The sequence below is a fragment of the uncultured Dokdonia sp. genome (assembly GCF_937910895.1).
In the GTDB taxonomy this organism is placed as follows: domain Bacteria; phylum Bacteroidota; class Bacteroidia; order Flavobacteriales; family Flavobacteriaceae; genus Dokdonia.
The window spans coordinates 1-83154 of sequence record NZ_CALEMI010000050.1 but is presented as its reverse complement, the minus strand read 5'-3'; the positions used below and the strand labels follow the sequence as shown (position 1 = coordinate 83154).

Below are 83154 nucleotides of genomic sequence, written 5' to 3'. Positions count from 1 at the left end.
TAGGTGATAAATCTTTAAATAAATAATATGCTGTAGTTCTACTAGAGTTTATATTGGGATTGCTAATGTGATCATTTGCATATAACCCTATAAAATCTGAGGCATCAACCAGAGGTCCATTAATAACACAATACCCTAAATCAAAAGCGCCATATACAGTTGATGGAGGTATAAATACAGCTCTTGTACCAAAAGGTTTATAAGCCACATTTAAGCCTGTAGTAACTTGTAAACTTACTGACGCTACTGTTGAGTTTATTTGATTCAAACTCAAATTAGATGACAATACGTTTGCAACCTTAGCAGACGCTCTTGTCTGATTGATCGTTTGATTTATAGTATTATAAAGAGTGTTGAAATTTGATGTCGTGATAGAAAAACTAGTATCATTAGGTTCAATCGCTACTTGAAATTCAAAATCAAAAGATTGTAATTTTTGATCTCCATTCACGATATCTTCCTCAGTCATCACATATTCTTCATTATAAAAGTCTATGTGTTCATAATTTATAATGCCTTCGTACAAGTAAAAAAGATCTTCTATAGGAACAAATTCAATGCTATAAAGTTCGCCTTCATTGAGTTCTTCGCGTAAAGGATCAGCTATTTCTTTATACGCTTCACTTGAGAGTTCGCTCAATTTCTGATCTGCCATGTTGAGGATGTTCATGACTTGCTCCATATCTTCTTCAGAGTTTTCAAAATCCTTAGAAAGAGCCTCCGTTTTTAAATGTTGAGCTTCTTCATTAACAATGATTTCTTCTTCACTTTCGCAAGAAAAATAGCAAGCGCTTATAAAAAGTATTAAAAGCATATTAGATATTTTTTTCATATCATAAATTTTAATTTTACCTACTCTGTTTCAATATGAGGCTTTTCGGATTCCGCCTTGTGATCGATCAATCATAAGACAGTAGCAGGGATTTATTTTTATGACCCAAAAAAATAGAATATTCCGTGATGAAATATTCTATTTTACTCTTTTAAAAATGAATCGATTTATAAAAGGGGCTTAATTAAGGGCATACTTCAACTTCATAGTAAAATTTTCCACCATGATATTTAGTATACCCTGGTTTATAACATATTCCTGTAGATACGCCATTCACGACATCAAAATCTTGATAATCTGTCAAGGAAAATCGAATTTGTCTTTTTGATGGATTCGTAATTAGGTATTGTTGCTTAAAATAATTTAAAGGATTATCAACAAGTACATCCATAACTGAATACCAATTATGCCAGATTTGATTGTTATTTGGTTGATTCGTGTCATCTCCAATACAATCTGGGTGTATATGATTATGCCAAACATAATTTTCCATACATTGATTTAATGTATTATTAGCTTTAGGTCTTTGAGTGTCAAATACTCCTAGATAAATTAAATATCCAACATTAGAACATTGGGATGGTTTTGTTTTATATGAATTTGCATATCCTCTAAGGAAGTCTGCTGCATCTATTGTATTTGGTTGTGAATTTGAACACCAACCTAATGCATCATACGCATACACTTCTCCTGATGGAATTGGAAATTGCGGTCTTGGAATAGCGCTTCTTCCTGATACGAGAGACAATGAAACTACAGCAACTGTTGGGGAAACAGCGACTAAATCAAAGTCAGAAATTAATAAGTTTTGAACCTCTGATTCATCTACAAAATTATTAATTGTAGTACTGACGGCACTATGAAATTCGTTAAAACTTTCGTTTCCAATAATATATGTGCCTTTCTCATCTAGCGTAATAGCAACCTCAAAATTATAATCACTACTTCTAATGCCATCATCAAAGTTTTCAGATTGTTCTTCAGTCATTATTGTTTCTTCTCCTCCTTGATTTGAGAACATTGAATTAACAACGCCTTCATATACATAAAAAATTCTTTCCAATGATATGTTTTCTGTGTCTGACAATGTTGCATCTTCTATAAGATCGTCTTTGAGAGTAGAAGCCAATCCTGTATACTCTTCATCTTCCATCTCAAAAAATGTAACATACGCTGCATTTAGAATTCCTTGACTTTCTTCTTGGCCTTCTTCTTGATTTTTAGTGAAATCTGCGTTTTCAAAGATTTGATTATCATCCACTACGATTTCTTCTTCGTGGTCACAAGAAAAGAATGAAGTACAAATACATAGCATTAAAAATACGTTTGCTATTTTTTTCATAACATAAACTTTTTAATTTTTCTTACTCTATTCCAATATGAGGCTTTTCGGATTCCGCCCTGTGATCGATCAATCATAAGACAGTAGCAGAGATTTATTTTTATGACCCAGAAAATATATTATTATTTCTGATGTATGACCAAAATGTAATTCTATGACTCTTGATAACTTTTGCTTTCGCGAAAGCAAAATAAAAAACTACATATCAGTGAGTTAGTCTGTGGGAATAGATTTTTGTCGTATACGTAACATTTTTAAAAATTTACAATGTAGCATTGCGTTTTCTTTTTCTGAAGTATAATAGTATTATAATGAATAGGATACTCCCAATGAGTATCAAGTGGTATGTATAAGAAACTTCTATTAAAGCATCTGAATTCCCAGTGAGTGTTAGTGAAGCCCAGAAATAGGGGAATGTGTTAGAAAGTTCATTGCGTTTTAAATAATCTAGTTTAGCTTTACGTAATGCAGCTGATTTTGAACTTCCTTTTTTCAACGATTTGAAAAAAGATACTGAAATTGTATTTGTTGCTTTTTCATTGGCATTCCATTGAGAAGCGATTACACTTTTAGAACCCGCATGAAAGAAGGCTCTTGATAAACTTTCAATGCCTTCTCCTTTTTGTAATTTTCCATCACCCGTCTTACAAGCATCTAGAAATACTAAATCGTGTGATCGATTCCTGATATATATATCTTCTAGAGAAATTAAAGTATCGTGCAATGCCAACCAAGGCTTTTTTGTTTTTTCATCTATTCCTGCATGCGTATTTAGATGAAGGATCATATTTTTTTTTGACGTGTTTAAAAACTTTTCTCTGGTAGCTTTTTCCCTTACTAAAATATGAGAAGGAAATAACGAAGCAATCTCTTTTGTAATGGATTCGCTGTTTTTCAAATCTACTAACTCTTCTGACTTAAAATGTACAGGTGCAATTCCTATATAAGAGGTAGAAGGTACAGTTTCTTGAGTGTAAAGATTTTGAGATACGGAAGCAGAATTGAGATAAGAAACTTCTGCAATATTGATAAAATAATTATTTTTTAGAATTGGGTTTTTACTAACTATTAAAGCATCAAATGGGAAATTATACAGTTTTCCATCTGAGATAATAGCTAGTTTTTTCTTTTGTAGTTCTTCCATTGCTCCTTCCCAAGGGAATAAGGTTTTGAAAACATCAAACCCTATTTTTGTGTATTTTTCAACCTCTGCTCTAGATAAGGAAGAGTTGGTATACATATCTTTTAAAAAATCAATATCTGTAATTAATTTTTGGTAGTCTTCAAGTTGAAAAAAATGGACTTTATCTTCTTGAATCCATAAGCCGTAGCCTTCTTCTTCTCCAAGTATATATTCGATCGCATTGGTGTTTTTTTCTTTTAAAAAGTTTTGAAAGTCTCGTAATGTAATCAGCTTTGGTTTTAAGTTACTTTCATAATATTCTGGAAAGCTATTCCTTAAAGAATCTATAAACTTTATGTGTTTTTGTTCTGCTTCTATATATGTGTTTTGAACTCCAATATTCTCTGGAGATGTTTTGAGTTTGTTCCTAGCTAAAAGAACTTCATAATTAAGATGAGCTTCTTTTTCTATGAGTTTGTTTGGAATTTGATATTGATTTTTTAATTGAATTTTACCTAATTGCTCTAGAAGATATAGGGATTTGTTTTTCTCCATAAAATAAAATGCCTCAACAGGTTTGTCTAATAAAAAACAAACCTTTACTGCTTCCAAATAACTATTTACTCCTTTGCTAATCCAGAAAAGCTTAGACCCTTTTGTAGCGCTATCTAATCGCATTACAGAAATTAAGTCATCAACGGCATAGAGTATATTTAATGATTTTTGGAGGTCTTTTTTATCGCTATTTTCTCTATATAATTTTATCAAAGCTTGAGATAAATCAATCAAACTTGATAACAATTCTTGTTTGTAAGGGGTGTCCTTCATTTCTTTTAAAAAAGAAGTGTTTCTTGAGAAATCTACCTTTATACCAAGTAATTGAATTGCTTTTTGGTGATATTCAATTTCTTTTGTAATGATAGGCGTATGATAGTATCCTAAATTATTATAGGCTGCAGAACTATTAATACTATCTGTCGTTGCTATTACTTTTTGAAAGTATTCTTTTGCCTTTTCTGATGCTCCAAGTTGAGAATATATTTCTCCTATATTTATGTAGATACTATTAAGATCATTTTCGGAAGTTTCACTTGTTGTATTCTCTAATGCCTTTTGATATGCAAATAATGCTTGCTCACGCTTCTGATATCCTCTATAAATAATTGCTAGCGAATTATATAATAGCATAGTATCTCCAGGATAAAAAGCCTCCTTTCTTTTTTCTAACTCTTGTTTATGGTATTTGATATTAGCAAGAAACGTAGTATCGGTAGGACTCATCTCTGCATACGCTATCAATTTTTCTAAGTGAGCTTGTATAAGTCTATCTTGATCATTGTGTATTGGATAAGAATTGAGCACTTTATCAAAGTATTCCATGGCTTTAAAGTAATCTCCTACACCTTGATAAATTTCTGCTAATCTTAAGAGACTTCTTAACTTATAATCTGTATACTCAATTGCGTTTGCGAGACGGTGTAAGTCTTTCAGTTCATTTTGTGAGTCATCTAGATATTTATAACATATTGAGCTCAAGTTTATACTTTTGTGTAAGTCTATGGTCTTAATATCTGGAATAGATTCTCTTATTGAAATTGCTTTTTGTGCATTTTCAAGTGCTTTAGAATACGCCTTCTTATAATAATATTGGACGCCAAGTTCGTGGCAAATTTTTGCATAGAACTTCGTGTCTTCTTGTTGATATTTATTTTTAAAACCTTCTAAAGATTTAATTTTTAAATCTCGATTTTCTATTTTTAAAATGGAGTCTAGCTTTTCTTTAACGTTATTTTGACCAATACAAAATGTAAAGCTTATACAAAGGAAAATACAAAAGAAGAATCTCATAACTATTCATTTAATTCTCTAATCTATACATTTTTTAGTTTTATTAGTTCAACTAATCTCGCTTTTCAGCGAAATCAATTGTATCATAATTTAACACTTAGAGCGATTTTTAGTATTCAGAGCGTGTTCTGGGATTTAATACTTTTTATTTTATAATTTGCATATACTGTACTGGTTTTGAAAAATAATCAACAGAAACTGCAAATTGTTGACTTAAATCTACTCTTATATTTTGAGAATTGTTTGATAGGAGTTCAGCAACCTTAGCTGAAACAAAAGGTGCCGCAAAAGATGTTCCTCTAAAATACGAAAATGTATTTGGATTTTTTAAAGGAAACGTAATCTTGTTTCCAATAGCATAAAAATCTACCATACTTGCTCCATAGTTTGAAAAGAATGTTGCATCACTTAAGTCATCTTTGGCCGCAGCGATAGCTAAGACATAATCTTGTGAGAAGTTAGATGGATAATGAGGTTTTGCATTATTGTCTTGATTTTTATTTCCTGCAGACGTCACTATGATGGCATCTGTGGTATCAATTAAATCTGAAAACATATTATAAATATTAAGATCTGAAGTTTCCCAACCAAAACTTAGGTTAATTACATCAGATTCTTTATCTATTGCGTATTCGAGTCCGCAAAGTGTATTGAAAAAAGTAGATTTTCCATCAGCATCGGCTATTTTAACTGGTAAAATTTGATGTTTAACAGCTGTATTTTTTAGTTGGTTGTGAATAATATAGGAAACAACAGTACCATGTTTTTTATCATTATCATCATACGTATTCTTATCTTGATTGACAAAATCCCATCCTGATTCTTCTCCACAATTCCCATTTAAAGCTGAATTATATAAAAAGTCTCCTATAAATCCCACCTGCTCTGTATCGACACCTGTGTCTAATACAGCGACAGTAATACCGTCGTTAGTAGATACAATTCTATTTAGATAGTCATTATTAAAACTACTTTCTATATAGACTACCTCTGATGGGTCTCCTGGCGGGTCTTCTGATGGGTCTTCTGATTCTATAGCAACTGCATGCAAAGGCATATCATATCCTTGATTTTGCGCAACAAAATCTACTTGATCATCGTTTTTTCTTTTAATCACTTTTACAGTAGGTTCTGTAACAACACCTTGATCTAGTACCCACAACTCATACTTTTGATTTCCGTTGATACAATCGCAAGTTCTATAATGAATAACACCATATTCATTTCTTAATGTTTCTTTTTGGGCTTCAGAGACTTCTGGTTGGTATTTAATTATAATTTCGTCTAGAGGAACAGTATCAGATTCAGGGCTATCTGCAAAGGAACTTACTATTTCTGGCGCTTCGCTGTCTCTATATTCATCGTTCTGTAAAATTATAAAATTACTATTTTCTAAGAAATCATTTTCGTTCGTAGTACAAGAAAAGCAAACGAATACTATTCCGATAAAAAGGAAGAATCTTTTTTTCATAATGAGTGTATTTATTAATTTATAAAAGTTCATCTATCAGTAGTTGATTAAAAAAAATATGACCCATTTTTTTTTTTATAAAAAAATGGGCTGATGTGTTAAAGAATCTATAATACTGTTCAAGTTTACAACTTCGTAGAATAATACTTTAAATAAAGTCCTATTTTTGACTGACTTGTGATTTGAATATGAAACATAATGAAAAATATCTGGATGCATTGATAAACAATGATTCTGATATAATTTTAGAAATATATACGAAGTTTTATCCAAAAATAGCCTCTTTTGTTTTGAGCAACAAAGGTGGTTCTGAAGATGCTCAAGATATTTTTCAAGATGCATTGATGTATCTTATTTATGTTTATCAGGAGAAATCCATTCAAATTAATTCTTTTGAAGCCTATTTATTTACTATTTGTAAAAATAATTGGCGCCGTCGATTAAAAGATAAAAAAGAATGGGTCACGAAAGAGGGTATTTATCCACTAGCAGACAAAACAACGAAGACCAGTTTATTTATTTTAGAACAACAACGTGAAGAATTGTATACTAAAAATTTCGCCAAGCTTTCTGAAAATTGTAAAGATGTATTGACGCTATACTTCAATACGATGAATTATAGCGACTTACTTGATGCGTTTTCCTACAACTCAATTGATGTTGCCAGACATCGTGTTTTTAAATGTAGAAAAAAACTAATACAGTTGATAAAAGGAGATAAAAACTATCATACATTAAAGGAATGAATTCAAGCGAAGAACATACCAGCCAAAAAAAGATTGATTCGTATTTGAATAATACGATGTCCACATCTGATCGTTTGCTTTTTGAAAAAGAAATGAAGAATAATGCTGATTTAAAAGAAGATGTTCTTCTCCAAAAATCAATTAGTGAGGTCATATTTAATCATCATGTACCACATATTGAAGATTCTTCAAGAGATCAAGAACTTGCTATTATAAAGAAAACGTTAGAGAAAGAAGCCTATCAAAAGTATAACAGAAATATTGAAAAAGCGGCTTCTATTTATTCAGGAAAAAGTAAGAAAAGGAAGTTTTTTTACTTTGGCTCTATAGCGGCTACAGTCTTAGTTTTTATAGCTGTTTTGCTATTTCCTAATGAAGCCTCTTTTGAAACCTTATATGCTGAGTATTCGAACTGGGATGAGCTTACTTCTTATGTAGAACAAAGTGAATCGCAGGATGAATTTCCCAAAGGAGAGCTTTTGTACAAAGAGAAGAAATATGCAGAAGCTATTCAGTTTTTTGAAACCTATATAAAAGATACGGATACTACATTATATGCAGCAGGATTGATGTATTTAGGCGCTTCTTATTTTAAAGAAGGTGATTATGAAAAAGCGATCGAAACGTATGATGTCCTCATACATTCAGATAGTTATGATAATTCAAAAGGATATTGGTATCAACTTCTTATCTATCTAAAACAAAAAGATGAATCAAAAGTAAAAGCAACGATTCAAATCATTCTAAGTGATCAAAACAATTATAAATACAACACCGTTTTAGAGATGGAAAAAGATTTGTAATATTTTTATATTTAAGTGTATTTAAAATACAGCTCTAAGAGATTACCAGCGTAGCGAGGTAATCGTTTTAAATCATTAAGATCTATAAAAACCCTAAAAACATAACTGTTTTCAGGGTTTTACAGGTTGAATAGTGAGCTTAAAAACATAGATGCCTACGTATTTTAAACATTCATTTATACTATTCAAATCATCAATTTGTAGTAGGTGAGCAAACACCGTTCGCACAATAGCCAGTTGGGCAGTGTGGTAAACCTGTTAAACAAGCATAGCCATTTGTTCCTGGACCGCAATTTTCTACGTATTCAGTAGGACCTCCTCCTCCATGGATAGATTTCTGTTCTGTTTTGTTTAGAGCCGTGCCTAAACTTGAAATGTTTTTTAACATAGTAATATTTTTATAAATTAATAATACTTCTAAGTTAATAAAATATTTGATTATCAGCAAATTACGTAAAAACCGTACATGTATATTAGTAATAAAAATTTTTAGATGGCTAAAAAAGGAAATGTTTTAAACCAAAGCAAAAAACCAAAAGTAATTGGAACTGTATAGGAATCTTTCAAGTTTTTTTTAATTTCTGCTTACTATCTGTCTTTTTATTTTTCGTCTCAGAAAAAGTGATCATCCGTATTCGTTGAAGACAACTATTCATTTTTAAAATGAATTTATAATTATTTCTTGTGATCTATCGCTTTCGCGAAAGCGTATAAATAGAATAAAAATCGTTTAAATACGAAGGTGTGTTTGGCTATCAATGATTCCGAATAGTGTATTTATTGAGGTAAAGAGCACTCCTAAAGAACTGAGTGTTGTGTAATTTTACTCTTTTGAGAGTCTCTTCTTTTTTGTATTTCTAACGTTATGTGAACCCACCAGCATTTTTAAGTTCATTTACTGACGCTTGTCATTTTATTGTAGGTTTTCTATTTGCACCTTTAGGGTAATCAGTGAACTAAAAAGAATGACAACTATGGCAAACCAGACCACTTATTACAAAAGTCGTAAAGAGCTTCAAATATCTATAAAGCAAATACTGCCTAGCCTTATTAAACTTAAAAAAGAGGAAAATAGAATTGCTTTTAATCAATTGCTTTTAGAAATATTACCTGAAATAAGACGATATATTATTAAAAGAGTACGTACTGCGATCCAAAAAGGGCATTTTACGAAGAATAAATACATTGCCAATGACTTCATAGATCAGTTATTTATTGAGATCTATGACCATATTGAAGACTTCTCAAATGAAGATGAGTTTTACGTATGGTTATATAAGAAGACTAATGAACTTATTGATGACGTCATTGTTGAAGAGGAATTTGATGATCTATTCATGAAAAATATAGACGACTACTCTAAAAATGAATGGGATCAAATGCAAGAAAAATTTACTGCTCAAATTGACGGAGATCTTATTATGAAGGAAGAACTCAATGATATTTCGTATCACAAAGACACCTATAAGTTAGATGATGTATTTATAGAAAACACAGAAAACGCACTTGTACAAAAGATAGATAAAGCCTTACATCAAGAAGAAGTAGACAGGCACATACAAGTAGTATTTCACAATTTACCCACCCCTATGCAAAATGTGTTTGAGCTATTTACAAAACAGCATCTTACACTCGCTGAAATTGCAGAAATAAGGAAGACAACTATAGAAGAAGTTCAACAACTTCTTCATGATGCTAGACGAAGTCTGAAACTAAGTTTTTTTAATAGATATGATCTTGACTAACAGCCCTTCCACAAATGAACTATAAGGATTATTATAAAATATTAGGCGTTACCAAAGACGCTTCTGCTAAGGATATTAAAAAAGCATATAGGAAGCTTGCCGCTCGGTATCATCCAGACAAGAACCCTGACAACAAAGAAGCAGAAGAAAAATTTAAAGAAATTAACGAGGCAAATGAGGTATTGAGTGATACCGAAAAACGGGAGAAATATGACACTCTAGGTTCAAATTGGGAGGCATATCAACATACTGGCGATGATTGGAGAGACTATGCAAATCAACAAAATCAGCAAAAGCGTTACAGTAGAAGTGGTTCTTCAGCGTTTTACGGAGATGGAAGTGAAGCAGATTTTTCGAGTTTCTTTGAGACATTCTTTGGAAGTGAAGGCGGTAGACAAGCAGGAAGACAAGGGAGAGCTGCATTTTCTGGCGGCAATATTCAAGCTGAAATGCCTATCACGTTACTTGAAGCGTATCAAGGAAGCAAACGCACTTTTGAGATTCATAATGAAAACTTAAGGATTACTATAAAGCCTGGTTCTTATGACGGTCAACAATTGAAGATAAAAGGAAAAGGACAACCAAGCGCAGGAGTAGGGAATAGAGGCGATTTATATATTATTTTAAGGGTACAGCCTGACCCTAGGTTTGAAAGAAATAAAGATGATCTTCTTTACAATGTCTCCATAGATTTATATACAGCCATTTTGGGCGATAAAATAGAAGTTCCAACACTTTCAGGAATGCTAAAAATCACTGTACCCAAAGGAAGTCAAACGGGAAAAATATTAAGACTTAAAGGCAAAGGAATGCCTAAATACGGTACTCCATCTTCCTTTGGTGATCTACTTGTTAAACTGAATGTGATATTACCAAAAAATATCACGAAGCAAGAAGAATTGTTATTTAAGCAATTAAAGGAACTACAAACGCAAAAATAAAACACCACGTATGGAGTATAAAATTAAAGCAAGTTCAACATCAAATAGCGGTGCTTCTATAGCTATTAAACAAAAGAATATTAGTTTTGGAATAACTTCAGAATCTGAAGTCGTTTTCCCGAACCCTGCCGAATTATTCTTAGGGTCTTTTGCCGCTTGTATTCTTAAAAATATTGAGCGATTCTCCAATTTAATGAAGTTTACCTATTCTGGCACAGATATTATTGTGAAAGCTATACGTATGAATACACCCCCTAAAATAACGGATATCGTATATGACCTAACGATCTATTCGGATGATTCCAATTTGAATGTCAATTTACTTAAAAAGAACATAGAGAAATTTGGTACGATATATAATACCGCAAAGTTGTCTTGTAAAATAGAAAGCACGATCAGAGTTTTAGAATCAAATGCTAATCCATTAATTAATAATTAAAACAAATTGTGATGAACCTTCAAAAAAGATATTATTATGATAACCATATTACAAAAAAGCACCTATGATCGAGCGGATAGCTTGGACTATTTTTTAGATCTTTATCATCGCTTAAATATGCGTTTTTGGGCAAGCGACCTTCTAGAGAAAGGACTGTCTCCTAAACAAATCAATGAAGCAGTGAGGACTGCTATTAAAATTGCTAATTCTTCGGGTCTTGAAACTCGTAAACATTTTAAACCTATGTTTAATGGAACAAGGGAAGGCGTCATTCAAGATTGTAAGCTCTCTCTCTTGGGCTATGGACTAGTTCTTCTTAATGCAGATAGTGATCTTTCAGTTGTAGGAACATTTCAGGTAAGCTTACTAGAAGAATTCTTTCACGTTAAACCATAACGTTAAATATTGATATTATTTTTCATAAAAAGGTCTTTAAAAAAGATGGATGACGACACATTTGTTACTCGATAATCGAGATTTAAATGCCTTGAGCTAGTTTATTTCAAAAATATTTTAAACAGTCTTACTGTAAAATGACCTTCGTCATTTCAACATTATTGTTCTCATAGTTTCTTTGCAGTCTAAATGAACTCGTCATGAAAAAAAGTAAACCATCATTAGTTGTTATCATACTATCTAGCGTATTGCTTTTGGTAAGTTGCGGACCCATTATTATCTCTCCATACCCTCAGAATCCACCTCCAGCATGGTTTTATCCAGATAGAATTCAATCTGTACGTTATGTATATTTTCCTGATTACTTTATCTACTATGATCTTTCAGCAAGGCACTATATATACTTAGAAAATTACGTCTGGACTCGAGTAGATGTACTTCCACCTAGATATAGAAGCATTAACCTCAATCGAAGTAAATTTGTGCGTGTGAAAGGATATAGGGAACGTAATATTCAAACATACCATAGAGAAAATCATTCCCATACTCCTAGGTATAGTAGAACCTCAACCACAAGAGAAACAAGAGGAAGAAGGACAACCAACAAGGGTTGAAACAGTCTGAAAAATACTTCAAAACTCTAGGCTGAGATGCTTCCTATTTGAAGATTGAAGTCTGCATTATATTTTGGTAAATAGGTTTGATTTATTCAAGTAATTCATAAGCCTGCTTAGCGATTTCTAATTCTTCATTGGTAGGAATGACTAGTATTTTTACTTTGGATAAAGAGGTGTTGATCTCTCTTATTTCTTTAGCTACTTCCTCGTTTTTAGAATGATCTATCGCTATTCCTAAATAGTCTAAATTTGAACACACCATTTTTCTCAACATACTAGAATTCTCACCAATTCCTGCGGTAAATATAATAGCATCCAACCCATTCATTATTGATGCATAAGAGCCTATGTACTTTTTAATGCGATACGCATTTATCTCCATCGCAAGGATACAGTTTGTATTTCCTTTTTCAACCCCAGCTTGAATATCTCTAAGATCATTATAACCTGTAAGACCTAACATTCCGCTTTCTTTGTTGAGCAAATTTTCAACGTCGTTTACGCTATAACCTAGATTATTTACCATATAAAAAATGATCGAATGATCTATATCACCACTTCGAGAACCCATAATGAGACCCGTAGAGGGCGTAAATCCTAAACTATGATCTATACTTTTACCATCAACAATAGCTGTCATACTGCAACCATTCCCTAAATGAATAGAGATGATTTTTGATTTTTCCAATTTCAAGTAATCAATCGCTCTTTCAGAAACATACTTATGACTAGTTCCGTGAAAGCCATATACCTGTATCTGATGTTCTGTAAAAAACATATTAGGAATCGCATATTTTTGAGCTACTAACGGAATGGTTTGATGAAAGGCAGTATCAAATACCGCCACTTGTTTTACAGAAGGGAATAGGTGTTCTGCAAGCAGAATACCTTGAAGATTATGAGGATTATGCAGAGGAGCTAAGGATGCGTACTGTTTAATTTTTTCCTTCACTTCAGCATTAATGATCGTAGTCTTTGAAAATGAATTCCCACCATGCACAACACGATGCCCCACCATGTGAATGTCACTTATCTGCTTAATCACTCCTTTTTCAGGGTCTAGCAATAAGCTTACAACTCTTTGTAAACTATCTTTATGTGTTTCTAATCCGCCTGTTTCCTGAATATTAATATGATTTGTATTATAGCTAAGGCGAGCGTTTGCAGAACCTATTTGCTCGACAATCCCTTTACATATCACTTTTTCTGAAGGCATCTCAATACCCTGAAATTTTATAGACGAACTTCCCGAGTTAATGACTAATATATTCATGTTGATTCTTTTGTTTAACCTGTATTATGTATTAAAAGTATAATAGATTTTCTAATACATACTTCAGATTTATATATCCTGTGCTTGAATAGCAGTAACAATAACTGTATTAAAAATATCATCCACCGTACACCCCCGACTTAGATCATTAACGGGTTTATTCAATCCTTGTATGATAGGACCGATCGCCAGTGCTTTTGTCTCTCTTTGCACCGCTTTATAAGTATTGTTTCCTGTGTTGAGATCAGGAAATATAAACACATTGGCTTGTCCTGCAACTTCAGAATTAGGCATTTTGGTTTGACCCACTTGCATATCTACTGCGGCATCGTATTGAATAGGTCCTTCTACTTTTAGGTCAGGGCGTTTTTGTTTTACTATTTCTGTTGCTTTTCGTACGCGTTCTACATCTTCACCTATTCCAGAAGTACCAGAGGAGTAGGATAACATAGCTATTTTAGGTTCAATACCAAAAGCCACACTCGTACCAGCAGAAGAGATAGCGATTTCTGCCAATTGTTCTGCTGTAGGATTAGGGTTAATCGCACAATCTCCATAAATGCTCACACGATCTTCTAAACACATAAAAAACACAGAAGAAACCAAAGCAACTCCTGGCTTTGTCTTAATAAACTGAAGCGCAGGAAGAATCGTATGTTGCGTTGTATGTACCGCTCCAGAAACCATCCCATCTGCCTTCCCCATATACACCATCATGGTTCCAAAATAGGAGACGTCTTCCATGAGGTCACGTGCCATGGCAAGATTTACATTCTTGTGTTTTCGTAGTTCATATAACGCTTTCGCGAAAGCGTCAAAATAAACAGATTCACTAGGATTAATAATATTGATCTTATCAAGATTCAGATCTAGATCTAAGATTCCCAGTTTTGTTTCTATTTCATTTTTATCGCCCAGCAACGTGATAGTCACAATATCCTGATCAATTAACTGTTTTGTGGCTCTTAGAATACGCTCGTCTGTTCCTTCTGGTAATACAATATGCTTTTTATGGACTCTTGCCTTTTGCAATAAGTTATACTGAAACATTCTAGGTGTAATCCCGCTCGGCTCAAAAGTAATTAAACGCTCTATCAAAGCCTCTACATGGACATAGTTCTCAAAATCACGAATCGACGTTAGTATCTTTTGCGTATTTTTTGCATAAATCTGTGATCTAATGGCTCCTATCTTATTGGTGACAGAAAACGTCCCTCCTTGAACAGATATGATAGGAACAACGTCTGATAAACCTTCTATGAGTTTACTAATGGAGTCTTCGGGTACTAACCCTCCAGTAAGTATGATTCCTGATATAGATGGATAATTTGCCGACACATTTGCTTGCAATGCTCCTAAGATAATATCGGCACGATCTCCTGGCGTAATGACCAGACCATTTGCTTTTAAATGGGTAAGATAGTTGCGTAACTGCATAGCACCCACGCTAAAGTATCCTGCTTGATTATCTAAAAATTCTTTTCCAAACAGTACCTTGGCATCAAATGCTTTGACAATTTCATTAATCGATGGGTTTGCCAAAACAGGATTGAGCGGAATAGCATTCACGACCACTTTTGAAGGTAACTGTTTTTTCAGTGCGATCACGACTCGTTTTTGATTTTCAGGAACTACTTTGTTCGCGATAATAGACACCACCTCCACTTCTTTGTCCTTAAATAAGTCGTATGCAATTTGTAAATCTCCAATAAGTTCTTCCAGTGTTTTTCCTACACCGCTAGATAGAATGATGACGGGAATACCCAAATTCCGTGCAATTAAAACATTGATGTCGAGTTCGATCATAGATCCTTGACCCGAAAAACTGGTGCCCTCTACAATTACAAAATCAAAGCGTTTTTCTATAGCCTTGTATTTTTTAATAATCGTGCTAATGATTTGGTCATCTTTATCCTCATTTATTTTCCGAATCACCTCACTTCTCTTGAATGCATAGGCTTCTTCAAATTTTAAATCCAAATTAAAATAAGAGGTGATTGTATGGATATGATTATCGGTTTCTCCAGGTTCGAAGTCATCGATAATAGGTCTAAAATACCCTACTTTTGCGACCTTTCTGAGTAATAAATACATAAGCCCAAGGGAAACGATTGACTTACCACTATTGGACTCGGTAGTAGCAATATATATAGCTTTGTTCATTAATTTAATGGAACTTTTTGACTAGTAGTGTTCAAAACTCTAAAAATCTATTAGATAAAAATGACGATCTCCTTAGGATGAAAAAAATGGTGTAGATCATCTAAAAAAGGTACTGTAAAGATATGACTTAGATCATTTAATTCCCATTTATTAGGGTAACGCTGTTTTAAATTTGTTGCTACGCAACTCCTTGAAAGAGTTAGTAGAATTAATCCTACTTTTTCAGAGGGATTTAAGGCTTGTCCTAAATATTAGATCGGATCCAATACATTAAAGCTTGCTTCGGAAATTTATAAATTATGTTTCATTTAAAACCTAGTAAGCTTGTCTCGAAGATTATTAATTTATCTCAGTTTTGGAGCATGAGCCCTGTAATGTCTATGCAGAGAGATTTAGTTTACATATAGATGACATTCCTCTGAAAAGAAAGTAACTCCTATGATTTTAAAAAATAGAGTAGCTGTTTTTTTAGATCCATTTTCTCCAATTTCATTATTTCAAGAAAAAAGATATTATTTTCTAAATGGATATGTAAGTGGGCCTCTTTTTTAAATTCTTCAAGTATTTGAAAAAGCGATATGATAGTTTATTGACTTTGCAACAAAAATCAATACCCTATTTTAAAAATACAGCGGCAGTTCTAAAATTTTAAAGAACAGACTGTCTTATCGCTTGTTCTTTTAATGTTGTCATACTTTTGAAGCAAATGTTATTATATTTTAAAAAAGCCAGTGCCATTTTCTAATTGATCAGTAAGACCTTTTAAGGTGGTTTCTTCTAGCATCATTTTAAGCTCTCTTCTTACTTCCTTAAAGCGCTCGTGTAGTAGACATATTTTTAGTTTGTTGCATTGTTCAAGTCCCAAGTCACAACCGTTATATAGCCTATCATCGTTTACAGCTTCTACAACATCACTAAGTCTAATGGTATCTATAGTTTCTTTAGAAATTTGAAAACCCCGTGAGGTTCTTTTACGGATATAATGATATTAGCTTTTACAAGTTTTTATAAAATTTTAGCCGTAAAAGCACTGGGAGAATTAATTACTTTGGAAATATCAGTAAGGTTTACGCGCTCCCCATTACTAGATTTCATAGTAATGAATATCAAGAATCGTATTCCGTATTCGCAGGCCTTAGAAAACATGTTTCTTCTTATACTTGAGTACTACAAGTATAAAGGACAAAATTATCCGAATTATGATGAATATCATATTTTCAGACAATTTTGTCCTCTAATTTTGGCATATCAATAGGAGGGTCCTTTTGATCATTACCACACTAATGTCAACTGATTTTTTAAAATACCTAATACGATACACATGAATAACATAATCAAAGCATCCTTTCTCTTAGCATTAGGACTCCTAATAAGCTGTGGGGGTAAAGAGGAGAAACAGAAAGAAAAAATTCAAATTGGACAAAAGACAAATGTTGAAACTAAAAAAGAGACTCCCGTATCTAATGAAGTTCCTGCCTCTAAGAGAATAACTCTAGAGAATAAAGGAGTCGGAAAAATTACGTCATTAACACTTGACGCAACCATAGATAACGCTATGGTAGAAAGAGGAGCTGCTCTTTTTAAAACCAACTGTACCGCCTGTCACAAGACGACAAAACGTTTTATAGGTCCAAATCCTACAGGAATTTTAGAACGTAGAAGTCCAGAATGGATCATGAACATGATTTTAGATCCAAAATTAATGACCGAAGAAGATCAATGTGCAAAAGACTTGCTGGTCGAGTTTAATGGCGCGGCAATGGCAAATCAAAATCTGACAGAACAGCAAGCCAGAGACATTCTAGAGTATTTCCGAACCTTAAAATAATAGTATTATGAAAACCATCCAAATATGTAAAGTAATCCCATTGATTGTACTTCTTATTACATTTTACAGTTGTAAAAATGACACCAAACAAGAAACAATTTCTACTCTAACAGCTCAAGAAGCTATATCTGAAAGTCAAAAAGGTCAAGCGTTTATAGATGATGATAGCTCTACGCCTAATGTGTTACAAATAGCGATTGACTCGCCAGATCACACCACACTCGTGGCTGCAGTACAAGCAGCAAGCTTAGAAAATGCACTCGTAAATGCAGGACCATTAATGGTTTTTGCTCCTACCAATGAAGCTTTTGATGCGTTACCCGCTGGGACTGTAGAAGATTTACTCAAGCCAGAAAATAAGGAAAAGCTCGCAACCCTATTAAAGCATCATGTAACTGCTGGTAATTATGACAAGAACTTTTTGAAAAAATTTAAAAAACTAGGACAAGCAGACGATACAAATGCTATTGTTGAAGTAAAAGGAGATGATGTATACGTAGGAGGAGCCAAAATAATAGCAAGCATAAAAGCAGGAAATGGTATTGTGCATGTAGTTGACAAGGTCATTCTACCAACATCAAATTAATTACAATCAGGAAAATAACTAAATACTAGAACCAATGAAAAAATATAAATTCCAACTTTTATCATTATTTGGCGCGCTTATGTTGCTTACAAGTTGTGGTAACAATAATGGTCAGAATACATCAAGTGGTGCATTAAACTCTAGTGCCGCAGAAAAAGTATATGTAGCACCTGGTGAACACGATGAATTCTATGCATTTATGTCTGGGGGGTACAGCGGTAACTTGACGGTATACGGCTTACCATCTGGCAGAATGTTTAAAGAGATTCCTGTTTTTTCTCAATTCCCAACCTCTGGATATGGCTATTCTGAAGAGACAAAACCTATGCTAGAAACCTCTCACGGTTTTGTTCCTTGGGATGATTCTCACCATCCAGATATCTCTCAAACCAATGGAGAACTAGACGGACGCTGGATTTTTATTAACGGTAATAACACGCCTAGAATAGCAAGGATAAGTTTAAGCACTTTTGAAACCGAAGAAATTATCGAAGTCCCTAATAGTGCCGGTAATCACAGTTCTTCTTTTGTTACTGAAAACACCGAATATGTAGTGGCTGGGACTCGATTTTCAGTACCTATCCCACAACGCGATATGCCCATTAATGAATATAAAGGAAACTTTAAAGGATCACTATCCTTCATCAGTGTGGATCCAGAACACGGACACATGGATATTAAATTCCAAATAATAATGCCTGGTTTTAACTACGATCTTTCTCATCCAGGACGTGGGAAATCCCATGGTTGGTTCTTCTTTACCACTTACAATACGGAGGAAGCAAATTCTTTACAGGAAGTAAACTCTTCTCAGAATGATAAGGATTTTATTGCAGCCATCAACTGGAAGAAAATTGAAGCCTATGTAAATAATGGCGGTGGTATTAAAGTACCCGCAAATTATGCACACAACGTGTATGATGAGTCTACACATTCGGCGACAAGTATGATGAAAAAAGAAGTACTTACCGTAAATCCATTGGATGTGCCTGGTGCCGTTTTCTTTTTACCTACGCCAAAATCACCTCATGGTTGTGATGTAGATCCTTCTGGAGAATATATTATAGGTAATGGTAAACTCTCTGCAGATTTAACGGTACACTCATTTGACAGAATGCTTGCAGCCATCGAAGCTAAAAAGTTTGATGGAGAAGCGTATGGGATTCCGATTCTGAAATTTGAAGATGTACTCGCTGGTACGGTAAAAAGTGGTGGTTTAGGACCTCTTCACACCGAGTTTGATGGCAAAGGAAACGCATATACTACCTTCTTTATCTCTTCTGAAGTCGTAAAATGGAAATTAGGTACTTGGGAAGTAATTGACAGAAAACCTACCTATTATTCAGTAGGACATATTATGGTGCCTGGTGGTAACTCTAGAAAACCTTTCGGGAAATATGCCGTAGCCTTAAATAAAATTACCAAAGATAGATATCTACCTGTAGGGCCAGAGATGGAACACTCAGCGCAGATTTATGATATCTCTGGCGAGAAAATGGAACTTCTTTATGACTTTCCTACCCACGGTGAACCGCATTATGCTGCTGGAATTCCTGCGAGTATATTAGCGCCTAAGTCTAAAAAGTTATACCGATTAGATGAGAATAAACATCCGTATGCAGTAACCAGTCCAGACCAAGCGCGTGTAGAACGTAAAGGCAATGAAGTGCATATTTATATGTCTACCATCCGTAGTCACTTTACACCAGATAATATAGAAGGCGTAAAAGTGGGAGACAAAGTATACTTCCATATCACAAACCATGAGCAGGATTTTGATGTCCCTCACGGGTTTGCTATGATAGGTCAGAATACTTCAGAGTTACTCATCATGCCTGGACAAACCAAGAGTTCTCTTTGGGAGCCAAAACAAGTAGGCGTATGGCCTTTTTACTGTACAGATTTTTGTAGCGCATTGCACCAAGAAATGCAAGGATATGTCAGAGTATCCCCAGCAAATTCTGATATAGAATTAAGTTGGTCTTTGGATGGAGATTAATGATTGGTTGGTTGTAAGCAGGCAGTTCTTTAGAGTGCTGCCTGTTTATACTATACCACTTAAAACATAAAATAAGATGAATAATTTGTTTCTGTTGCATTCAAATTTCAATATAAAATAAAACCGTAACTAAGGCTATGATTTGATTTTCTATTTCATTTGAACACATCATAATTCAAATTCTTTTATCTGATTTTACATTCTAAGTGGTATCATATGTATTCTTTCTTAGTACGCTTTCGCGAAAGCGTACCCTCAACAACTCTTATTCTAATGAAAAAAGCAAGTATTCTTATGATCCTTGGCGCCCTATTACTAACGGGTTTATTTCAATTCCCGTTGTGGAATATTATGCTGGGAGCACCTCAATATCCTGAACCTTTGGGGATGAATATTTACATCAACGGCATTCAAGGAATGAACGAATTTGATATTCAAAATATTGATGGGCTTAACCACTATATCGGGATGAAAATAATACCAAAACCCAATGAAATGTGGGAGTTCACGGTATTCCCGATCGTTATAGGAAGTATGGCTGCGTTAGGTTTTTTAATAGGACTTCTAGGTTTTTTTGGCAAAGTAAGTTACCACTGGTTTTTAGGATGGCTAGTACTGATGACCATTTTAGGAATTATGGGAATGTATGATTTTAATGCCTGGATGATAGACTATGGAACAAATCTCGACCCGAATGCCATTATGAAACTACAAAATCCAGACGGGACACCTATGAGTTATAAACCGCCACTATTTGGACATCAAAAGTTATTAAACTTTGATGCGTATTCCTATCCGCGATTGGGAGGGTATCTCATGGGATTAGGAATGGTATTCACACTCATTGCATATTGGATAGGGAAACGTTCTAAAACAACAAACTAATGAAAACACGATTCAAAATATGTTTTGTATTTTTCACATTATTCATCATGATTGGCTGTAGTAATGGACCTAAGGAGATAGATTATGGGAATGATGGCTGTCATTTTTGTAAAATGACGATCGTTGATAAAATACATGGAGCCCAATTGATTACTGATAAGGGGAAAGTATTCAAATTTGACGCCACAGAGTGTATGGTCAATTATATGACAGCTACTAAAGAACTTAAAGTAGCTGAAGTTTTCACAAATTACTATGAGGCTCCAACAGCATTTATTGCAACGCAAGATGCTACATTCTTAATAAGCGAGAACCTACCAAGCCCTATGGGAGCAAATCTTACTAGTTTTCAAAGTAAAGAAAATGCAGCGAAAATTCAATCAGAAAAGGAAGGGGTTTTATATACCTGGGAAGAATTAAAAATCTATTTAAGTAACTAACTGTATGTGTCTACTCAAAAACTTTCTCATTGGTAGTATGCTCTTTTGTGGTTTACAAATAACGGCACAAACTATTGAGGTTTGCAATGGCTGTCCCGTGAGTTCACTTAAAGCAGCCATTAAAATGGCTCAGGCGGGTGATACTATTTTAGTAAAAAGGGGAACGTATAAGGAGTATAATATTGTAGTAGATAAACCGCTTACCATAAAAGGGGAAAACTTCCCTGTCATAGATGGTGAAGATCAAGGCGAAATCATACGGATTGTTTCAGATCATGTCACGATAGATGGCTTGTTTATCGTGAATGTAGGAACAAGTTATACAAGTGATCATGCAGCCATACGCGTAGTGAGAAGTGAGCATTTTCTAATACAACATGTGGTGCTGGAGAAACTTTTTTTTGGCATTTATATTGAAAAATCAAACCATGGAAAAATTTATCACAATACAATCATTGGAGATGCTCAAGACGAATATAACTCAGGGAATGGTATACAGCTTTGGTATTCTAAACATGTAGTAGTAGAAAAAAATAATGTTCAAAAAGTGCGTGATGGTATCTATCTAGAGTTTTCAGATAATATTACGATCAATGAAAATACAAGCACAAATAACCTACGCTATGGATTGCATTTTATGTTTTCTAATGATGATCTCTATACCAATAATACCTTTGAAAATAATGGAGCAGGGGTGGCGGTCATGTTTTCAAAACGGATCAAAATGCTGAATAATACGTTTAAGAAAAACTGGGGTACTGCTGCTTTTGGCTTACTCTTAAAAGAAATAAATGATGCCGAGATAAAAGGGAATGTATTTGAAGAAAACACAGTTGCCATTAACATTGAGGGTTCTAATAGAGTAGTATATTCTGGGAATGATTTTATTAGCAATGGCTACGCTATCAAAGTACTAGGTGCTTGTTATACCAACACCTTTGAAAAAAATAATTTCCTCTATAATTCCTTTGATGTTTCCTACCATAGTAAAATCAATGATACTATTTTTCAACACAATTATTGGAGCAGTTATACAGGGTATGATCTCGATAAGGATGGGGTAGGAGATGTACCCTACAGACCAGTTAAGTTGTTTTCATACATCGTAAACAAAACTCCAGAAACCATCATATTAATGAGAAGCTTATTTATTGATATTATAGATTTTTCAGAAAAAGTATCACCCGTATTTACACCCGATAATTTATTGGATATGACACCACACATAAAACGGTACAAATGATCAGCATAGAACAATTACATAAAAAATTTGGCAAGAATCCAGTGCTTAAAGGCATAGATTTAAACATCTCCCAAAAAGGGATCGTTGCCATTTTGGGTCCCAACGGTTCGGGTAAAACAACCTTGATCAAATCTATCTTAGGAATGGTCATTCCTGATAAAGGAACTTTACTCGTAGCTAATGTTCCCATAAACAAAAACTGGAAATATAGAGATCAAATAGACTACCTCCCACAAATAGCCAACTTTCCTGCAAATCTCACTGTAAAGGAACTTATCCGTATGATAAAGGATGTACGCAATCGTCCAGGAGAAGATAAAAGACTAATCAAACTATTTAAACTAGAACCTTTCTTATCAAAAAAGTTGAATACACTTTCTGGTGGTACTAAGCAGAAGGTAAATATTGTATTAACGCTTATGTTTGATAGTCCTATTATTATTCTAGATGAACCCACAACAGGATTAGACCCTATTGCATTGATACATTTAAAAGAACTCATCAAAGAAGAAAAAGCAAAAGGAAAAATCATCTTGATGACCTCTCATATCATGAGTTTTGTAGAAGAAATGGCAGATGAGATTGTGTTTTTACTTGAAGGCAAAGTGTACTTTAAGGGGAATATTGAAGCACTTAAAAAACAAACAGAAGCCCCCAATTTTGAATATGCTATTGCTAACCTTTTAATCCAAGAAGATGTTTAAAATTTTAAAATATAGTTTTTTTGATTTAATACGCAGTAGATGGAGTTATGTGTATTTACTATTTTATTTATTGCTAGGATGTGTTCTTCTTTTCTTAAATAATGATCTTTCAAAAGCAGTCATTACTTTGATGAATGTAATCATTATCTTAATACCGCTTATTGGGACTATCTTTGGCGTGATGTATTATTACAATTCTAAAGAGTTTACAGAGTTGTTATTGGCACAACCCATTAAGCGATCTTCTATATTTATTGGTCAATATTTAGGCGTTGCATTATCGCTTTCTATGAGTCTTATTATAGGGCTTGGTATTCCATTTATTCTTTATGGATTATTTCAGTCTAATGAGATTTGGGACTTTGTATTATTGCTTGTGACAGGCACATTTCTCACTTTAATATTTACAGCAATTGCCTTTAATATTGCCTTGTATAATGAAAATAAAATAAAAGGATTTAGTTATTCTATTCTCTTTTGGTTGTTTATGGCTGTTATTTATGATGGTTTATTTTTGATGTCTCTTATCGCATTTCAATCGTATCCTTTGGACTCCTTTTCGATAGGTGCCACACTATTTAATCCTATTGATTTATCTCGAATTTTAATCATATTAAAATTAGATATTTCAGCTCTATTAGGGTATACAGGGGCTGTTTTTCAGAAGTTTTTCGGAACGAGCTTTGGTCTTTTAGTTTCTATAGCAGCATTGTCTTTATGGGTAATTGTCCCACTATTAAATATGTACAGAAAATGTAGAAAAAAAGATTTTTAAGCGATGGTTGTTCCAACGTATGATTCTATTTTTTGAGATCACTTCACGTATTGGGTCTAATGGATGGATACTATTAGGCTATGGTAATCGATATCTTATTCAATTTTAAAAAAGGAGAATTTTGCTTTCGCGAAAGCAAAAAAACATTGCTATTCACTTGTAGGTATTCTTTGTATTTCTCAAGATTATTAATAGACTATTTTATTTCTAGCGCAATACTTAAGGAGTATATTTGTTGGTTAACAAACAATAATTATAAATAAAAAATGAATCAAATTATGAAAAAACATTATCTATTAGTATTGGCTTTATCTAGCTGCCTTTTTTCTTATGCTCAAGATAAGGGAGATTTTGAATATGGTATTTTTGGAGGACTTAACATCTCAAATATCTCAACGATAGATAATGAAGACGCGTCAAGCTCTAGAGTAGCTCTTAATATAGGGGCATACGGCGATTACTATTTTTCAGATCGTTGGAGTATAAAGGGAAGCCTTATTTATGATCAAAAAGGATGGTCTGACGGTTTTTTTGCTGATGAGACTGAAACGTTTACCACAGATTATGCGTTAAATTATTTAAGTGTCCCAATCGTAGCCAACTGGCATTTTGCAAAGAAGCGTAACTGGTATTTGAATGTAGGACCGTATGCTGGTTTTTTATTAAGTGGCAAGACTACAGAGAATGATATTGATGTTTCTGAAGCTTTTAAGAGTACAGATTTTGGATTGGCTTTTGGGATAGGCGTTAAGATTCCAGTAAATAATGATCAACATCTTTTCATTGAATATGGAGCTCAATCTGGATTCACTGATATTTTTGAACAAAACGAAGGAGAAGCGATTAGAAATGGTCGTAGTAGTATAAATATTGGTTTTTCGTTTTAATTTTATTTAACTGTTTTCTTACTATCGATAGCGTGAGAGATTCAGAAAGATGAGACACCAAGACAAATAATAAGATAAAGCCTTTGCAGAGATGCAAAGGCTTTATATATGTAAAATACTTCTATAACGCTTATAACGTACACGCAAAATATACTTGGAATGAATTTTAAGCCAGTCCTAAAGCAATAAAAACTAAACTTTATTTCCTTAAGTAAGTTCGTTTTTGGGTGTCTTTCCTTGTTCCCAACTCGTTAGATTCTCCATAGTAGTCGTCGCGATATTGGTTAAAGCTTCTTGGGTAGCAAAGGCTTGATGTGGCGTGAGAATAACGTTAGGGTGTTGTAGTAATTGATCTAATAGCAGGTCATTAGGTTTTGCTGAAGACCTGTCGTAAAAAAAGATGCCACTTTCATGCGCGTATACATCTGTTGCATATCCTTTTAATACATTTGTATTGAGACTTTCTAATACTGCTTTTGTATCTACAATTGCTCCTCTTGCGACATTTATTAAGTATGCGCTGGGCTTCATATAGGCAAGAGTTTCCTTATCCATAAGATGATGTGTTTCTGCATTTAAAGGAACACTGAGTATTACGACATCACTTTGCTTACAAAGCTCCTGAAGAGGCATATAGGTGACCCCAAAATTGTGTATTAGATCTTCATTTTGCGCAATATCTGTAGCAATAATAGTGGTCTCAAACCCGTGAAGAATTTTAATGATCACAGCGCCTATTCTACCCGTTCCTATGATTCCTATTGTTTTTCCTTTCAAATCTATTCCTACGAGATTAGAAAGTGTAAAATCATACTGTTGCACTTGTTTATTTGCTACGATAATTTTACGATTTATAGCCAGTAAAAGTGTAATAGCATGCTCTGCGATAGCATGAGGAGAATAGTCGGCTGCATTGGCTACGTGTAGCCCTAATTTTTGAGCTTTAAATATGTTTACATTGTCATAGCCAGCAGATCGTAATGTGATGTAGGATACTCCAAAAGCTTTAAGTTTTTCCAATACATTGGGAGATGCGTCATCTGCCGAGAATATAGAAATTGCATCATAACCAACAGCTTTCATTGCGGTATGTGTTGTGAGTCGTTCTGGAGTAAAATGTAGTGTATGTGTATTTTGATTTGCTTTTTCTAAATAGGGTATTTCAAAATCCTTTGCAGAGTAAATGAGTGTTTTCATAGATTAGATTCCCTTACCATTATTTATAATAAGTAATTCTTGTTCTTCAAGAGCCCAAAGAAGTATACTAATATAATCTTTTATAGCTTTGCGTGTACTTTCTGGTTGTGTTATATCAATACTACCTCTCCAGATAGTTTCTCTCTCTTTTGTAGGGCAAATACAATAGAGCGCAGACTCTGCGTGATAAACGGTGTATACCTCTGCATATTCGTCTTCTGTGTAGATTTTCTGATTGCTATAATAATCTTCTTCAAAACTATTAAAAAGGGTGTCAAAGCCATCGTATGACTGTAATAAGCTTTTTCGGTCTTCTGCACCTATAATTTTTGAGACTAAAATAGCATCATACCCTTCTTGAAGCATCGCATTTTCTAATAAATCTAGTTCTTCTCGTGTTTGTGGGCGTTGGGTATAGTTCTCATCAAAAAACTGATTACTCTCTGTGGCTTGTACTCCTTTTTTTTGAAGTTCGTTTGCGAGTCTTTTTTCAAAACGTTCTCTATTGCTCACATCATTGGTCATTGCCAAAACAAGTACTTTTTCTGCAACAAATATTTCTATATCAGGATTTTTCCAATTCTCAACTAAGTCACTTGAGTTACAACTTGTCAAAAGCAGTAGTACACTACTCAATACGCTATAAAAAATTGTTCTCATACTATCGTTTGCTTAAAAGTGTTTTTTGTTTTCTCTTTTTTAAACTGGTTTTCATGACATCAAAAATGGCATTTTTGACCTGTCTATACTGCTCATTAAAATCGTTTATTTTTAATTCTAGCAATAGGTGTCTGTCTTTAAAGGCTTTTTCTTTTTGACGCTCGTTAATACCATCTACCAAGACTTCGAGATCATTGCGGTGTTGTTCTAACAATTGTCTTATTTCAGGAATTACTTTTTTATAGCTTACTAGTTCTGAAATGAGTTTTTTTGTTTTTTCAAAATCGGTTTCTGAGAGTAATAATAAGGTGTTGTCACTTAGAAGTTCTTGTAAAAAATGCCATTCTATCTCTATAAAATCAAGTTCTGATTGCCATTTTATAGTGGTCTCATGGATTTCTTCTGGGCTGTGCCATTCTAAGTATTTAAATTTATATTGATTAGTGTACATAGCGATTTTTATTAGGGTGAGTACGCTTCTGTCTGCCAGCAGGCAGGTTTGTGAAAGCGTATACATAAATAGTAGTAGTCATCATAAGAAGTATAAGGCAGTTTTTTTTCTTTTAAATCACTGCCTTATACGACTCATAATTATGCAATTTCAATCTTACGCTTTTGTGGTGCTTTTATTTCTTTGTTTTTTTGAAGCGTAAGTTTTAAAATACCATCTTGATAATTTGCACTTACTTCTTGTTTTTGATTTACAGTAGGAGGAATTTGGAGTGTACGTTCGAAGCTTTTATAGCTAAATTCTTTACGAGAATAATTTTCTTTTTCTTCTGCATCTTCTTCTTTTTTTGAGGCACTTACAGAGAGAATATCATCTGCTACTGTGACATCAATCTCTTCTTTTGAGAATCCTGGAACGGCAAGTTCTATCTCAAAATGATCATCATTGTCCTTGACATTCATGGCAGGCATACTTGTTTTTTTTGTAAAAAAATCATCTTCAAAAAAGTCATCTGTATCCATCCAACTTGTAATGTCTCCGATCAACCACGGAAGTCTGTTTCTGTTAAATTTAATTAGTGACATAATTATTTTATTTTAGTTAATACATTAAAAGTACTATGGAAGGGTATCAAAAACTATGATATCAATCAGTAATAGATTAAAATGCCTACTTTTTATTATGTTTTAAGATACCTCCGCAGTATTCAAATATTTCAGATTTAAGGGTTTTATAAACTGTGATAAATTGAGTGTAATCCGCAGAAACCATTTGCTGTTTTTTATCAAAAGATGTGTTCAGAGAGATTATATCATGAGACTCCATCAATCCTCCTAATTCATTATCATGATTGACAACACGTTGCCGTATCTTTTTATGCTTTTCTTTGATGTCTAAAATTTGAGTTTTGAAATGCTCAAGGCGTTCAAAAAGAGTAGGCGTATTCGGTTCAAATACATAAGAATGTATGAGTTGTTCAATAAAATGAATTTCATTTTCAACAAATAGAAGATTTGATTTCCATTCTTTTGCTACTAGATGATAGTTGTTCTGTTCATTTTTGATCTGTGTTTCCATAATCTTGCGACGTACCTTTTAGTTTATAAAAAGATAAAATTAGGACCTCTTAAAAAAAGAAACTATGACATTAATCAGCTATATAAATTTCTGTTGTTTGATGAAGGTTTGGGATTTCAATATTCCAATGAAAACGATGTTGTAATTTGACTCTAAATGCATCACAAGCACTCGCTTCTCCGTGTACTAAAAATACTTTTTCTGGCACATTTTTTATATCACTTACCCAATCAATTAAATCTTGCTGATCTCCATGTGCAGAGAGGCTTTGGATCTGATGCACTTGCGCTTTTACAGGATAATATTTTCCATAAATTTTTACTTCGTGTAAGCCTTCTTGTAACTGGCGTCCTCTAGTACCTTCTGCTTGATATCCTACTAATAATATTCTAGTGGTTGCGTTATCAATATACTGCTTTAAATAGGTAAGTACACGTCCTCCTGTCACCATCCCACTACCAGCAATCACAATTTTTGGAATAGGTTTATCAATAACTTCCCAGGTTTCTCTATACGATGTAACAATATGAACGTGATTACACATTGCTTTATACTCTTTTGGGCTTATTTTATGCCATTCTGTAAAACGTTCAAACACAGAAAGCACATTATTTCCCATAGGACTATCTACATACACAGGAATATTTGGAATGCGATTTTTAAGATGTAATTTCCATAGGATGTACATCAATGTTTGTAATCGTTCTACAGCAAAGCTTGGGATAATAAGGGTACCTCTTGTATGGACCAATTCTTTAATAAGAGTAATTAACTTTTCTTCTGTATCATCTTCTTGATGTAATCTGTCTCCATAGGTGCTTTCTAAAAAAAGAAAATCTGCCCATTCGGGTTTTTTAGGAGGTCTTAACAAAAGATCTTGGGGTCTTCCTACATCTCCAGAAAATACAAAAATGGTTTCATTTATTTTTAATTCAATAAAAGTAGCTCCTATAATATGCCCTACAGGCATCCACCTACAGAAAATTTTATCGTGTAATTCTATCCATTTTTCAGGTTCGATTATTTTAAACAGTGTGATAGTCTTCTGTGCTTCTTTTTCGGTATAAAATGGAAGTGCAGGACTGTGCTTTGTAAATCCTTCTTCGTTAGCGCGTTTTGCATCTTCTTCATGTATCCTGGCACTGTCTTTTAGAATAATAGATGTAATTTCTAAGGTAGGGGAAGTACCTAAGATATTGCCTTCAAATCCTTGTTTGAGTAGTCTTGGTAAATATCCAGTATGATCAAGATGGCCGTGGGTTAATACAACAAGATCTATACTAGAAACATCAAAGGGTAATGGTTCCCAATTGCGCTCTCTTAATTCTTTAAGTCCTTGAAACATTCCGCAGTCTAAAAGAATATTAAAAGAAGGGGTTTCTATAAGAAACTTGGAGCCTGTCACTGTTTTTGTAGCGCCTAGGAAATGAATTTTTATTTTTTGAAGGGAGGTTGCTTTAGGCATTGCAGAGTAGTTTTATTTCGTTAGTAATTTGCTCTTTTCGTCCTTCAGAAATCCCTAAATGATCTAGGTAAAAAACAGCTTTTAATAATTGTTTACAGAGTACAATACCTCTATCTAACAAAAACACTTTTTCTCTATTTGAGAGCAGTGTAGATACAGTGATAGGGTATAACCCAATTCGATCAATTCTATCTTTAAGTCCGTTGCCTTTTGGAAAATCCCAGCTTAAAAGATATAATTGAGCACATTTTCCATATTGTATAGCATCTGATGTAAAGCGCGTATTTGTGACTACCCAACCTTCATATTCATATTCTTGAGATTGCGTGGTGGTGATATCGTTATATCTAGAATGAATGTATAGCGGTATTTTTACATCACAATTACGTCCTTCTTCTCCATGAAATTTACACTCGATAAATAATTTTTTAGTATTCTTTATAGCGACCACGTCTATCTCGTGGGTAACACATTTTCCTTGTACATATTGACCTACTGCTACTTGAAATCCTGAGTGACCCAAGATTTCTGCTATAAAATGTTCAAAGGGAAATCCTGTAGGACCTAATTCATAAATAGCTTTTTTAAGTTTGTATTTGGAAGCAAAAATAGATTTCTTCTTTTTGAGTAAAACAAACGCTCGATTATAGATTTCTCGGGTAGAAATGCCTTGATATAATTCGTCTCGGACAATATCTATAATTTGTTGAATGTCTTTTTCACTAGCACCGCTATGCCGAAGTGACTTTTTGAGTTTTGGTAATGAAAAATTTACCTTTTCTCCTGATGATTTCTGTACCTTAATAGTTGATTTTTCTTTCACAGTTTGAATATTAACGAATGGAAATGTATGAGAGATCAACTCTTTTTTTAGTGAGCTTATTGTTGGTATGCTTTCGCGAAAGCGCATAAAAAATAATACCCATCATTCTAATGGTACTCTTTGAAAAAATCGCGAATCAACGCTTTTGTCTGGTTTTCTGTCATGCTATCTGCAGTCTTTAAAACAACGACTTTACTCGAGAGCCTTTCATAGTTTTCTTTGAGTTCTTTTCTAAACTTTCCAGCTGTTTCTGCTGGTCCAAAAAGTGCTAATTGATCTACGTCTACTATGTTTTCTGTGATGTTTTTAAAATAGTTTTTCAATTGTTTTTTCTCGTGTGCTAGGTATTTACTATCGTGTATCACATCTTGTGGCCCTCCTTTTAGTCTAGTTCCAGATCCTCCTTGTACGTTATATTCTTCTACATCTGACGTAAGGATTTTAAAATCTTCTTTACCTTCTGTGATATAAAGGATCAGCGCTTGACGCTTATCCATCCAGATTCCTATATTTTTCATGAGTGTTCTATTTTAGTTTCTAAAATCATGCAAAGCCATAATGGGAACTCTTGCGTACATCCCAATTTCTTTTACCATAGGTCTAGAAAATATACTTCCAAAGAAGGTATGTTTCTTATTTATAAAAGCAATCATATCACTGTCACGGCTTTCTACAAAATAGCGTACAGCATCTGATATCGCTGAGCCATGAAGGAAATGAAAGGTGTAGTCTACGTCTTCAAAACTTTCTTCTAATAGGCGTTTATTATTTTCTTGAGTAGCATCTAGCTCGTCATCTTCAGCTAGATGGACAATGCGTATCGCTGCTTTTGTGAGTTTTGCTATCTCTGTGAGATAGTGTAATTCTCTATGCTTAAAGTGTGTTTTATAACTAGTAGGAAAAACAATTTCTTTGAGTGTTCCAAACCGAGCTTCTTCTGGTACTGCAATGACAGGACAATTTCTCAACTTTTCCATAGTAAGAATAGCATTACTTCCAAAAACAACGCCGCTTGCATTGCTACTTCCTTTGGTGCCCATAATAACCATATCAATATCTTTTTTTTCTACGATGTCTTTAAGTCCTTCAAGTAATGAGTTAAACTGTGATATGGTGTAAAATGAATGATTATCATTAGGGTCTCTAAAAGAGAGCATTTCTAATATTTTTGCGAGCCCTTTTTCTGAGCTTTTTTTGGCTCTTTCAAATTCCATTTCGCCAGGCTCTGGAACCATCATACTCTCAAGGGCATATCCTGTGACCGTATATACATTAAGGATATAGAACTCACATTCTTTATCTTTAAACAGATCGGTTGCATAGCTTATAGCATTCCACGCATTTTTTGAAAAATCTGTAGGTAATAAGATTTTGGTTTTCATAATAATGAGGATTTTTTGGTTGATTAAAATTAACGATCGTTCTTTAAAACAACTATGATATATATCAGTCAGTATTTGTAAAGACTAATAATGGAATTGAGGTGTGAAATCCTATATTTTCTACAATGTTTTCTTTGAAAAGCTTTTGTAGCATACTGTGCTTGTGATATGTGAGTACTAGTAGGTCAACATTCATTTTTTTAACAAACTCATTCAGTACGTTTTCTTTTTTAGAGGTGTTAGAAAGCCAATGCGTGGTGTATTCGATATCTGATAAACTTTTCTTTATTTTTTTATAATTAGTTTCAAAAACATCTTCAGGATTTTTTTGATCGTAGATATGCGTGATTTTTATAACAGCATCATTAGAGGTTGCAATGTCTTTTAGTGTGGTAATGGCGTGAGTATGTATAGCGGTTTTAAAATCGGTTGCGATCGCAATAATTTTTGGAGGCGTAAAATCTGCATTTTCAGGCACAACAATGACGGGGAGTTTATATATTTTTTTGATCAGACGTATGGTCTGACTTCCCATAAAAAGTTGCCGTATGCCTGTAGCTCCTTTTGTTCCCATAACAATAAGGCTAACAGGTTTTTCTTCTTGTAATTTATAGATGCATTTAAACAAAGGGAAACCTGTCATAAGAGTTTCAAAGCTAACGTGTAGTCCTTCTGTATCTCTTGCGATTTTGTGAGTCAACGCTTCAAAATTTTTAGAAACTCTTTGTTCAATCTCAAGATATAATTCTTCATTACGTCCTATATCTATTCTACTTGTAGAGGTTGAAAATTCTGTCTCATAGGAATGGATAAGGATGATGGTGTATTCTTGATTCGGAAAAAGCCGTGTAGCATATAATAAAGCATTGTATGCATTTTCTGAAAAGTCTGTGGGAACTGCTATGTATCTCATAAGGACTCGTTTTTAGATAGAATAAAAGTAAGAGACACAGAAAGTGAAAACTATGATATTAGTCAGTAAGTGATGGTAATACTAAAAATGGAATGGTGGTATGATGTACCATTTTTTTAATGATGGGTTCACGTACTATTTTTTGAAAAAGACTTTTTGGGTAATTAATCATCGCAAGCATATCAATTTCAAGTTCCTTATTAAAAATAGTAATAGCCTTTTCTACCGTATTAAAATGAGGTATTACATGAAAATTGGATGCAACTGGTATCAATAGGTTTTCTAGTGTTTCTAAATGTTCTTGCTGTTCTTCGGTAAGTATTGGGTCATAATAGACCTCTATGACTCGTAATGATGCATTCCATTTTTGAGTAATTTCAATAAGAGTTTGTAATTCTTCTTTTAAGTAACTTCTCGTAAAATTGGTAGCAAAAGCTATTTTTTCAGGGTTTTTGTAAATACTATTTTCAGGTATGATAAGTATTGGTTTTTTCAGAGACATATTGACAAGGCTAAACGTGTTACTCCCCCAGAATACAGTCTTAAGACCTGTAGCACCCTTGGACCCCATAGCTATAAAATCATAACGATCTATGTCTATAGCCTTAATGGCTTCTTCTAAAGCGCCTCCAGAAGATATTGTTTCGTAGGTGTGCTTTTGGTTTTCGTTTAAACCATTAATTTTTGTCAAAAGTTGTTCTATTTTTTCATTAGCCACTTTCTTACAACTATTGTAGATAGCACCTACGCGATACGGACTTTTACCAAGGAGTAATATAGGCGAAGGCTCATACGCATGATATAACGTAAATATCACTTCTTCATCTTGTAATAAGAGTCGTACATAACTGAGCGCACTATAGGCATTATCTGAAAAATCGGTAGGCACTAATATATGTTTCATAGTTATTTTTTTTCAATAGCTGGGATCACTAAAAACGGGATTTGTGTATGATGCGCAATCTTGTTAATCACTGGGGTAAATAATAGATTTTCAAAGAAACTATGCTTGTTATGTACCATTACTAGAAGATCAATACGGTGTTTAGATTGAAAATCTTCTAAAGCTTCTGAGACATCCATGCCGTCACTTATGTAAAATTGATGCGCATTGCCTTTAAAATAAAGATCCATTTGATTTTTGACTTCTTCTTGTCTCTCATCAAGTGGCACACCATAGTATGCGTTAAGAAGAATAAGTCTGGAATGATGAATACTACATAGATTCTTTACGAGTGACAATCCTATGTTTTCTATAGATAGATTGTAATCTGTAGCAAAGAGAATGTCTTTAGGATCTTTATACGTAAAATCTTTGGGTACACAGAGTAAAGGCACCGTTGTTTTTTTGATAGTGTGCATGGTTTGAGATCCTATAAAAATTTCTTTTAGCCCAGACGCTCCCTGTGTTCCCATCACAATGAAGTCAATTGATTTAGATTCAGTAAGGTCTACAATCTCGTTGACTAGCATATTACAAGAGGCAATTTTTTCAAATTGATGTTTGTCATTTGAGAATGTTGTAGTAACATCATCAATAAGGCGTTGAAGTTTGTGTTCTGAGGTGTTTTTGTAAATCTCTCCTAAATCTATGTTTAATGAAGTATGATACTCATAAATAGTTGATGTGTATAGCGACGTAGGCGTATAGGTATTCAGAAGAAAAAAGGTACATCTTTCATTCTCCATTAAATGGATGACATAATGCAATGCATTGATCGCATTATCTGAAAAATCGGTAGGGATGAGTATACGTTTCATTTTTTATCTTTTTAAATTTTGAAAAACTAATAATGGAATCTTGGTGTTGAGGCTTATGGCATCGATATTAGATTGATTTAATAATTCTTCCATGTAAGAGTGTCTAGAGTTCACCATAACAATCATCTCTATGCTTTCATCAGCAATATACTTGTTGATTAACTTTGTGATAGGTCCATAATCTCTTCGTGCATATAGGACGTTATTGTCTTCTAAACAATACTCTATTAATACTTTATTATCCTGTTGCCTCAATGAAAGCCGATCATAATCTGATAGATATAATAGATGTATGGTGGCTCTATAACTTTTTGCTAAACAAGACAATAGTTTCATTTCTCTTTTTTTACAAGGGATCATAAAGTCTGATGGCAATAAGATATTTGTAGGTCGCTCGTATGAGTATTCGGCAGGGACCCCTAAAACAGGGCATTTTACATATTTAAGAATCTGTAATGTGTGACTTCCATAGGTAATGGTCGTATCATTGGTCCTTCCTTTTGTTCCCATGACAATGAGATCAATATTTTCAAGTTCTACAAAATCGTTGACTTCTTCTAGTAGGTTTCCAAAAACAGCTTTAGTAATATAACTATGCTTAGGATCTGGATAGTAGTCTTGAATCTTTTTTAGGAAAGTAGCTAGTTCTTTCTCTGCTTTTTCGCTTTGTACTTTTATGTGTTCTTCAAGAACTTCTTCAGAGACAGTTCTTACGTTTTTATACACCTCATTTGCGTACGAATGAAAAATATAAAAATGGCATTTCTCATATTTAAAATATTGGATAGCGCATTTTAATGCATTCCAAGAGTTTTCTGAAAAATCTACAGGAACTACAATCTTTCTCATGAGGATAGTTTTAAAATTTTATATTCAAAACTATCTTATATATAGCTAACTAAATATGATTTATGTCAGCTACTTTTTTATTCATGTACAATTAAAAAAGGAATGTGCTTATGATAACTAATCGTAGCATCTGTAGAAGGAGAGTATAATAAATGTTCTGAAAAATTCATGTTCTTGGCAAATAAAATGATGAGGTCTACATTCTGTACATTTATAAAAAACTGTAACGCTTCATCCATCGTTTGATTCACCACAAAGTGAAAGCTATGATCTAAGTTTGCAAAATTTTCTTGTAAAGACTTTTTGTTTTCAGCTTGATTTTCATTAATAAAACCTTCTTGTTTTATTAAATTTAAAATACTTAAATGCGCATTTCTAACTGAGGTGATTTCAGAAATTAGTTGGAGTGCTTTTCTATTATGTTTAAAATTGAAGTCTGTAATAAGTGCGATTTGTTTTGGAGTAGGGCAGGGCACTTCCTGAGGAACAATGAGTACAGGTTGTTTTATGCGTGTAATGATTTCTCGAGTGTAACTCCCCACCAAGGTATCTTCAAATACATTGGATTGTTGGGTTCCAATAACAATCAGATTTATCGTGTAGTTTTTTACAATATCTCTTAGTGTGTGTATAAAATGACCTGTCTTTTCAAGTGGAATAATCTGTTGTTTTGGTGTGGCAAGTTTTGTTGCTTTAGTAACCCATTGTTGAAGTTTTTTATGATTTGCAATGTTCTTGTGAATGACTAAAGATCCATTTTCTTCTGAGGTTGTGGGAGGGGATTCTATATGGGCTATATAAAACTGAATAGTGTCGTCTTTAAAATGACAGATTGCACAATAAACAGCATTCCAAGAGACCTCAGAAAAATCAACTGGGATTAAAATATTCTTCATCATTCGTATGTGTAAGTATACAAATGTATTTTGATGCAATAGGGATAACTATGATAAATATCAGTTTCGGATATGGGTTTTTTACGCTTTCGCGAAAGCGTACTTAGCAACAATACCTTTAGGCGTATTATCCCTTTTGGATGTATTTGTGAGTAAAGATTACTCTATCTCGGTTAACCCTTCTATATCCAAGATTCTAATGTTGCGACCTTCTACTTCTATAAGACCTTCTTTTTTAAATCCAGATAAGGTGCGGATTAAACTTTCTGTAGCGATGCCAGCAACACTTGCAAGATCATTTCTGGAGATGCGGATGCCTTCTTCTGGTTTTTTGTTAAGCACTTCTACAAACTGTAAAATAGTTTGTGCAGTTTTTTTACGTACAGAGCTATACGCCATTTGAAGCAATTGTGATTTAATTTCCGATAAGTTATCGGTTAAAAGTTCCATAAGTTCTAAGGATACTTTTTGATTTTTTTTCAGAATATCTTTTAATTCAGACTTTGAAACTGCGGCAAGTTCTGCATCTTTAATTACGGTAGCAGATTCTTGGTACGGTACATTATCGACAAAGGAGGTAAACCCTAAAAAATCATCTGGTTTAAATAATGCTGTAATAAGAGCTTTGCCTTTTTGATCCATTTTATAGGTTTTGACAATCCCTTTTAGGATTAAATAGATGTAATTTGAGTTTGCTCCCTCTTCAAAAATAACGTCTCCACTTTTGTAGATGACGATGTCTCCTTGGTCATCAAAAAAGTTTTTTAATTCGTTAAGACTCCGTATTTGATCTTCCTCTTTGTCCTCTTGCGTTGTACGGGCTATATTTGAAAGTATAAATGTTTTTGCCAGCCGACTTTCGACAGCGCTGATAAGGTCTTCTTCTTCAAAAGGTTTTGTAAGATAGTCATCTGCACCCAAGTTCATCCCCTTACGTATTTCCTTATGTTCGGTCTTTGCAGAAAGAAATATAAACGGAATCTGCCTTGTTTTTGAATCACTAGACAGGGTTTCTAAGACTTCATATCCATCTGCCATAGGCATCATAATATCACATATAATAAGATCTGGGAGTTTTTCTTTGGCAGCCGCAATGCCTAGAACCCCATTGGCAGCAGTGATTACATCATAATTGGAAAGCATTAATAGCTCGGCAGTATTTTCGCGTAAAGCGGTATCATCTTCAATTAATAAAATAGTCTTCATTTACACGTAGTATGATAGGGTTAATCTTGAGATAAAGGGATGGTTATGGTAAAGGTAGAACCTACATCTTGCTCACTCTGAAAGGATATGGTGCTTTTTAAGTTCTCTAGATGATTTTTTACAATATTAAGTCCTATCCCAGTACCTTGACAGGTCAAGGCATTTTCTGCTCTAAAATACCTGTCAAATATAAATTTCTGTTCCTTTTCTGGAATACCAATGCCTTCATCTTTAATAGCAATTTGTAATTGAGTGTCACTTTTTTCTATATCAATAGCTACTATAGAATCTTCGCCAGAATATTTTATCGCATTATGAATAAGGTTTGTAAGGACTAATTCCAATATTTTTTCATCAAACTCTATAATCAAATCACTTGCACTTTTAGGGTATTTAATAATTTGCCCATCTTTGAGATGCATATTTGCATCATAAATGACTTCATCAAATATTTTACTAATTGGGAAGGAGGTAAACTTGTAAGTTACCTTTCCTGATTGTAAACGTTCTATAGATAAAAAATCATCTATAATCGTATTCAAGTGTTTAACTTTACTTCGTATGGTTTTTAAGTGTTTTTCTCTTTTTTCCTGTTGCTCATCCTTGGTATATTTTCCAGCAAGGGTAGCCGATGTCAGAATGCCAGATAAAGGCGTTTTAAACTCATGAGAAACCAAGGATAAAAACTTTGTTTTTAATTCGTTAAGTTCCTTTTCGGCAGCAAGCGCTTTTGTAAGTTGTAGTGTACGTTCCTTTACTTTAGATTCTAACGAGGCGTTTATATCTCGTATCTCATCTTCTTGTTGTTTACGCACGGTAATATCTGTAATAAGCGCCATGATATAAGGATGTCCGTGTAGTACAAAAGGATTGAGTCCAACTTCTACAGGCATTTTGCTTCCGTCTTTATGGAGTCCAAATAAGTCCCTTCCTATACCCATTTGCCTTTTATCCTGATGGGCCATAAATTCCTTCACATATCCAGTATGCTTCTTGTGGTATTCTGTAGGAATAATGGTCGTTAATAGTGCTCCTTCCATTTCTTCTTTTTGGTATCCAAAAATCGTTCTGGCAGCAGTATTACTAGCCACAATCATTTGTTTTGTGTTCACTACAATGACACCCTCAGATACGCCTTCAAAAAGGGTTAAAAAAGTATCTTCTATACTGTCTCTGAAAAAATCCATAGTATCGGGTATCTATCCTTGTGACGCTATAAGTGATATATGTCATAGAATTTTATACCTAGTAAAGATACATTTACCTAGCCAAATATCCGTATGATGAAATCACAAATATCCAAGAGTTTACCGTTCTATCAGAGTTTAGGTAAATTATTTTATGCCGTTGCTATCGCAGATAATTCTATAGATAATCAGGAATTTGCAACACTTCAAACGTATGTGCGTGATGTGTGGCTAGATATGGATGATCTTGAAGATGCTTTTGGAGAAGATGCTGCCTATCTTATTGAAATGGTATTTGAGGGTGTTGAAGCGTTCTCCTCAAACGGAGAAGACATGTATAATGCCTTTATTGAGTTTAAAAAGGAGCATCCAGAATTTTTCACGCCAAGTGTAAATAAAATAATAGTACAAACAGCGCGTGCTATCGCTACTTCTTACCAAGGAGTAGGTACATCAGAAAGAAATATCCTAATAAAATTGGAAGAAGCGCTTCTCATTCAAAGCTGATGAATGTCATATAATAATAACGAGAATCAAAATACATTTGATACAATCAATTTATAAAAAGATGAAAACTGAAGAAAAATTGGATATTACCTTTTATCAAAACTTAGGAAGGCTTTTTTATGCGATTGCTTTTATAGATAATAACGTACGCGAAGAAGAAATTAATGCATTGAAAAAGCTGATTACATCCACTTGGGTCCCCTTACATAATCAATCTGATGCGTATGGAGATAATAGCGCATTTCAAATAGAAATTGTATTCAACTGGTTAGATAGTGAAGTCTATGAGGCACAAGAGTGCTATGACACCTTCAAAGAATACTATACATTAAATACTCACATATTTACAGATTCTATTAAACAAAAAATTTCAAAAACAGCCAGTGCCATTGCAAATGCTTTTTCTGGTGTAAATAAATCAGAACTTGTTTTACTTGCACAGCTTAACCTTCTTCTAAATAAATAATTATGAAACTATTGCCCTTTGTTTTTATTCTGCTTGTAGGATTTACTTCCTGTAAAAAAGAAACTACAGATGTTGTACAACCACCTAGTAAGAAGAACGCAGAAGATGTTACTTCAACTATTCAAGAAGAACCTGCAGACCCAGATATACTGCAAAATCAAGTAGTAAAGCATCGCATTAAAAAGAAACAACTCATTCAGAAAAAAGATGAGAAAAAACAACTTAAAGAGTTAGTGCTATCAAAAAAAATATACGAAGAAGATGATGAGTATATTCTAGATTACACCTACCCCTATTTAAATGAAGAGGTAGATGCTAACTATGCAGTTTTTAATAACTATCTCAGAGAGAGCTATCTCAATGTAGAACGCACCATTAATGAGATTTTGGAAGATGAAGAACTTTTATGCGATACGCTTAAAATAGACCGCTTTCGCGAAAAGCGAATTATAGATTATAAACTCCATTCTACAGCAAATAATGTGATCAGTATTTTACTCTATAAAGAGAATTTTTATTCAGGCATGAGACACTCTGCTTATCTGTTTGACTGTCTGAATTACAATACAAAAGATCATTCATTTATATATTTTAAAGACTTTTTTATTGATGGAGCAGAAGCACAAATCTTTGACCTTATCAATCAAACCATTACCAATGATATTGATTCTGGAGACATGTTTTATGATTGCTGGCAACTTACCGAAATGGATTTTAGAGCTTACAAGAATAATTTTGTGATTAATGGCGAATTTGTAGAATTTTATTTTGACGATTGTGTGATATGTCCATCCTATACAGGTACCTATTCCATAAAGCTTCCATTGCCCAAAATCTTACACCTGATCAAGCAATACCAACAACCCTTACTCCTATAATACAAGACATCTTTTATGAATCTCTCTCAATATATAGATCATACACTACTTACGCCTACAGCAACGTTAAACGATATAAAAAAACACTGTCAAGAAGCGATTGAGCATCATTTTTATGCCGTTTGTGTTAATGAATGTTATGTTTCGCTTGCGCGAAATTACCTCGGAGAGTATCCTGTTAAAGTCGTTGCTGTTGTGGGGTTTCCATTAGGTGCTATGTCAACAAACACAAAAATAGCTCAGGCAACATATTGCATTCAGCAGGGAGCAAGTGAGATTGATATGGTTCTTAATATTGGATTTTTAAAATCTGGATTGTTTGATAAAGTGGAAGAAGAAATTGCAAGTATAAAAGAAGCTATAGGAGCTCATGTTTTAAAAGTGATCCTAGAAGTAAGTTATCTGACGGATCAAGAAAAACGTCAGGCAACAATGCTCGCGATACGTGCAGGTGCCGATTTTATTAAAACGTCTACAGGGTTTGGAACGGTTCCAGTCACGCTTCAAGATATCACTTTATTAAAAGAATTTGCAGGTACTGACATAAAAATAAAAGCCTCTGGCGGTATAAAAGATACACAAACGGCACAGCAACTCATAGATGCAGGCGCTAGTCGTTTAGGGACATCTTCAGGAATCAACATAATCACACACATACAACGGTCATGAGTACACATATTGAAGCAGAAAAAGGAGCCATTGCAGAAACCGTTTTACTTCCGGGAGATCCGATGCGAGCCAAGTGGATTGCTGAAACATTTCTAGAAAACCCAACATGTTATAATCAAGTGAGAGGAATGTATGGATACACTGGATATTATAAAGGAAAAAGAGTCTCTGTACAAGGCACAGGAATGGGAATACCCTCTGCATTGATATATTGCCACGAACTCATCAATGAGTATGGATCAAAAAACTTAATTCGAGTAGGTTCTGCAGGTTCCTACCAAAGTGACGTACATCTACGTGATATTGTGATTGCCATGGCGGCTTCATCTACATCGGGCATTAATAACTCTCGATTTATTAATGCAGACTATTCTCCCACTGCAAATTATGAGCTTTTCAAAAGAGCTACAGCTTATGCCACAAAGCACAACATTGCAATAAAAGCAGGCAATGTACTCTCCACAGACGAGTTTTACGAAGACACCTTTGACGATTATAAGAAATGGGCAGCTTTTGGCGTACTATGTGTAGAGATGGAAGCAGCTGGTTTATATACAATAGCAGCAAAACATCAGGTAAAAGCATTGGTTATCTTGACCATCTCTGACTCATTAGTCACAGGAGAACGTATTTCTGCAGTAGAACGGGAAACATCTTTCACAAAAATGATTGAAATTGCTTTGGGCTGTATATAAGGCATTTAATTTTTTATAGACCTTCAACATAGTTTTATACCTCCTGCCTGCTGGTAGGCAGATTTGCGAAAGCATAGAAAAAATTTGTTAAGAGTTTCCTTTCTAAGAAAAGGAGACCAAGGGGTGTATTATTAGTGAAACGCTGTTTCGTAAAGTTTGAAAGACACATACGAAATAGTTAGCTGAACTAATAACAAATCATATTTTGAATGTAAATACGGGTAATTTTGAATGATTTGCTAAGTCCTCGCCGATACTTCCATTAAAAAAATGAGCGAGACCTTTCCGCCCATGTGTTGGGATTGCTAATGCATCTGCTTGTATTTTTTTTGCATAATCAAATATGGCTTGCTCGATACTATACCCATTTAAATAGACGACTTCATTGGGATGTATAGTCGCATCAAAATCTGCAATAGAAAGAAACTCTTCAGCTTGTTCTTGTATTTGTGTTGTACTCCTAAAACTAGTACCAGGTACGTTTACATATACCAAATCTACAGCAGCCCCTATGCGTTCAAAAAACTGCATTGCTTTACGATACACAAGTATGTTTTCTGTCTTAAAATCACAAGCAAAAACCACTTTATGTATTGTAAAATCTGATAGATGTTCTTTGATGACGAGTACGGGTACTTCTGAAGTTCGCACGACTTTTTCTGTATTAGATCCCACAAATATTTCTGAAATTCCTGAGCTTCCATGAGAGCCCATCACAATTAAATCGGCTCCTTGATCTTTTACAACTTCATTAATCTCATTAAAATCTTTATAGTTCTGCACGATTTCAGAAACAGTCAATCCCTCTAGAGAAATTCGTGTTCCTAGAATGTTAAACCGTTTTTCTGCGAGTTTCATATAATATATAGCTTCTGCAACTTCTTCATCTTCATTTTTTGTAAGGACCGCCTGAGACAATCCAAGCATGTGCAGTAAGATGATTTCTGCGTCATGCTTTTTAGCAAAAGAAGCAGCAACCTCTAGAGCGTATTCTGAATAATTTGAGAAATCAACGGGAACTAAAATCTTTTTCATAGTATTATTTTTGAAAATATTAATGAGAGATGATTGATTGCTTACGCTTTTTGAGTTGCTTCTCTATATCTGAAACCGTGTTTTTTACGGCAACTTGGTAGTTTTCTTCTGCAGAAGAAGCATAGAGGCGAGTACCGGGAAGACTCATTTCAATTTCACAAATACATTGATTACCTTTGGAATCATTTGCTTTTTTTACAAAAACTTGTGCTTTTATAAGCCAAGGATATTTTTTAAATAGAGGTTCTATTTTGGTGTGTATGTATTGTGTAAGTGCTTCGCTCGTAGCAATTTTTACAAATTGTATCTCAATAGTCATGGTCTTTATGGGTTTTAAATGTGTCGTTTAAAATTAGTAGACGTATGCTTCAAAAACTATGACATGAATCATAAAATAGTGCTCTATTGTCTAACAGCGAAGCGGTCTTATGTCTTCACCAGACATTACTTTTTAGATATTAAAACGTGTACACGATTCCCGCACTTATGGTGATGAAGTCTATAGCTAGTGTTTCTTCTATAGTATTTATAATCACTTTAGCGTTTGATGCAGGACGATACCGTATTTCAGGAGCAAATACCCAATGTTCAAACACAGGAATTTGAACACCTGCTCCAAATTGCCAGTTCACTTTGAATGTTGTTTTTTGATCATGAGCAACGTTATCACTAGTAATACGTATCCTACTGTATATGGTACCTGCACTTAGGTAATACCCAATTTTACTTTTATTAAAAGGAAGTCGCAAACGCCCTCCAAGAATATATCCACTTTGATTGAAGTTGATGTGATCTTCATCAAATTGTTCATTAGTATCAAATTGACTCCAATGCACGCCTGTATAAAAAGTCAAATGTGGCAATACATCATACGTAGCTTCTAGTTCTAATCCATTACCAACTCTAATGCTCGTATCCATAAAAGATGAAGTAGGGAAGTTGAGTTGAGGTCTAAAAGCGACACTCCAGCGCTCTTGCGCTTGAGCACATAGGGTAGTGATTGAAATAAATAATATGTAATAGATATTTTTCAAGTGAAAAGAAGATTTTGAAACGAATTAAAATGATATGGCTTTAGTAGTATACTACGAAAGTAGGATTCTAATCACACGAAAAAAATGATCTTTATCAGCTTATTTCAAACGTTTTCTATGTATCACTATATGATGCTTCTCATTTTTAATAGAATACTTTAAGTCTATATTTAGAGGATACCATCTTATAGACTTTAGAAATAGTCTTCCTTACGTTAATTTGTATTTTTAAATAAAAAACAAAAATGGATGATCTGACGTATTCCAAGTAGATAAGATTGTATTTTAGAAATATTAAAAGAGATGTATATGAAAGTTCATGATTTTACCTCAAAAAAAACCGTATTACAACGATTTATAGCACAATTAAGAGATCAAGAAATCCAGAAAGACTCGCTACGTTTTAGAATAAATATTGAACGGATAGGACATATTCTTGCGTATGAGATGAGTCAACAGCTCTCCTATATAACACATACAGTAAAAACCCCTTTGGGAATTAAAGAGATGTTTTTACCTAAAGAAAACATAGTCATTGCCGCTATATTGAGAGCAGGTTTACCTTTACAACAGGGGGTTGTCTCTTGTTTTGATAACGCTGAGCAAGCTTTTATTTCTGCTTATAGGAATCATCCGGATGCTGACACTTTAGAGATTGTTGTAAAATATCTTGCAGCTCCTTCTTTAGAAGGTAAAACACTCATCTTATGCGATCCTATGCTTGCCACGGGACATACGCTTGAAAATGTATATCTAGCCCTCAAAGATCACGGCACTCCAGAAAGCATACATATTATAAGCGTTATAGGTTCTCATGAGGGCGTGAAGTATATTCAAGATATTTTTCCCGAAAAGACACACTTATGGATTGCTGCTATTGACGAAGATTTGAATGATGAAAAATATATACTTCCTGGTTTGGGAGACGCTGGAGATTTATCGTATGGGATGAAATTATAAAAAAATCCTGAAGTACTTAGGCTATAAAATCGATAAAGTCACTTATTTACAGCTAGTTTTTAAATACGGGACAAGTAGTTCTTATGTCTTAGTCGCACACAACTAATCGTTTTCCTTTTTTTCTTCCTGCTTTCTTTTTAAGGTCTCTTTTTCTTGTTTCTTAAAATATCTCCTGAAAAAAATAGAATGTTTGAGTGCTTCCATATTCTCATTAAATTTTGCGGTACCTTCTTTTATATGTTGCATCGTACTATCAATATTCTTTACAAGAATCTCATCTGTCGTTAGATGGTGTAGAGAGCCTTTGCCATTAACAATACGAGTCATTATGGTATCCAGAGAGGCAGTTACTTTCTGTATATCTTGACTTGCTATTTCTACGTTTTGGATCATCGTTTTTACTTTTTGCCCTTGGATACTATCTGTAAGTAATACGCCAGCAACGCTATGTTCCATATCGATACGCTCCAAGTTTTTTGATAATTCACGAGTCATCAGGGAGATATTTGCAGTGGATGTCTTCAAATTTGTGATGGTACTCTTCAGATCATTTGATATTTCTTTATCCTTTAGTAAGGAAGTGATGGTTCCACCTCCGTGTAATATTTCGGTAGTCACTTTAAGCAAATCGGAAGAGAGTAATTCTAAGTTTTGGTTGGTCGCATTAAGAGTTGTGAGCATATTATCTGTACTTATACGACTATAACTTTCAATGGTATCACCAGAGATTACTAGAGGTGATTCCCCTTCTCTAGGAATGATATTTACAATCATGTTCCCTACCAATCCATCAGATCCTATCGTCGCTACGGCATCTTTTTTAAGGAATTTTGTCATGCTTTCTTTGAGTAACATTTCTACCAAAATAATAGTATCAGATTGCATTTTAATTGCATGAACGGTGCCTATATCAATTCCAGAATACCGTACATTATTCCCTAATTGTAACCCATTTACATTGGTGAATTTGGTATTGATTTTTATATTGTTTGAAAAAATATTTTGTCTATTTCCTATGAGGTATAATACGATCACAAGAAGTAGGGTGCCAACTATTACAAAAACCCCTAGTTGTACTTTATTTTTAGAAGATTTTTCCATAAGTCATATTTATTTAAAAAACATTTTAATTTTTGGATCTTCAGAAGAAGATAATTCAGAATAGGTTCCTTCTGCATAATTAATACCATCTACCAGTAAAATAATTCTATTAGAGATCACACGAGCACAATCAACATCGTGTGTGATGATGAGAGATGAAGTGCCATACGTATTTTGAATATTTCGCATTAATTGTATGATTTCTTTTGCGGTAATAGGATCTAGCCCCGTAGTTGGCTCATCATACAGCATGATAGTTGGTTTCAAGATCAATGCTCTGGCTAAAGCGACTCTACGTTTCATTCCTCCTGACAACTCTACGGGCATTAAATCTATAGCATCTAGTAACCCCACATTTTCTAATGCTTCGTGTACAAGGTCTTTTGTGCTTTCGCGAAAGCGTAATTTATCTCGATGCCTACGTAAAGGAAATTCTAGATTTTCACGTACCGTCATCGAGTCATACAAAGCGCTACCTTGAAATAAAAATCCAATCTCTGTGCGTAAAAAATCTAATTCTTTTTGCCCTAAAGCGGTAATATCCTTATCTCGGATTTTTATACTTCCTGAACTCGCTTTCATCAACCCTACCAAGCATTTAATCATCACAGATTTTCCAGAACCCGATTTCCCCATGACCACTACATTTTCTCCAGGATATAAAGACAAATTAAACCCATTAAGTACTTGATGATCACCAAAGCTTTTATACAAATTTTTGATTTCTAGAACGGGTGATATGTTAGTGGTGGTTTCCATTAAATTTCAAAAAAGATATCTGATATAAATACAGCAATAAAATCGACGATAAACAGTAGCATAGAAGCGTAGACAACTGCAGAGTTGGATGCTTCTCCAACCCCTAAGGTTCCTTTTTTACAATGATAGCCTTTGTAACATCCAATAAGACCTATCACAAAACCAAAAAAGAATGTTTTTATCGTGGCAGGAAGAATATCTCCAAAGGATAAGGCATCAATCACTTTATTAAAATAGAGTATAAATGAAACACTTCCCTTTGAATATTCGACCAAAGAGGATCCTATAAGAGCGATTGCATCTCCAAAAATAACCAATAAGGGAAGCATTAATGTGGTGGCTGTGATACGTGTTATTACTAGATATTTAAAAGGATTTGTTCCTGATACTTCCATAGCGTCAATTTGCTCCGTCACACGCATCGAGCCAAGTTCTGCCCCGATACCCGAACCAATTTTTCCCGCGCAAATAAGGGCTATAACAACAGGTCCTATCTCTCTTACAATAGAGATGCTTACCATAGAGGGCATCCAAGAGGCAGCTCCAAATTCTAATAACGTAGGCCGCGATTGAAGAGTGAAAACAAGCCCTAGTATAAAGCCAGTAACGCCAACTAATAGAAGCGATTTATTCCCGATCACATAGCATTGTTTTAAAAGCTCGCTAGTTTCATAAGGACTTTTAAAGATTTCTTTAAAATACCTCAAAGCAAAATAAGAAATATCTCCAATCTCAACCAAAAACTCACGTAATCGTATGGGATATGTAATTTTAAACTGCATAGACCAAATGTAATTTCAGATACCGATCATAACTATGATATTAATCAGGTATAAAAGGGGGTATGTGATGGCACGCTTTCGCGAAAGCGTATGACACATTCTTTAATCTTTTAAAAAGAGAGTTGGTTTCTCAATGTTCAAAATCAGTTCATCAACTCCTGTATTTTTTATAATTCTGGATGTGAAAGAAATAGGTCTTGTACTAATTACATTGGCGTCTGCGTGTAAAACCTCATCTACCACCTGAAGTTGTTTACCCTTATCATCTGTAAGATGTGAGAGATGAAAATAAGGAACGTTCTTTTGATCAAAATCTTTTGTAATCTGCTCCACCTCTTCTTTTTTAAATAAAGGTTCTGATTCTGAAAGCCTTAATACAGCTACTTTGATGGGTTTTCTATCTATAATTTTAAAAGCTTTATCAAAAATATAACTAGAATACACATTCTTCTGATCCAATACTAAGAGTACATGATGTATAGGCGTATACTTATAATTGTCAGGGATAATAAATACAGGGCAATCTACTTTGCGTACCACACGCGTACTATGACTTCCAAACAATCGCTCTATAAAATCGGACTGTCCATTAGAGCCCATTAAAACACAATCTATATCATAGGCTTTAACAGCTTGCTTTATAGCATCTGTAAATACATCGTAGTCTACAAGGGCTGTAAAGGTATAATCTTCTTCTGGATACGTATTTTCAAGATATGCTATCTTTTTTTTAAGCTTGCTTTTTGAAGATGATAGTATAGTGTCATAAATCGTTTCATCTTTAGATGCTGTCATTAAGTTATCTGTTGTATACTCCCATACTTTAACAATATTTAAAAAATAGAAATGACAAGATTGCCCGCTAAAAAAGTTCATAGCATAGGTCGTAGCATTTATAGAATACGATTCAAAGTTTGACAAAATGAGGATGTTTTTCATAATGGCTTCGGTTTATCACCCAAAACTATGTTTGAAATGTGATGAAAGCTATGATAAATATCAGTTATGAGTTGGAATGAAGCTTGGTAGTAAAGATTTCTTATGCTAAGAAGAAGAAATATCTTTTGTGAAAAATTGATGTATTAATTCTTGTAGTCACTTAAATTTATTTTTAAGAAATAGGATAAGAGCTATCCAAATCAATGTGAAATTTAAGTATTAAAATATAATCAGTACTAGTGATTTTTGAAAACAAGTATTTATACGGGTTTCTTTTTAATCATTAGGTTCTAACTTGAAAGAATCTGAATTTAACATAATGCACTATAATCAAATAATTGATTTTAAGTATTTTAGATTGAATAAATAAGTATAGTCTCTATGAAAACTACTGCTAAGATTACGTGTATTGTATTACTAATTCTAAATATTCAGTTCTTAAAAGCGCAAGAGGACGCATTGAAAATTCTCCCCAACGGCAATGTAGGTATTGGAACTTCTACACCTAGGACTCCATTAGAAGTAAAGGGCACAATCAAATCACAAAACCTCGTTTTGAATGATTCTCTAACTGCAAAAACAGGAAATTTTGAAGGAACAATCCGAGGAGAAAATCTCACGTTGAGTGATGCGCTAACTGCAAAAACAGGCAATTTTACTGGAAATGTGACTATAAATAATGCATTTATAGGTGATGTTGGGCATGGATTTGATTGGGCTTCATTTTCTCATAAAAATGCTACAACGACAGCCAGTTATGGATTCTTGCATCATAAGGAAGGTATTTATTCTTTGATAAACATAAAATCGGGGGATGGATATATTGGATTTCGAGCTGACAATGCAGATAAAATGGTAATACGGCCTAGTGGGAATGTAGGTATCGGAACGATTAATCCTAAAGCTACACTTCAAGTAGAAGGTAACATTGTTGCAAACACGGTGAACGGAGAAAAACCTCCTATGATAATTAATGTGGGTACTAAATCTATTACTAATAGTTGGCAAGCTGAAAATAGGGATATTGAATCACTGTGTGGAGATGCAGATGGCTGTACGATGAAGATATTTTTTCAAGTAGTGAGTAATAGAGATGAGGTACGTACGATTACAGAACAAATTTATATAGAACAACCAGATAAGTCGAATAATAAAAATCCTGGGCTACATGGATATACACGGCAGTTAGGTACTGGAGACAGTGGGTTTGTGTTAAACACCGCCACTAAGTATGATATCATTCCTCATCCTTGGAATTGGCTCTATGTACGTAATTATGGAAATGCAAGCATTCCAAATCTTCCACAAGGAGTATATAAAGGATACAATGTACAGTTTTTGGTTCCTCCCGGCATAAATGCTACAGTCATCATATACGATAGGTAATTTTAAAAAATTAGAATAGGCGAAAACCGAAAAGCCTTAAAAGAGTAGGTGTCATTATTAAATAAGTCATTAAATTATGGAAGATTTTATTATTTATAATATAAGTGGAATTGAGATAACTGTTAGTTTTAATAATCAACAGGTACAGGTGAATGGAGTTCATACATCTCCAGAACCAGTATATCAAATCGCTACTGGGCAACCTATAACGGTCTCTTTTGCGAATGCTGCAATAAATCCTATAGTAGTGAATGCACCAGCTGGTAATGGACAAATTACACTGCTTGTACAACCTAGTCCAGCGGGAGACAATCCTGAAGTAAGGTTTCAGATGTTTTAATAGTTTTATCTCACAAATTGAAAAATAGAACCCGCAGACTAAATTCTATACATACATTTAATATTCACCATTTTAAACAGAAATATCATGGCAATTACAATTACAGAAATTAGAAATTTAACAAATACCGCAAGTGATCCCATTACAGATGTAGCAAAACTGAAAAATTTTAAACCGCAGGATAATTTTGCTACCACGATTATAAATGAGAGTGACACACATGCGGATTGGGGAGGTTTTGCACCAAATGATAATATTCAAGTCACTTGGAATAATGGGGAAAAAGCTGTGTATAGAGGCGTAGGTGGCTCCATCAAGTTAACAGGTGCAACTACTGCAAATAAAGGAATTGTTACAATTAGTGGCTTGTCAAATGCTTCAAAATACAGTGTTGGTTTAAACGGACAAATTGAGATAGGACCTACGCCCGCAGAAGCTCAAAATCCACCAGTAAGTGTCAGTGTACGTATAGGAAACATCCCAACACTATCAAATCCTAGTGGAGATATGTTGATTGACTTTAGTGACAAAGAAGATGGAGCGCCAGGTACTAGTATCGAGTTAAGAGCACTTATAAATTGGATCCAAGGACAAACAGGCGATAGTGGGGCAGATATTCAAATTCCAGAAGTGAATGGTGAAGATGGAAAAGAAAAAGATCTTAAAAAATTCCGTGTCCTATTTAATGCTTTTCACTTTAACATTACCCAAAAAACCTTTGACTTTGATGTGTCATCAGAAGATGGAGACACTATTACCTTTGGGAATTTTACCATTAAGAAAGTAGGATTCAGAGTCACCAATGAAGCTGTTTCTTTACCAGTAGCATCTGTACCTACAGAAGAAGAGTAAGAATCATAGGAATCCAAATTAATTAACAATTAGAATACATAATAAGTCCTGTTATTTATAAATATTTAGTACGCTTTCGCGAAAGCAAAAACAGCTACAGTCTCTATAGTTGAAACATTTATTTACGTACTAAATAAGCATAGATAATATATTATTTATTTTTATATGTCAACATCAAAACCGTTTCTTCTTGAAATTACTGGGCAGGCAGATTTCCATCTAGGAAATCCTGCGGCTCCTTTGGGTGTAGATATTGCTATTGGGTACCGAAAACGTATTCTAGAAGATAATGCAACAGAAAGTGTCTTATTTGCTTCATTAGCGGCCGTAAAGAAAGGAGGAATTGGTGTTAGAGATATTATTAATTCAACAGCCCACGGTGATCAAGAGATACCTGACATTCTTGATAGTGTTACATTTAAGAAGTTCTCGGTAACCTACGGAAAAGGAGACACAAATGCTTCAAAGCTTACCATTGCATTTGATTGTAAAATCACCATCAATGAAAATGAATTTGATGCCGCTATTAGCATTGAGTATGATAAAACGAATGCTTCTGCTCCCTCCTTTACATTCAAAGGTATTATAAAGATAGGTACACATCATTTTGAAATTCAATTTGTGAAGCAAGACAAAGCGTGGTATGTCTTTGCTGGATATCTTAATACAGGAAAGGTGACGATAGATCTTAAGGAAATAGCGGCAGATCTTTTTGGAAAAGAGACGGTAAAAAACCTCCCTGAAGTATCATTTACACTAGACACTTTTAAAGCATTCTTCCTCTACAAAAAAGAAGAAAAAGACTCCAAGTTGCTCTTCGGAATGGGAGCAAATCTATCGTTAGATCTTTCAGATTTGCCTATGGCAGGCCCTATATTAACTCGTGGAAATTCATTTGCTTTTAAAGAAGTATTAGCCATATACGCTAAAGGCAAATTTTTAAAAGAAGAACTACAAACCTTCAAAATAATCCCGCAGGTTGATCTTGCTTCTGGTTTTAATATTACCACAGAATTGCAGATTAATGGTGTCCTAGAGCAGTACGCAATTAACGGAGGAAGTTCTAGCCAACAAGAAGAGGCGTCACAAGAAGAAACAGCTCCAGAAGCATCTACAGAGGCCACTAGTATCCAGCCTTTAGGCGGGGCTATTTCTTCAAAAGCCAAATGGAAAAAGCTTGATAAAAGAATAGGGCCTGTTCACCTCCAACGCATAGGCTTTGCTTATGACGATGGTAAAGTTATTTTACTATTAGACGCGTCTATGACTATGATTGGTCTGGGTGTGCAATTAATGGGTTTTGGACTAGGATTTAAACTTAAATGGCCTCCAGAAATTCCTGATTTTTATCTAGATGGTTTAGGACTTTCGTATAGCAGACCTCCTATAGAAATTTCAGGCGCCTTTTTACATTCGACAAAGATGTATAATGGCAAAGAAGTAGATGAGTACAGCGGAGGTGCTATTATTAAAATCAATACATTTTCTATCTCAGCCATAGGTGCTTATGCTGAAGTTGAAAATCAAGCCTCCTTGTTTATTTATGGTGTATTTGATGGTCCCATAGGAGGTCCTGCTTTCTTTTTCGTCACAGGGATCGCCGCAGGTTTTGGCTACAATCGAAGAGTAAATGTTCCCTCTATACATGAAGTGGCGACCTATCCATTAGTAACACTAGCGATGCAGCCTCAAAAGAGTGGCGGATTACCAGAAGTATTACAATTATTGGAAACCCCGATGAATAATGGAAAGAAACCTATAGAGATTTCAGTAGGGGATTTCTGGTTGGCAGTGGGGATTAAGTTTACTTCTTTTAAGATCATAGAATCCTTTGTATTACTCACCGTTAATTTTGGAACACAATTGGAGTTTGCCATTTTAGGACTATCACGATTAATCTGGCCAGAAAAATCTATTGCTCCAGAACCTATCGTTTATGTAGAACTAGCTATTCTAGCGCATTTTGGACCAGGAAGTGATGTCATTTCTGTAGAAGCAGTACTCACCCCAAACTCTTATGTACTCTCACCAGATTGTAAACTCACTGGAGGATTTGCTTTTTATACATGGGTCAGCGGACCTCATGAGGGAGATTTTGTCATTACTTTAGGAGGGTATCACCCTAAGTTTATAAAACCCGCACACTATCCTAATGTACCACGGGTAGGCTTACATTGGAAAATAGGAAAATTTTTATCGATAAAAGGGGAATTATACTACGCATTAACATCCTCTGCGATCATGGCAGGAGGCCGATGGGAAGTATTATTTAATACATCGGTAGTCAAGGTATCTATTATCCTTTGGGCAGATATGCTTATTGCCTGGGCACCTTTCCAATATGCTATAGATATTGGAATCACCATACGTATAGAAGCCCGTATTAAAATTTTATTTGTGCGCATACATTTCAATTTTGAAATGGGTGCACAATTACATATTTGGGGGCCACCGTTTGCAGGAGAAGCTTATGTAAATTGGACTATCTTTTCGTTTACCATTCCTTTTGGAGATGGTAATAAAAAGGCACCTGAGCCCCTAGAGTGGCATGCATTTTCTAAAGGGTTTATCCCGCAAGTAAAACAAGAGATATCAAAGAAACGCTTAAAGTCTAGCGATACTCAAAGAGCTCCTATTTCCAATCCGGATCCTATCAATATTACAATTAATAATGGATTGATAGCGGTAAAAGGAAAACACAAATTCCCAGTAATCAACCCACAACAACTTGCTATTGCTGTAGACTCCTTTATTCCAGTAACTACCTTAAAATACAACAACAAAGAAGCTTCTGCTGATACATTAATGACATCGGCTCATAAAAATAGCATCTATAAGGAACGTCATAAAGAAATAGGAATCAGACCTTGTCGCTTTACGGCTCAAGAGATGAATTTTAACATGAATGTTACAGTGTCTTTAGGTGGTAAAAGTATGGAGATGCGATTAAGAGGTATTGCCAAAGGAGTCGCAGAAGCCTTGTGGGGAGCAGACAAATCAACAAGCAGTAATGCCAATCCAGGGACTGCCAACATTATGAGTAATGTCCTTACAGGAGTAACACTGCTTCCACCACTAGTACCTCAAGTAGCACAAATTAAAGCGTTTGATTTTTCACTATTAGTCGATGTATCAAGAGCCTCATTCCAATGGAGTTTTACGCAACGACAACTAGGTGCTGCTTTTCAATCGTTTCAAGTGTTAGGATATTTTGATACGGTAAAAAATAAGCCAATAGAAGGTGTGATACAACAAACATTTACAGCAGTTAAAAACGAGCGTCAAGAAATCTCATCAGCATTACGAGGAATTTTTGGAGATGATTTACCAGACATACAAGAATCAGAAATGACCGATATCATAGCACAAGGATCATCCTATTTTAGAGCAATCCCTGTACTTGTCGAATTAGGAGAAATACCACAATTTTCAACAGATGTAACCGAATAAATTAATGAGCGAAATCACCAAAATAGTACAATGTTTTTTACCTCCTATGGTTGCAGGAGTATATCAGGTTGGTGTAAATCAAAATATTCTTAGAAATAAGACATCCGTACAGGAGATTACAAAAACGTTTGATTTTGGAGTGGATGCCGCTCGCTTTACCCTAAACGCTACAGATATTTACTCGGTATATCCACCTGCCAACAGATCTGGTAACTATACAGGGCAATTACCTCATGTCATTTTTTCCAGAAGAACACTTCCTTGGGAGCGAACTATAGACGGGAAGCCTCCCGTATTTCAACGAGAAGACACGCCTGAGGAAAAACAAAACCCAAAAGTTTCACAACCCGTTCCTTGGATGGCATTATTACTTTTTGATGAAGACGAGATGCAATCCTTAAAAATCAATTTGGGAAGCGTACAAGATCTTCTTACGCCTTCATCTCCAGATACCATAACGCGCCCTGAGATTGTTAAAGAGTCCGCTTTCGCGAAAGCGGAATTAACATTAATGGAATGGGAAAATGAAACCGATGGCTGCTTTACTATTGATATCACTAAAGAGCAGTTTGAAAACTACATTCCTTCTATGGAAAGCCTTTCTTTTTTGGCGCATGCCAAGGAAGTCTCTATCAAACATAAAGATAAAGAAGGTATTGTGGATACTGAACCTGAACATGATACAGGACTATTTTCTGTATTGGTAGGAAATAGAGTACTGACTTCAGGAAAAAGTCATACTGCGATTGTAGTATCTCTGGAAGGCTATGCAGATTATTTGGAAGGCGCCGTTAAAAAGAAGTCCATTCCAACAGGAAATACCGTCCGATTAGTTGCTTTGGCACATTGGAATTTTGACAATTCAGGAGAAGCTAACTTTTTACAATTGGTCAATGGTATTGAGATGAAGCCCATGAAAATTGAGCAACCTACTGAAGTAGCTAAATTGAAAACCTATTTTGAATCTGGATATGCGCCTTTAGGCCATGTAACACGTGCAGGCGCTACAACCATCTCTTGGTATCAAGGACCGTTTGTCCCTCGATTATCTCCAGCCACTTCAAAAAAGATCTCCTTTACAGCTTCAGATGGTGCATTGCGTTACGATAGAACGACAGGATTTTTTGACGTTTCTTTTGCAGCGGCATGGCAATTAGGACGCATTCTCGGACTACAAAATCAAGAATATGCCAAAGCTTTAGGCGCTTGGCGATTAGCACAAATACAGCAGGAGGCTGAAAAGTCCCAAAGAGATACGATTAATAGTATTATTAATAATCAAGAAGGTATTTCTATTAAGAATAAATTGATTCAGTTTTTAGGGGAATCAACAAGTAGTACGGAAAAAATAGAACCCAATACAACAGCAGCCATTCCAGAAGAAGTACACTCGTTTTTAACCGAATTATATAAATTGAACGGTGTTCCTTTTTCTTATCTCGTACCGCATGAATTTTATTTAGAAAAAGAACATCTAGGAAAGGAGCGACCCTATTCAGGAACGATGGCTGTATTTTATCTCGATCCAAACTGGATAGAAGCACTTCTTGATGGCGCATTAAGTATTGGAAGGTTAAAAAATACAGATAGTATTCTAGAGCAGGTGATTAGTGAAGGACTTATTGATGGATACGTAGATCAAAAATCAAAAGAAAATACAAAAGATATTGATGTAAGAGTACTTAATGTAACAGGCTTTTTACTGCGTTCAGACATAGTTTCAGGTTGGCGGGGTCTCGAAATACTAGCGTATGACATCGACAATAATCTACTTCCTGCACTTCGATTTGAACGAATAGATGACGATATTTTTTTAGGTATCTTTAATGGTAATATTGCTTCTATAACCGTTAGACAACCGTTTGAAGGACTTCATTTTGGGGTTAAAATGGATGCCAATTCTCCAGAAGCTACTCTTTATCAAAAAAATCTAAAAAATGAAGACGGATCTAATTTGGAGATTATGGATGGAACTGCCGATGTGACCAGCGAACTCAATAATGGCTTGATCAAAAATGATATTATAGACATTGCAGGACTCGCCAGCCTTATGAAACAAAAGTTGACTGCCAAAGATTGGATAAAGATGGATGAGGACAAAGAGGTTCATTTTACAGCTGCAGAATTTGCCTATCAAATGGTAGATAGTCCTGTAAAACGTGAAATCACCATAACTATGAACGTTAGTTAAAAAAGAACAGATGGCAGAAGAGATACATTCAAAATTATTGGTTCCTATATCTGTGCAAGCGTTAGTGCTAAGTGATACGCAGAAAAAACTTGCTGACCTCCGTCCCAGAATGGAAAACTATGACCAGAGTTTTTTAGGAGACAGGCTTCAACCTAGGATCAATAAAACCATGACACTAGAAAAAGGGGTGCATCTGCATTGGACGCTTCCTAAAGCATTAAAGCATGCTTTTGTTAATGAAGACGCCGAAATGCAATTTCCGTACGCCCCCAACCGATGGATGGTCATACGACTACAAACTGATAAAGGATTAAAGGACATTCCTTCAAAAATATGGATGGTAGAAAGTGATGTCAAAAATGAAATTAAGTATAAAGGAAATACTCCTGACCCCATTCCAAATTGGGTCGTTCTTGAAAATAATACATTAGGTTTTAAAAATATTGGAAAATCGACCCCTTGGTCTGCAGATTATACAAATAGTGAGACAACTCCCTTAGTACAAGCTGTAGGAGCAGTCAATCCACTATTTGCATCCTTTTATCCTGGATGTAAAAATGTATTCGGTTTTCATGATGATATGGAGGGAGCTGACGTAGGAAGTACGTTTACTTATATCGTTACGGGTTGGTATAGTGATGCAGCTATAGATCCTTTACATGCATCAGGGAGTACTTCGGAGACACAAAAAACATTGGAGTGGATCCAGCAACAATGGAGCACAAATGCTGAAACGTATCCAACGTCTAGTATTTTTCATACAACGCTACACAGTCTAAAGTGGAACAAAAATCAATCGAGTGGTGTTCCCTTAGGAGATGTGCAAGTATATGCAGGAAATACTGCGGCAGAGTCTTTAAGCGCTCAGATTACAAAAAGTTCAAACATTGGTGACCCTGCTGTAGAAACGTTGCTTAATGCACTGCAATATCAACTTCTGGAAGATGATAGAAGTCAACCGAGTCTTTCCAGTATAAAAACAGCAGTGCATCACAGAAGTTTTGTGCCTAAGGATAGGAATATACTATGGGAAGTACTCCGAAAAGAAGCCGATACTAAGCAGCTTCAGGAAGATAAAGAAAGCCGAATCCATTTTCCAGATGATCCAGCATTTCTCGCAAATCTTAAAGAAATAAATCATAAGCAAATACAAGTCAACACCCTATCTGAGGATATTGATCGCTTGCAACAAGAACATTATTTCCTATGGTATAAACAAGCCTTAAAAACGATCGGAAATGAAACTATTGACGATTTTGGCTTCGAAGAATCTAGGAAGCGTAATCTAGAGCTGATCATAAGTAAAAAAGTAGATGTAGATCTTCTTACTAAAGAAATTAATGATCTTATCATCAAGTTAAAAAAACAACCCTATTTATCAGGCCCTGATGCAGATTTTGAGCTGACTCAAAAATTAGAAGATCGCTTTTGGGAACCTAATGACCCAGTACTATTACTATGTGGCGATGGTATAGGTGATACAGACGGACCCACCTTTCAAGTCGTTGATGCAAAGATTAAATGTCGTACACAAGAAGAACTCTTAAACGCATTGCACCTAGAAGTTCCGCACCCTAGTGGTTCTATTCCTGTGACCATTCCGACAACTTCTTTTTCGGTACCAGAGATAGATGTCTTATCCTCTCAAGCCATACCGTATATGATCATTCAGGATTTAGTATATGAATCCCTATTGTTAGATCACGCATTGGCTATAGATATTGCCTTTCTAGCGTACAAGCAAGCGCAGATGGAGCGAGATAGAACGAGTGATATTATAAAAGCTTTCGCGAAAGAAGTTGTCGTTAAAGAACAAAAACATCCAACAGTAAAGGATTCAAATAGCAAGGTGCCAGAACCTTTTTCTATCATACGGTGGACGCAAGCGTGGACGCCTTTATTTATGACTTGGAGAGCAGAGTATACACCTAGTGAAGATAGTATTGAAAGTTTTGATCTTTTGAAAGCATCAACTAATTGGACGTTGGAAGATGGTATTTCATTTAAGAATCAGTCAACAGAAACCACTTCTAAAAGTATCGATTTTGAAGGAATAAGCCCATTTTCTAATGCTGTTTTTGCCAATTTAAAAGAGGTAGTTCCAGAGGAAATTATAGATAAATATGGAAAATTGAATCTGATTGCTCAGTCTTTAAGTGGGTTGAATAAACATCTTTTAATGCAGCTGCCAGGCATTCAATTACCCCCATTTAAATACACACCCGATGTAGATTATAATTTTGAAACCGATTTTGAGATTGATCAGAAAGAATTGGATCTGATAGGGAGTGAAGCCTATGTTTTAGGGTGTAATCCAGGGAAGTCTGATCACACAGATGCTCATCGGTTTTTTCCTTTTAGGTCAGGAATGTTAGAAATCAAAAAACTCTCTATTGTTGATGTATTTGGACAAGAAAGAAAAATAATAGATGATAAAGACAAAAATCTAAACAATTTTGTCACAGAATCTGTAGCCATGGGAGGTGTAAAAGCTACTAAAAATACGCTCATCCCTTTACCACCTCGGATCCTACAACCGAGTAGATTACAATTTCACTGGTTAAATCTGCGTGATGAGGTGATGTATCAAGACACAGGAATGTTGGATACACCTATTTTTGGATGGCTAGTTCCTAATTTTATGGATAACAGCATTATGGTATATGACCATAGGGGACGTGGGGTAGTGAGATTACAGATCTCTGAAGACTTTAGTCAAGAACAAGGACTGGCACTCGCAAAACTTCCCTTTCCAGGAACAGATCAAACCGCCGATCTTTCAGACAACGTACAATTACAGCAATTACTAGACGCTATAGATGCAGGAAGTATTGTTTCAGGAATTATGAATCTTGCTCAAAAAGTTCATGAGAGTTTAACAAAGGCAAGAGGTGTACAAAATAATACCATAGCCTTACTTTTTGGACAGCCTATCGCGTTGGCTAGATGTTCGGTAGGTATGGAGTTGTTGGGATTACCAGCGTTCAATCAACGGTGGGATCAATCTGGTAAGCAAAATTCAGGAGGGATTGAGTCGATGAAGTTTCCGTTGTTTATAGGAGATTTTTCTATAGAAAATGACGGAGTGTTGGGCTATTTTTCTGATGATGATTATACTCGTTTATATGCTCCTCTGAATAGTCCTTTGGATGATCCAGAATTCCGCTTTCGCGAAAGCGTACCCTACTTTAATAAAAGCACTCCGTTAAAGTTGTCACTTGGAGAAAAGCCTCAAAAAGTAACGATCCTACTTGATGCCTCTGCAGGTGTGCAGTTATCATCAGGAATACTACCTTCAAAATTTGTTGAACTATTTAGACATAGCACCAATGGTCTATTAGAATCATTACAAACAAGTTTTATGGTGGCTCCTTTTATTGCAGATAAAGTAGATCCAGGTTTTCCCATTCCTACAAGTATCAACACAGGTTGGAAGTGGACACATAAATCGGATGTGAATACGTGGGAAACGAGTCAGCAGATTGCCGAAGGAAAAAATAAACAACGCTCTAGTTTTAAAAAACAACACCTCTATGAAGGCTGGTTAACGCTAGATCATTTAAAAAAATAAAGAATAATATATAAAGATCATAATATGAGTTATATAACGACAGGTAGTAGCAATACGGTGACTCCAGGAAGTCCAGTAGATCTTAACATACGTATGTCCAGAGAGTCACTAAAAGAGATTCTTTTGATGGGTGTTTTTACAATAGAAGGGCTTGATAGTATTGCAACGGGAGATGCGTTAAAAGAAATGACTTGTATACTGTATGGGCAGAAGCCTGATGATGGGATTCATGCAACCACACCTATAGAAATTGTAACGTTAGGACATGATGACACTAATTTTGATACACAATCCTCTCGTTTTTCAAAACATTTTAGTGATGAATATACTTTTATAGATCTAAAAATACACGCAAAGACTGCTACGATAGATAGTTTAACAGCGAGTTTGAAGATTACTTTTAAAGATAAAAACAATAGGGATGACGGGGGAAATGTCATTTCAAATACGATTAACTTTGAAGTACAAAAAGAACAAACTCAACTAGAAATCCTTTCTTTTACTGCCGATCCTTCTGTACTTCAAGGGGATGTAAATCAGGTAGCCTTACAATGGGAAATTAAAGGAGACACTTTTACCTATAAATTATTAGAAGGTCTTACGGTTTTGGATTCGGGTGAAGGAAGTGGGGTTGAAAACAGAACCTATAAGACGGTACCTCGTATTGGAGATCATTTGTACACTCTAGAAGTTACACAAGGAAATGCGATCGTCACAAAAGGAATAAAAGTAAGAGCGCTAGACAATTCTATGTTATCTCAAAAAGCAAATCCTCAAAGTCCTCTTGTCATAGGAAACTTTTGTGCGAGTCAGAATTCAAATTACCTTTTTAGTCTGATGCTTAGAAAAGAAGGTAATCATGCAGTGATTGATCATATAGGATATACCTCAGAAGGGTTTTCAGGACACTGGGAATCTATACAGCTATCAGAAGATGATAAAGAGGCTATAAAACCTTTTGCGACGTCGCCTATGCTACATCTAAGACGCGTTGGAGAAGTGTATGGTCGTATCCTTTTTATTGGGGGGAGTTATGTAAAACCTTTGGAATGTGAAAATGCCGTCGCCATTATTAATTTGGATAGTGAAGAAAATAAAGTGAGCGTTATGTCTGATCTTCCTTGGGAATCACGGATGGGACATTCGTGTGCTATATTCCCACACGGAGGCGTTGATAAGATTTGGTTATTAGGAGGTGTTGATGAGTATGGGAATGCACTAGAGGATGTTTGGGTGTCTGGTAATGGAAAAGATTGGAATAATTTGAATAAAAATGGAATTGCACAAACTAATAACATCCCAGCATCCATGGATTGGGACGCCCGTTGTCTTGCCGGAATTACAGTGCAGTTGGATGACGTGGGAGCAAAAAAAGCACTTTGGTTAGGAGGGGGATTCTCTGAGATAGGTGGAAGAGAAACGGGAGATATCTGGACGTTTGAAAATGACAAGTGGACCAGCATCTATTGGAGTACATCAAAACCTTTTTCTATTAATGACAACTCTTATTTGTCTTCGGGATTAGCATTCATAGGTAGAGATACCGTACAATCTACAGGAATCGCTACTATAGGGGGATACGATAGGGAAAATGTCAAAAGGTATTTTAATAAAATAAATCTTAGGAACGGATTTTATAATACTAGTAATCTCACAGAATCTACAAAAGCAGGAAGTTTTGATACTAGTGACAATGCGTATGTGGTTACTGCTTATTTTAAAGGGAGTCTATGGTTTATGGTCTATACCAATGAAGGTGATGTGGGGATTACCTACTCAAGTTTATATTATTGGATACCTGTAAGAACCAGTCAAACATTGATTTTATCATAATTAAATATATATATATTATGTCTCAACGATATTCATATTTAAAACATATTTCTACTTTTCTTTTTGTGATTTTGGCAGCAATATCAAACGATCTTTTATCGCAAACTCGATATACTGTAGTGCTACCTGAGGTCGATACAGCGATCCCTCAACGAGATGACAACAACCTAGAAGTATTTGCTGATAACAGCGGAAATGAAACGACAAAATCTTTTTTTAAGTTTGATCTTAATCACTTGCCACAATTTACGAAGGCAAATAGGTATGATGTAAGGCTATATACTGTACCCAATGAAAACACATCCGATTTTTCAACACATACGATAACGGTATTGAAAGGACCCAATACTTGGACAGGAAAAGAAACTAGTCTTAGTAGCTCTGTATTAAGCTGGGCTATAAAAACCAATACAAATAAACCGATAGGTCGTGATGTGGTGAAGAAAAACTCGACTTCTATCAATATGAAGCTTAACCCTAAGGCACTCACTAGCATTCCAGATCAAGTATTATCACTAGCTGCACGATCACCAGAAGAGGGAAAAAAAACATCCTTTTATTCTTCTATTACTTCGCAAAACCCAGGTCTTTTTTCCAAGAAGCCTAAATTAATAGTGCAATATGAGGTAGATCCATTTCCTTTTCGGTCAGATTGGGCACAGCCTTTTAGTAATGCCCAACACGATAGTTATCTTAATTGGAGTACCAATACAACCATCACTCAGCCCTCAGTAAGGGTGTTGCCTAACGCATCTAAAGATCTCTTGGTAGGCGGTGACCCAACGGGTGCGATTGCTATTTATAAAAACCAACCTGTTATTTTTACACAAGCGGCTTCTGGGAATACACCTTTTAAAGTAAAACAGCTGAATGCCAGAGGAGATGTATTATGGTCTCAGGCAGTAGATAATATCATTAAATCCAGACCTTTAATTGATGAACAGGGACGCTTATATTACATTTCTGCTTCCAACGTATTAACGGTATTAGATCTCAACAATGCGGGCGCAATTTTATGCAGTAAACCCCTTTCGGAGGTGACCAATAATCAGATTACCTCTATAAATAATGATGCTACTTTAGGATATGATGGTACACTCTATCTTACTTCAGTTGAGGGTACTGTAGCACTCTCTGCGTATCCACAATTAAAACTACGTTGGAAATATGAGCAAAAAACCAATGAGCGTAATGGTCCCGTATCGCTGAGTCAAGATGAAAGCAAAGCCTTTTTTATTAACGTGAATACGAAATCTGGACAAGAAGCAGGTCGCTTAGTCATGTTAGACAATACAGATGGTAGTGTCTTAGATACTTCGGAGTTACTATTAGGAGGTTACAAAAATGGAAATAACTTTTACATCCCAGCTCCAGTGACTCAGAAAAATGAAAAAGTTTTTGTGCTTAATGGCTATGACAATGCGAATAGGCTTCTAGTTTTTGGCATTAAATCAGAAAGCTTAACAAGTCCAGAAACGATTAGATCTGGGCAAAGTATAAATACAGGCATCTCCCAACCTGCAATCGATGGGGATGGTAATGTGTTTTTTGTGTTTAATAAAAAAATAGCTCGTTACGATACGAAGGAAGCTAATCACGTACAGGTTTTTGCAGATTCGGAAGTGTTGGATAATGCCTCTATTATAGTCACCGATAAGTCTTCAAACATCTATGTATCTAACCCTTATGTCGTAAATAATACGCTTACTAAAACACCTATGAGAGTCGTTGGATTCACCTACGATAAAAAGTTTGCTCATAGCTTTACCGCTCCCATAAACACAAATATTCGAAAAAGCCTTGTGTTAGCTCCCGACGGAACCTTATATACAATCACTGCTAATAATGTGATTGCCATCACCGCAAAGGAGTTAAAAGAGAGAGATATTACACTCTCTAGATTAAATACCAATACCGTATATCGTGCAACAAATACCATTACGCTTACTAATTTTAAGGTGCTTCCTACCGTACATACAATTTTGTATTCTGGAGCTGGTATGGGATTGAAGCCAGGTTTTTCCGTTTCTAAAGGAGCTTCTTTAACCTTTAAAACGGGAAATTAATTTCTAAGTACTAGCAAACATTTTATGATACCTATACTCTTATGAAAACAATACAAAAAATAACATATCTGATCATTCTAGTGTTTACTAATCAAATGATGGCACAAACCGATGCGATAACGATTTTACCGAATGGAAATGTAGGGATTGGGGCAATGACTCCTACTCAAAAACTGGATGTAAATGGAAATATACGTGTAAGTGGGAATATAAATGCGCAAGGAACAGTTCAAGCACAACAACTATCTGTAACTAGTATTATAAATACAACACGAGGGAAGATTCAAGAAAACAATAATGATTTAATTACAAAAGGCACTATTATCATGTGGCATGGAGATACTACAACAATTCCTAAAGGATGGGCTATTTGTAATGGAAACAATGATACTCCAGATTTGAGAAACCAGTTTATCGTGGACGCAGGCGAAAGCTATTCTGTTAATAATACCAGAGGACAAGCAAGGGTTGCGTTGACTGTGGCAGAAATGCCTCGCCATTCGCACTCTGTTTTTACAGGTGTACGAGATATGGGAAATTCTTATGACCGCGATAGTAAAGGTAGACATCCAGCGCATTGGGACGGTAGTACTCGTCAAACAACAAGTACACAAGGAAGCGGGAATTCTCATGAAAACAGACATCATTTTCAAGGCAATACACGTTTTTAACATCAATATGCTTAGTTTAAGTGATACACAAGCCTTGTTACAGCGTATAAAACTTTTGGAAAAGGAAAAGGTAACGCTTTCGCGAAAGCAAAAACAGCTAGAAGACTATTTGAGTCTTTCTATCACAAGAATTGAAAAATTAGAGTTCTTAATAATAATTTAAAATAAATGATATGAAAACACCATCTATCGTAATGACCCTACTATTAGTATTAATGAATGGTCTTATCGTAGCCCAAACTGATGCTTTAACGATTTTGCCAAATGGGAATATCGGGGTAGGAACGACCACTCCAACTCAGATGCTGGAGGTTAATGGTAATATACAAGGTTCATCAGCTTTTCTAGGAAATGCAAATTGGGGAAGTGACCATGCATCTTTCAATCATAAGGTATTTGGGAATCAACAGACACATTATGCATTGTTACATAGAAATGACGGAGAAACCTTTCTCAATGCTTCGTTAGGTAAATCCATACGCTTCAGAATAAATAATGTAGATAAAATAATAGTACACTCCAATGGAAACTTTGGGATTGGAATGACAACCCCTAAAATCATAGTAGATGTGAAGGAAAATAGTATCATAGGTTCCAGTGGTCAATCCGTGAGTCAACATGATGTATCCAATAGAGGGACAAAAGTAAGTTTTGGACATCAAGGGTCAGAATTTGTAGGAATGCGTACAATCATTAGTCCTGGCACCAATGCCTGTGGAAATTCTGCGGATATAGGATTTGACACGTGGGAATGTAATACAAGTACTTCTAGAGAAGTGATGCGTATTAATGGAACAGGAAATGTTGGAATAGGGACCAAAACACCTACACAAGCAAAATTAGTCGTTTCGGGAAATGCGAAATATAAACTAGGTAAATTTCAATGGTTTGCTTATTATCAAAAAGGTACAGGAGTAGCAAGTGGGAGTGATCAAATACCGTATTCTATATATGCTACAGATCGTATTGCAGCACAGCAGTTTAATGCTTTCTCTGACGCTCGTATTAAAACTATTTTTGGAGTGAGTAATGCAGCAAAAGACTTAGAAACGCTTTCCAAAATTAAGATCACTAATTATAGGATGATTGATACCATTACCAAAGGAAATCAAATCCATAAAAAAGTCATTGCCCAACAAGTCAAAGAAGTGTATCCGCAAGCTGTAACTACAGATGTAATAGAAGTGATTCCAAATATATATGAATTAAGTACCATCAAAGATGGTTGGATTCATACGAGCACAAAAGATCTTGTGGTGGGGGACAACCTAAAACTCATTTTTAGTGAAGAAGAAGTTTTAGTCAAAGTGCTGGAGATTAAAGATGATGCTATAAAAGTGGCAAGTGATCAAGAAGGATCTGTATTTGTCTATGGAAAACAAGTATCTGATTTTCATACGGTAGATTATGAGGCGATTGCCATGCTTAATGTGAGTGCGACACAGGCGTTATTAAAACGTATTGAGTTGTTGGAAAAGGAAAAGGTAACGCTTTCGCGAAAGCAAAAACAACTCGAAGACCACCTGAATACTTCTGTTTCTAGAATCGAAAAATTAGAAATCTTATTTAACAATTTAAAGTAAATGATATGAAAACATCATCTATAGTAGCTACCCTTATATTAGTACTAATGAACGGTCTTGTAGTAGCCCAAACCGATGCTTTAACAATATTACCTAATGGAAATGTCGGGGTAGGAACGACCACTCCAACTCAGAAACTGGAGGTACAAGGAAACGGAATCATTAACAGAGTATTTCTTGGAGATGTAGGTCTGGGTGAAAATTGGGCAGGTTTTTCACATAAAAACGCATTAGGAGCTAAAAGCTATGGATTTCTACATCACGTGTATGGTATACAGTCTTTAATTAATATAAAATCTGACCCTAATGGATTTATAGGATTTCGTGTTGATAATCAAGATAAAATGGTAATAAGATCTAATGGAAATGTAGGAATTGGAATTACAATACCTAAAATCATAGTAGATGTGAAAGAAAATAGTATTATAGGTTCGAGTGTTCAACCACAAGACCAACATGACATTAAAAATCGTGGCATTAAAGTAAGTTTTGGTCATCAGGGAACCAACTTTATAGGGATGCGAACACTTGTAGCATCAGGAACAAATGGTGGTGGTAATTCGGGTGATATTAGCTTTGATACGTGGGAATACAATACAAGTACTTCTAGAGAAGTCATGCGTATTAATGGAACAGGAAATGTTGGGATAGGGAGCAAAACACCTACACAAGCAAAATTAGTCGTTTCCGGAAATACCTTGTCAAATGTAGCATATCAAGGATATTACTCATATTTTATATTACATGGAAGACAACAAACTGGTTTTAGAATAGATAATACCAGAAAAGTAACAGAAAAGTACTCGATATATGCTTCTAATCGCATAGCAGCAGAAGAATTTAATGCATTTTCTGATGCTCGTATTAAAAATATTTTTGGAGTGAGTAATGCTTCAAAAGACTTAGAAACACTTTCTAAAATTGAAGTTACCGATTACACGATGATCGATACGATCTCTAAAGGAAATCAATCGCATAAAAAAGTGATTGCACAACAAGTAAAAGAAGTATATCCACAGGCAGTGAGTAGTAACCTTACTGATGTGATTCCAAATATCTATGCGTTAAGTACGATCAAAGACGGTTGGATAAACACTAATACAAAAGACCTTGTGGTAGGAGATAAAGTAAAACTCATTTTTACTGAAGAAGAAGCCCTTGTTGACGTATTAGAGATTCAGAGAAATGCGATAAAAGTGGCAAGTAATCAAGAAGGACAGGTTTTTGTATATGGAAAGCAAGTATCCAATTTTCATACCGTAGACTATGAAGCAATCAGTATGCTTAACGTAAGTGCTACACAGGCTTTGTTAAAACGTATAGAGCTATTGGAAGCAGAAAAAAAGAAACTCACTGGTGATTTTGAAAACTATAAAACGTCTGTGAACGACCGTTTATTAAAAATAGAACGCATATTACAAACCGAAACCGTAATGAATTAAGGACAAACTATTTTTTTCTAAATGCTAAGAATCGCAAAGGAGTCTGGATATTCTTTTTTTAATACTATACCTTCTTCATCATAGGATTTGTACCAATATCCACTTGCATTCTTACTAATAGTAAAACCTAAATCATCAACTTGAGTAACGGTAATATCTAAAGTAAATACTCCTTTGAGAATTATGGCAGAGTATGCTTTCGCGAAAGCGTATTTAACATTCATGTATATAAGTATTTGTGGTAGATATCTTCCAATATAACAGAAAATTACAGCATTTGCGTAAGGTAGATATGGAAAAACAGTAACTCATTGATTATCAATATATTTTGTTTAAATTGAGGTATTATTAACCTTATAAAACGTACTAGTATGTTACAATCAATTTTAAAATTAAAAGGGGCTCAAGAATTAGACAATGTAGCACAAAGACAAATAGAAGGAGGAAGAATTCCTAGAAATCAATGTCATTCTGACGAAGAGTGTCATTACACACAAACCTGTGTGGGATGTATTTGTACAGCACCTGGAGATCCTGTCTAATCAAATAGAATTTACAGTTTTGATAAAGCGAACTTATAGGTTCGCTTTTCTGTTTTTATACGCTTTCGCGAACCTGCCTGCCAGCAGGCAGGAGCATACTCAGAAAGAATATTCATAGAAAACTAGTAATAGATTTACTTACCAAACCACTTTCTAACCGTCGCTTCTGTTGCTTTATTATTGGGGGTAAAAGCGGTATTTTCTGTCCCTCGATATTCAAGGTAGCTAGGAAACTTCCACCATAAAATTCCTGCACACCAAGGTTCGTTCTGAATCCCTTCAAAAATAACTTCATAACACCGCTGTTGATGGATATCATTAAAAGGGGTGTCTCCATCTGCATGTGGGTTTTTCCAAGGTGCTTCTATACTTCTAAATCCTATTTCAGTAAATACAATTGGCTTTTTATACTTCTGATAGACGTTTTTTATTTTGGCTTTGATATTTTTAAAATTAGCTTTTAACTCCTCATCTGTTGCGGTATCATTTTTACTCAAGGGGTAATAAGAATTTAAACCTATAAAGTCGAGATCATTCCAAAAATCAATGTTTTCAAATTCTTTTCCCCAATTGGCTGCATACGTCATATTTCCTTGGTACAAGCCTCGGGTTTTTTGAAACATCTGTTTCCATTGTTCAGGATGACTTAAGGTAGCTTTTACAAACTCAACACCCATGCAAAAGGCATCTATTTGATGAATCTCCGCCAGAAATGCATAATGGCGTATCCATCTGTAATAATAGTTAAAGAATGCGTCCCAATCTGCTTCGGTCTCATAATCAAGAGCTCCTGGCCAGCTATTGCCAAAAAAGACTTGTGGTTTTAAGAGAGATTGCATGCCTAGTTTTTTGGCTTCAAAAGCACTGTGTACAACACCTTGGTCATTTTCAGACCCAGCTCTGCTTCCTATAGAAAGATAGGTTGGCGTACTTTCCATACGGATATAGCTATAAGGAATAATTGCCATCGCATTGCTTCCCATATCATACTGTTTTACAATAGCTTCTGTTGCTTTTTTTGATGTATATCCGTTGTAAATACTATATCCTTCATGTGCAAAGTTGAATCCTTTTAGATACGTTATAGTGGGTTTTACTCGTTTCTTTTTAGGAGATTTCAGGGCTTCTTTTGTAAGATATTGTTGCCATTTAGGTTCTAATGTTTTGATATCTTTTTCAGAAGGTACCCAGTCACTAAATCGTTGCAAGAACAGCTCTTTTCCCCAATGCTCTATCAAAAACCCAACAAAAGAAGCCGTCATACAGTCAGTCAACAAAGGAGATTCTTTTTCGATCAGCTCATTATCAAAAAGTTCTTTGACCGTAAGAACATTATCAGATTCAAAAAGTCGAGCAGACCAATAGGGATATCCTTCTCGTTGCCATTGATCTGTAAAGTACACCGCAAGTCCTTTTGAAAATGCTTTAGATTTTGAATCCCCTAAGGTATGATGAAGAATGAGCGCATTTTCTTTTTCGATATAGTTGTTTTGATATTTTTCATTAATAATGGTATGTACTTCAGTAGTATTGATATCGATATGGGCTTGTTCTGTATTTCCTAATATCAATCCTTTGTCTTCTGCGGTATTATAAATATGATACCCTATCTTAGGAAGATCATGTGTGCTTTCGGTAAAATCAATGATCTTCTGATAGGTGTTTTCTAAATCAGAAATTAATAGGGTAGCATCCTGTTGTGATACTTCTTTTTGGTGTGAAATAAGGGTATAATGTTCCGATTGTGCGATGTTGTTATTTCCTAGGGAGTAATCAAAACGAGTGGTGGGATCTAGTTGCCATTGATCATTAAAATTTCCTAAGAGAATTCTATTGGTATCGCGATAGAGTTCATAATCCATGGTTTGCCAGAAAAAAGAAGCCCCAGCTGTAGCTACGCTACGTTCAAAGAATTTAAAGAGCGTATGCGCATCGTTCCCTGAGAAAAAACTAAACGGGAGCTCATTGTTTTCAGGATTAGGAAAAAAAGAAACAGATAAAATATCAGATGGAGTCGAATACGTTTTTAATGGTACTGTAATCCCTTGATCTGTGATCTCAATAGGCATCGATTTTATAAATCGCTTTAAGAGTGGATGGTCTTGAGGAGTTCCTATTAAAAAAAGAATAGTGTTTTGAATATCTGCTTCTGTAACTTCAGATACAGCTTTATAACGTATAGTTGCATTTCTACGTCTTCCGTTTTGAGGGAGTTGGTTGATAGTATCTAATAACGTCTTGTACTTTCTACTAAGCGTAGCATCGGTAGTTCCATAGACGACAAGAATCTCTCTTTTATCAAAAAAACTACGTCGTAATTGGCGTCGGGTAGGAGTAGTAGAGACAAACGCTGTCTCTACGACGGCTATGTCTTCGTTATTTTCTGCGTTTTTTGTGATGGTTGTAAATGCAAAGGCCCCAAAAATTAACAGCGCAATACCAAATAATAGAATGCCTATAAATGTACGTTTCATAATATGGTATCGGTATAGTTCTTAAATGTACAGTAAAAAGGAATATACCATCTCTAAATATTTATTAAAATTACCGTAAAGATGAGATGGCAAGGACTTGTGAAAATAGGTGCTATTACGTTGATTTTAATAGTATCTTGTCTGTGTCTTAAACATAATCTATCTTCTTGAATTGCATCCGTAAATACATACTTTTAGGAATTTGTTTGTTAAGTAACGTTCTTTATAGTCAGCGTTTACAGGCAAACGGTGGTATGTTGCTCAAAGCTGAAATCACATTAGGCAATCAAAACCAATGGCTTAAGATAGGAGCGTTTGGTTTTGGTGTTTTAAATTATGGGGATGCTTCTATAGAAAGCGGTGTCTCCTTTGCATCCTATCAGTTTTTTAAAAGACATATTAAGAAGAGGTCAGGGATTGCCTATTCTTATGAGGTTTTTGCGTTAGCTGGCGTCGGTAAAAATACCAATCTTTTAGGATCTTCGGTTTCAGAGATGAATAGTGCTATTATTTTTGATTCTCGTAAGAAAGGTGGATTCAATGGGCTAGGATTTGGTTTTGGTAAAGATTATTTACCCAAAGACTTAAAGAGTTATGGGATTCGGAGTGGACAATTTATCATGCGTTTTAGTAATGCAACGCATAGTATTCATACCGTCTTTTCAAATGATTTTAAATTCGGAACTATTTTTAATGGAGAGCGTACAGACTATGCCACCACAGGTTCTCTTACAGTGGGCGTGACAGATATACGAGATCTACATCGTGTGTACCAAGCAGGAATTGCTGTTGAGCTATTTACACCACAGCCTGATTATTCAAGATCGCCCAGAAATTCCATAAACTCTGATGATGGCCGAAAAAATGTATGGTTTACCTTACCACCTTTTAAAGAGCTTTTTTATGCTAATCTCTATGCATTTGGAACCTATCAAGATGAACACTATCAACTTCATTCTAAAATTGGAGTGAATAGCCAGTGGATAGGTGCATACATTCAAAATACATTGCATGATGGTTTTGGTTTAAATCCTCGTTTCCCTTGGAAAGTAGATGAAAAAGATCAATTGTTTTTTGAAATCACAGGAAGTGTAATTTATAGATTAGAAGAGACGTATGATTAGGTCAATCTTACTAACAGCAGCCTTATGCGTATTACTATCAAGTTGTAGTACATACACTACGTTTTATGGAGAAACAGTGACAACGACTGATGTTGATATCAAGACACGGCGCCTAGATCTAAGCTATCAAAATCTGAAAGAATTTCCTGTCGCTGTCGAAAAATTACAAGCCTTACGTATGTTGAATTTGTCAGGAAATACAGAACTTGATATTCCTGCTATTTTAGCATCATTGCCTTATCCTGATAAATTAGAGGTACTTGTCTTAGACAGTCTTCAACTCAAAAAAATACCCGAAGCAGTAAGAGACTTTAAAAATATAAAACAGTTATCTCTTGCCTATAATCCAGCGCTTGATCTAGAAAAAACAATTGCAGTGATTGAAGAACTTCCTTTAGTATTTTTAAATCTAAAAGGAAATCAACTCACAAAACTACCAAAAGAGATCATGCATTTAAAAGCCCTAAAAGATTTAAATCTGTCCTATAATGAATTAAAGGATGAGAATAGCTATACCTACTTAAGTCAGATGTCTAATTTATATTCTTTGTGGTTAGATCATAATACATTGGAGATACTCCCAAAGACTATAGGAATGCTATCTCAAATACGATACCTATATATAGATCATAATAAATTAGCTACGTTACCTGATCTTTCTGGAATGAAAAATACGTGGGTAGTCCACGCAGGACATAACCGTTTTGACATGGTACCAGAACAATTAATAGGTATGCCAGGGTTGTTTTTGGTGCATCTCAATAATAACAACATTGCAACAATTCCTAGAGTATACAGTAAAGAAAAATATACGATGATGGCATTGATATTAGATCAGAATCCGCTTCCAGAAGAAGAACGTCTCTGGGCAGAAAAGACTTTTAAAAAATTCTTTCTGTTGTCTTTTGAACAATCATTTTAAAAAGATAAATAATAGATGTTTTGGATTATTTTGTTTCATTAGAATACTGTATTTTAGACCTCTTTAAATAGAACCATGCAACCAGATCAACTTATAGCTAGATTTCAACAAAGGGACGAAAGTGCTTTTGCAGAACTATATGAACGCTATAGTGAGAATATCTTAGGTGTTATATATAGCGTATTACACGATCAAGAATTATCTGAAGAGGTATTACAAGACGTATTTATAAAAGCATGGAATAATGCAAGTTCTTATAATTCTCAAAAAGGACGGTTTTTCACGTGGTTACTCAATATTGCGCGTAATGCAGCAATAGATAAAACACGTTCAAAATCATTTAAAAACAATAAGCAAAACCAGAACGCTGCTTTTTTCGTAGATATCCTCGAAGATAAAAATGATTTTTCTTCAAAAGTAGATGCTATTGGTATAAAGAAGTATATAGACGTATTAGAACCTATTTGTAAAAAAGTGATACATCTGCTCTTTTTTAAAGGCTATACCCAAAAAGAAACTGCTGAGGAATTAGATATTCCGTTAGGCACAGTAAAAACAAGAAATAGAATTTGTATTAATAAATTAAGAAATGTATTAGGAGTAACGTGATAGATATTCAAGCATATATCGATTCGGGAGTTTTAGAACTCTATGTCTACGGGACACTTTCCGAAGCAGAAAGTCTTGAAGTGTCTCGTCTGGTCGCTTTACACCCTGAACTTAAAGCTGAGGTAGAACAGATTGAAGCAGCCTTGCAACAACTTGCGAGTGCCGCCGCTCCCTATACACCTTCCAATTTTGAAAGTATACAAGCTAAGATTCAATCAAAAGAGGGAGATGGGGTTATTCCGCTTTCGCGAAAGCGTATACCAGCTGCCACCTATCTAGGTTGGGCAGCCGCCGTATTATTATTGGTCGCTGTAGGATATCAATTTACTGAAAAACAAAAATTAGAAGAAAAAATTACCACGATAGAGCGCGAGCAAATTCTTCAGGAAGGCAAAATACTTATAGCCGAAGAAGACTTACAAAAAACAAAAGCCTTATTGGATGTATTACGTGACAAAGATGTCATTGCAGTACCACTAGGCGCGCAGGCAATTGCTCCAGAAGCGTATGCGTCTATCTATTGGGATAAAGAAACAGGCAAAGCCTATGTAGATGTACGCGGATTGCCCACACCTCCAAAAGGCAAAGTATATCAGTTATGGTCGCTTACGTTGGATCCACTTACGCCAACGAGTATGGCAGTACTTAACCAATACGACACCGACGGTACTCAGCTTTTTGAAATCGAAAACCCAAATGCCTCTGAAGCTTTTGGAATTACCTTAGAGCCTGAAGGTGGTAGTGCTTCTCCAACCTTAGAACAACTCTATGTACTTGGAGTTGTGGAGCCTTGATCAACAATTCTTCAAAAATACCCTTTCAAAAATGAGGTAAAAGACTCTATGAAAATAGGGGAAATGTAACCTCGTATCTTATAGGTGCTATTTATCTTTGAATCAGATTTTTAAGATTTTATTTAATTCAAAAATAATAAGCATGAGCGATATTAAATTTACAACCAATAATGAGGTAGTCGTTGAGACTTTTGGTCTTAAAATTACGGGTGCAGATTTAAAAATGGATTACACTCCAAGAAGGGCAAATAGTTCTCCTCACAGAAGGGCGATTGTACATGACTATACGGATGGATTAACACTCAATTGGGCAAATGACTACCCTGGAGGAATTTCATTAAATGGAGACGTAAAAGTTTCAAAACTTTCAGGAACTCATCTTAGAATACATCATCATGACTTACATCTTGATAACGCTGGACGTAGGACAACTACGGGAGGTAGTAGAAGAGCGATGGTACACGATTATGATGATGGATTGACATTAAATTGGGCAAACGATTATCCTGGTGGTGTTACCATTAGAGGAGAGGTAAATTGTCCGCAAAGGCTTATTGTAGCAGGAGATGATATACGTAGTTTGATTACTAGTATGGCTAGTAGATTAAACATCTTAGAAAATAAGGTTGCTGTATTAGAAGCAAATTCATAATTAAAAATAGACGTATGTTATCTACTAGAAGCGCTTTTTCATGTATAGGAAGATCAAACGGAATCTCAGTTTTGAGAGATTTATTCGGGTATTCTGAAGTTCCTAAAGAGATTTCTTTAAGAGCTCAAATTGAGGCTCTTGAAAACAAACATTATCATGTAAATGTGATTATGGTAGCTCCTGAAAATTATTTTTCTGGTGCAAGACGGCAAATTTGTTATTCACTACAAGTAACAAGAGAGATTTTTTCTAATGTAAATTTTGGCATTGGTCGTATAGAGTGGTATCAGATTTCTGAAGCTGAGGCTGGGGATCTATCTGTAACTGATAGTAAAGGGGAAGCAAGAGAGTTAACATCAGATTGGACGGTTCAAAATGATGGGTTAGATCTTTTTGTTGTAAGATTAATGACAGATACAGATGGTTGGTCTGCCGTTAATGGGAGTTGTGATAAAGATAGCAAAGGATTTACAGGCTCTGTCGTAGAGTTGTATTCTGGAGATGATGATTATGCTGCAAATGGGTTTGCTCATGAAATGGGTCATTATCTTGGATTAAATCATATAGAAGACCCTAATAACTTTATAGGAGGAGATGGTAGTTCTAATAGTAACACAGCTATTTTGAATTCGCAAGGAAACACTATGAAATCACATTGTTTTGTAAAAAATGGGTGCGATAATACTATTTAGAATTGCATATAAATAAATGTACATTATGAAAGATTATATACAGCAGATTTTTGACTACAAACATAAGCTCACCAAGCAGAAACTCCAAAAGCTAACAAAAGCAGATATCAAAATGCTTTTTAATGCCTTAAGGTCTAGGGATCCTAAAATTAATTTTAAAAAAAATATCCAAATTCTTTCTACTATTGTACCTGATATGGTGAGAGAAGAATTATACAAGATCGTTCTAGATCCTAAAGAGACAACATACATACGGACTTTATCTGCTAGTTGTCTTAATACTATTTATGATGATAAAGCGGAATTAGTATATTTGAAATTATTGAAAATTAAAGATCAACCAAATGATCTTAAAAATAAACTTATCAAGGGCTTAGGTAAATTTGGAACAAAAAAATCATTGCCTTTATTAACTAAGTTACGAGAAGAATCTCCTATGGATAGAATGTTGGTGTTGAGCACTTTGCTAATCACTAGTAAATATCAACTTCCAAATAGATTAAAAATTGATTTTGAAGCTATTCCTCAAACTAAACAAGGGAAGAGGCAGAAAATCAAATATGAACATCAAAAGTCAGGTGTCAAAACTCAATCTGAAGTATATGGAATGAAATATTCAAAAGAATGTATATGTTATGAATGTGCTTCTGAAGAGCATACCCTTTTGATTAATGAAGAGGTATCTTCTAGAAAAAGATCCTACTCTAAATTACTAGGAGTCTTACAAGCTAAGTTTATAGGTGATACTACATTTTATACCAAATTATTGCTTTTTCTTGATGCAACAAATATATATGATAAACGTATACTAGGTTTCAGAACTGATGGGTTACTTGCTTATGCAGGAAAACTAAATAAGGACGGAAGTTTTTCCGTAAATAGTGTTAAGAAGTTTGGATCAGATCAAGTAAAAATAACGGGTCAAATAATTAATAATAAGGTTGTTTTAAATGAATTTTATTCAAGCAATACATTAACACCAAGAAAGAGACCTGTAAGAGTATTATAGCATATTAATAGCGTATTGTTTTATGAAAAAAACGCCCTATTCAAGTAACCAGCAAGAATAGGACGTTCAACAAACAAAGTCAAAAAACAAACTTCCACCATAATGGCTTTTTATTTTTTTAGGTTTATAGGTTTTTTATAGCGCTAGTAGTCACAGGGCCTAATTCATAACTAGCGTCTAGTAGTTCTTTTTTAATAGGTGCTACGCGATCATATAATCCGTTGGCTTTGTAAATTTCAGCAAGATGGTAGTTTGCTACAGGCTCATAAGTCTTATTTGCAACATACTTTTCTGCAATATCTAAGGCTTTTTTATAATCTCCTTTTTGTTGGTAAACGTACGCCAGTAAGTCATAGGACTGTGGAGTAGGTCTGTTTTCTACTTCTTGTTGGGCAATTGCAAGTGCTTCATCATAACGGCCTTCCTTACCAAGAAGAATTTCTGCCGTATAGGTATTGTACATCACTCCATAGGCAGGATTTTTTATGGCTTCAAAATACGCCGTGATATATTCTTTCTGTGAAATAGGATCATTTTGATATTCGGCTATTTCGGCTTTTAATAAGAAGTAATCTGGGCTTTGATGCTGTTTTTGGATAGCATCTAGGATGCGTAAAGCTTCTGTTGGATTTTTCTCATGTGAATAAGCAATCCAGGCGATCCCTTTTTTCGCGTAAGCGTTATTAGGATCAATAGCGAGTGATTTTAAGTAGTGTTTGTAAGCATCTTGGATACGTCCTGCATGTCCGTAATAATCAGCAATGTTGGTATATGTCCATAACTCTAGGGCTTCATTATTACTGTATTCTGCAATGGTCTTGGCTTGCTCCATATAGTGAATGGTCGCATCGAGATCACCTTTGTAATCGTTCCATTTGGCAAGACGGATAAGGTAATTAAAGTCAGAAAAATCAGTGATTGATTTTAAATAGGCTTCTGCATTGTCATAATCCCCTAATTCCATTGCAACGTCAAATTGCATGAGTTGCGTCGCTCTTTTGTTTGGAAAGAATTTTTCAGCTTTCGCCAAAGCGTGTAAAGCATCTTTAAATCTATGTTGGGAGATGAGATTTTTTGCCAATGCTCTTAGATACGTGTCTTTGCCAATGTAAGCGTTATCTGCTGCTTTTTGTAAGGCTATTTCTGCATTTTTAAGAGATTCGATAGTGCCTTTGGTTTCAAAGAGTGCAGTGTATTCTTGGGCACTTTTTCCTAAGGCAATGATTTGGATACTATCTTCTTTGATTCTTGTATTCCAGAACTGTAGGTGTTGTGTGGTTAGGTCTTTGCTTGGTGTGTCTTGGTTTACTAAATAGATGTTGTAATCTTCTGAATCTGTAATTTGTTTTTCTTGACACGCAAATAGAAAACACAGACATATTACTAGGTATATTGATTTCATTTTGTGTTTTTTTTGATGTTGTTTGTGTATGCGGTATTATTTTAAAAAGGAGTTTGCTTTTTCGGCAAACTCCTTTAGAGTTGGGGCTATTAATTATGCGGATTTTCTAAGTATGGGAATGAGCTAGAAGGAGTTTCTCCAGCAGCACTTACACCATCGGTTACTAAAATAGGTAGGTCAGGGGTACCATCACCATCTAAATCTTGTCCATTAAAACGATCTCCATTTTGTCCTCCAAAAAACAGGATTAAAGAAATGTCTATTACATCATCTGTAAGCGTACGACCTGTTAATATATTTGTACCATCAAAATATGAAGTAGGATTATCAGGTGCTACTTGTAGTACATCTGACGCTAGAATTGTAGTCAATGTAGTAGCATCTAGCCCTAAAATATTAGTTTCATATTCTACGCCAAAGGCTGCGTGTAAATCTACAGCACGTTGTAAAAATATAGGCTGAAATGCAGCTCCTTGTGCTGAAGGAATCGTTACGTTAAAGGCATTTTCTGTTGTATTGTCTGGACTTAATACGGTATTGATACCTGGACGTCCCATTTGATCTTCTTGTGCAAATGTTCCTGTAAAATCAACGGCAATCATTCCTCCGTCATCATCTGTTGTGATTACCACAGCATCATCATCATTACCACAACTCATGAATCCAATCATAGTTAGTAAGACGAATAGTATTTTAAAATTAGTATGTTTCATAATATGTTTTTTTATAAGATGGTTTATTGTTTTCTTTTAGCTTCTACCCACGTGTTAAATACTTCGACACCTGTTCCTGCTGGATGTGGGAATGTACCTCCTAAAAGGATGTTTGGCACTTCAACAACGATAGATAAAACGTTTGTTCCATCAAAGTCATCATTTCCAGGAACGTTAAATCCATTGGGAGCCATACCGCCTATAACAGCATTAAATTGGTTAAAATCAAAGAAGAATGGGTCTTCACGTAATCCAGCAAAGTAAGAAATACCATTGGCTGTTGCTGTAGTCGCAGTACCTCCTGCAGAGATATCTACTTGTCCAGTAAGTGAAGTGTTTGCATCAATAGTACTATTAAGTCCTGTTGCAGTAGGAGCATAAGGACCAAAGAAATACATAACTCCATCTCTTGGAATAGCTTGAATAATTAAATCTTCTACAAGATCTCCATTGGTGTCAATGTTAATCTCTACAAGAACATTCTCATCAAATTGTGCACTACTTCCTGGAGGGAGTAATCCTTGTACGTTGGCTACAAAAACAGTGTTGTCTGCTGTAGCGCCTTCAAAGGCATAAAAATCGGTAATGTCTGCAGTAGTGCCTGCAACATCGGGCGCATCAAGGTGATCTGCAGCAACGAGTACGCCTGTAATCACTAGTGCAAGGCAAACACCGATCGCTAATAAACTTGTTTTTTTCATAATAATAGTTGTTTTTAAAATTGTTTTACACCGACACTTACGAAGATGTGCAAGGAGCGGTTTCGGCAAGAGTGTTAAAATTTTCTTAACAAAAAAACTATACTATAATTCTTACTTGTATTTTAAGTTTCTTTTTTAAAAGAAAAGACCTAATTTAGTTCGCTATCAAAAACATATTATTGTGGGAAAAAGTGAAGTAACATTAGATCTTTTCATTCCAAAAGTAGTACTACTATTGTATCTTATTATAGGAGTTATTCCTAGATTTGAATCTGTTGACCCTATTGGTTCTCAATGGTTTTACTTTTCTGTGATTAATTTACTGAGCCTTTTTTATATCTATGCAAATAGAGAAAAAATCACAGTCTTTAAAAGACAACGCCAGGTATACTTATTTTTTGGAAGTTATATTGCCTTCTTTTTTGTAGCAGGGATTTCTATTTATGGAGCGCTTAATATTTCTGAAGGAGTTAAGGATCTTGCTAGAATTGCTATTACACTTATTGCCGTTATGAATTTATTTTTGATTTTAAAGATAGCTCCTAAAGCGTTATTTGAATATATAGTGAAGGTGTCTCACATTCTTGTGATTTATATTGCTATTCAAGTGATTTGGGTATTTATAGATAGTGATATCTATAGAAATGCAACATTATTAAAAGAAACTGCATTAGGGACTTATGGAACTCAGAATGCAACCGCTGCAACTTTAGCAATTCAAATTCCTTTTTTATTATGGGGGCTTATAAAGCATATTGGTAAATGGAAAATAGTTAGTATTGTTAGTTTACTTTTGGGTATTTCTGCATTACTTTTTATAGGAGCGAGAACAGCTGTTTTAAGTGCTATTTTTTATGTAATTATTTTTCTAGGATATCTCATCATAGATAGTGCTCGCAAGAAAACAATAGGAGTTTCTTTAAAAACGGTATTACTTCCTTTTTTGGGAGTGTTACTCGTATCTTATCTTTTTGCTACAAATATTAATAGAATTGAGGCGTCAAGAGCAAATACATTTAATGAATTACTATTTGCTCCATCATTAGATTCTGATATAAAAAAGAAGAAATCTTCTGGAGATCAAAGAGGATTTGTGAGTTATGATAGTGGTCGTGGTATATATTATGAAATGGCTTTTGATGATTTTACATCTCATCCTATTCTTGGAGTAGGAATAGGAAATTGGAAACTTTCTAATAAGGATAAATATTTTGCCAATTCAAAGATTGATAAATTTATATACCCATTACGAGTACATAATGATTTTCTGCAAGTGCTTGCAGAAGTAGGAATTGTAGGTTTTATAGCCTATTTGTTTATGTTTATAATTCTTATATTTTCTATTTTAAAATTATTTTTCATACATCAAAATCACGAGGATCGATGGATTTATACTGTTATTACGTTGTCACTCTTAGCCTACGGATTTGATGCTTTAATTAACTTTCCTCTGGAGAGGACTCCTATCCAAGGACATTTTGTGGTACTTGCTTCTTTAATTTTAGCTTTCTTTTATACTAATTATAAAAAAGAAGATGCTAAGAATGTCATTATAGGAATGCCTATACTTATGGTAGTAGCCATTTTTGCTTTAAGTGCATCTGTTATTACTTATATAAAATACACATCGTATGTAACACAAAATTATGTGCTTGCCGACACTACTGGTAAAAACCTAATGAAAGATACATACGTCATGTCGTATGATAAAATTGTACAAGACCTTTCAGGCTTTTTTAGTATTGCAGGAGTAGGAAGACCTAATGAGCACGTAAAAGGTATGTATGCTATGAGTGAAGGTAGACTTGATAAAGCATTGTATCATCTTGATAAAGCAATAGAAGAAGCTCCTAACCACTATGAATCAAAAATGCTAAAAGGGATTATCTATGGGCAACGTAAGATAAATAACGACAGTGCTATCTTTTACGCAAAACAAGGTTTTGAAAAGTATCCAGCCATAAAAAATAATTATATAATCTTACTAAATGCATATAGAGCTAAAGGGGATACTATAAGTTATTTTAATACGATCGATACCTTTTTAAAACGCAATCCTGAAGACATTAGTCAATGGCAACTTAAGAGTAAACGTATTATGGACTTCTATAATGATACAGATGGCGCTATTGCAGTCATTGATGAGGCATTGGAAAAAAATCCAGACGATGAGACATTAATTGCTTACAGAGAAAAATATACTGTAAAAAATAGCGCTACAGATATAAAGGGTTGGTATGCAAAAGCATTTGAATTTATAGAACAAAAAAAATATGCAGAAGCCAAAGAGGAGTTTTTAAAGATCCTAGAAGTGACACCTTCTAATAATCCAACCTTATTGAATCTAGGGATTATAGAAATAAAATTAAAACAATACAACGCTACTATTGAGCATCTTACAAAGGTAATAGATTCTAAAAAATATAAAGATGGGCGTGCTGAATACAATAGAGGTCTTGCTTATGAAAGGCTAGGGAAAAAAGATAAAGCAGCGATAGATTACACCCGAAGTAAAGAATTAGGGTATAAGCTAGCGTTAAAATTAAGTGATAGTAAATTTGAATAAATGCAACATATTTTAGGAATAGGATCTCGTATAGATCACCCAACGCATGGTGTTGGCGTAGTGACAAATGTAACTTCAGAATTATACTGGGTTACATTTATAAAAGATGGTTTAGAAACCATTACCATAGATGATACATTTGATGTTATTGAAGCAGTCGAAGATGAAGTAGATACAGTAAGCTTGTATGAGGTAGAAAAAAGTTTAAAAAATTTACTGAAGCGTTATAGTGATATCTCTGAAGTCGTTCCCATAGCAGATAAGTGGAAAGGAGGCACCATCACGTTGAATCCTAAAGATTCAAATCTCAGTTCTAAAGACATTCCTATTGATACTTTTTTTCATAAAATAGTGATGGTACGTGATCGTGTAAGGGTGATGGAACAAAAAATTAATGCCAGTAAAACATTAGATGATCAAGATAAAATAGATTTACAGCAATACCTTACTAGGATTTATGGAAGTCTAACAACATTTAACGTACTCTTTAAAAATACAAGTCAAAACTTTAAAGGGGACAGCTCAAAGAAATAGAAAACGTTTTTTTACGTTGTTATGCTATGCTACTAATTCAAGGATATGTCTATGAGTATGATTGGTTAATTCCTTATGTGTTAGGAGCATTAGGGCTATGGGTTCTTTACATTTTTTTTAGAATTTTTGAAAACTGGTATGCCAATAGATTTGATCGATTACTCTACAGAGATATCTTCATTTTTAGAACGCTTTCGCGAAAGCAAAAAGAAATTTTAGAAAAAGAGTTTCATTTTTACACATTACTTACCGCCAAA

80 protein-coding genes are annotated in these 83154 nt (G+C 34.8%); 45 read left to right on the top strand and 35 right to left on the bottom strand.

Annotated elements, in window-relative coordinates; genetic code table 11:
- The 4 genes from Q0505_RS06105 to Q0505_RS06090 all read right to left on the bottom strand — a co-directional run.
- A partial coding sequence (locus Q0505_RS06105; protein ID WP_299210221.1) for a hypothetical protein occupies positions 1-832 on the bottom strand: 832 nt, incomplete at its 3' end.
- 184 nt (positions 833-1016) lie between these two features.
- Positions 1017-2174 carry a hypothetical protein gene (locus tag Q0505_RS06100; protein ID WP_299210219.1) on the bottom strand — a complete coding sequence of 386 codons (1158 nt, stop codon included), beginning with the start codon at positions 2172-2174 and terminating at the stop codon, positions 1017-1019.
- A 262-nt stretch (positions 2175-2436) separates the two neighbouring features.
- Positions 2437-5145 (bottom strand): CHAT domain-containing tetratricopeptide repeat protein, encoded by a 2709-nt coding sequence (locus Q0505_RS06095; RefSeq protein WP_299210217.1) that lies wholly within the window; start codon positions 5143-5145, stop codon positions 2437-2439.
- Positions 5146-5290: 145 nt separating this feature from the next.
- Positions 5291-6616, bottom strand: a complete 1326-nt coding sequence (locus Q0505_RS06090) for a S8 family serine peptidase (RefSeq protein WP_299210215.1) — start codon at positions 6614-6616, stop codon at positions 5291-5293.
- Between the two features lie 188 nt (positions 6617-6804).
- Here Q0505_RS06090 and Q0505_RS06085 point away from each other — a divergent pair, with 188 nt between their 5' ends.
- The 7 genes from Q0505_RS06085 (at position 6805) to Q0505_RS06055 (ending at position 12300) form a co-directional block, all read left to right on the top strand.
- A complete protein-coding gene (locus Q0505_RS06085) occupies positions 6805-7362 on the top strand; it encodes a sigma-70 family RNA polymerase sigma factor (protein ID WP_299210213.1) in 558 nt (185 codons plus the stop codon).
- A complete protein-coding gene (locus Q0505_RS06080; protein ID WP_299210211.1) occupies positions 7359-8165 on the top strand; it encodes a tetratricopeptide repeat protein in 807 nt (268 codons plus the stop codon). Before Q0505_RS06085 ends, Q0505_RS06080 begins: the two co-directional genes overlap by 4 nt.
- A 974-nt stretch (positions 8166-9139) precedes the next feature.
- Positions 9140-9910, top strand: coding sequence for a sigma-70 family RNA polymerase sigma factor (locus tag Q0505_RS06075; protein WP_299210209.1), 771 nt, complete (start codon positions 9140-9142; stop codon positions 9908-9910).
- A gap of 14 nt (positions 9911-9924) precedes the next feature.
- Positions 9925-10851: a J domain-containing protein gene (locus Q0505_RS06070; RefSeq protein WP_299210208.1), complete on the top strand. Its 927-nt coding sequence runs from the start codon at positions 9925-9927 to the stop codon at positions 10849-10851.
- A 10-nt stretch (positions 10852-10861) separates the two neighbouring features.
- Positions 10862-11290, top strand: coding sequence for an OsmC family protein (locus Q0505_RS06065; protein ID WP_299210206.1), 429 nt, complete (start codon positions 10862-10864; stop codon positions 11288-11290).
- A 36-nt stretch (positions 11291-11326) separates the two neighbouring features.
- Complete coding sequence (locus tag Q0505_RS06060; RefSeq protein ID WP_299210204.1) at positions 11327-11686, top strand: hypothetical protein; 360 nt, start codon at positions 11327-11329, stop codon at positions 11684-11686.
- A gap of 200 nt (positions 11687-11886) precedes the next feature.
- On the top strand, positions 11887-12300 hold the full coding sequence (locus Q0505_RS06055) for a hypothetical protein (RefSeq protein WP_299210202.1): 414 nt from the start codon (positions 11887-11889) through the stop codon (positions 12298-12300).
- A 91-nt stretch (positions 12301-12391) separates the two neighbouring features.
- Here Q0505_RS06055 and Q0505_RS06050 read toward each other — a convergent pair whose 3' ends face one another.
- From Q0505_RS06050 to Q0505_RS06040, 3 genes are all read right to left on the bottom strand, one after another.
- Positions 12392-13576, bottom strand: a complete 1185-nt coding sequence (locus Q0505_RS06050; RefSeq protein WP_299210200.1) for an acetate kinase — start codon at positions 13574-13576, stop codon at positions 12392-12394.
- Positions 13577-13645: 69 nt separating this feature from the next.
- Complete coding sequence (pta, locus tag Q0505_RS06045; protein ID WP_299210198.1) at positions 13646-15739, bottom strand: phosphate acetyltransferase; 2094 nt, start codon at positions 15737-15739, stop codon at positions 13646-13648.
- A 712-nt stretch (positions 15740-16451) separates the two neighbouring features.
- The gene (locus Q0505_RS06040; RefSeq protein WP_299210196.1) at positions 16452-16604 is read right to left on the bottom strand and encodes a hypothetical protein; all 153 of its coding nucleotides are present in this window, start codon (positions 16602-16604) and stop codon (positions 16452-16454) included.
- A gap of 456 nt (positions 16605-17060) precedes the next feature.
- Here Q0505_RS06040 and Q0505_RS06035 point away from each other — a divergent pair, with 456 nt between their 5' ends.
- From Q0505_RS06035 to Q0505_RS05995, 9 genes are all read left to right on the top strand, one after another.
- Positions 17061-17567 carry a cytochrome c gene (locus Q0505_RS06035; RefSeq protein WP_299210194.1) on the top strand — a complete coding sequence of 169 codons (507 nt, stop codon included), beginning with the start codon at positions 17061-17063 and terminating at the stop codon, positions 17565-17567.
- A gap of 7 nt (positions 17568-17574) precedes the next feature.
- The gene (locus tag Q0505_RS06030; protein WP_299210193.1) at positions 17575-18153 is read left to right on the top strand and encodes a fasciclin domain-containing protein; all 579 of its coding nucleotides are present in this window, start codon (positions 17575-17577) and stop codon (positions 18151-18153) included.
- Between the two features lie 34 nt (positions 18154-18187).
- A complete protein-coding gene (gene nosZ / locus Q0505_RS06025) occupies positions 18188-20152 on the top strand; it encodes a Sec-dependent nitrous-oxide reductase (protein ID WP_299210191.1) in 1965 nt (654 codons plus the stop codon).
- Positions 20153-20425: 273 nt separating this feature from the next.
- Positions 20426-21037, top strand: a complete 612-nt coding sequence (locus tag Q0505_RS06020; RefSeq protein ID WP_299210189.1) for a hypothetical protein — start codon at positions 20426-20428, stop codon at positions 21035-21037.
- Positions 21037-21477 carry a nitrous oxide reductase accessory protein NosL gene (locus Q0505_RS06015; RefSeq protein ID WP_299210187.1) on the top strand — a complete coding sequence of 147 codons (441 nt, stop codon included), beginning with the start codon at positions 21037-21039 and terminating at the stop codon, positions 21475-21477. Before Q0505_RS06020 ends, Q0505_RS06015 begins: the two co-directional genes overlap by 1 nt.
- Before the next feature lie 4 nt (positions 21478-21481).
- Positions 21482-22720: a nitrous oxide reductase family maturation protein NosD gene (locus tag Q0505_RS06010; RefSeq protein ID WP_299210185.1), complete on the top strand. Its 1239-nt coding sequence runs from the start codon at positions 21482-21484 to the stop codon at positions 22718-22720.
- Entirely contained in the window at positions 22717-23424 is a 708-nt protein-coding gene (locus Q0505_RS06005) for an ABC transporter ATP-binding protein (RefSeq protein WP_299210183.1), read from the top strand. Before Q0505_RS06010 ends, Q0505_RS06005 begins: the two co-directional genes overlap by 4 nt.
- Positions 23417-24199 carry an ABC transporter permease gene (locus Q0505_RS06000; protein ID WP_299210181.1) on the top strand — a complete coding sequence of 261 codons (783 nt, stop codon included), beginning with the start codon at positions 23417-23419 and terminating at the stop codon, positions 24197-24199. The genes Q0505_RS06005 and Q0505_RS06000 overlap by 8 nt, the downstream gene beginning before the upstream one ends.
- Positions 24200-24477: 278 nt before the next feature.
- Positions 24478-25086: a porin family protein gene (locus Q0505_RS05995; protein ID WP_299210179.1), complete on the top strand. Its 609-nt coding sequence runs from the start codon at positions 24478-24480 to the stop codon at positions 25084-25086.
- A 207-nt stretch (positions 25087-25293) separates the two neighbouring features.
- Here the strand turns inward: Q0505_RS05995 and Q0505_RS05990 are convergent, their stop codons facing one another.
- From Q0505_RS05990 to Q0505_RS05915, 16 genes are all read right to left on the bottom strand, one after another.
- A complete protein-coding gene (locus tag Q0505_RS05990) occupies positions 25294-26283 on the bottom strand; it encodes an NAD(P)-dependent oxidoreductase (RefSeq protein WP_299210177.1) in 990 nt (329 codons plus the stop codon).
- Positions 26284-26286: 3 nt separating this feature from the next.
- Positions 26287-26943: a hypothetical protein gene (locus tag Q0505_RS05985; protein ID WP_299210175.1), complete on the bottom strand. Its 657-nt coding sequence runs from the start codon at positions 26941-26943 to the stop codon at positions 26287-26289.
- A 1-nt stretch (position 26944) separates the two neighbouring features.
- Positions 26945-27394: a hypothetical protein gene (locus tag Q0505_RS05980; RefSeq protein WP_299210173.1), complete on the bottom strand. Its 450-nt coding sequence runs from the start codon at positions 27392-27394 to the stop codon at positions 26945-26947.
- Between the two features lie 140 nt (positions 27395-27534).
- On the bottom strand, positions 27535-27978 hold the full coding sequence (locus Q0505_RS05975) for an Hsp20/alpha crystallin family protein (protein ID WP_299210171.1): 444 nt from the start codon (positions 27976-27978) through the stop codon (positions 27535-27537).
- Between the two features lie 85 nt (positions 27979-28063).
- The gene (locus Q0505_RS05970; RefSeq protein WP_299210169.1) at positions 28064-28471 is read right to left on the bottom strand and encodes a hypothetical protein; all 408 of its coding nucleotides are present in this window, start codon (positions 28469-28471) and stop codon (positions 28064-28066) included.
- A 70-nt stretch (positions 28472-28541) separates the two neighbouring features.
- Positions 28542-29936, bottom strand: a complete 1395-nt coding sequence (locus Q0505_RS05965) for an MBL fold metallo-hydrolase (protein WP_299210167.1) — start codon at positions 29934-29936, stop codon at positions 28542-28544.
- Positions 29929-30759 carry a restriction endonuclease gene (locus Q0505_RS05960; RefSeq protein WP_299210165.1) on the bottom strand — a complete coding sequence of 277 codons (831 nt, stop codon included), beginning with the start codon at positions 30757-30759 and terminating at the stop codon, positions 29929-29931. The genes Q0505_RS05965 and Q0505_RS05960 overlap by 8 nt, the downstream gene beginning before the upstream one ends.
- Positions 30760-30866: 107 nt before the next feature.
- Positions 30867-31277, bottom strand: a complete 411-nt coding sequence (locus Q0505_RS05955; protein ID WP_299210163.1) for a hypothetical protein — start codon at positions 31275-31277, stop codon at positions 30867-30869.
- A gap of 12 nt (positions 31278-31289) precedes the next feature.
- A complete protein-coding gene (locus Q0505_RS05950; RefSeq protein ID WP_299210161.1) occupies positions 31290-32141 on the bottom strand; it encodes a universal stress protein in 852 nt (283 codons plus the stop codon).
- Positions 32142-32205: 64 nt separating this feature from the next.
- Positions 32206-33054 (bottom strand): universal stress protein, encoded by an 849-nt coding sequence (locus Q0505_RS05945; RefSeq protein ID WP_299210159.1) that lies wholly within the window; start codon positions 33052-33054, stop codon positions 32206-32208.
- A gap of 58 nt (positions 33055-33112) precedes the next feature.
- Positions 33113-33958: a universal stress protein gene (locus Q0505_RS05940; protein WP_299210157.1), complete on the bottom strand. Its 846-nt coding sequence runs from the start codon at positions 33956-33958 to the stop codon at positions 33113-33115.
- Between the two features lie 2 nt (positions 33959-33960).
- Positions 33961-34815 carry a universal stress protein gene (locus Q0505_RS05935; protein ID WP_299210155.1) on the bottom strand — a complete coding sequence of 285 codons (855 nt, stop codon included), beginning with the start codon at positions 34813-34815 and terminating at the stop codon, positions 33961-33963.
- Positions 34816-34818: 3 nt separating this feature from the next.
- Positions 34819-35664: a universal stress protein gene (locus Q0505_RS05930; RefSeq protein WP_299210153.1), complete on the bottom strand. Its 846-nt coding sequence runs from the start codon at positions 35662-35664 to the stop codon at positions 34819-34821.
- A 77-nt stretch (positions 35665-35741) separates the two neighbouring features.
- Complete coding sequence (locus Q0505_RS05925; RefSeq protein WP_299210151.1) at positions 35742-36563, bottom strand: universal stress protein; 822 nt, start codon at positions 36561-36563, stop codon at positions 35742-35744.
- Between the two features lie 156 nt (positions 36564-36719).
- Positions 36720-37766: a response regulator gene (locus Q0505_RS05920; protein WP_299210149.1), complete on the bottom strand. Its 1047-nt coding sequence runs from the start codon at positions 37764-37766 to the stop codon at positions 36720-36722.
- A gap of 20 nt (positions 37767-37786) precedes the next feature.
- Positions 37787-38953, bottom strand: a complete 1167-nt coding sequence (locus Q0505_RS05915; RefSeq protein WP_299210147.1) for a PAS domain-containing sensor histidine kinase — start codon at positions 38951-38953, stop codon at positions 37787-37789.
- Positions 38954-39049: 96 nt separating this feature from the next.
- Between Q0505_RS05915 and Q0505_RS05910 the strand changes: the two genes are divergently transcribed.
- The 5 genes from Q0505_RS05910 to deoD all read left to right on the top strand — a co-directional run bounded on the left by Q0505_RS05910 (position 39050) and on the right by deoD (position 42168).
- Complete coding sequence (locus Q0505_RS05910; protein ID WP_299210145.1) at positions 39050-39460, top strand: hypothetical protein; 411 nt, start codon at positions 39050-39052, stop codon at positions 39458-39460.
- Positions 39461-39521: 61 nt separating this feature from the next.
- Entirely contained in the window at positions 39522-39926 is a 405-nt protein-coding gene (locus Q0505_RS05905; RefSeq protein ID WP_299210143.1) for a hypothetical protein, read from the top strand.
- 2 nt (positions 39927-39928) lie between these two features.
- Entirely contained in the window at positions 39929-40804 is an 876-nt protein-coding gene (locus Q0505_RS05900) for an RsiV family protein (protein WP_299210141.1), read from the top strand.
- A 15-nt stretch (positions 40805-40819) separates the two neighbouring features.
- On the top strand, positions 40820-41473 hold the full coding sequence (gene deoC, locus Q0505_RS05895) for a deoxyribose-phosphate aldolase (protein ID WP_299210139.1): 654 nt from the start codon (positions 40820-40822) through the stop codon (positions 41471-41473).
- On the top strand, positions 41470-42168 hold the full coding sequence (gene deoD, locus Q0505_RS05890) for a purine-nucleoside phosphorylase (protein ID WP_299210137.1): 699 nt from the start codon (positions 41470-41472) through the stop codon (positions 42166-42168). Before deoC ends, deoD begins: the two co-directional genes overlap by 4 nt.
- A 198-nt stretch (positions 42169-42366) precedes the next feature.
- On the opposite strand, the gene Q0505_RS05885 is transcribed toward deoD, so the two are convergent.
- From Q0505_RS05885 to Q0505_RS05875, 3 genes are all read right to left on the bottom strand, one after another.
- On the bottom strand, positions 42367-43203 hold the full coding sequence (locus Q0505_RS05885; RefSeq protein WP_299210135.1) for a universal stress protein: 837 nt from the start codon (positions 43201-43203) through the stop codon (positions 42367-42369).
- Between the two features lie 19 nt (positions 43204-43222).
- Entirely contained in the window at positions 43223-43522 is a 300-nt protein-coding gene (locus Q0505_RS05880; protein WP_299210133.1) for an HPF/RaiA family ribosome-associated protein, read from the bottom strand.
- A gap of 139 nt (positions 43523-43661) precedes the next feature.
- Positions 43662-44237, bottom strand: a complete 576-nt coding sequence (locus Q0505_RS05875) for a porin family protein (protein ID WP_299210131.1) — start codon at positions 44235-44237, stop codon at positions 43662-43664.
- Between the two features lie 309 nt (positions 44238-44546).
- Here Q0505_RS05875 and upp point away from each other — a divergent pair, with 309 nt between their 5' ends.
- Positions 44547-45197: a uracil phosphoribosyltransferase gene (gene upp / locus Q0505_RS05870; protein ID WP_299210129.1), complete on the top strand. Its 651-nt coding sequence runs from the start codon at positions 44547-44549 to the stop codon at positions 45195-45197.
- Positions 45198-45299: 102 nt separating this feature from the next.
- Here upp and Q0505_RS05865 read toward each other — a convergent pair whose 3' ends face one another.
- The 4 genes from Q0505_RS05865 to Q0505_RS05850 form a co-directional block, all read right to left on the bottom strand.
- Positions 45300-46298, bottom strand: a complete 999-nt coding sequence (locus Q0505_RS05865; RefSeq protein ID WP_299210128.1) for an MlaD family protein — start codon at positions 46296-46298, stop codon at positions 45300-45302.
- A 9-nt stretch (positions 46299-46307) separates the two neighbouring features.
- Complete coding sequence (locus Q0505_RS05860) at positions 46308-47057, bottom strand: ATP-binding cassette domain-containing protein (protein ID WP_299210126.1); 750 nt, start codon at positions 47055-47057, stop codon at positions 46308-46310.
- Positions 47057-47839, bottom strand: coding sequence for an ABC transporter permease (locus Q0505_RS05855; RefSeq protein WP_299210124.1), 783 nt, complete (start codon positions 47837-47839; stop codon positions 47057-47059). Before Q0505_RS05855 ends, Q0505_RS05860 begins: the two co-directional genes overlap by 1 nt.
- Positions 47840-47941: 102 nt before the next feature.
- Positions 47942-48778, bottom strand: coding sequence for a universal stress protein (locus Q0505_RS05850; RefSeq protein WP_299210122.1), 837 nt, complete (start codon positions 48776-48778; stop codon positions 47942-47944).
- 381 nt (positions 48779-49159) lie between these two features.
- Here Q0505_RS05850 and Q0505_RS05845 point away from each other — a divergent pair, with 381 nt between their 5' ends.
- The 12 genes from Q0505_RS05845 (at position 49160) to Q0505_RS05790 (ending at position 68163) form a co-directional block, all read left to right on the top strand.
- Positions 49160-50164, top strand: coding sequence for a hypothetical protein (locus Q0505_RS05845; RefSeq protein ID WP_299210120.1), 1005 nt, complete (start codon positions 49160-49162; stop codon positions 50162-50164).
- 148 nt (positions 50165-50312) lie between these two features.
- Positions 50313-50504 carry a hypothetical protein gene (locus Q0505_RS05840; RefSeq protein WP_299210117.1) on the top strand — a complete coding sequence of 64 codons (192 nt, stop codon included), beginning with the start codon at positions 50313-50315 and terminating at the stop codon, positions 50502-50504.
- 87 nt (positions 50505-50591) lie between these two features.
- Entirely contained in the window at positions 50592-51356 is a 765-nt protein-coding gene (locus Q0505_RS05835; RefSeq protein ID WP_299210115.1) for a hypothetical protein, read from the top strand.
- A 165-nt stretch (positions 51357-51521) separates the two neighbouring features.
- Positions 51522-54806: a DUF6603 domain-containing protein gene (locus Q0505_RS05830; RefSeq protein WP_299210113.1), complete on the top strand. Its 3285-nt coding sequence runs from the start codon at positions 51522-51524 to the stop codon at positions 54804-54806.
- Positions 54807-54810: 4 nt separating this feature from the next.
- On the top strand, positions 54811-56997 hold the full coding sequence (locus Q0505_RS05825; protein ID WP_299210111.1) for a hypothetical protein: 2187 nt from the start codon (positions 54811-54813) through the stop codon (positions 56995-56997).
- 10 nt (positions 56998-57007) lie between these two features.
- Entirely contained in the window at positions 57008-60568 is a 3561-nt protein-coding gene (locus Q0505_RS05820) for a hypothetical protein (RefSeq protein ID WP_299210109.1), read from the top strand.
- Positions 60569-60592: 24 nt separating this feature from the next.
- The gene (locus Q0505_RS05815; protein WP_299210107.1) at positions 60593-62401 is read left to right on the top strand and encodes a hypothetical protein; all 1809 of its coding nucleotides are present in this window, start codon (positions 60593-60595) and stop codon (positions 62399-62401) included.
- 17 nt (positions 62402-62418) lie between these two features.
- Positions 62419-64467: a PQQ-binding-like beta-propeller repeat protein gene (locus tag Q0505_RS05810; protein ID WP_299210105.1), complete on the top strand. Its 2049-nt coding sequence runs from the start codon at positions 62419-62421 to the stop codon at positions 64465-64467.
- 41 nt (positions 64468-64508) lie between these two features.
- Complete coding sequence (locus Q0505_RS05805) at positions 64509-65138, top strand: hypothetical protein (protein WP_299210103.1); 630 nt, start codon at positions 64509-64511, stop codon at positions 65136-65138.
- Entirely contained in the window at positions 65098-65301 is a 204-nt protein-coding gene (locus Q0505_RS05800) for a hypothetical protein (RefSeq protein ID WP_299210101.1), read from the top strand. The genes Q0505_RS05805 and Q0505_RS05800 overlap by 41 nt, the downstream gene beginning before the upstream one ends.
- 10 nt (positions 65302-65311) lie before the next feature.
- Positions 65312-66721, top strand: a complete 1410-nt coding sequence (locus Q0505_RS05795; protein ID WP_299210099.1) for a tail fiber domain-containing protein — start codon at positions 65312-65314, stop codon at positions 66719-66721.
- Between the two features lie 5 nt (positions 66722-66726).
- Positions 66727-68163 carry a tail fiber domain-containing protein gene (locus Q0505_RS05790; protein WP_299210097.1) on the top strand — a complete coding sequence of 479 codons (1437 nt, stop codon included), beginning with the start codon at positions 66727-66729 and terminating at the stop codon, positions 68161-68163.
- A 17-nt stretch (positions 68164-68180) separates the two neighbouring features.
- Here Q0505_RS05790 and Q0505_RS05785 read toward each other — a convergent pair whose 3' ends face one another.
- Positions 68181-68387: a hypothetical protein gene (locus Q0505_RS05785; protein ID WP_299210096.1), complete on the bottom strand. Its 207-nt coding sequence runs from the start codon at positions 68385-68387 to the stop codon at positions 68181-68183.
- Between the two features lie 147 nt (positions 68388-68534).
- On the opposite strand from Q0505_RS05785, the gene Q0505_RS05780 reads away from it, so the two are divergent.
- Positions 68535-68705, top strand: a complete 171-nt coding sequence (locus tag Q0505_RS05780; RefSeq protein ID WP_299210095.1) for a hypothetical protein — start codon at positions 68535-68537, stop codon at positions 68703-68705.
- A gap of 134 nt (positions 68706-68839) precedes the next feature.
- Here the strand turns inward: Q0505_RS05780 and Q0505_RS05775 are convergent, their stop codons facing one another.
- The gene (locus tag Q0505_RS05775) at positions 68840-71179 is read right to left on the bottom strand and encodes a glycosyl hydrolase (RefSeq protein WP_299210093.1); all 2340 of its coding nucleotides are present in this window, start codon (positions 71177-71179) and stop codon (positions 68840-68842) included.
- Between the two features lie 167 nt (positions 71180-71346).
- Here Q0505_RS05775 and Q0505_RS05770 point away from each other — a divergent pair, with 167 nt between their 5' ends.
- The 7 genes from Q0505_RS05770 (at position 71347) to Q0505_RS05740 (ending at position 76981) form a co-directional block, all read left to right on the top strand.
- Positions 71347-72303: a hypothetical protein gene (locus tag Q0505_RS05770; RefSeq protein WP_299210091.1), complete on the top strand. Its 957-nt coding sequence runs from the start codon at positions 71347-71349 to the stop codon at positions 72301-72303.
- Entirely contained in the window at positions 72296-73225 is a 930-nt protein-coding gene (locus tag Q0505_RS05765; RefSeq protein ID WP_299210089.1) for a leucine-rich repeat domain-containing protein, read from the top strand. Before Q0505_RS05770 ends, Q0505_RS05765 begins: the two co-directional genes overlap by 8 nt.
- A gap of 75 nt (positions 73226-73300) precedes the next feature.
- Positions 73301-73834: a sigma-70 family RNA polymerase sigma factor gene (locus tag Q0505_RS05760; protein WP_299210087.1), complete on the top strand. Its 534-nt coding sequence runs from the start codon at positions 73301-73303 to the stop codon at positions 73832-73834.
- Complete coding sequence (locus Q0505_RS05755) at positions 73831-74628, top strand: anti-sigma factor (RefSeq protein ID WP_299210085.1); 798 nt, start codon at positions 73831-73833, stop codon at positions 74626-74628. The genes Q0505_RS05760 and Q0505_RS05755 overlap by 4 nt, the downstream gene beginning before the upstream one ends.
- 142 nt (positions 74629-74770) lie before the next feature.
- Positions 74771-75280 carry a hypothetical protein gene (locus tag Q0505_RS05750; RefSeq protein ID WP_299210083.1) on the top strand — a complete coding sequence of 170 codons (510 nt, stop codon included), beginning with the start codon at positions 74771-74773 and terminating at the stop codon, positions 75278-75280.
- Between the two features lie 14 nt (positions 75281-75294).
- Positions 75295-75972 carry a M12 family metallo-peptidase gene (locus Q0505_RS05745; protein ID WP_299210081.1) on the top strand — a complete coding sequence of 226 codons (678 nt, stop codon included), beginning with the start codon at positions 75295-75297 and terminating at the stop codon, positions 75970-75972.
- Positions 75973-75997: 25 nt separating this feature from the next.
- A complete protein-coding gene (locus Q0505_RS05740) occupies positions 75998-76981 on the top strand; it encodes a hypothetical protein (RefSeq protein WP_299210079.1) in 984 nt (327 codons plus the stop codon).
- Positions 76982-77105: 124 nt separating this feature from the next.
- On the opposite strand, the gene Q0505_RS05735 is transcribed toward Q0505_RS05740, so the two are convergent.
- The 3 genes from Q0505_RS05735 to Q0505_RS05725 form a co-directional block, all read right to left on the bottom strand.
- The gene (locus Q0505_RS05735; RefSeq protein WP_299210077.1) at positions 77106-78383 is read right to left on the bottom strand and encodes a tetratricopeptide repeat protein; all 1278 of its coding nucleotides are present in this window, start codon (positions 78381-78383) and stop codon (positions 77106-77108) included.
- An 89-nt stretch (positions 78384-78472) separates the two neighbouring features.
- Positions 78473-79096 carry a DUF4331 family protein gene (locus Q0505_RS05730; protein WP_299210075.1) on the bottom strand — a complete coding sequence of 208 codons (624 nt, stop codon included), beginning with the start codon at positions 79094-79096 and terminating at the stop codon, positions 78473-78475.
- 23 nt (positions 79097-79119) lie between these two features.
- Positions 79120-79797, bottom strand: a complete 678-nt coding sequence (locus Q0505_RS05725) for a DUF4331 family protein (RefSeq protein WP_299210073.1) — start codon at positions 79795-79797, stop codon at positions 79120-79122.
- 181 nt (positions 79798-79978) lie between these two features.
- Between Q0505_RS05725 and Q0505_RS05720 the strand changes: the two genes are divergently transcribed.
- The 3 genes from Q0505_RS05720 to Q0505_RS05710 form a co-directional block, all read left to right on the top strand.
- Positions 79979-82363, top strand: coding sequence for an O-antigen ligase family protein (locus tag Q0505_RS05720; RefSeq protein WP_299210071.1), 2385 nt, complete (start codon positions 79979-79981; stop codon positions 82361-82363).
- Positions 82364-82897 carry a hypothetical protein gene (locus tag Q0505_RS05715; protein ID WP_299210069.1) on the top strand — a complete coding sequence of 178 codons (534 nt, stop codon included), beginning with the start codon at positions 82364-82366 and terminating at the stop codon, positions 82895-82897.
- Between the two features lie 26 nt (positions 82898-82923).
- On the top strand, positions 82924-83154 hold a 231-nt coding region (locus tag Q0505_RS05710; protein WP_299210067.1), incomplete at its 3' end, for a hypothetical protein.

Coding starts and splice junctions, on each gene's coding strand:
- Q0505_RS06100 (WP_299210219.1), bottom strand. CDS start 2,174: ATGAAAAAAATAGCAAACGTATTTTTAATGCTATGTATTTGTACTTCA.
- Q0505_RS06095 (WP_299210217.1), bottom strand. CDS start 5,145: ATGAGATTCTTCTTTTGTATTTTCCTTTGTATAAGCTTTACATTTTGT.
- Q0505_RS06090 (WP_299210215.1), bottom strand. CDS start 6,616: ATGAAAAAAAGATTCTTCCTTTTTATCGGAATAGTATTCGTTTGCTTT.
- Q0505_RS06085 (WP_299210213.1), top strand. CDS start 6,805: ATGAAACATAATGAAAAATATCTGGATGCATTGATAAACAATGATTCT.
- Q0505_RS06080 (WP_299210211.1), top strand. CDS start 7,359: ATGAATTCAAGCGAAGAACATACCAGCCAAAAAAAGATTGATTCGTAT.
- Q0505_RS06075 (WP_299210209.1), top strand. CDS start 9,140: ATGGCAAACCAGACCACTTATTACAAAAGTCGTAAAGAGCTTCAAATA.
- Q0505_RS06070 (WP_299210208.1), top strand. CDS start 9,925: ATGAACTATAAGGATTATTATAAAATATTAGGCGTTACCAAAGACGCT.
- Q0505_RS06065 (WP_299210206.1), top strand. CDS start 10,862: ATGGAGTATAAAATTAAAGCAAGTTCAACATCAAATAGCGGTGCTTCT.
- Q0505_RS06060 (WP_299210204.1), top strand. CDS start 11,327: ATGATAACCATATTACAAAAAAGCACCTATGATCGAGCGGATAGCTTG.
- Q0505_RS06055 (WP_299210202.1), top strand. CDS start 11,887: ATGAAAAAAAGTAAACCATCATTAGTTGTTATCATACTATCTAGCGTA.
- Q0505_RS06050 (WP_299210200.1), bottom strand. CDS start 13,576: ATGAATATATTAGTCATTAACTCGGGAAGTTCGTCTATAAAATTTCAG.
- pta (WP_299210198.1), bottom strand. CDS start 15,739: ATGAACAAAGCTATATATATTGCTACTACCGAGTCCAATAGTGGTAAG.
- Q0505_RS06035 (WP_299210194.1), top strand. CDS start 17,061: ATGAATAACATAATCAAAGCATCCTTTCTCTTAGCATTAGGACTCCTA.
- Q0505_RS06030 (WP_299210193.1), top strand. CDS start 17,575: ATGAAAACCATCCAAATATGTAAAGTAATCCCATTGATTGTACTTCTT.
- nosZ (WP_299210191.1), top strand. CDS start 18,188: ATGAAAAAATATAAATTCCAACTTTTATCATTATTTGGCGCGCTTATG.
- Q0505_RS06020 (WP_299210189.1), top strand. CDS start 20,426: ATGAAAAAAGCAAGTATTCTTATGATCCTTGGCGCCCTATTACTAACG.
- Q0505_RS06015 (WP_299210187.1), top strand. CDS start 21,037: ATGAAAACACGATTCAAAATATGTTTTGTATTTTTCACATTATTCATC.
- Q0505_RS06010 (WP_299210185.1), top strand. CDS start 21,482: ATGTGTCTACTCAAAAACTTTCTCATTGGTAGTATGCTCTTTTGTGGT.
- Q0505_RS06005 (WP_299210183.1), top strand. CDS start 22,717: ATGATCAGCATAGAACAATTACATAAAAAATTTGGCAAGAATCCAGTG.
- Q0505_RS06000 (WP_299210181.1), top strand. CDS start 23,417: ATGTTTAAAATTTTAAAATATAGTTTTTTTGATTTAATACGCAGTAGA.
- Q0505_RS05995 (WP_299210179.1), top strand. CDS start 24,478: ATGAAAAAACATTATCTATTAGTATTGGCTTTATCTAGCTGCCTTTTT.
- Q0505_RS05990 (WP_299210177.1), bottom strand. CDS start 26,283: ATGAAAACACTCATTTACTCTGCAAAGGATTTTGAAATACCCTATTTA.
- Q0505_RS05985 (WP_299210175.1), bottom strand. CDS start 26,943: ATGAGAACAATTTTTTATAGCGTATTGAGTAGTGTACTACTGCTTTTG.
- Q0505_RS05980 (WP_299210173.1), bottom strand. CDS start 27,394: ATGTACACTAATCAATATAAATTTAAATACTTAGAATGGCACAGCCCA.
- Q0505_RS05975 (WP_299210171.1), bottom strand. CDS start 27,978: ATGTCACTAATTAAATTTAACAGAAACAGACTTCCGTGGTTGATCGGA.
- Q0505_RS05970 (WP_299210169.1), bottom strand. CDS start 28,471: ATGGAAACACAGATCAAAAATGAACAGAACAACTATCATCTAGTAGCA.
- Q0505_RS05965 (WP_299210167.1), bottom strand. CDS start 29,936: ATGCCTAAAGCAACCTCCCTTCAAAAAATAAAAATTCATTTCCTAGGC.
- Q0505_RS05955 (WP_299210163.1), bottom strand. CDS start 31,277: ATGAAAAATATAGGAATCTGGATGGATAAGCGTCAAGCGCTGATCCTT.
- Q0505_RS05950 (WP_299210161.1), bottom strand. CDS start 32,141: ATGAAAACCAAAATCTTATTACCTACAGATTTTTCAAAAAATGCGTGG.
- Q0505_RS05945 (WP_299210159.1), bottom strand. CDS start 33,054: ATGAGATACATAGCAGTTCCCACAGACTTTTCAGAAAATGCATACAAT.
- Q0505_RS05940 (WP_299210157.1), bottom strand. CDS start 33,958: ATGAAACATATATTAGTGCCTACCGATTTTTCAGATAATGCCTATAGT.
- Q0505_RS05935 (WP_299210155.1), bottom strand. CDS start 34,815: ATGAAACGTATACTCATCCCTACCGATTTTTCAGATAATGCGATCAAT.
- Q0505_RS05930 (WP_299210153.1), bottom strand. CDS start 35,664: ATGAGAAAGATTGTAGTTCCTGTAGATTTTTCAGAAAACTCTTGGAAT.
- Q0505_RS05925 (WP_299210151.1), bottom strand. CDS start 36,563: ATGATGAAGAATATTTTAATCCCAGTTGATTTTTCTGAGGTCTCTTGG.
- Q0505_RS05920 (WP_299210149.1), bottom strand. CDS start 37,766: ATGAAGACTATTTTATTAATTGAAGATGATACCGCTTTACGCGAAAAT.
- Q0505_RS05915 (WP_299210147.1), bottom strand. CDS start 38,953: ATGGATTTTTTCAGAGACAGTATAGAAGATACTTTTTTAACCCTTTTT.
- Q0505_RS05910 (WP_299210145.1), top strand. CDS start 39,050: ATGAAATCACAAATATCCAAGAGTTTACCGTTCTATCAGAGTTTAGGT.
- Q0505_RS05905 (WP_299210143.1), top strand. CDS start 39,522: ATGAAAACTGAAGAAAAATTGGATATTACCTTTTATCAAAACTTAGGA.
- Q0505_RS05900 (WP_299210141.1), top strand. CDS start 39,929: ATGAAACTATTGCCCTTTGTTTTTATTCTGCTTGTAGGATTTACTTCC.
- deoC (WP_299210139.1), top strand. CDS start 40,820: ATGAATCTCTCTCAATATATAGATCATACACTACTTACGCCTACAGCA.
- deoD (WP_299210137.1), top strand. CDS start 41,470: ATGAGTACACATATTGAAGCAGAAAAAGGAGCCATTGCAGAAACCGTT.
- Q0505_RS05885 (WP_299210135.1), bottom strand. CDS start 43,203: ATGAAAAAGATTTTAGTTCCCGTTGATTTCTCAAATTATTCAGAATAC.
- Q0505_RS05880 (WP_299210133.1), bottom strand. CDS start 43,522: ATGACTATTGAGATACAATTTGTAAAAATTGCTACGAGCGAAGCACTT.
- upp (WP_299210129.1), top strand. CDS start 44,547: ATGAAAGTTCATGATTTTACCTCAAAAAAAACCGTATTACAACGATTT.
- Q0505_RS05865 (WP_299210128.1), bottom strand. CDS start 46,298: ATGGAAAAATCTTCTAAAAATAAAGTACAACTAGGGGTTTTTGTAATA.
- Q0505_RS05860 (WP_299210126.1), bottom strand. CDS start 47,057: ATGGAAACCACCACTAACATATCACCCGTTCTAGAAATCAAAAATTTG.
- Q0505_RS05855 (WP_299210124.1), bottom strand. CDS start 47,839: ATGCAGTTTAAAATTACATATCCCATACGATTACGTGAGTTTTTGGTT.
- Q0505_RS05850 (WP_299210122.1), bottom strand. CDS start 48,778: ATGAAAAACATCCTCATTTTGTCAAACTTTGAATCGTATTCTATAAAT.
- Q0505_RS05845 (WP_299210120.1), top strand. CDS start 49,160: ATGAAAACTACTGCTAAGATTACGTGTATTGTATTACTAATTCTAAAT.
- Q0505_RS05835 (WP_299210115.1), top strand. CDS start 50,592: ATGGCAATTACAATTACAGAAATTAGAAATTTAACAAATACCGCAAGT.
- Q0505_RS05830 (WP_299210113.1), top strand. CDS start 51,522: ATGTCAACATCAAAACCGTTTCTTCTTGAAATTACTGGGCAGGCAGAT.
- Q0505_RS05825 (WP_299210111.1), top strand. CDS start 54,811: ATGAGCGAAATCACCAAAATAGTACAATGTTTTTTACCTCCTATGGTT.
- Q0505_RS05820 (WP_299210109.1), top strand. CDS start 57,008: ATGGCAGAAGAGATACATTCAAAATTATTGGTTCCTATATCTGTGCAA.
- Q0505_RS05815 (WP_299210107.1), top strand. CDS start 60,593: ATGAGTTATATAACGACAGGTAGTAGCAATACGGTGACTCCAGGAAGT.
- Q0505_RS05810 (WP_299210105.1), top strand. CDS start 62,419: ATGTCTCAACGATATTCATATTTAAAACATATTTCTACTTTTCTTTTT.
- Q0505_RS05805 (WP_299210103.1), top strand. CDS start 64,509: ATGAAAACAATACAAAAAATAACATATCTGATCATTCTAGTGTTTACT.
- Q0505_RS05800 (WP_299210101.1), top strand. CDS start 65,098: ATGAAAACAGACATCATTTTCAAGGCAATACACGTTTTTAACATCAAT.
- Q0505_RS05795 (WP_299210099.1), top strand. CDS start 65,312: ATGAAAACACCATCTATCGTAATGACCCTACTATTAGTATTAATGAAT.
- Q0505_RS05790 (WP_299210097.1), top strand. CDS start 66,727: ATGAAAACATCATCTATAGTAGCTACCCTTATATTAGTACTAATGAAC.
- Q0505_RS05785 (WP_299210096.1), bottom strand. CDS start 68,387: ATGAATGTTAAATACGCTTTCGCGAAAGCATACTCTGCCATAATTCTC.
- Q0505_RS05780 (WP_299210095.1), top strand. CDS start 68,535: ATGTTACAATCAATTTTAAAATTAAAAGGGGCTCAAGAATTAGACAAT.
- Q0505_RS05775 (WP_299210093.1), bottom strand. CDS start 71,179: ATGAAACGTACATTTATAGGCATTCTATTATTTGGTATTGCGCTGTTA.
- Q0505_RS05765 (WP_299210089.1), top strand. CDS start 72,296: ATGATTAGGTCAATCTTACTAACAGCAGCCTTATGCGTATTACTATCA.
- Q0505_RS05760 (WP_299210087.1), top strand. CDS start 73,301: ATGCAACCAGATCAACTTATAGCTAGATTTCAACAAAGGGACGAAAGT.
- Q0505_RS05750 (WP_299210083.1), top strand. CDS start 74,771: ATGAGCGATATTAAATTTACAACCAATAATGAGGTAGTCGTTGAGACT.
- Q0505_RS05745 (WP_299210081.1), top strand. CDS start 75,295: ATGTTATCTACTAGAAGCGCTTTTTCATGTATAGGAAGATCAAACGGA.
- Q0505_RS05740 (WP_299210079.1), top strand. CDS start 75,998: ATGAAAGATTATATACAGCAGATTTTTGACTACAAACATAAGCTCACC.
- Q0505_RS05735 (WP_299210077.1), bottom strand. CDS start 78,383: ATGAAATCAATATACCTAGTAATATGTCTGTGTTTTCTATTTGCGTGT.
- Q0505_RS05730 (WP_299210075.1), bottom strand. CDS start 79,096: ATGAAACATACTAATTTTAAAATACTATTCGTCTTACTAACTATGATT.
- Q0505_RS05725 (WP_299210073.1), bottom strand. CDS start 79,797: ATGAAAAAAACAAGTTTATTAGCGATCGGTGTTTGCCTTGCACTAGTG.
- Q0505_RS05715 (WP_299210069.1), top strand. CDS start 82,364: ATGCAACATATTTTAGGAATAGGATCTCGTATAGATCACCCAACGCAT.